At 53.8% G+C, this 112,772-nt stretch carries 117 protein-coding genes, 1 tRNA gene and 1 pseudogene (2 of these 119 running past the window's edge); 43 read left to right on the forward strand and 76 right to left on the reverse strand.

The genetic code is table 11. From position 1 onward, the window contains the following. The 5 genes from L1065_RS07465 to pip form a co-directional block, all read right to left on the reverse strand. Positions 1-576: the 5' portion of an ABC transporter substrate-binding protein gene (locus L1065_RS07465; RefSeq protein WP_237094837.1), read on the reverse strand. 978 nt of this gene lie to the left of the window's left edge; 576 of the gene's 1,554 nt are visible here — the first part of the coding sequence; it begins with the start codon at positions 574-576; its stop codon lies off the left edge, out of view. Between the two features lie 63 nt (positions 577-639). Further along, on the reverse strand, positions 640-2,283 hold the full coding sequence (locus L1065_RS07470; RefSeq protein WP_237094838.1) for an ABC transporter ATP-binding protein: 1,644 nt from the start codon (positions 2,281-2,283) through the stop codon (positions 640-642). After that, positions 2,280-3,458: an ABC transporter permease gene (locus tag L1065_RS07475; RefSeq protein WP_237094839.1), complete on the reverse strand. Its 1,179-nt coding sequence runs from the start codon at positions 3,456-3,458 to the stop codon at positions 2,280-2,282. Before L1065_RS07475 ends, L1065_RS07470 begins: the two co-directional genes overlap by 4 nt. Then, positions 3,455-4,453 (reverse strand): ABC transporter permease, encoded by a 999-nt coding sequence (locus L1065_RS07480; protein ID WP_237094840.1) that lies wholly within the window; start codon positions 4,451-4,453, stop codon positions 3,455-3,457. Before L1065_RS07480 ends, L1065_RS07475 begins: the two co-directional genes overlap by 4 nt. Positions 4,454-4,544: 91 nt before the next feature. Further along, positions 4,545-5,522 (reverse strand): prolyl aminopeptidase, encoded by a 978-nt coding sequence (gene pip, locus L1065_RS07485; protein WP_237094841.1) that lies wholly within the window; start codon positions 5,520-5,522, stop codon positions 4,545-4,547. Positions 5,523-5,596: 74 nt separating this feature from the next. Here pip and ubiG point away from each other — a divergent pair, with 74 nt between their 5' ends. Then, a complete protein-coding gene (gene ubiG, locus L1065_RS07490; protein ID WP_237094842.1) occupies positions 5,597-6,355 on the forward strand; it encodes a bifunctional 2-polyprenyl-6-hydroxyphenol methylase/3-demethylubiquinol 3-O-methyltransferase UbiG in 759 nt (252 codons plus the stop codon). Here ubiG and L1065_RS07495 read toward each other — a convergent pair. From L1065_RS07495 to L1065_RS15920, 5 genes and pseudogenes are all read right to left on the reverse strand, one after another. Continuing rightward, on the reverse strand, positions 6,352-6,795 hold the full coding sequence (locus tag L1065_RS07495) for a MarR family winged helix-turn-helix transcriptional regulator (protein ID WP_237094843.1): 444 nt from the start codon (positions 6,793-6,795) through the stop codon (positions 6,352-6,354). The two genes, ubiG and L1065_RS07495, sit on opposite strands and share 4 nt — an antisense overlap. Next, positions 6,792-7,610 carry a carbon-nitrogen hydrolase family protein gene (locus tag L1065_RS07500; RefSeq protein WP_237094844.1) on the reverse strand — a complete coding sequence of 273 codons (819 nt, stop codon included), beginning with the start codon at positions 7,608-7,610 and terminating at the stop codon, positions 6,792-6,794. The genes L1065_RS07495 and L1065_RS07500 overlap by 4 nt, the downstream gene beginning before the upstream one ends. Next, positions 7,607-7,864: a glutaredoxin 3 gene (grxC, locus tag L1065_RS07505; RefSeq protein WP_237094845.1), complete on the reverse strand. Its 258-nt coding sequence runs from the start codon at positions 7,862-7,864 to the stop codon at positions 7,607-7,609. Before grxC ends, L1065_RS07500 begins: the two co-directional genes overlap by 4 nt. 32 nt (positions 7,865-7,896) lie before the next feature. Further along, entirely contained in the window at positions 7,897-8,322 is a 426-nt protein-coding gene (locus tag L1065_RS15915; protein ID WP_370641159.1) for a ComF family protein, read from the reverse strand. 114 nt (positions 8,323-8,436) lie between these two features. Further along, positions 8,437-8,616 (reverse strand): annotated as a pseudogene (locus L1065_RS15920) (double zinc ribbon domain-containing protein); the annotation flags it as partial. Positions 8,617-8,643: 27 nt separating this feature from the next. On the opposite strand from L1065_RS15920, the gene L1065_RS07515 reads away from it, so the two are divergent. Further along, a complete protein-coding gene (locus tag L1065_RS07515) occupies positions 8,644-9,480 on the forward strand; it encodes a methyltransferase domain-containing protein (protein WP_237094847.1) in 837 nt (278 codons plus the stop codon). Positions 9,481-9,567: 87 nt separating this feature from the next. Next, a complete protein-coding gene (hemH, locus tag L1065_RS07520) occupies positions 9,568-10,617 on the forward strand; it encodes a ferrochelatase (RefSeq protein WP_237094848.1) in 1,050 nt (349 codons plus the stop codon). Positions 10,618-10,630: 13 nt separating this feature from the next. Here hemH and L1065_RS07525 read toward each other — a convergent pair whose 3' ends face one another. The 4 genes from L1065_RS07525 to L1065_RS07540 all read right to left on the reverse strand — a co-directional run bounded on the left by L1065_RS07525 (position 10,631) and on the right by L1065_RS07540 (position 14,929). Further along, the gene (locus L1065_RS07525) at positions 10,631-11,458 is read right to left on the reverse strand and encodes a hypothetical protein (RefSeq protein WP_237094849.1); all 828 of its coding nucleotides are present in this window, start codon (positions 11,456-11,458) and stop codon (positions 10,631-10,633) included. A gap of 39 nt (positions 11,459-11,497) precedes the next feature. Further along, positions 11,498-13,840 carry a hypothetical protein gene (locus L1065_RS07530; protein ID WP_237094850.1) on the reverse strand — a complete coding sequence of 781 codons (2,343 nt, stop codon included), beginning with the start codon at positions 13,838-13,840 and terminating at the stop codon, positions 11,498-11,500. Positions 13,841-13,998: 158 nt separating this feature from the next. Then, positions 13,999-14,178 (reverse strand): hypothetical protein, encoded by a 180-nt coding sequence (locus L1065_RS07535; RefSeq protein ID WP_237094851.1) that lies wholly within the window; start codon positions 14,176-14,178, stop codon positions 13,999-14,001. Positions 14,179-14,323: 145 nt separating this feature from the next. Continuing rightward, positions 14,324-14,929, reverse strand: coding sequence for a L,D-transpeptidase (locus tag L1065_RS07540; RefSeq protein WP_237094852.1), 606 nt, complete (start codon positions 14,927-14,929; stop codon positions 14,324-14,326). Positions 14,930-15,092: 163 nt separating this feature from the next. Here L1065_RS07540 and L1065_RS07545 point away from each other — a divergent pair, with 163 nt between their 5' ends. Next, positions 15,093-15,602 carry a CAP domain-containing protein gene (locus tag L1065_RS07545; protein ID WP_237094853.1) on the forward strand — a complete coding sequence of 170 codons (510 nt, stop codon included), beginning with the start codon at positions 15,093-15,095 and terminating at the stop codon, positions 15,600-15,602. 6 nt (positions 15,603-15,608) lie between these two features. Here the strand turns inward: L1065_RS07545 and L1065_RS07550 are convergent, their stop codons facing one another. The 9 genes from L1065_RS07550 to L1065_RS07590 form a co-directional block, all read right to left on the reverse strand. Next, positions 15,609-16,109, reverse strand: a complete 501-nt coding sequence (locus tag L1065_RS07550; protein WP_237094854.1) for a murein L,D-transpeptidase family protein — start codon at positions 16,107-16,109, stop codon at positions 15,609-15,611. Positions 16,110-16,187: 78 nt separating this feature from the next. Next, positions 16,188-17,357, reverse strand: a complete 1,170-nt coding sequence (locus L1065_RS07555) for an HlyD family efflux transporter periplasmic adaptor subunit (RefSeq protein ID WP_237094855.1) — start codon at positions 17,355-17,357, stop codon at positions 16,188-16,190. Further along, the gene (locus L1065_RS07560) at positions 17,357-19,480 is read right to left on the reverse strand and encodes an ATP-binding cassette domain-containing protein (RefSeq protein WP_237095183.1); all 2,124 of its coding nucleotides are present in this window, start codon (positions 19,478-19,480) and stop codon (positions 17,357-17,359) included. The genes L1065_RS07555 and L1065_RS07560 overlap by 1 nt, the downstream gene beginning before the upstream one ends. 125 nt (positions 19,481-19,605) lie before the next feature. Next, a complete protein-coding gene (locus L1065_RS07565; RefSeq protein ID WP_237094856.1) occupies positions 19,606-20,871 on the reverse strand; it encodes a TolC family protein in 1,266 nt (421 codons plus the stop codon). 146 nt (positions 20,872-21,017) lie between these two features. Further along, positions 21,018-24,479: an Ig-like domain-containing protein gene (locus L1065_RS07570; protein ID WP_237094857.1), complete on the reverse strand. Its 3,462-nt coding sequence runs from the start codon at positions 24,477-24,479 to the stop codon at positions 21,018-21,020. Between the two features lie 135 nt (positions 24,480-24,614). Further along, positions 24,615-25,829 carry a class I SAM-dependent RNA methyltransferase gene (locus L1065_RS07575; RefSeq protein WP_237094858.1) on the reverse strand — a complete coding sequence of 405 codons (1,215 nt, stop codon included), beginning with the start codon at positions 25,827-25,829 and terminating at the stop codon, positions 24,615-24,617. Further along, the gene (locus tag L1065_RS07580) at positions 25,826-26,968 is read right to left on the reverse strand and encodes a CCA tRNA nucleotidyltransferase (RefSeq protein ID WP_237094859.1); all 1,143 of its coding nucleotides are present in this window, start codon (positions 26,966-26,968) and stop codon (positions 25,826-25,828) included. Before L1065_RS07580 ends, L1065_RS07575 begins: the two co-directional genes overlap by 4 nt. Then, entirely contained in the window at positions 26,965-27,564 is a 600-nt protein-coding gene (locus tag L1065_RS07585) for a CoA pyrophosphatase (protein ID WP_237094860.1), read from the reverse strand. Before L1065_RS07585 ends, L1065_RS07580 begins: the two co-directional genes overlap by 4 nt. Continuing rightward, positions 27,551-28,555, reverse strand: a complete 1,005-nt coding sequence (locus L1065_RS07590) for an Hsp33 family molecular chaperone HslO (protein WP_237094861.1) — start codon at positions 28,553-28,555, stop codon at positions 27,551-27,553. The genes L1065_RS07585 and L1065_RS07590 overlap by 14 nt, the downstream gene beginning before the upstream one ends. Positions 28,556-28,646: 91 nt before the next feature. Here L1065_RS07590 and L1065_RS07595 point away from each other — a divergent pair, with 91 nt between their 5' ends. Beyond that, positions 28,647-29,096: an NUDIX hydrolase gene (locus tag L1065_RS07595; RefSeq protein ID WP_237094862.1), complete on the forward strand. Its 450-nt coding sequence runs from the start codon at positions 28,647-28,649 to the stop codon at positions 29,094-29,096. Here L1065_RS07595 and L1065_RS07600 read toward each other — a convergent pair. Further along, a complete protein-coding gene (locus L1065_RS07600; protein ID WP_237094863.1) occupies positions 29,077-30,342 on the reverse strand; it encodes a PP2C family protein-serine/threonine phosphatase in 1,266 nt (421 codons plus the stop codon). The genes L1065_RS07595 and L1065_RS07600 overlap by 20 nt on opposite strands. 96 nt (positions 30,343-30,438) lie before the next feature. On the opposite strand from L1065_RS07600, the gene L1065_RS07605 reads away from it, so the two are divergent. After that, positions 30,439-30,750, forward strand: coding sequence for an Hpt domain-containing protein (locus tag L1065_RS07605; protein ID WP_237094864.1), 312 nt, complete (start codon positions 30,439-30,441; stop codon positions 30,748-30,750). Here L1065_RS07605 and ilvA read toward each other — a convergent pair. Together ilvA and L1065_RS07615 are read right to left on the reverse strand one after the other, a co-directional pair. Next, positions 30,747-31,994: a threonine ammonia-lyase IlvA gene (ilvA, locus tag L1065_RS07610; protein WP_237094865.1), complete on the reverse strand. Its 1,248-nt coding sequence runs from the start codon at positions 31,992-31,994 to the stop codon at positions 30,747-30,749. The genes L1065_RS07605 and ilvA overlap by 4 nt on opposite strands. Next, positions 31,991-32,734 carry a hypothetical protein gene (locus L1065_RS07615; protein WP_237094866.1) on the reverse strand — a complete coding sequence of 248 codons (744 nt, stop codon included), beginning with the start codon at positions 32,732-32,734 and terminating at the stop codon, positions 31,991-31,993. The genes ilvA and L1065_RS07615 overlap by 4 nt, the downstream gene beginning before the upstream one ends. Before the next feature lie 123 nt (positions 32,735-32,857). Here L1065_RS07615 and L1065_RS07620 point away from each other — a divergent pair, with 123 nt between their 5' ends. Then, the gene (locus tag L1065_RS07620; RefSeq protein WP_237094867.1) at positions 32,858-34,075 is read left to right on the forward strand and encodes an argininosuccinate synthase; all 1,218 of its coding nucleotides are present in this window, start codon (positions 32,858-32,860) and stop codon (positions 34,073-34,075) included. A gap of 3 nt (positions 34,076-34,078) precedes the next feature. Here the strand turns inward: L1065_RS07620 and L1065_RS07625 are convergent, their stop codons facing one another. After that, the gene (locus tag L1065_RS07625) at positions 34,079-34,789 is read right to left on the reverse strand and encodes an HAD family hydrolase (protein ID WP_237094868.1); all 711 of its coding nucleotides are present in this window, start codon (positions 34,787-34,789) and stop codon (positions 34,079-34,081) included. A gap of 120 nt (positions 34,790-34,909) precedes the next feature. Between L1065_RS07625 and msrA the strand changes: the two genes are divergently transcribed. Then, positions 34,910-35,584 (forward strand): peptide-methionine (S)-S-oxide reductase MsrA, encoded by a 675-nt coding sequence (msrA, locus tag L1065_RS07630; protein WP_237094869.1) that lies wholly within the window; start codon positions 34,910-34,912, stop codon positions 35,582-35,584. Here msrA and L1065_RS07635 read toward each other — a convergent pair. Both L1065_RS07635 and L1065_RS07640 read right to left on the reverse strand, forming a co-directional pair. Then, a complete protein-coding gene (locus L1065_RS07635) occupies positions 35,581-36,450 on the reverse strand; it encodes a ribokinase (RefSeq protein ID WP_237094870.1) in 870 nt (289 codons plus the stop codon). The two genes, msrA and L1065_RS07635, sit on opposite strands and share 4 nt — an antisense overlap. 3 nt (positions 36,451-36,453) lie before the next feature. Then, positions 36,454-38,709, reverse strand: coding sequence for an NADP-dependent malic enzyme (locus L1065_RS07640; protein ID WP_237094871.1), 2,256 nt, complete (start codon positions 38,707-38,709; stop codon positions 36,454-36,456). A gap of 159 nt (positions 38,710-38,868) precedes the next feature. Here L1065_RS07640 and mutS point away from each other — a divergent pair, with 159 nt between their 5' ends. Next, positions 38,869-41,484 carry a DNA mismatch repair protein MutS gene (mutS, locus tag L1065_RS07645; RefSeq protein WP_237095184.1) on the forward strand — a complete coding sequence of 872 codons (2,616 nt, stop codon included), beginning with the start codon at positions 38,869-38,871 and terminating at the stop codon, positions 41,482-41,484. A 3-nt stretch (positions 41,485-41,487) separates the two neighbouring features. Here the strand turns inward: mutS and L1065_RS07650 are convergent, their stop codons facing one another. Continuing rightward, a complete protein-coding gene (locus L1065_RS07650) occupies positions 41,488-42,048 on the reverse strand; it encodes a nucleotide exchange factor GrpE (RefSeq protein WP_237094872.1) in 561 nt (186 codons plus the stop codon). A 10-nt stretch (positions 42,049-42,058) separates the two neighbouring features. Beyond that, complete coding sequence (gene hrcA, locus L1065_RS07655) at positions 42,059-43,126, reverse strand: heat-inducible transcriptional repressor HrcA (RefSeq protein WP_237094873.1); 1,068 nt, start codon at positions 43,124-43,126, stop codon at positions 42,059-42,061. A 102-nt stretch (positions 43,127-43,228) separates the two neighbouring features. Between hrcA and rph the strand changes: the two genes are divergently transcribed. From rph to hemW, 3 genes are read left to right on the forward strand one after another with little or no spacing between them, the layout of a single operon-like run. Next, positions 43,229-43,942, forward strand: a complete 714-nt coding sequence (gene rph, locus L1065_RS07660) for a ribonuclease PH (RefSeq protein ID WP_237094874.1) — start codon at positions 43,229-43,231, stop codon at positions 43,940-43,942. Further along, positions 43,939-44,553: an RdgB/HAM1 family non-canonical purine NTP pyrophosphatase gene (gene rdgB / locus L1065_RS07665; RefSeq protein ID WP_237094875.1), complete on the forward strand. Its 615-nt coding sequence runs from the start codon at positions 43,939-43,941 to the stop codon at positions 44,551-44,553. The genes rph and rdgB overlap by 4 nt, the downstream gene beginning before the upstream one ends. Further along, positions 44,543-45,706, forward strand: a complete 1,164-nt coding sequence (gene hemW, locus L1065_RS07670; protein WP_237094876.1) for a radical SAM family heme chaperone HemW — start codon at positions 44,543-44,545, stop codon at positions 45,704-45,706. Before rdgB ends, hemW begins: the two co-directional genes overlap by 11 nt. On the opposite strand, the gene L1065_RS07675 is transcribed toward hemW, so the two are convergent. From L1065_RS07675 to rho, 6 genes are read right to left on the reverse strand one after another with little or no spacing between them, the layout of a single operon-like run. Beyond that, positions 45,700-46,587 (reverse strand): ParB/RepB/Spo0J family partition protein, encoded by an 888-nt coding sequence (locus tag L1065_RS07675; RefSeq protein WP_237094877.1) that lies wholly within the window; start codon positions 46,585-46,587, stop codon positions 45,700-45,702. The genes hemW and L1065_RS07675 overlap by 7 nt on opposite strands. Beyond that, entirely contained in the window at positions 46,580-47,371 is a 792-nt protein-coding gene (locus L1065_RS07680; protein ID WP_237094878.1) for a ParA family protein, read from the reverse strand. The genes L1065_RS07675 and L1065_RS07680 overlap by 8 nt, the downstream gene beginning before the upstream one ends. Further along, positions 47,368-47,976, reverse strand: coding sequence for a 16S rRNA (guanine(527)-N(7))-methyltransferase RsmG (gene rsmG / locus L1065_RS07685; protein WP_237094879.1), 609 nt, complete (start codon positions 47,974-47,976; stop codon positions 47,368-47,370). Before rsmG ends, L1065_RS07680 begins: the two co-directional genes overlap by 4 nt. After that, positions 47,976-49,844 (reverse strand): tRNA uridine-5-carboxymethylaminomethyl(34) synthesis enzyme MnmG, encoded by a 1,869-nt coding sequence (mnmG, locus tag L1065_RS07690; protein ID WP_237094880.1) that lies wholly within the window; start codon positions 49,842-49,844, stop codon positions 47,976-47,978. The genes rsmG and mnmG overlap by 1 nt, the downstream gene beginning before the upstream one ends. Positions 49,845-49,846: 2 nt before the next feature. Further along, entirely contained in the window at positions 49,847-51,133 is a 1,287-nt protein-coding gene (gene mnmE / locus L1065_RS07695; protein WP_237094881.1) for a tRNA uridine-5-carboxymethylaminomethyl(34) synthesis GTPase MnmE, read from the reverse strand. Positions 51,134-51,163: 30 nt separating this feature from the next. Continuing rightward, on the reverse strand, positions 51,164-52,435 hold the full coding sequence (gene rho, locus L1065_RS07700; protein ID WP_237094882.1) for a transcription termination factor Rho: 1,272 nt from the start codon (positions 52,433-52,435) through the stop codon (positions 51,164-51,166). A 460-nt stretch (positions 52,436-52,895) separates the two neighbouring features. Here rho and L1065_RS07705 point away from each other — a divergent pair, with 460 nt between their 5' ends. From L1065_RS07705 to dnaQ, 4 genes are read left to right on the forward strand one after another with little or no spacing between them, the layout of a single operon-like run. Next, positions 52,896-53,495 (forward strand): nucleoside triphosphate pyrophosphatase, encoded by a 600-nt coding sequence (locus L1065_RS07705; protein ID WP_237094883.1) that lies wholly within the window; start codon positions 52,896-52,898, stop codon positions 53,493-53,495. Beyond that, positions 53,492-54,322: a shikimate dehydrogenase gene (locus L1065_RS07710; protein WP_237094884.1), complete on the forward strand. Its 831-nt coding sequence runs from the start codon at positions 53,492-53,494 to the stop codon at positions 54,320-54,322. The genes L1065_RS07705 and L1065_RS07710 overlap by 4 nt, the downstream gene beginning before the upstream one ends. Further along, positions 54,319-54,924 carry a dephospho-CoA kinase gene (gene coaE, locus L1065_RS07715; RefSeq protein ID WP_237094885.1) on the forward strand — a complete coding sequence of 202 codons (606 nt, stop codon included), beginning with the start codon at positions 54,319-54,321 and terminating at the stop codon, positions 54,922-54,924. Before L1065_RS07710 ends, coaE begins: the two co-directional genes overlap by 4 nt. Further along, complete coding sequence (dnaQ, locus tag L1065_RS07720) at positions 54,905-55,594, forward strand: DNA polymerase III subunit epsilon (RefSeq protein WP_237094886.1); 690 nt, start codon at positions 54,905-54,907, stop codon at positions 55,592-55,594. The genes coaE and dnaQ overlap by 20 nt, the downstream gene beginning before the upstream one ends. Here dnaQ and secB read toward each other — a convergent pair. Further along, on the reverse strand, positions 55,591-56,079 hold the full coding sequence (gene secB, locus L1065_RS07725; RefSeq protein WP_237094887.1) for a protein-export chaperone SecB: 489 nt from the start codon (positions 56,077-56,079) through the stop codon (positions 55,591-55,593). The genes dnaQ and secB overlap by 4 nt on opposite strands. 55 nt (positions 56,080-56,134) lie before the next feature. Beyond that, the gene (locus L1065_RS07730; RefSeq protein ID WP_237094888.1) at positions 56,135-56,614 is read right to left on the reverse strand and encodes an FxsA family protein; all 480 of its coding nucleotides are present in this window, start codon (positions 56,612-56,614) and stop codon (positions 56,135-56,137) included. Between the two features lie 116 nt (positions 56,615-56,730). Between L1065_RS07730 and L1065_RS07735 the strand changes: the two genes are divergently transcribed. Further along, positions 56,731-57,390, forward strand: a complete 660-nt coding sequence (locus L1065_RS07735; RefSeq protein WP_237094889.1) for a Tim44/TimA family putative adaptor protein — start codon at positions 56,731-56,733, stop codon at positions 57,388-57,390. A gap of 132 nt (positions 57,391-57,522) precedes the next feature. Further along, positions 57,523-58,113, forward strand: a complete 591-nt coding sequence (locus tag L1065_RS07740) for a Smr/MutS family protein (protein ID WP_237094890.1) — start codon at positions 57,523-57,525, stop codon at positions 58,111-58,113. Here the strand turns inward: L1065_RS07740 and hslU are convergent. The 10 genes from hslU to regB all read right to left on the reverse strand — a co-directional run bounded on the left by hslU (position 58,110) and on the right by regB (position 71,994). Continuing rightward, positions 58,110-59,414, reverse strand: a complete 1,305-nt coding sequence (gene hslU, locus L1065_RS07745; protein WP_237094891.1) for an ATP-dependent protease ATPase subunit HslU — start codon at positions 59,412-59,414, stop codon at positions 58,110-58,112. The genes L1065_RS07740 and hslU overlap by 4 nt on opposite strands. Continuing rightward, the gene (hslV, locus tag L1065_RS07750) at positions 59,411-59,968 is read right to left on the reverse strand and encodes an ATP-dependent protease subunit HslV (RefSeq protein ID WP_370641160.1); all 558 of its coding nucleotides are present in this window, start codon (positions 59,966-59,968) and stop codon (positions 59,411-59,413) included. Before hslV ends, hslU begins: the two co-directional genes overlap by 4 nt. Positions 59,969-60,082: 114 nt before the next feature. Next, the gene (gene trxA, locus L1065_RS07755; protein ID WP_237094893.1) at positions 60,083-60,403 is read right to left on the reverse strand and encodes a thioredoxin; all 321 of its coding nucleotides are present in this window, start codon (positions 60,401-60,403) and stop codon (positions 60,083-60,085) included. Positions 60,404-60,461: 58 nt separating this feature from the next. Beyond that, positions 60,462-63,842 (reverse strand): double-strand break repair helicase AddA, encoded by a 3,381-nt coding sequence (addA, locus tag L1065_RS07760; RefSeq protein WP_237094894.1) that lies wholly within the window; start codon positions 63,840-63,842, stop codon positions 60,462-60,464. Then, complete coding sequence (gene addB / locus L1065_RS07765) at positions 63,839-66,784, reverse strand: double-strand break repair protein AddB (protein WP_237094895.1); 2,946 nt, start codon at positions 66,782-66,784, stop codon at positions 63,839-63,841. Before addB ends, addA begins: the two co-directional genes overlap by 4 nt. Continuing rightward, positions 66,781-67,461, reverse strand: coding sequence for a nucleotidyltransferase family protein (locus tag L1065_RS07770; RefSeq protein WP_237094896.1), 681 nt, complete (start codon positions 67,459-67,461; stop codon positions 66,781-66,783). Before L1065_RS07770 ends, addB begins: the two co-directional genes overlap by 4 nt. Beyond that, positions 67,437-68,462: an aminoglycoside phosphotransferase family protein gene (locus tag L1065_RS07775; RefSeq protein WP_237094897.1), complete on the reverse strand. Its 1,026-nt coding sequence runs from the start codon at positions 68,460-68,462 to the stop codon at positions 67,437-67,439. The genes L1065_RS07770 and L1065_RS07775 overlap by 25 nt, the downstream gene beginning before the upstream one ends. Further along, the gene (gene tsaE, locus L1065_RS07780) at positions 68,449-68,928 is read right to left on the reverse strand and encodes a tRNA (adenosine(37)-N6)-threonylcarbamoyltransferase complex ATPase subunit type 1 TsaE (protein WP_237094898.1); all 480 of its coding nucleotides are present in this window, start codon (positions 68,926-68,928) and stop codon (positions 68,449-68,451) included. Before tsaE ends, L1065_RS07775 begins: the two co-directional genes overlap by 14 nt. A gap of 42 nt (positions 68,929-68,970) precedes the next feature. Beyond that, positions 68,971-70,494 (reverse strand): PAS-domain containing protein, encoded by a 1,524-nt coding sequence (locus tag L1065_RS07785; RefSeq protein ID WP_237094899.1) that lies wholly within the window; start codon positions 70,492-70,494, stop codon positions 68,971-68,973. A 69-nt stretch (positions 70,495-70,563) separates the two neighbouring features. Next, complete coding sequence (gene regB / locus L1065_RS07790; protein WP_237094900.1) at positions 70,564-71,994, reverse strand: sensor histidine kinase RegB; 1,431 nt, start codon at positions 71,992-71,994, stop codon at positions 70,564-70,566. Positions 71,995-72,054: 60 nt separating this feature from the next. On the opposite strand from regB, the gene L1065_RS07795 reads away from it, so the two are divergent. Both L1065_RS07795 and L1065_RS07800 read left to right on the forward strand, forming a co-directional pair. Then, the gene (locus L1065_RS07795; RefSeq protein ID WP_237094901.1) at positions 72,055-72,669 is read left to right on the forward strand and encodes an SCO family protein; all 615 of its coding nucleotides are present in this window, start codon (positions 72,055-72,057) and stop codon (positions 72,667-72,669) included. 63 nt (positions 72,670-72,732) lie between these two features. Further along, positions 72,733-73,287, forward strand: coding sequence for an ActR/PrrA/RegA family redox response regulator transcription factor (locus L1065_RS07800; protein ID WP_237094902.1), 555 nt, complete (start codon positions 72,733-72,735; stop codon positions 73,285-73,287). Here the strand turns inward: L1065_RS07800 and L1065_RS07805 are convergent, their stop codons facing one another. Both L1065_RS07805 and L1065_RS07810 read right to left on the reverse strand, forming a co-directional pair. Next, a complete protein-coding gene (locus L1065_RS07805) occupies positions 73,288-73,755 on the reverse strand; it encodes a GNAT family N-acetyltransferase (protein WP_237094903.1) in 468 nt (155 codons plus the stop codon). It abuts the gene before it with no gap. Continuing rightward, positions 73,752-74,348, reverse strand: a complete 597-nt coding sequence (locus L1065_RS07810; RefSeq protein ID WP_237094904.1) for an HD family hydrolase — start codon at positions 74,346-74,348, stop codon at positions 73,752-73,754. Before L1065_RS07810 ends, L1065_RS07805 begins: the two co-directional genes overlap by 4 nt. A gap of 112 nt (positions 74,349-74,460) precedes the next feature. On the opposite strand from L1065_RS07810, the gene ahcY reads away from it, so the two are divergent. Beyond that, a complete protein-coding gene (gene ahcY / locus L1065_RS07815; protein WP_237094905.1) occupies positions 74,461-75,849 on the forward strand; it encodes an adenosylhomocysteinase in 1,389 nt (462 codons plus the stop codon). Between the two features lie 204 nt (positions 75,850-76,053). Beyond that, positions 76,054-76,395 carry a DUF2853 family protein gene (locus L1065_RS07820; RefSeq protein ID WP_237094906.1) on the forward strand — a complete coding sequence of 114 codons (342 nt, stop codon included), beginning with the start codon at positions 76,054-76,056 and terminating at the stop codon, positions 76,393-76,395. A gap of 228 nt (positions 76,396-76,623) precedes the next feature. Here L1065_RS07820 and L1065_RS07825 read toward each other — a convergent pair whose 3' ends face one another. Genes L1065_RS07825 through tsaD form a run of 4 tightly spaced genes read right to left on the reverse strand, consistent with a single transcriptional unit; the run spans position 76,624 to position 79,371 of the window. Next, on the reverse strand, positions 76,624-77,043 hold the full coding sequence (locus tag L1065_RS07825; RefSeq protein ID WP_237094907.1) for an EVE domain-containing protein: 420 nt from the start codon (positions 77,041-77,043) through the stop codon (positions 76,624-76,626). Then, positions 77,040-77,315 carry a YciI family protein gene (locus L1065_RS07830; RefSeq protein WP_237094908.1) on the reverse strand — a complete coding sequence of 92 codons (276 nt, stop codon included), beginning with the start codon at positions 77,313-77,315 and terminating at the stop codon, positions 77,040-77,042. The genes L1065_RS07825 and L1065_RS07830 overlap by 4 nt, the downstream gene beginning before the upstream one ends. Continuing rightward, entirely contained in the window at positions 77,315-78,283 is a 969-nt protein-coding gene (locus tag L1065_RS07835) for an NAD(P)H-dependent glycerol-3-phosphate dehydrogenase (protein ID WP_237094909.1), read from the reverse strand. The genes L1065_RS07830 and L1065_RS07835 overlap by 1 nt, the downstream gene beginning before the upstream one ends. Further along, positions 78,280-79,371, reverse strand: a complete 1,092-nt coding sequence (gene tsaD / locus L1065_RS07840; protein ID WP_237094910.1) for a tRNA (adenosine(37)-N6)-threonylcarbamoyltransferase complex transferase subunit TsaD — start codon at positions 79,369-79,371, stop codon at positions 78,280-78,282. Before tsaD ends, L1065_RS07835 begins: the two co-directional genes overlap by 4 nt. Before the next feature lie 122 nt (positions 79,372-79,493). Here tsaD and L1065_RS07845 point away from each other — a divergent pair, with 122 nt between their 5' ends. From L1065_RS07845 to L1065_RS07860, 4 genes are all read left to right on the forward strand, one after another. After that, positions 79,494-80,153 carry a uroporphyrinogen-III synthase gene (locus tag L1065_RS07845; RefSeq protein WP_237094911.1) on the forward strand — a complete coding sequence of 220 codons (660 nt, stop codon included), beginning with the start codon at positions 79,494-79,496 and terminating at the stop codon, positions 80,151-80,153. A 79-nt stretch (positions 80,154-80,232) separates the two neighbouring features. Next, on the forward strand, positions 80,233-81,480 hold the full coding sequence (locus L1065_RS07850; protein WP_237094912.1) for a COG4223 family protein: 1,248 nt from the start codon (positions 80,233-80,235) through the stop codon (positions 81,478-81,480). A gap of 11 nt (positions 81,481-81,491) precedes the next feature. Beyond that, a complete protein-coding gene (locus L1065_RS07855) occupies positions 81,492-82,958 on the forward strand; it encodes a heme biosynthesis protein HemY (RefSeq protein WP_237094913.1) in 1,467 nt (488 codons plus the stop codon). Between the two features lie 42 nt (positions 82,959-83,000). Beyond that, positions 83,001-83,076, forward strand: a tRNA-Thr gene (locus L1065_RS07860). Here L1065_RS07860 and L1065_RS07865 read toward each other — a convergent pair. After that, on the reverse strand, positions 83,065-83,319 hold the full coding sequence (locus tag L1065_RS07865; protein WP_237094914.1) for a hypothetical protein: 255 nt from the start codon (positions 83,317-83,319) through the stop codon (positions 83,065-83,067). The genes L1065_RS07860 and L1065_RS07865 overlap by 12 nt on opposite strands. Before the next feature lie 151 nt (positions 83,320-83,470). Here L1065_RS07865 and L1065_RS07870 point away from each other — a divergent pair, with 151 nt between their 5' ends. The 5 genes from L1065_RS07870 (at position 83,471) to L1065_RS07890 (ending at position 89,256) form a co-directional block, all read left to right on the forward strand. Beyond that, complete coding sequence (locus L1065_RS07870) at positions 83,471-84,295, forward strand: flagellar motor protein MotB (RefSeq protein ID WP_237094915.1); 825 nt, start codon at positions 83,471-83,473, stop codon at positions 84,293-84,295. Between the two features lie 89 nt (positions 84,296-84,384). After that, positions 84,385-85,686: a flagellar hook protein FlgE gene (locus L1065_RS07875; RefSeq protein WP_237094916.1), complete on the forward strand. Its 1,302-nt coding sequence runs from the start codon at positions 84,385-84,387 to the stop codon at positions 85,684-85,686. A gap of 23 nt (positions 85,687-85,709) precedes the next feature. Next, positions 85,710-87,149 carry a flagellar hook-associated protein FlgK gene (gene flgK / locus L1065_RS07880; protein ID WP_255766316.1) on the forward strand — a complete coding sequence of 480 codons (1,440 nt, stop codon included), beginning with the start codon at positions 85,710-85,712 and terminating at the stop codon, positions 87,147-87,149. Between the two features lie 2 nt (positions 87,150-87,151). Next, positions 87,152-88,153: a flagellin gene (locus L1065_RS07885; protein WP_237094918.1), complete on the forward strand. Its 1,002-nt coding sequence runs from the start codon at positions 87,152-87,154 to the stop codon at positions 88,151-88,153. Further along, a complete protein-coding gene (locus L1065_RS07890; RefSeq protein ID WP_237094919.1) occupies positions 88,150-89,256 on the forward strand; it encodes a flagellar basal body P-ring protein FlgI in 1,107 nt (368 codons plus the stop codon). Before L1065_RS07885 ends, L1065_RS07890 begins: the two co-directional genes overlap by 4 nt. Here L1065_RS07890 and fliP read toward each other — a convergent pair whose 3' ends face one another. From fliP to fliF, 4 genes are read right to left on the reverse strand one after another with little or no spacing between them, the layout of a single operon-like run. Beyond that, positions 89,257-89,946, reverse strand: coding sequence for a flagellar type III secretion system pore protein FliP (gene fliP, locus L1065_RS07895; protein ID WP_237095185.1), 690 nt, complete (start codon positions 89,944-89,946; stop codon positions 89,257-89,259). A 40-nt stretch (positions 89,947-89,986) separates the two neighbouring features. After that, positions 89,987-90,253: a FliM/FliN family flagellar motor switch protein gene (locus L1065_RS07900; protein WP_237094920.1), complete on the reverse strand. Its 267-nt coding sequence runs from the start codon at positions 90,251-90,253 to the stop codon at positions 89,987-89,989. Next, positions 90,246-90,854 (reverse strand): hypothetical protein, encoded by a 609-nt coding sequence (locus L1065_RS07905; RefSeq protein WP_237094921.1) that lies wholly within the window; start codon positions 90,852-90,854, stop codon positions 90,246-90,248. The genes L1065_RS07900 and L1065_RS07905 overlap by 8 nt, the downstream gene beginning before the upstream one ends. Continuing rightward, positions 90,851-92,410, reverse strand: a complete 1,560-nt coding sequence (fliF, locus tag L1065_RS07910) for a flagellar basal-body MS-ring/collar protein FliF (protein ID WP_370641151.1) — start codon at positions 92,408-92,410, stop codon at positions 90,851-90,853. The genes L1065_RS07905 and fliF overlap by 4 nt, the downstream gene beginning before the upstream one ends. A 108-nt stretch (positions 92,411-92,518) precedes the next feature. Between fliF and fliL the strand changes: the two genes are divergently transcribed. The 5 genes from fliL (at position 92,519) to L1065_RS07935 (ending at position 96,900) form a co-directional block, all read left to right on the forward strand. Then, positions 92,519-93,001: a flagellar basal body-associated protein FliL gene (fliL, locus tag L1065_RS07915; RefSeq protein WP_237094923.1), complete on the forward strand. Its 483-nt coding sequence runs from the start codon at positions 92,519-92,521 to the stop codon at positions 92,999-93,001. Between the two features lie 11 nt (positions 93,002-93,012). Further along, positions 93,013-93,369, forward strand: a complete 357-nt coding sequence (locus L1065_RS07920; protein ID WP_237094924.1) for a hypothetical protein — start codon at positions 93,013-93,015, stop codon at positions 93,367-93,369. Positions 93,370-93,379: 10 nt separating this feature from the next. Further along, positions 93,380-93,958 carry a MotE family protein gene (locus L1065_RS07925; RefSeq protein WP_237094925.1) on the forward strand — a complete coding sequence of 193 codons (579 nt, stop codon included), beginning with the start codon at positions 93,380-93,382 and terminating at the stop codon, positions 93,956-93,958. A gap of 69 nt (positions 93,959-94,027) precedes the next feature. After that, positions 94,028-94,897, forward strand: coding sequence for a flagellar motor stator protein MotA (gene motA / locus L1065_RS07930; RefSeq protein WP_237094926.1), 870 nt, complete (start codon positions 94,028-94,030; stop codon positions 94,895-94,897). Continuing rightward, the gene (locus L1065_RS07935; RefSeq protein ID WP_237094927.1) at positions 94,894-96,900 is read left to right on the forward strand and encodes a hypothetical protein; all 2,007 of its coding nucleotides are present in this window, start codon (positions 94,894-94,896) and stop codon (positions 96,898-96,900) included. Before motA ends, L1065_RS07935 begins: the two co-directional genes overlap by 4 nt. Before the next feature lie 40 nt (positions 96,901-96,940). On the opposite strand, the gene L1065_RS07940 is transcribed toward L1065_RS07935, so the two are convergent. Continuing rightward, positions 96,941-97,141 (reverse strand): hypothetical protein, encoded by a 201-nt coding sequence (locus L1065_RS07940; RefSeq protein WP_237095196.1) that lies wholly within the window; start codon positions 97,139-97,141, stop codon positions 96,941-96,943. 27 nt (positions 97,142-97,168) lie between these two features. Between L1065_RS07940 and L1065_RS07945 the strand changes: the two genes are divergently transcribed. Genes L1065_RS07945 through L1065_RS07965 form a run of 5 tightly spaced genes read left to right on the forward strand, consistent with a single transcriptional unit; the run spans position 97,169 to position 101,910 of the window. Next, on the forward strand, positions 97,169-97,648 hold the full coding sequence (locus L1065_RS07945) for a transglycosylase SLT domain-containing protein (RefSeq protein ID WP_237095186.1): 480 nt from the start codon (positions 97,169-97,171) through the stop codon (positions 97,646-97,648). Continuing rightward, a complete protein-coding gene (flhA, locus tag L1065_RS07950) occupies positions 97,645-99,717 on the forward strand; it encodes a flagellar biosynthesis protein FlhA (protein WP_237094928.1) in 2,073 nt (690 codons plus the stop codon). Before L1065_RS07945 ends, flhA begins: the two co-directional genes overlap by 4 nt. Continuing rightward, positions 99,714-100,493 carry a flagellar biosynthetic protein FliR gene (locus L1065_RS07955; protein WP_237094929.1) on the forward strand — a complete coding sequence of 260 codons (780 nt, stop codon included), beginning with the start codon at positions 99,714-99,716 and terminating at the stop codon, positions 100,491-100,493. Before flhA ends, L1065_RS07955 begins: the two co-directional genes overlap by 4 nt. Further along, positions 100,490-101,575: a flagellar biosynthesis protein FlhB gene (locus tag L1065_RS07960; protein WP_237094930.1), complete on the forward strand. Its 1,086-nt coding sequence runs from the start codon at positions 100,490-100,492 to the stop codon at positions 101,573-101,575. Before L1065_RS07955 ends, L1065_RS07960 begins: the two co-directional genes overlap by 4 nt. Then, entirely contained in the window at positions 101,572-101,910 is a 339-nt protein-coding gene (locus L1065_RS07965; RefSeq protein ID WP_237094931.1) for a hypothetical protein, read from the forward strand. The genes L1065_RS07960 and L1065_RS07965 overlap by 4 nt, the downstream gene beginning before the upstream one ends. On the opposite strand, the gene L1065_RS07970 is transcribed toward L1065_RS07965, so the two are convergent. The 9 genes from L1065_RS07970 to L1065_RS08010 are packed head-to-tail and all read right to left on the reverse strand — an operon-like array spanning position 101,907 to position 106,351. Continuing rightward, positions 101,907-102,389 carry a flagellar basal body-associated FliL family protein gene (locus L1065_RS07970; protein ID WP_237094932.1) on the reverse strand — a complete coding sequence of 161 codons (483 nt, stop codon included), beginning with the start codon at positions 102,387-102,389 and terminating at the stop codon, positions 101,907-101,909. The two genes, L1065_RS07965 and L1065_RS07970, sit on opposite strands and share 4 nt — an antisense overlap. 9 nt (positions 102,390-102,398) lie before the next feature. Continuing rightward, complete coding sequence (flgH, locus tag L1065_RS07975) at positions 102,399-103,136, reverse strand: flagellar basal body L-ring protein FlgH (RefSeq protein WP_237094933.1); 738 nt, start codon at positions 103,134-103,136, stop codon at positions 102,399-102,401. Continuing rightward, a complete protein-coding gene (gene flgA, locus L1065_RS07980) occupies positions 103,123-103,542 on the reverse strand; it encodes a flagellar basal body P-ring formation chaperone FlgA (protein ID WP_237094934.1) in 420 nt (139 codons plus the stop codon). The genes flgH and flgA overlap by 14 nt, the downstream gene beginning before the upstream one ends. Beyond that, positions 103,539-104,324 (reverse strand): flagellar basal-body rod protein FlgG, encoded by a 786-nt coding sequence (flgG, locus tag L1065_RS07985; protein ID WP_237094935.1) that lies wholly within the window; start codon positions 104,322-104,324, stop codon positions 103,539-103,541. The genes flgA and flgG overlap by 4 nt, the downstream gene beginning before the upstream one ends. A 15-nt stretch (positions 104,325-104,339) precedes the next feature. Further along, positions 104,340-105,050, reverse strand: coding sequence for a flagellar hook-basal body complex protein (locus tag L1065_RS07990; RefSeq protein ID WP_237094936.1), 711 nt, complete (start codon positions 105,048-105,050; stop codon positions 104,340-104,342). Between the two features lie 4 nt (positions 105,051-105,054). Continuing rightward, positions 105,055-105,321: a flagellar biosynthetic protein FliQ gene (locus L1065_RS07995; RefSeq protein WP_370641152.1), complete on the reverse strand. Its 267-nt coding sequence runs from the start codon at positions 105,319-105,321 to the stop codon at positions 105,055-105,057. Next, positions 105,321-105,602, reverse strand: coding sequence for a flagellar hook-basal body complex protein FliE (gene fliE / locus L1065_RS08000; protein ID WP_237094937.1), 282 nt, complete (start codon positions 105,600-105,602; stop codon positions 105,321-105,323). Before fliE ends, L1065_RS07995 begins: the two co-directional genes overlap by 1 nt. An 8-nt stretch (positions 105,603-105,610) precedes the next feature. Beyond that, on the reverse strand, positions 105,611-106,003 hold the full coding sequence (gene flgC / locus L1065_RS08005; protein WP_237094938.1) for a flagellar basal body rod protein FlgC: 393 nt from the start codon (positions 106,001-106,003) through the stop codon (positions 105,611-105,613). Between the two features lie 9 nt (positions 106,004-106,012). Continuing rightward, a complete protein-coding gene (locus L1065_RS08010; protein ID WP_237094939.1) occupies positions 106,013-106,351 on the reverse strand; it encodes a hypothetical protein in 339 nt (112 codons plus the stop codon). Between the two features lie 127 nt (positions 106,352-106,478). Between L1065_RS08010 and L1065_RS08015 the strand changes: the two genes are divergently transcribed. Beyond that, positions 106,479-107,813, forward strand: a complete 1,335-nt coding sequence (locus L1065_RS08015) for a FliI/YscN family ATPase (RefSeq protein ID WP_237094940.1) — start codon at positions 106,479-106,481, stop codon at positions 107,811-107,813. On the opposite strand, the gene L1065_RS08020 is transcribed toward L1065_RS08015, so the two are convergent. From L1065_RS08020 to L1065_RS08045, 6 genes are all read right to left on the reverse strand, one after another. Next, positions 107,799-108,584, reverse strand: coding sequence for a DUF1217 domain-containing protein (locus L1065_RS08020; protein WP_237094941.1), 786 nt, complete (start codon positions 108,582-108,584; stop codon positions 107,799-107,801). The two genes, L1065_RS08015 and L1065_RS08020, sit on opposite strands and share 15 nt — an antisense overlap. Then, the gene (gene flbT, locus L1065_RS08025) at positions 108,584-108,988 is read right to left on the reverse strand and encodes a flagellar biosynthesis repressor FlbT (protein ID WP_237094942.1); all 405 of its coding nucleotides are present in this window, start codon (positions 108,986-108,988) and stop codon (positions 108,584-108,586) included. Before flbT ends, L1065_RS08020 begins: the two co-directional genes overlap by 1 nt. Then, positions 108,985-109,362 (reverse strand): flagellar biosynthesis regulator FlaF, encoded by a 378-nt coding sequence (gene flaF / locus L1065_RS08030; RefSeq protein ID WP_237094943.1) that lies wholly within the window; start codon positions 109,360-109,362, stop codon positions 108,985-108,987. The genes flbT and flaF overlap by 4 nt, the downstream gene beginning before the upstream one ends. A 75-nt stretch (positions 109,363-109,437) precedes the next feature. Further along, a complete protein-coding gene (locus tag L1065_RS08035; RefSeq protein ID WP_237094944.1) occupies positions 109,438-110,901 on the reverse strand; it encodes a flagellin in 1,464 nt (487 codons plus the stop codon). Positions 110,902-111,102: 201 nt separating this feature from the next. After that, positions 111,103-111,444, reverse strand: coding sequence for a hypothetical protein (locus tag L1065_RS08040; RefSeq protein ID WP_237094945.1), 342 nt, complete (start codon positions 111,442-111,444; stop codon positions 111,103-111,105). Beyond that, positions 111,441-111,725 (reverse strand): rod-binding protein, encoded by a 285-nt coding sequence (locus tag L1065_RS08045; protein WP_237094946.1) that lies wholly within the window; start codon positions 111,723-111,725, stop codon positions 111,441-111,443. Before L1065_RS08045 ends, L1065_RS08040 begins: the two co-directional genes overlap by 4 nt. A gap of 116 nt (positions 111,726-111,841) precedes the next feature. On the opposite strand from L1065_RS08045, the gene L1065_RS08050 reads away from it, so the two are divergent. Beyond that, positions 111,842-112,772 carry the 5' portion of a flagellar hook-length control protein FliK gene (locus L1065_RS08050; RefSeq protein ID WP_237094947.1) on the forward strand. 638 nt of this gene lie beyond the right edge of the window, so the window shows 931 of its 1,569 coding nt (coding positions 1-931); it begins with the start codon at positions 111,842-111,844; the stop codon falls past the right edge of the window.

The raw sequence follows: 112,772 nt of genomic DNA on the forward strand, positions 1-112,772 counted from the left end.
GAGGCCTGTGCCGATCCCATTGGCAATCGCTTCTTCAACCTGACCTGCTGGATACATCAGAATGTGATAGTCAGACAGCAGGAACGGGAAGTCGGCGTTGCCGGCAGCCAAAGTGAAAATGATCTCGTGATCGTTCACTTTTTCCATGTTGGTGATCGCAGATACAATCGGCTGCGCCGCTGATTTCGCGCCTTCCGCCACGTGCAGGTTCAGCGATTCAATCACGTCATCCGCACCAAAGGATTTACCATTGTGGAAGGTTACACCCTGACGCAGCTTGAAGGTCCATGTCTTGGCATCAGCGGATGCTTCCCAACTTTCGGCCAGTTCGCCCTTAAGCTGCCCATCGGCGGCAACTTCGGTAAGGCAGTCAAACACCGCACCATGGGCCATCATGATCATAAAGCTGTCCGAATGCGTCCGGCCATCCCAACTATCCGAGGTGTTCGCGCCTGCGATACCAAGGCGCAATGTGCCGCCTCGCTTGGGTGCTGCATAAAGCGGCACGCCTGTCGCACTCAAAACACCGGCGGCGACACCTGTTTTCAAAAGACCGCGTCTACTAATTCCTGACATTAAGTTCTCCCTTGTTGTCATAGGTTTTAGGCGGGTGGCCCCGCTCTGATTCATTTTAGGTTATCACATCTTCTTCACGGCTGCGTCGCCGATATTATCAACTCCTCGTTGGTCCAGCAGATTGGTAAGCCAATCGGGGTCCATCTCGGGAACAGATGAAAGCAACAGATCCGTGTAGGGATGATGCGGCGGCTGGAACATCTGGTCCTTGGACCCTTGTTCTACCACCTTGCCATCCTTCATCACCACCACTTCATCCGCAATGGATTTTACCGTTGCAAGGTCATGGGTGATGAACATGTAAGATAGGTTCAGTTCATCCTGCAGCTTGGCCAGCAGGCGCAAAATACCCTCGGCCACCAGTTGATCCAGGGCGCTTGTCACCTCGTCACAAATGATGAATTTCGGTTCTGCGGCCAAAGCACGGGCGATGCCGATCCGCTGTTTTTGACCACCCGAAAGCTCTGATGGCAGGCGGTTGAAATACTCTGTCGGCTCAAGCTCGATCTGTTCAAGCAGATCATTGACGCGCTTGCGTTTGTCCTTGCCCGTCAGCCCCATGTAAAACTGAACAGGGCGTCCGATGGTTTCACCGATGCTGACCCGCGGGTTCAATGCCGTATCCGCCATTTGATAAATCATCTGCGCCTGACGCAGCTGATCTTTGTTGCGCTGTTTATAACTCAGCGGAAGGGTCTGGCCGTCGAATTCAATGTGGCCGATGCGCGGCGGCAAAAGACCGGTGATGCACCGCGCGGCTGTTGATTTTCCGGACCCACTTTCGCCCACAACCGCAACTGTGCGCCCTGCGTGAATGTCAAAGCTGACATCATGCAACACATCGATCTTTCCATAGGCCGCTGTCACGTTGCGCACAGATACAACTGGCGTGGCACTTGTATTGATGGCTGGCTTTTGGGGGCGTTGAAAGCTGCGCACGGCCCAAAGGGATTTCGTATAATCCTCTTGGGGGTTGGCCAGCATCTCGCGTGTTTCCGCGGTTTCCACTTCGTCACCGCGCAGCAACACCTTGATACGGTCGGCCATCTGCGCCACCACCGCCAGATCATGGGTGATGTAAATTGCGGCTGTGTCAAAATCCTCAACGATTTTGCGGATCGCGGCCAGCACCTCAATCTGGGTTGTGACATCCAAAGCGGTTGTCGGCTCATCAAAGATAATCAGGTCGGGCCGACACGACATCGCCATCGCGGTCATCGCACGTTGCAGCTGGCCACCTGACACCTGATGGGGATAACGAAAACCGATCTCTTGGGGATTGGGCAGGCGCAACCGTTCGTACAGGTCCATCGCATCATCAGCGCTTTCGCCTTTCGACATAACGTTGTGCTGCGTGGGTGCTTCGGTGTGCTGGTCGATAATCTTATGGGCGGGATTGAAACTGGCAGCCGCAGATTGCGCAACATACGCAATGCGCTTCCCAAGCAAGTCGCGTTTTACATCAGCAGAGGCATTGACCAGATCGATCCCGTCAAATTCAACGGACCCTTCACTGATACGGCAGCCATCCCGCGTATAGCCCATCGCGGCAAGGCCCATGGTTGACTTGCCCGCCCCGCTTTCACCGATCAGGCCAAGAACTTCGCCTTTGGCCAGATCCAGATCAACGCCATTGATAATCGGGTTCCAGGTCTCATCACTGCGGCCTTCGATCTTGAGGCCCCGGATTTTCAAAAGTGTGCTCATGACTTCAATCCCGATGACCTGTGCAGCATCCAGTCCACCACGAAATTCACGGCCACGGTCAGTAGCGCAATCGCGCCTGCCGCCAGCAACGGGGCCGCAGCAACCTGCGGGGCAAATGCGGCAAAGTTCACAAATTGCGCCAAGTCACGCACCATTGTGCCCCAGTCCGCCAGCGGCGGCTGAATGCCCACGCCAAGAAATGACAGCGACGCAATCGTCAGGAACACAAAACAAAAGCGCAGGCCAAATTCGGCCAGCAAAGGGGCCGTCGCGTTTGGCAGGATTTCTTTGAAGATCAGATACCCAAGCCCTTCGCCACGCAATTTCGCAGCTTCGATGTAATCCATCACAACGATATTGTAACCAACCGCACGCGCCAAACGGTAGACGCGCGTGCTGTCAATCACCGCGATGATCACAACCATAAAGGCCGTCAAAGGAATGCCCAACTGGGGTGCCCAAACGCTTGCGATGGTCATCAACAGCAATGCAAAAATAAGCGACGGGATCGCCATAAGCACATCAACTGCACGGCTGAAAATCTGATCAAACCATCCCTGAAGAACCGCAGACAAGAACCCAAAGGTACAGCCGATGAAAAACGCAAGACAGGTTGTCGCAAAGGCAATGCCAACGGTGTTCTGCGCGCCATAGATCAGACGGCTCAGAAGGTCGCGGCCAAGCTGGTCGGTGCCTAGCGGGAAGTCAGGATTGCCACCGATGGCAGGATCGCCACCCGGCACGATATTGGCCGCTACGCCTTGGATGATTTCGTCTTGGCCATAAGGTGCGATGACCCCTGCAAAGACCGCCGCAAATGCGTAAACAAGGATCGTCAGAATACCAAATGACGCGGTCAGGGGCATCGAGCGAAACAACTTGCGCGAACCTTGTGTGCCAACCACACGCCCGAAGATCCGAAAAAGCCAGCCCGCGACCGCAAACGCCGCAAAGCCCTGAACTGCCCAACGAAAAAAGACCGCGCCGTCCTGTAGATAAAGCCACAGCCCACCCATAAGAGCCGCGCCGCCCAAAATGTAGCCAAAGGCGCTGGCGTAAGGCATATCACGAAAGAAGGGCGCATTTGACGTGGATGCCTGCCCCAAAAAGCGAAACAGCCAGGCAACGACCGCAATCGCAATCAGAGCCACCAGAACAGAGACGATCGGACTCATTTAGGGTGCCTCAGACGCGGATTGGATAGGATCGACATTATATCGGCCGTCAGGTTCAGCAAAATATAGGCACTGGCAAACAGAAGACAGCAGGCCTGCACGACGGGGATATCACGCAGCTTCACGCTATCGACAAACAGCTGGCCAATGCCCGGATAGACAAAAACAGTCTCGACCACGACCACCCCTGTGATCAGATAAGCAAGGTTCAAAGCGATCACATTGATGATTGGCGCAAGCGCATTTGGCAGGGCGTGCTTTACGATCACGCGCAACGGGTTGATGCCCTTCAGCCGCGCCATCTCGATATACGGAGAGGCCAGCAAGTTGATAATCGCCGCCCGCGTCATCCGCATCATGTGGGCTGTGACGACAAGTGTCAGTGTAAGCGCGGGCAAAAGAGTGCGCTCTAACCGCTCTGAAAAGCTCATCCCGTCGAAAATGTTGGACAGGCTTGGCAAGATAGGGTTCAAAACCGCCAGCAGCAGGATCAGAATGTAGGCCAAGAAAAACTCGGGGCTGGAGATGCTGGACAGTGTGAAAATATTCGCGGCACGATCAAACACTGTTTCGCGATAAAGCGCGGCCAACACCCCGAGGAATACAGCAAGCGGAACAGCGATGGCTGCAGTCACACCCGCCAAAAACATCGTATTTTCAAAACGCGGCGCAATCGTGCTTGCCACAGTACCCATATTGGCGTTGGCGTCCGATCCTGCAAAGGCCGCGAAATTCGCAGATGCAAAACTGGTGCCCAGATCACCTTGAACAGCGCCGCCAAGCCATTGGAAATATCGCGTAACAGGGTGCTGATCCAGTCCTAGGTCCTGACGGATCGCAGCAACCGCTTCAGGAGTCGCACCTTGGCCCAGAATACTTTGCGCAAAGTCGCCTGGCAAAAGATTGACCGCAGTGAAAATAACAACAGACACGACCAAAAGCGTCAAAAGGCCAAGCGCCAAACGCTGTAAAATAATCCGTGTAACAGTTCCCAAAAAACTTCCCCGTTGGCGTCTCGCCTTGGCCTAAGGGTAACGGCTGAGACTCGCTTGTAAACCCCGTGCGCGGAAAAGCGGGGTTAATGCACTAAGCGTCTTGCGTGCCGATGCGATCCATAATGCGCACCAACTCTTCACTGATACCCGTTTCGGACAATGCATGTCCAGCGCGCGCCACCAGTTTGATTTCGGCCGAAGGCCACGCCTTGGCAAGGTTAAACGCCGACACAGGCGGGCAAATCATATCATAGCGACCCTGAACGATAGACGCAGGAATACCATGCAGAATTTCAATGTTCTTCATGATCTGCCCATCTTCTTTCAGAAAGCCCGCGTTCATGAAGTAATGATTTTCAAGCCGTGAGAACGCCCGCGCATATTCGGCCGGGGCCTCGCCACCGGGACCATCATTATGGATGCTGGCCAGCGCGTTTTCCCATGACGCCCACGCCCGGGCATAGCGCACCTCTTGGATCATATCGCCCGAAAACAGGCGCCTGTGATAGGCGGCAATCATATCATCGCGTTCATCTTCGGGGATCAGACGCTCGAACCGGTCCCAAAGATCGGGATAAAACATCGCGGCGCCGCCATTATAAAACCAGTCCAGTTCGGCCTTGGTCATCAAGAACACGCCACGCAGCACCAGATGGCGGACATAGTCGGGATGGGATTGGGCATAGATCAACGCCAGCGTCGCCCCCCAACTGCCGCCAAAGACGACCCACCGATTAATCGCCAAAGTCTCACGGATTTTTTCGATATCACGCACCAGATGCCAGGTTGTGTTGGCCTCAACACTGGCGTGCGGTCGCGAGCGACCACACCCGCGTTGATCAAACAGGATGATACGATACACCTCTGGGTCGAAGTAACGGCGCATCGTGGGGCTACATCCACCTCCCGGACCACCGTGCAAAACCACAACAGGCTGGCCGAGCGGATTGCCGCATTGCTCAACATAGACCTTGTGCCCATCGCCCACATCCAGCATCCGCTGATCAAAGGGATCAATCGGCGGGTGCAAATGCGACAAAGCGCGGCGGGGGGACGAGAATTTATCCATATTCAACCTATATAAGCCGAAAGCGAAAGCTGCCACGTTGATCTGACAGAAAAAATAGATTGGGAATCTTGCATATGACCACCGCACCGCAAACTGCACAAACAACCGTTGATCCATCAGAGATTGCCAAGTTTGAGGCGATGGCGGCAGAATGGTGGGATCCCAATGGCAAATTCAAGCCGCTTCACATGCTTAACCCATGTCGCCTGGATTATATCACCCGTCAAATTGCCAGCGAATTCGGACGTGATCTGTCCACCGATCGTCCGTTCGAGGGGCTGCGCATTCTCGATATCGGCTGTGGCGGCGGGCTGTTGTGCGAACCGATGGCTCGTTTAGGGGCTACTGTTGTTGGCGCGGACGCCGCCGAACGCAACATTCCCGTCGCGCAGGTGCATGCCGAACAGGCAGGGTTGGAAATTGACTACCGTTTCACAACAGCCGAAGCGATGGCTGAAGCCGGCGAACAATTTGATGTGGTTCTGAACATGGAAGTCGTCGAACACGTCGCCGACCCTCTTGCTTACCTTACGGCCTGTCAGCAACTTCTCAAACCCGGCGGGCTGCAAGTATGCTCCACGCTTAATCGCAATCCCAAAAGCTATGTGATGGCCATCATCGGGGCTGAACACATCATGCGTTGGCTGCCCAAGGGCACCCATGAGTGGTCCAAATTCATTACCCCAGACGAGTTGTTTGAACTGCTCAAATCGTCTGGGATGACGCCCGTGGATCGTAAGGGGTTTGTATTCAATCCACTTGGGTGGTCATGGTCGATTTCGGATCGCGACCTCAGCGTGAATTACGTTACCGCATCCATTAAGCCCGACTAGGTCACCTGACTTAACATGATCCGCATCTCGCGCAGGACGGGCAATACCGTCCTGAGCTTTTCACTGCCGATTTCGTTGACGAAAGTGTCGATGACGGGTTGAAGCGCCTGCCATGCGGCGTCGCGTGCAGCACGGCCCGAAGGGCTCAGCGCAACTTGTTTGCGCCGCGCATCGTCCCAATCGGGGCGAATGTGCACGTATCCCATCCATTCAAGCTTATTAAGCGTGTTCGTCATCGCACCGCGCGTCACTTTGAACGTCTGGGCCAGCTGCGCGGGTGTTCTCTCGCCGCTGCTGACGGCCAGATGGTTCAAAACGGTGAAATGAGAAAGCTCCATCCCCGCAGGCAGCGTTTTGGCCACACGGTTGCGCAACATCTGATCGACAGTCAAAAGCTCTGTAAAAAGTGCGGCGCCAAAGCCGTCTGCGGCGGTACTCATTCTGGGCCTTCGAAGCTGGTGTTCTGGGACCACGCGGGGATGCGTGCCCTTACTTTAGATACGTCTTCAAGATTAATTTCAACTGAGGTGACACCTGTTTGCGTCCCCCCATCGGCCAAAATACGACCCCATGGATCAATAATCATCGAATGCCCAAATGTTTGGCGCCCACCGTGATCGCCCGTTTGTGCAGGCGCCAGAATGAATGCTCCCGTTTCGATGGCGCGCGCTCGCAACAGCGGCTCCCAATGGGCAGCACCTGTCACTTGCGAAAAGGCAGACGGCACCGTGATGATCTGCGCGCCGGATTGCGCCAAGGCACGAAACAGATAGGGAAAACGAAGATCATAGCATATGGTTAATCCGGTTTTCACGCCGCCTACGTCTGTTATGACCGCGCGGCCCCCCGGGCGGTAGCCTTTGGATTCATGATAGCTTTCATGATCCGAGACTTGCACATCGAACATATGCATTTTGTCATACGTCGACTTGATGTTGCCATCGGGACCAATCATGAAACTCCGGTTCGCAAATCGCCCATCGGGATCATCAGTCTTAACAGCAAGTGATCCGATCAAAACAGACACAGCGGCCTGTCGCGCCTTGGCACGGATTGCGGCCAAAGTGATGTCATCTTCGGGATGCTTCAAAACCGCGTCTTGATGTGCGCGGCTGCTGGATACGCAATTCGTGACCTCAGGCGTCAAAACAAACTGCGCACCCGACGAAATTGCGCAGTCCAATAGGGCAAGGGTCCGAGAAAGATTCTCCTGCGGATCATCGCCCGACGTCAGTTGAACAAGTGAGACTTTCACGCCGACAAAAGTGCGTCCAGTTTGCCCGCCCGATCAAGTGCAAACAGATCATCACACCCACCAACATGGGTATCCCCGATAAAGATTTGCGGCACTGTGCGCCCACCATTTGCGCGTTGGATCATCTCGGGTTTGCGTGCGGGATTGGCAAGCACGTCAATCTCGGCAAAGCTGACACCTTTTTGGGAAAGCAGGCGTTTGGCCGCATGGCAAAATCCGCAAAGCGGGGATGTATAGATTTCTACAGGTTGCATGTTTTGTCGCTCCATATCGTGTTGAGCGATACTTAGGCGTCTTTCATCACCCGCGCTAGGGTCACGACACATACATCGCGGGCGCGTGAGGCGCGCAAGACCTCGGTCGCTGCGGCCAAGGTCGCCCCTGATGTCATGACGTCATCGACCAAAAGAACGCGCCGCCCCGCAACACGATGCGCGCGTCTGGGATGCAAACTGATCGCCCCGTCCAAGGTGGCAAAGCGATCATCGCGCGAAAGACCATCAAGGCTTGGTGTCTTTTTGTGCCGCACCAGTACATCGGGGCAGTGGGCCAGGTCCAACTCTCTTGCCAATTCACGTGCCAATTCAGCAGACTGGTTATATTTACGTTTGAAAAAGCGGCTCCAATGCAGCGGAATAGGCACAATCAGGGTGCTACGGTCCACAAGCGGCTTGGCAACGCCTGCCATCCATTTGGCGGCGGGTTTGGCCAAATCAATCCTGTCGCCATGCTTGAGTTGAAGGACCAGTTTACGCCCTTTTCCCGAATATCTTATCGCACTGCGCCCCCGTGACCACGGCCGCACGATACGTATGCAGTCGTCACACTTGAGGGCTGTTTCGCTGTCATCTGCGTGGGGGAGTGAAGCACCACAACAATCGCAAATCGTTCCTGTCAGGAAGTCTGTCTCGGACCAACATGCACCACAAAGAGCGAAGTCCGTTTCTGTCAAAGCCTCACAGGTCAGGCAATGACTTGGATAAATCAACCTTAGTGGGTTTTGCATTTCTCCCGTCCTCTCTACATAAGGGGCATGACGCCACCAAAACTCACTGATCGCACTCGTCTTTTGAAAAACCGTGCAAACCGCGTTGATCCCGACGCGCTGTTTTTGCACCGCGAAGCGATGAATGAGCTTAAAGAAAGACTCATTGAGGTTAACAGGACGTTTACAAAGCCAGCAATTGTCACCGGGCACCCCGATTTGTGGCAAGAGCTTATGCCCCAAGCGGTCATGACCGCCGATCAAGAAACGCTTGATCTAAAGCCGCACGCCCATGATCTCGTGATCCACGCAATGTCGCTGCATTGGGCGAACGACCCGATCGGGCAAATCATCCAGTGCCGAAATGCGCTCAAGCCAGATGGGCTGTTTTTGGGCGTTTTGTTCGGGGGGCAAACATTGCACGAATTGCGTGCGTGCTTGGCACAGGCCGAAGTTGCGATAACAGGTGGGCTATCGCCGCGGATTGCCCCGATGGGTGAAGTGCGCGACTACGGTGCGCTTTTACAGCGTGCACAATTGGCGCTGCCCGTGGCCGATACGCTTCCTATTGCGACAAGCTATGGCTCTATGATCGCCTTGATGCATGACCTGCGCGCCATGGGCGAAGGCAACGCAATGACCGAACGGCGCAAATCATTTTCGCCAAAACGTCTTTTTGACGAAGCCGCCCGATTGTATGAAGCGAGCTATTCAACAGACGGTCGGATCGCCGCAACATTCGAATTTGTTTTCCTCACGGGGTGGGCCCCCGATGAAAGCCAGCAAAAACCCTTGCGGCCGGGGTCGGCAAAAACACGTCTGGCCGATGCGTTAAAGGTGCCCGAAACGAAACTTCCTAAGCCCGACAAACCGTTGAAAGATTGACCTGACGCAAAAAGCGGTTATCTCGCACGGTCTAGGGCGACAGAAAAACTGGATTAGACTATGTTTGATGCGAAGGATTCTACATCAATGGACACAACCGCCGTTTGTCCGGCGCATGCTCCGTCGGATCACCCCAAGATCAAACCAGCCAAGGTGGGCATCTTGCTCGCCAATTTGGGAACGCCCGATAACTATGACTACTGGTCAATGCGGCGTTATCTGAACGAATTTTTGTCTGACCGCCGCGTCATCGACTACAGCCCCTTTCTATGGCAGCCGCTGTTGCAGCTGATCATTTTGACCAAGCGCCCTTTTTCGAGCGGCGAAGCATATAAATCCATCTGGAACGAAGACGAAGGCGAAAGCCCGTTGATGACCATTACAAAAAAGCAGACCGCAAAAATCAAAGACCGAATGCACGCCACCTATGGCGACGATGTCATCGTTGATTTTTGTATGCGCTATGGCAATCCATCGACTAAATCCAAAGTTCGCGAAATGATTGACGCGGGATGCCAGAAAATACTCTTTTTCCCGCTCTATCCGCATTATGCTGGCGCGACCTCGGCGACCGCGAATGACCAGTTTTTCCGCGTTTTGATGAAGGAAAAATGGCAGCCGCCCGTGCGCACGGTAGAGGCGTATTACGCTCGTCCAGATTATATCGAAGCTTTGGCGCAATCGATTGAAACGGCCTATGCCAATGCCGAAAAGAAGCCCGAGATTTTGGTGTGCAGCTACCACGGTGTGCCGCAGCGCTACCTGATGGAGGGTGATCCGTATCACTGCCAATGCCAAAAAACCACGCGCCTGCTTAAAGAACGCTTGGGATGGGACGACACCCAGATTATCACGACGTTCCAGTCGAAATTCGGACCCGAAGAGTGGCTGCAGCCCTACACTGTAGAGGAAGTGGCGCGCCTGGCCGAGAAGGGCAGAACAAACATTGCCGTCTGTGCCCCTGCATTTTCGGCCGACTGCATCGAAACGCTTGAAGAGATCAATGAGGAGATCAAAGAAAGCTTCGAGGAGGCTGGCGGCGAAGATTTTCTCTACATTCCCTGTCTGAATGACGATGCGGCGCATATTGAGGCGCTTGGCAACATCATTGATGACAACCTCAAGGGTTGGATTTAGGGGTCGCTGCGCATCACGGGTCACTACCTGTCCAAATGATAAGTAGTTCACCATTGTCGCCAGAAATGCCGGCGGTGGCGCCGATTTCATCTGCATCATCGCCCGCGAAAACGCCCTGCACCGAAATATCAATGTCTCCGAGCAGGATTTCACCACCGCCGCCAAAACCAGTCGCGCTTGCCGAAGTATCCCCACCATCCGAAAAAACAGCGCCATCAATTTGCAAGCCAGTCAGCGAAATCAGTTCATCGCCAGAGGCAGCGTAATCGTCGATTCCATCAATCGAGATCATTTGTCCGCCACCGCCAACATTGTCGTAGACCACATCCATTGACGCGTTACTTCCAAAGTTGATGGTCGTGGTGGCATCCATCGTCAGAGCATAGCTTGCCGAACCGTCATTGACCTGCACAACGGCAGATCCTACGAATTCTGCGGTGCCGGATTGCGGAACATCCACAGCGCTGGATTGCCTTGCAACCAGCTTAACATCGCCTGCGGCAGCTTCGAGGTGGCCGATATTGCTCATGCCAGCGGTCAGGTGGGACGGATCGATAGCAAATCGAACATCCTCAATACGGATGGTGCCATCGTCTTGGGACAGGTCCAAATCCTGCAATGCGGCTGTTAGCGTTGCGCTATCAATTGAAATGCCTGTCACGGTGATAAACGTCTCTTCGGGCGGTGGCGGTGGCACCGGGGTAGGATCAGGGGTCGGAGGTTCGGGCGGTGCCACGACAACGGGATCATTGGCGGCACCACCGCCGCCGCCACTTGCAATAAGCGTGACGCAAAAAAGCGTGGCAACGCACGCGCGCATGAAGAAATCCAAAAAGGTCATGCGGGCGTTCTAAATCAATAAAGTTGATACAACGCTAACTCAGACCCAAAAATTATCCTCGCTCAGATCATCGACCGTTACACCCCAAAACGTGATCGTGGTCCCCTGATGGGTAAACTCCGCAAATCCGTTTTCGTTTGATTGAACGTAGTTTAAGGCCATTTGCCCTGACAAGATATCCTCAAAGCCGATCAATCGGACGGTATCGACCCTCACATCAAAGTCCGCGTTCAGGATCGTTGGATTGGCACCTGACAGCACTTGCGTCTCGCTAAAGTCGGCGATCAGGTCATTTCCGTCATTTGGCCGAAACACGAACACATCATACCCATCACCGCCTTCCAGCAAATCATCTCCTGTGCCGCCAATCAGCGTATCATCCCCTGCAAAATGGATCGCACCAAAATCGCCAACAAGTATGTCGTCGCCTGCCCCGCCACTGAGCGTATCATCACCGTAGCCCCCCAACAGGCGGTCATTCAGTGTCTCTTCCTCGCCGTCACTCGCATTATCGACGAGATTGGCGCGACCCGAAATGTTCCACAGCACATCATTTCCACTGCCGCCGACCAGGTTTCCACCACCCAGACTGTCGAACACAAAATCGTCGCCCGCGCCGCCGAGCAACAGATCGCTGCCTTGTCCGCCAAGCAACGTATCATTGCCGGCACCGCCCTCCAGCTGGTTTGATCCTGCATCGCCTTCAATCCAGTCATCCCCGTTGGTGCCAATGACGCCTTCGATGGACTGGTAGGTATCACCTGCAGCGGCACCCGTGTTTAAATCAGGGGTTTCCAAAGACACCCGAATGTCATGCACAGCGCTATAGTCGACAAAGTCAAAGCCATCACCGCCCAGGAAATTGCTGCCTTCGAGGCTTGCTTCAAATCTATCGCCAGTTGGTGACCCCTCAAAAATCGGGGGCAAAGCAGGTGCATCGGGATCGATCAAATTTACAACTGGTCGATGAAGATCGGTGTTGAGCGCACCTTCCAGATCCTCAGGCAACAAGGGGGCACCATCAAAGGAGCGGACAACCAGAACCTCTTGTCCAAAAATGAGCCGAATCCCGTTGTTTAGTGTCTCATATTCCAACTGGCTGAGGCTATAGATCATGCCCCAAGCGCTGATATCAATCCGGTCACGGCCAATCTCGAAATCACGGATAAGATCCACTCGCCCGTCTTTGCCAAGAATAAATGTATCAGCGCCTTCGCCGCCGCGCAGCGTATCATTACCAGTCCCATCAATCAGGATATCGTCACCGTCCCGCCCTTCAAGCGTTGTATCCTCGCCTTGGGCCCATAGAACATCATCCAGGTTTGTCCCGCGCGCACGTTCGTCTGAACCAGCGGACCGCTGCACACCGACAGAACTCGTATCGACAAAAAATTCAGCAAGCCCACCCGTCTGTTCACTACTGAGGTAGATCGTAAATCCATCCGTGCTGGTATGGATCTGCACATCACTTATGTGACCCAAATTCGCGGTGATCGTATCATCAAAATTTTGGACGACATGGAATGTCCCATTGGGAAGAAGAGCCAGCAGACTAAATCCTCCATCGCCGCCACCGACAACAGCAAAACTATGTGCACCGACCTCGATGGTTTTGATCACAGATGGCACATCAAGGCGGCTTTCGCCCGTATCCTGAGCGATGTCTGTAACGATTAATGAACCGTCAGAATCGATCCTAATTAGGCCTAATGTGCCATGTTCAGTCGCGATCAGGACATAAGGCTCATCGGCGATATTTACCGATGAGATCTGGGTGATATTTGAAAAAGGAAGCCCATTTGCTACCCCGATTTCAGCCATATGGGTAAGGGCGCCGTCGCTGCCCTGCTCGAATAAGGTAATCCCCCCAGACAATGACGCAGTGACGATGTAGTGCGCAGCACCTTGTTCGATCTTAGCAAGGCCCGAGATGTCATTCAGATAGGTACCCGTCAGAACAGTCGAAGTGGACATCGCGGCGGTTTGACCTGCTGGAGCTACAAAACAGTGAAGCCCATCAAGACCATACCCGCCCGAATAGATGAATTGCATGTCGTCGCCAGACATTGAGAGCGCGTGAGCAGGGACGTTGGCGCCAGCGCCGTCTGAGGTAAACAGTTCGGCGGTATCATGCGGCGCAAGTAAGGTTCGGGCTTCGCTGCCATAATTCAGCGTTAAAAGTGAGAGGTTTGGCGGGGAAATGCCAGCCAGCGCAAGCGCGCCGACATTGTCGATAGAAAACACCCACTGCGCCGACACATCAAATCCGTAGGCAATCAGATACGGCTGACCATCAATATCGACGGTTTCCAGCCTTGCGATGCGATCATCATCCAGATCAACACCTAATTGGACCCGCCCCTTAAACTCCAAATCCAGCATACTCGCCCCCACGATCTTGCTTGGGATGAGGCTATGACCTCAGGATTAACGAGGCCTTTGGCGATTTCGGTCATTTCAGGGCGATTGCATGCGAAAATTCAGGCAAAAAAAAGACGGCTGGAAAACCAGCCGTCTTTCGAGCAAATCAAATTTGCGTCTTAGCTTGCTGCAGCAGCGAACAAGAGCAGTGCCAGAACTGGCACGATGATACCACCATTCGAAGAACCAGCGGTGTCTTCGATGATGACTTCAGGTTCTACAACTGCATCCGAAAGGCCACCAGCAAAAGCTGTGGAAGCGGCAACTGACAGAACAGCGGCAAGTGCGATCTTTTTCATTTTTCTCTCCAGAATTTGTCCGCTTGTCGATTAGTGAGGCAACAAGCGAACCCCAAGACTGTACCTCGTACGAATCGTAAAATCAGGTGTGCAGGCAAATTGCAAATTTCTTTGGAATTTCGCCGCCCACAAGTTTCCTAAAACGTCAAATAAGCAACACTTGTGTTCCCACATTGGTGAGAGCGAACAACTCTTGGATATGTTCGTTATACAGACCGATGCAGCCATTGGACGAACGGCGCCCAATTTTGCGTGTGTCATGCGTTCCGTGAATCCGGTAATACGTCCAGCTGAGGTAAAGCGCATGTGTTCCCAGGGGGTTTTCCGGGCCAGGACCGATAAAATCAGGCCATTCAGGATTGCGCTCTTTCATCGACGGGGTCGGACGCCAGCTTGGGCCGTCAACCTTTTGGGTGACACGTGTCCGCCCTTTACGCGTCAGATCATCCGTCAGTGGCACGCTTGTTGGGTAAAGCTTGTAAACGCTTTCATCTTCCGACCAAAAGTGCAGCGCCCGCGATGTGATGTCGACCAATACGGCACCATTGTTGAGATTATCAAAATACGGTTGCCATTGTAGCGAACGGAAGCTTGATACGTTGCGGCGCACCACCTCTGACAGATCGCGTTCTACTTCTGTTGTCTCATCGGCCATTGCAGGCATGGCAGCTGTCGCCGCTACGGTGCCTGCAGATGCCGCAAGAAAGCCACGGCGGTTCAGGCTTGTTTTGGGTGTCGTCCACTTTGTCATCATATCTCTCCCGATTGGGGCAATTCAAACTCTGCCCTTAGATATGGCGAGAAAGTCGCAGTCGCAAATCAAACAAGCGTTAGATTGCCATGAATCTTTGCAAGTGGGTTTGATCCGCAACGCGCTTGGGCTACAGGTGGGAAAAAGCAGTTGGGTATCCAAGATGGCACGTTTGATTACGACACTAACACTGGTTCTTTTCGCCTTGGCGGCATGTGCGCCAACGGCTCCATCTTTGGGATCGGATGGCAAGCCTTTGCCACAGCTCTACAAAATCCGCGATCGAGACAGCGCCAAGATCCAGTTTCGGGTGCTCGATTCGGTCAACGCCCTGCGCCAAGCGGCTGGCGCACCGCCCGTCCAACTGAATGCAGAACTGGCCGCCGCTGCGGCAACGCATTCGCGTGACATGTCCATACAAAACCGCCCGTGGCACTTTGGATCAGATGGATCATCGCCCATCGATCGCGTGACACGCGCGGGGTATACTGGCCCATTCCTGGGCGAGGCGATTTCCGAGACGTATGAGACAGAACTCCAAACCCTTGCCGCATGGATGGAAGAACCCGGAACGCGTGAGGTGGTTTTGAACCCGAATGCGCAGAATATGGGATTCGCCTGGTTCCAGGAAGAAAACGGCAAGATTTGGTGGACGATGATTTTGGGCGGCTAAACGGCCTTAGGGCAGAATATCAATGCGAGTGCCGTTTCGGACCATTGCGTAGATTTCTTCAATCTCATCGTCGTCTACAGCGATGCAGCCCCACGTCCAATCCCCACGCGCTTTTGAAAAACGTGGGCCACGTCCATGAATAAAGATATCACCCCCGGGCTTTTGACCTAGGCGCGCTGCCTCTGCGCGATCTTGGGCATTCGGATAAGAAATGCCAAGAGACAGGTGAAAACGACTGTTGGCGTTGCGACGATCAATAAAGTATGTGCCCTCGGGTGTTTTTCCGTCACCTTCTACCGTTTTGTCACCCTTGGGCGCAAACCCAAGCGCGATACGGTAGCGCCGCAATATTGTGTCGTTGTGCATCAACCACATTCGTCTGCGTTTTTTGGCAACGATCAAATTGGTCACTTCGGGACCATTATAGCTTTTGAATTTTGATGGCTGCCCGCACCCTGCCAACAAAGCAGCCAATGAGACCATCATGGTTCGTCGTGTAAGTGTCATCCGTGTCTGCCTTGTTCCGCTATCTGCGCTTTGCACTGGGCAGCGCCCGAAGTGAAGTCAAAGTTTGGTGAGACGTGCCTAGGGCTCGCGTAGTGCTTCGCGCGATTTATAGAGAGGTTTCAAAAGATACTGCAAAACAGTCTTTTCGCCTGTGTGCAGTTCAACCTGTGCCTGCATACCGGGGCGGATTTCGATATACCTTTGCCGTTCTGTCAGGTTACTCAAATCAACATTAAGCGTGACCTTATAATGCGGGTCGCCATCGGGTTTGCGCTCATCCTTGAACGTGTCTGCCGATATGAACTGAACCGCGCCTTTCAAGCTGCCGTATATTGTATAGTCATAGGCTGACAGTTTGACCGTTGCTTCCTGTCCGCGCTTGATATTGGCGATATCCTCTGGCCGGACCCGTGCTTCGACAAAAAGCTCTTCATCCATTGGAATAATCTGGAAAATTTCTTCGCCCGGGCGAATGACGCCGCCGATTGTTGTAATGCTCAGGTTGTTCACAACACCGCGCATCGGAGAGACGATAATTGTGCGATCCAGTTGGTCTTGCGCCACTTTCAGATTTTGGCGCAGATTGGCCAACTCTTTCAGCGTATCCGAATACATGCCCGCGCGTTCCAATTCGGATTGCGTCACCACTTCATTGTATTTGTTTTCCGCGTCACTGAACGTCTTGCGTGCGCGGGTCACTTCGATCGTCGAAACGATGTTGCGGGTGTAAAGGTCTTCCAGCAGATCCTTTTCCTTACGGGTTTGCCCCATCACATTGCGCGCGCCATCCGTCCGGCTGACATAATCGGATTGACGTGCTTGTAACAAGGCACGCTCAGACGCGAACATCTCTGGCTGCCGTTCGGCCAGAATGTCTGGCACTGCAAAATCAAACGCACCTGCCATTTCCGCCTCCAGTCGAAGGCGGCGGATTTCAAGGGCGTCAATCTGTTCCTGAAGATCATCCACCTGGGTCTGAAACTTGGTGGAATAGAGTCTTGCCAGCACTTGTCCGGGGCTTACCTCGTCGCCTTGGCTGACCATCAGTTCAGCCAAAATGCCACCTTCAAGGTTTTGAATGATCTGCGGGCGCGAGGAGCTTATGATCTCGCCATCCGCGCGCACAATCTCGTCGATCCATGCAAACGCGGCCCAGGTCACGAACACCCCAAGCGTTGCAGCCACAAGCCAGATGATCAGGCTTGGGCCCCTCATGCTTTCGTTAAGTTCTGCGTCGATCGTAGCCATCAGCTTGCCGCCTTATTGCGCACTTTTGCGATATGATTAAGGACATCTTCCCGCGGACCATCCACAGTCATACGACCATTTTGCAAGATAAGCGTGCGTTCTGTCAGAGACAGGATTGGCACACGGTGCGTTGCAATAATCGCTGTGCGATTTTTGAGCCAGTCTTCCAAACGGCTGACCAATGTCCCTTCAAGCGCCTGATCCAAAGCGGCCGTTGGTTCATCAAGCAAAACGATCTTGGGATCCTGAAGCCAGATACGCGCCCAACCGATCGATTGGCGTTGACCAATAGACAGCCCCTCGCCACCGTCCCGAATGACCAGGTCGAGGCCCTTGGGGTGGTTTCGCACATGTTGGCCGAGCCCCGCAAAATCCAAAGCCGCCATCAGGCGGTCATCATCGCGCTCAAGCATGTTGAGGTTCAGGTTATCGCGCAAGGTGCCCGTAAACAGGCGCACGTCCTGACTGAGGTAGCCAACATTGCGGCGAATATCGCGGGGGTGGACCTGATTCATATCCACACCGTCCAACAGGATACGCCCTTCTGTCGGTGCATAAAGACCCGACAGCATTTTCAGCATCGTAGATTTACCCGAACCGTTGCTGCCCAAAACAGCAACAGACTGGCCGGGATTGATCAGCAAACGCGCGACATCCAAAGTCGGCGCACCTTCTTCATCATATTGGAATTTGACATCTCGCAGCTCGAAACTGCCCTGCATGGTTTCGCGGCGCAGATATGTGCGGTCGTCCTGCATATCCTGCTCGGCTCCCGCAACATCTTCCAAACCATCGAGTGCGGCTTTTACATTGGTCCAACGCGCCATCGTCCCCGCAAGTTGCGTGAGCGGTGCAAGCGTGCGGCTCGTCAGGATGCCAACGGCGATAATCGATCCAACCGTGAATTCACCCGCGAAAACCATGTAGGTGCCAAAAACGACGGCAGAGACATAGGTGGCTTGCTGAACCCCTTGGCTCCAGAACGTCAAAGTGCTGGCCAGTTTGCGCTGCTCTGATGACTTCAACGATGACAGGGTCATCAATTCTGTCCAGATACGGCGAAAACGCTCTTCGCCGCGTTGGGCCTTAACAGTGTCTGCTTCGTAGATTGCTTCATGCAGCAAGCGGCTTGCCTTGGCGCTGGCACCTTGGGTTTCTTGTGTCAGGCGGATCATCCGTTTTTGGAAAAAGAAGCCGGGCACAACCATCAAGAAACCGCCCAAAACCAGAACCCACACCAGATTGCCCGCGATGGAATAGACCAATGCAAGGAAAACAAAAATAAACGGAATATCTGTCAGACTGCCGATGGTGGACGCCGTGAAAAACTCACGCACAGAGCCGAATTCGCGCATGGCATTGTAAAGGGATGAGGGCGATGCGCCCCGGCCCGATTTCATACCAAGGACACGCTCCATCAACAGGTTTTGCACGCTGAGTTCAATCTGGCGTCCAGCCGAGTCCAGAAGGCGGGCACGCGCTACTTTCAAAAACGCTTCCATCAAAAGCGCCAGGCCAGCGCCCACAAACAAGACCCACAAGGTTGCTGTTGATTGGTGTGGAATCACGCGGTCGTAAACCTGCAATGAAAACAACGCGACAGACACAGCAAGAATGTTGGCCACAAAAGAGCCCACCCCGACCTCTAGAAGCTGGCGCTTGTATTTCGGAAACTCACCCCAGAACCAATGTGTGCTTTCACGCTTGGCAACATGCCGTTCTGTCAGTTGGCTGACCTGAACCTCGCCACGAATGATAATGCCCGTGAACACGCGCTCGAATTCTGAAACAGGGACTTCGGCACGATTGTCCGTGCAGGTGGTGTCATAAAGCGTCAGGGTATCGGCCGTTTGATCCAGAACCAGAACAAACTGCCCACTGGTCATCATCGCAATTGCGGGCCAATGGTCAGCCGTGCAGAAATTGACGGTAGCAACTTCAGTGGTCAGTCCCGCCTGCTTCAAGCCGCGCGCCATATCACCGGGCGAAACATCGTTTTCAGTCTCTGCATCAGAGATAATGGCTTCCAGAACGTCCGACGAAACGGCGTCTAGGCCCAAAATGCCCGCATAAACAGTTGCCAGCTGCGCACGATTTTTGGCTTTTTCCGAATAGCGGTCCATCGCGCTTTGCGCAGGAACCTCGGGTGCTTTTTCGGCTGGACGCACGGCATCTGCAACGCGGCGCGTGATCTTTTGCAATTTGCCGTTCTTACGTGCGTTAATATCAAACGCGAGGACTGGACCCGTCAAATCTCTTCCCCATCAGCAAGAAGGCCAAGTTCCTTGGCAATTTTTAATTTGGTGCGCGCGATGTCATAGGCATGGCTAATGTGATCGCGCTCTGCATTTATTTTGGTTTCATAGACCCCGATCAGGTCCATCACAGGGCGTTGGCCCGCTTCATATTGTTCTTCGAACAACGCAAGGTTTGCATCTGCCTGATCCAGAATGGACTGCGATTGCGACCGCTTCCGCTCAATTGAAATCAGTGTCTGTTTCAGCTTGGCAAGGCTTCTGTTGCTGTCTTCGCGTGTTTGGCTCACGCGGCGTTCAGCCATATCTTTTTGGGCTTCAACGGCGGCAAGGTTGTCGCGCAACCCAAACCCGATCCCGTTTTCTGTTTTCAGGGTCAGACCTGCACTGGAATTCCCATCTGAGTCAGCTGAACCTGTAAGCGATACGCCAGGTAAAAGCCCCGCGCGTGCAATAACCGCTTCGGCAATCGTGCGGTCTTTTTCGGCACGCGCTTTTAGCACATCTAGTGTATCGCCCGATGCATTGACCCCGCCAAGAGACGTCAGGCCCGATACCCCGTTTACCGGATCCGCCGCCATTGCATTAAGTTCGGCAATCGCTGTGGCGGACAATTCTTGATCCGCTGACAGATCCGATCGCATTTGGGTCAGTTTCTGCTGAATGACTTGAAGGTCGGCCCGGTTTGAGACGCCACCACGGACACGTTCGCCCATAATGTATTCAAACCGCTCCATGCGCGCGATGCCTTTACGGGTCACCGCCGCGCGGCGCTTGGCCTCTTCGGATGCGATATAGAGTTCGAGACCATCCAAGACGCGCTCATTGGTATCAACAACAAGGTTTACCGCGGCGACCTCGACATCTGCCGCAGCAAAAGCGCGTTCTGCTTTTTTCTTTCCGTTATCGAACAGAACCTGTTCGATTAAGATCCCGGCAACAAGCGACCCGAGCGAATTGAGGCTGATCGTTGGCCCGAGGGTTGGCAACCAGTTTTTGGATCGCGCTTCGGCACGCAGTTTGGCACTGCGCAATTCCGCTTCAGCCGTCCGAGAGCTTGCGGCCATGACAGATCCAGCCACACGGTCAAAGCTGCTGCCAGACGGAAGTATGCTTTTACGCTGTGTTAGAGACTGAATAATGACACTTTCGCGGGCTTGCTTTTCAGCCGCTGTTTCGGTCTTGGTGCCATCTTCAGACTGAACAGATGGTTTTAAAAGCGCCATCGGGCCGCGTGTGGCCTGGGGATCAGCATTCATACATCCAGCCAAACCTCCAAGCGCCAAAACTGCGACGCTGTATTTCAAGGATTGGAAAGATGATTTCACTGCTTTGACCTCCGAACACACTTTACAAACCCCCTCGAAAGGGGCGCAGGCATGAAAATACTGCGCCCCTAAGGGATTTAGATGATGACGTTGATGTCTTCGTTGATGATCAGGCTGCCGCCTTCGTCACCAAGCGAGTAAACGTCATAGGTCTGGCCATTGATCGTTTCGGTTTCACCCGTTGCGATGGCACCTGCGATTGTGACGGTATCGTCTTCACCACCGTGGATGCGCACCTCGTTCGAGTGATCAGAAAGCCCTTCAAGATCAGCCGCTGTCAAAGTCAGATCAGCGTTTTCGGCCAAGGCAAGATTGATCGCTCCGATATCGAAGTTATCAAGCCCGGGCGCATTGAGGTTCACGACATCGGTGTTCACATCATCAAGCACCAGAAGTGTGGAATTTTGGTTGCCAGCCTCATCCGCTGCAGACACAACAAGCTGCGACCCGTCTGGAACGGCTTCGTTGAATTCGAAGTCCAGACGCCCACGGTTTGTATTTTCGCTGGTTGTGTAAGTCACCGGGTTCGACTGACCATCTGCTGTGATCTCGGTGATCGAGAATGTTTCGTCCGTCAGTTCGGTCCCGATTTCCCAAACACCATCCACTTCACGTGTGAACGAGCGGATAACAGGTGCATCCGGAGCGGTGGTATCGACCACAAAACTGTCGTTCAGCGTTTTGGTGTTGCCCACTGCATCTGTCGCGGTGACAACCATCTGTGCGGTATACTCACCTTCTGCAATCGAGCCTGCAGGATAGGTCACCGACCAGTTGCCATTGGCATCGACACTCGCATTCATCGCAACGCCATCAACCGTCACCATAACCGATGAACCAACTTCCGTTGTCCCAGTCAGCGTGACACCGGCTGCCATATCATCCGCGCCCACCAGATCATCACCTGTGACAGGTGTATCCGAGATAGACATGTTCGAGACGATTGTATCAATCAGAACCGATCCGGTGACATCATCAACGTTGCCCGCCAGATCAGTTGCTGTGGCCGTCATCGTCGCAAGGTTTTCACCCTGCGGGATTTCACTTGCAGCGAAAGATGCGCTCCATGTTCCGTCAGGGCCTGTCACCACGGTTTTGCTGGCGATACCAAGTTGAACCACAACGGTTGAGCCGACTTCCGATGTGCCTGTCAGCACAACACCGTCGGCAGCTTCTGCACCGCTGATGATATTGTCGCCTTCAACAGGCTGGATACCGATGGCAAGGTTATCCACGACCGTGTCAACCTGCACGCTATCGGCGACCGACAAGCTGTTTCCAGCCGCATCTGTCGTGGATGCTGTGATCTCGGATGTGTATGTGCCGGGTGCAACTTCGCCCGGTGCATATGTCGTTGTCCACTGACCCGCGGCATTTGACACGGTTGTATGTGTCACGCCGCCCAAGGTCACCTCAACAGTGGCACCGGGTGTCGCGGTGCCTGTAATCACAACACCGTCGCTTGCTTCAACTGCGTTGATCAGATCGTCGGTTTCAATCGGTGCGCTGCTCAGCGTCAGGTAGCCCGCATCCGTATCAACAGTGACCTGTTCGCTCAGTTCCGATGTATTGCCAGCCGCATCTGTGGCCACGATTGTCATCGAAGTCGTATATTCGCCACTTGGGATCTGGCCTGCGCCGAAGTTGACACTCCAGCTGCCATCCGCAGCAACAGTCGCGGGCAGTGTAACGCCTGCAAGTGTAACCAAGACGCTCGACCCCGCTTCAACCGTACCAGTCAGCGAAACGCCCGATTGTGCCTCGGCTGCGTTGATGACGTTGTCACCACCAATTTGGCTTGTGGTTGTCAGGTTGTTCACATAAGTGTCGATTTCGATCGAACTTGTGGTGCTTGTCTGGTTTCCGTTGGCATCCGTTGCCACAACCTGAACAGGCGCTGTGTATTCACCTTGGGGAATTTCAAAGCTGGCAAAGTCTGCGGACCATGTTCCGCCAGCGGTTGCCATAACTGTATGGCTGACCGACCCAAGGGTCACGACAACGCTTGCACCCGGTTCGGCAGTACCTGTTAGCGTGACGCCGTCAGAATGTTCTGTGAAGTTAACAACGCCTTCGCCTTCAACAGTTGCCGTGTTTACCGAAACATCCGTGATCGTATCGATCTGGAAAGTGTGATTGGCCGTGGCGGTGTTGCCCGCTGCATCTGTGGTGGTTGCAACTGCAGTCACCTCATACTCACCATCTACAAAGTCGCTTGCAGGGTATGTAACGCTCCAGCTGCCATCTGCCGCCACTGTGGCTGCATAGGTAATGCCGCTGATGTCAACGGAGACCGTTGATCCAGGTTGGCTTGTCCCTGTCAGCGTAACGCCTGACTGAAGTTCGGACGCGTTGACAATGTTGTCACCTGCGACCTGAAGTGAGGTGAATTCGATCGACGTTTGCGTATCAATTTGCAGGGTCGAGCTTGTCGAGGCGCTGTTGCCATAGGCATCTGTCGCTGTCGCAACGACAGTCGCATCATATTCGCCGCCAGGAATTTCGCTTGCTGCAAAATCCACGGTCCAAGTGCCATCGGCCGCAACCGTGGCGTCATGTGTTACGTCGCCCAATTGCACCACAACGGTGGAACCGGCTTCTGCAGTGCCTGTGATTGTCACGCCGTCGCTGGCTTCTTCGGCATTGACGATCCCGTCCATTTCAACCGTATCGGTTTCCATGGTCACATGCGCAACTGTATCGATGACAAGTGTATCAGTGATCGTTGTTGCGTTGCCTGCTTCGTCTGTTGCGACGACCGTGACAGGCGTTGTGTATTCGCCGCCTGCAACCGCTTCATCATCAAAGGTGACAGTCCAAGTGCCATCTTCGGCGACGGTTGTTTCGGCGTCTACACCTTCGACAGTCACAACAATCGAGGCACCGGGTTCACCTGTGCCAGAGATATCAACACCATCGCTGTAATCGTCCGCATTTACGACGTGCCCTACTGATTCCGTACCACCAGTCACAGCAACGTCAGGGGCTGTCGTATCGGCACCGTCGTCGCCATCAGGAAGCAATGCAACACCACCAACCAACGCCGCAGCGCCCAGACCAGCCGTGCTGCCCAAACCGCCAAGGCCGGTCAAAAGGGCCGTGCCCAACATGCTCGCTTCTGGTTCTGTTACAGCCGCGTCCGCAACCGCATAATCATTTGCACCCGTAAAGAAGAGGTCGTCGTTCGGGCTCCATTTCCCAAAAACCTCTGCCTCTTGATAGTACGCCGCGATTTTATCGCCACCTTCTTCGGTGATTTGCACCTCGGTCAAGAAACCCTCATCACTCAGGAACAGCTGGTTTCCAACGGTTACACCTGAGGTGAAATACCCGTCCAGTGTGATTTGTGTGCCGTCTGTAAGCGTCACAATCAGGTTCGATCCCTCGCGGCCAAAGCTTGCGATATCGGATCGACGCAAATTTAGGGAAATATCTTGGCTTGAACCAACTTCTATGGTGTCTGATCCGCGGTCACCGGAAAGGATACCACGTTGGATATTGCCCGCACCATCACGGACAACGAAATTAATCGCTGACATAACTACTACTCCGCCTCATGTTACGGCTTATTTTTGGTGCCGTTTATAATCTACTCACAAATACAATATCTTGTATTCGCACATATTTCTAGATTTTTTTTACCTAGCGGAATACGGGGAAAAAAATCTACATGATCACCGCGAAAAATTTGCTGCTATTTCAATATGTGGTGACCATCGAAATTGATCCACTACATTTAGGTTTTCGAGCGTGAATCCAGCCGCGACCAAATGTTTGGCATCTCGGGAAAATGTCACGGGGTTGCACGAAATCATCACAACCGTTTCCAAATCACTTTCAGCAATGTGTTTGATTTGCGCCTCTGCGCCGGCGCGGGGTGGGTCGATCACAGCGCAATCGAAGTGCCGAAGCTCATCCGCCATGAGCGGTCTGCGAAACAGATCGCGGGTTTCGGTGGTCACTTTGTGCAGCCCTTTTGACTGCCGCCATCCCGCATCGACCGCGTCCATCATCGCGCGGTCCCCTTCGACTGCGTGGACATCACAGGTTTCGGCCATCGGGAACGAAAAGGTGCCGCTGCCTGCAAAGAGGTCCACGGCGCGTTTGGCCGATCCCGCATGATGGCGCACAAATTCAACCAAAGCGCGTTCGCCTTCTTGTGTGGCTTGCAAAAAGGATCCCGGTGGCGGTGTCACTAAAGCCGCGCCCATCGGGATCGCTGCAGGGTTTTCACCGGCCAATAGGTCGTTTCCCCATGTTAGACGGGCAATACCAAACGACCGCGTAATCGCCGCAAGCTCGGCCTGTTCGATTGCCGACACCTCGCGCGCGCCCAAAACCAAAACGTCCAAGCCGTTCACGGTAACAGTGACTTGAAACTGTATCTCTCCTTTGCGCGAACATACCTTTTTGGTCACATCGCCCAACATTGGAAGAGCCGCCAAAATCTCGGGCGCCAAAACAGTGCAGTCCGGAATCTCGACCACTGTGTTAGAGCCGCGCGCGTGAAACCCGACAATCGCACCTGATTTCGTGCGCCGTCCAGACAGCTTTGCGCGCCTGCGGGTTGAAGCGTTACTGGTAAACACCTTTGGTATCTCAATCGAGATACCATTGGCGGCAAGCGCGGTTTGAACAGCCTGCGCTTTCCAGTTTTCAACAAACGCGTCAGAGGCGTGTTGCAACGCACAGCCGCCACACGCATTGTAATGCCTGCATGGTGCCCTAACCCGATCAGACGATGGGGTCAGCACCTTCACGTCCTCCAGATCGGTTCCATTCAGGCGTCCCGTTACTAATTCGCCCGGCAGAACACGTGGAACGAAAACAGGGCCTTCGGCTACACCTTTTCCGTGATGGTTTAATCGTTCAATTTTATATTGGGTCATTGGCCAGCCTGCTTCAAAAGTTCTTGGCGGTTCATAGTAAAATCAGACGCAATCCATAGCCGCTCCAACTCCTTGAGCATGCGGCCCAAGGCAGGCCCGTGATACCGCGGCATAAGATCATCCGCTTTGATCGGGAAAACGGCTTTCGCACCTTTCTCTAACAAAGCAATACCTGTCATTGGTGTTTCCAAAAGTGCACTGCGCAAAGCCAAACAGTTTTTGCCAATCTCGGCCCCATGCCAGTATCCAAGCGCACCTGCGGATGTCATCGCACTTATCTCTTTTTGATAGATAGAAAGACGTGCGGCCTCAGCCTTGCTGAGGCGCAACGCCGCTTCACTGTCTTGACCACCAAGAGAGGCAAGACGCGCGATCGGGTCTATTGGCCACCCGTCAGTGAGATGAATGAACGGCCCAAGCCCGCGATCATCTGCACCCAAAAGAACAGCGTTCAAAACACCAGACGCGCGCATCGCGGCAACTGCCGGCGCGGGATCAGACGCACTGAGCAATTTTCGCATCTCTTGGCCGATCCGTTCCTTTGCGATTGCCGCTAACCCGTGAACACCGCCTGCGCAGGCCGCCAGGCTATCGGCATCCAAGCCATGTTCAGGGGCGCCGTATTGTGCGTGAAATCGAAAGAACCGCAGAATACGCAGATAATCTTCGGCGACCCGCGATGGGCCATCGCCGATAAATCGAACACGCCGCGCCCTTAGATCCTCGAGTCCGCCCAATGGATCATGCAAGTGACCACCTGCATCCATGTAAAGCGCATTCATGGTGAAATCGCGTCGCCGCGCATCATCAGCGATATCGTCGGAAAACAAGACCTTGGCGTGGCGCCCATCGGTTTCTATGTCTTCGCGAAAGGTCGTAATCTCAAATGCTGTTCCATCCACAACGGCTGTGATGGTTCCGTGGTCAAACCCCGTGGGGATTACCTTATGCCCTGCTGCTTTGAACACCTTCGTTGCTTCACTTGGGGGGCAAGAGGTTGCAAGATCAATGTCCGTGGCGGCCAGCCCCATCAGCGTGTTTCGAACGCAGCCGCCAACCGCAAAGGTGTCGTGCCCTGCCTCGTTCAGAACGCGAAAGACCTCTTGCGTGTTTGAGCGTGCCAACCAATCAGGGATCATTTGCCGTGCACATCGGCCAAACCGCGCAGAATACGCGCAGTCGCCCCCCAAATGTAATAAGGACCATAAGGAACCGCGTAATAGTGGCGCTGCACGCCCTGCCATTGACGCGATTGCACCACGTAATTTGACGGCGTCATCACATGATCCCAAGGTGTGAAAAATACTTCTTCCACTTCGTTATCTTCTGGGCGCGCCAAAAACGGTGCGCGGATCAAACCCACGACGGGCGACACCGAAAACCCCGTCACGGTGTGATGGGGTGGTAATGTTCCGATGATGTCAACCGATGCAGGCGGAAGGCCAACCTCTTCATACGCTTCGCGCACAGCCGCGTCCTGAAGGGAGGCATCGCTATCGTCTTTCTTGCCCCCTGGAAAAGCAATTTGCCCGGGGTGGTTGCGCAGCCGTGAAGACCGTTTGGTCAGCAACAGGTCCAGTCCGTTCGGACCATCAATCAGACCTATAAGAACCGCCGCTTCGCGCAGCTTTATCTTTGGCGGATCCACATCAGGGTTCAGGTCAAAGTCAGAGGACGACTGGCCAATCGCCTCGCATTGATTGGCCAGCAATTTACGCAAATCAGTTTGAGCCATCCTTGGCCTCTTCGGCCTCAAATCCGACGGACTTTGGATCGAATTCATAATGCGCACCACAAAACTGACAGTCTGCGGTCACGATACCTTCGTCAGTGGTCATATGTCCAATGTCCTTGGCCGAATAGATCGAAAGGCTTTGGCGCACGCGATCAGCCGAACAGGTGCAACCAAACTCAACGGGTTGCGCCTCAAACACACGTGGGCTTTCCTCATGGAAAAGACGCACGAGCAGTTCTTTTGGCGGAACCGTTGGGCCAATCAATTCAAGGTCCTCAACGGTGTCCAGAAGCGTATTTGCACGCAACCAGTTTTCGGCCGCGTCATCATCCAACAGATCACTTGCAGTCGGCAAACGGCCGGCCTCGGCCTCAGGATCGGACTTGGCCATCAGTGGCGATGCTTTTGGCATATGTTGCAACATCACACCGCCAGCACGCCAGTGTTCCGCCTCATCCGCCATGGTGGAACGGCCAAAGCTAAGCGCAAAGCGCGTTGGCAGCTGCTCGGATTGCGCGAAGTAAGTCTCGGCACAAGATGACAACGAGCCCCCTGCAATCGGTGTAATGCCCTGATAGGGGGCCATGCCTTCGCCTTGGTCGATCAGAATGGCAAAATACCCTTTGCCAATCTGTGAAAAAGGATCCGCGCCATGATCCAGCGTTTCCGCGTCATAGCTTGCATAGGCCCGAATACGCGCAGGCGCGCCGTCTTCCGTCGGGCCATAGTAGTCCGTCGCAATCAACCGTGCGGGCCCATCGCCGCGCACCTGCAAAGACAGCTTCCAACGAAGCGAAATAGTCTGACCAATCAGCGCAGTCAGCAAAGACATTTCCGCCACAAGTGCTTCGATGCTTCGGGGATAGTCATGTTGATCAAGCACACGGTCCAGCACGCCATCAAGACGCGCAACGCGACCGCGCACATCCGCAGCGTCCAATTGGAACGGCAGCACTGTATCATCCCACTCAATCTGGCTAGTGTTTATCATGTCTTGATCCTCTGTGCGCCTGATGGCGTTCTGCGGCTTGGCAATACCGAGGCTATATAGGCGCGTAAAGAGCGGTTGTAAGGGGCAGAACATGAACCGACGGTTTGAAAAGCCACCCATCGCGGGCCAACGCTATCGGCCGCGCCCCGGCGCCTATGCGGTCTTAATGCGTGGCGGACAGGTACTTCTGACACACCAATCAACGCCCCTGCCTGAATACCAGCTTCCAGGTGGCGGAGTAGAAAGCGGCGAACAAATGATCGCCGCCCTTCATCGTGAAATTCTGGAGGAAACAGGCTGGAAGGTTGGCCGTTTGCGAAAATTAGGCATGTTTCGTCGGTTCACCTATATGCCTGAATATGACCTCTGGGCAGAAAAGTTATGTCACATCTATTTTGGTCGCCCTTCCTTGCAGGTGGACGCGCCATCCGAGTACGGTCACTCGGCGGTTTGGATGGCACCTGAACCTGCCTTGGAAAACGTCGGCAACGATGGCGACCGCTGGTTTCTTTCAAAAGCCATCAATTCAGTGGAGCGCTGATCATCAAGGCCGAAACGTCATCATCGAAATCATCTTTTAATTGGCTTGAAACAGACCAAACCAGTGTTTCAAGAAAATCCTTTCCTGTTTTTTCTCTGTTATCGGCAAGCGCATTTATAAGGCCCTGTTCCCCCAATAGGTCACCGTTTTCTAAAATAGCCTCGGTCAGGCCATCAGACACAGTAATAAACCGGTCACCTTTGGACAGCTTCACTTGCGTTGTCTCGTAGCTTGCGTGTTCGATCAATCCGACAGGCAGACCACCGTTGCCCAGTTGTTCAAGCGACCCATCCGCGCGCATTGCAACGGGATGCGGGTGTCCTGCCTGACAAAAACGAAGAACGCCCGAAGTGATGTCAAAAACGCCGTATAAAACCGTGAAGTAGTGGTCTGTATCTGTGCTGTTGAGCATCACCTTATTCAGGCTTTCGACGACATGAGCAGGATCATGGGGGTGCGTGCAACCCGCCCCATCAAGCGCGATGGCAACGTTTTGACGTGGATCGGTGCCCGAAAAATATCCCGCCAATCGCGCGGTAAGCAAGGCGGACGAAATACCATGTCCCGACACATCAAGAGAGAAGAACCCAAATTGCATTGGCGTGATCGGGAAATGCCCCACCAAATCACCGCCAACATGACCACATGATTGCAAAAGCAAGGACACGTCCGCGGGCCCGTAACAGACTGCGCGGTCTGGTAGCAAAGACAGCTGTAGCTTTTTGGCTTCCAGCAAATCACTATCAAGCAGATTATAGAGCCGCCGGATTTCATCCAGGGCTGCGTTCACTTCTTGGTTCTTTCGATGCACCTCCGCCTGCATTTCGACGATGCGCTGACCCGCTGCGATACGTGCGGTCAGTTCACCAGAGTTGACGGGTTTTGTCAGGAAATCATCTGCCCCGCTTTGAAGGCCAAAGGCGATATCTTCCTTTTCGCCCTTTGAGGTCAGCAAAATAATATAGCTGTAGCGGTCGTTATCCTTTTTTCGAAAAGCTTCGCAAAACTGCGGACCGGACATTTCTGGCATCATCCAGTCGCTCAAAATCAGGTCAAAATGGTCTTCTTCGCAAGCGCAGAGAGCTTCGATACCGGACGCGGCTTCGCGCACATGATACCCCAACTTACGAAGGGTTACATTTAGAATACGGCGCTGCATGCGGCTGTCATCAATGACAAGCGCTTTGCGATCTGGCAACTTTTGGGACGCCGTAAGAGCCGGTTCAATGGGGCGCGATTCAAACATTAGAGACCTTTGGGTTTCCGCACACCTTCCCAGAAAATCTCTAAATTTCACTTAACGGCTTAGAGTATTTTAACACTTTGACCGTAGCCTTGCAGAATGGATGACAATCTGCCGCTCATAGACTGGGACCAAATCAAAATCCTCAAAGCCGATCTGGGTCAGGACGGCTTTGAAGAAGTGCTGGCATTGTTTCTTGAAGAGATGGCCGGGATGCTGTCAGATCTTGATGCAGCAGTTGACACGTCACAGACCATGCACGCCATCAAAGGCGTCGCGTCTGGTCTGGGATTTACAAAGGTTGTGCATTTGGCCAGCCGATTTGAACAAAATGGCGCCAAATTTGATGACATTGCTTCGCTCACCGACGCCTTTGAAACCTCAAAAGCTGCATTTTTAAATGGGCGCTAGATCAAGAATTCTGACAGGGCGCTATCGTTGGTAATATCTCGGAATGCAAAACCACCTTCATCCATCAGCTTTGTGAGTTGGCCGAAATTATCAGCATCTTTTGTTTCAATCCCAATAAGTACAGAGCCAAAATTACGCGCTGATTTCTTCAAATACTCGAACCGCGCGATATCGTCATCCGGGCCAAGCATGCCCAAGAATTCTTTCAGCGCGCCGGGGCGTTGGGGCATCCGAAGGATAAAATACTTCTTGAGACCTGCAGACCGTTGCGCGCGTTCTTTTACTTCTGGCAACCGTTCAAAATCAAAATTTCCGCCCGAGGCGATACAGACCACGCGCTTGCCTTTAATCTGTTGTCTCAGATCTTTGAGCGCATCCAGCGCCAGCGCACCAGCGGGTTCCAGAACCACCCCTTCGGTGTTGAGCATATCAAGCATCGTGGTGCAGATCCGATCCTCCTCAATCTTCAACACGTGATCGGGGGGCGTATCCTTAAGCACCTCGAACGTCGCGCCACCAATGCGGGCAACGGCCGCCCCGTCGACAAAGGTGTCAACGGTGTCCAGTGTAACAGGCTGACCTGCCTGCAGTGCAGCTGCCAGATTTGCACCACCCGCAGGCTCAATCAAAAACAGCTCTGTTTGCGCTTTGATTGCGCGCAGATATGCCGTGACACCCGATGACAATCCACCGCCGCCGACGGGCAAAATAACAACATCTGGCACCGCGCCCATCTGTTCGATCATTTCGACCGCGACAGAGGCCTGTCCTTCGATCACATCAGGGTCGTCAAAGGGTGACAGAAAATGCGCCCCTTCACGCTCGCAATACGCCTGAGCAGAGGCAAGGGTCTGGTCAAAGTAATCCCCCGTCAAAACAATTTCGATGTTCGCGCCGCCAAAGATACGTGTTTTGTCGATCTTTTGTTGCGGCGTCGTCACGGGCATGAAAATCACGCCTTTCCGATCAAAGTGTTTGCACACAAAGGCCACACCCTGCGCGTGGTTTCCCGCACTGGCACATACGAACAGCTGTTGGTCGGGATGATGCTTTAGCACTTTGCGCATGGCATTAAAGGCGCCACGTATTTTATAGCTGCGAACAGGAGTCAGATCTTCGCGCTTCAACCAGATGTCAGCGTCATAGATCGCACTCAGGTGCGCATTTTGTTGCATCGGAGACGCCCCGAACAAAGCGCGCATTTCTTTGGACGCCGCAACGGCACGATTGGCAAAATCACTCATGTCAGGTCGCGCCCCTCTACGGTGATCCCGTAAATTGTGGTCAGGATGCTAGCCCCAAGCAAGATGCTGAACCAGCCTGTCACAATTGAAAAAACGATACCAAGGGGGCCTGAAAGCGGCAAAAAGCTAACAAACCCGCCAATTGCAATGAGGATCAGTGCAAGGCCGGCAATGCTTGTTGAAAGGTTGGCCGTCTTTGCCCAACTTTCCTTGATTGGCATCCGCGCCCCGACCGAAATAGCAGGCAACACCAGGCTAAGACGAAGCGAAAGCCAAACCAGCGCCACACCGATAATGGGCAACCCGATCACAAGCGACGCTTCACCCCCACCCGCTGCCAAAAGACCGATAACAACAGACAGTGGAATCAGCGCAACGACCAAAATAAGGGAGATCATCAGCAGACGCCCAAGATACCCCCATATATTCGGTCCATGAAATTTCGGAAGGTAACTTTGTGGGTATTCTTGCAGCAAAACAAACCGGTGCCATCCAACAGCAACCCATCCCGATAGAAAAAACTGCGCCAGAACTGCCAGGAGATAAGGAAAAACCGCCGAAGGCTCTGCCATTGGGATATCGCCTTGGTTTATTTCTTGAGGGGTGCCGCCAAAGGCCTGAAAGCTGAAATAAAGAACGGCGATTTGCCCAATCACACTTAGAACCAATGACACCTTCAAGGCGTCGCTGAAACTGTTAAAAATCATGCGAAGGGCATGGTTAAAAATTCGTATGGTCACTGTTGCGCATCCTTTGCTTTCGTTCATGTCTTAGCACGTCAAGCGCGTTAGGACAGTGCGTCCCTTGCCCAGACCGCCAAAACCCGCTACCCCGCCCGCGATGTCTTGCGAAGGAGCACGCCAATGTCTGCGCCCAAAAAAGTTGTTCTGGCCTATTCGGGTGGCCTTGATACCTCGATCATTCTGAAATGGCTGCAAACCGAATACGGTTGCGAGGTGGTAACCTTCACCGCCGATCTCGGCCAAGGTGAAGAGCTTGAACCCGCACGCGCCAAAGCGGAAATGATGGGCGCATCAGAAATCTATATCGAAGATATCCGCGAAGAATTTGTGCGCGATTTTGTCTTTCCGATGTTCCGTGCCAACGCACTTTACGAAGGGCTTTATTTGCTCGGCACGTCCATCGCGCGGCCGCTGATCTCCAAACGTCTGGTCGAAATTGCCGCCGAAACAGGTGCCGACGCTGTGGCACACGGGGCAACCGGCAAGGGCAATGATCAGGTGCGCTTTGAACTGGCCGCCTATGCGCTTAACCCCGATATCAAAGTGATCGCCCCTTGGCGCGAATGGGACCTGTCAAGCCGGACCAAACTGATCGACTTTGCCGAAAAGAACCAAATTCCGATCGCAAAAGACAAACGCGGCGAAGCACCCTTTAGCGTTGACGCGAACCTGTTGCACACATCATCCGAAGGTAAGGTCCTTGAGGACCCTGCCGTTGATGCACCCGATTACGTCTATCAGCGCACCGTCAACCCCGAGGACGCGCCAGATACGCCGCAATTTATCGAAGTTGGTTTCGAACGCGGTGACGCTGTTAGCGTTGATGGCGAAGCGATGTCGCCAGCGACCATTTTGACCAAACTGAACGAATTGGGCGGTGCGCATGGCATTGGCCGGCTTGATCTGGTCGAAGGCCGCTTTGTTGGCATGAAGTCACGCGGCATCTATGAAACGCCAGGTGGCACGATCCTTTTGGAAGCGCACCGCGGTATCGAGCAGATCACCCTTGATCGCGGTGCGGCCCACCTGAAAGACGAACTGATGCCGCGCTACGCAGAGCTGATCTACAACGGCTTTTGGTACAGCCCAGAGCGCGAAATGCTGCAAGCCGCCATCGACAAAAGCCAGGAACACGTCACAGGTACCGTTCGCCTGAAACTCTACAAAGGCTCTGTGCGCACGGTTGGCCGCTGGTCGGATCATTCGCTCTATTCCGAAGCGCATGTGACATTTGAAGACGACGCAGGTGCATATGATCAAAAAGACGCGGCTGGTTTCATCCAGCTCAATGCGTTGCGTCTGAAACTTCTGGCTGCCCGCGACAAGCGCTTGAAATAGAGACTATTCCTGCGCAATCAGTCGATGTTTGCGCAGTTTTTCATATATCGGCAAAGCGCGCTCTAGCAGGGGCGCGTTTTCCATATCCACCTTCGGCAATGGTCCTTCAGGGCCTGCAAATCCGGTGCTGTCGTGAACTGCGCCATACCAATGGCTGGCCCAAACGCCATCGTAGGGTTTTGGTCCTTTTGCCCATTTTAACATCTTGCGATCAAACGGAATGCCGATTGACACACACAGTTGCCGCAACATCGCCTCGGGCGCCGCGCGAATATCAAGACTGTCGATCACAATACCGCCGAAACGTTGAAACAGGTCAAGCTGCTGTGCAAACCCAAGGTCTTCGAACAATGGCCGTTCACGCTTGGCCGAATAGCTGGCAATGACGCGCGCGGGATGGCGCAGCAAAAACACATTTGTCAAATCTTCGATCCAGCCCTTTGGGAACCCCTCAAGCATGTGATGGGACATATGCTTTTGGTAGAAAATCGGGGCTTCTTTTGGCTCTAAACATGCGGAAATCACGGTTTCTACATCTGTCGGTTGCGCAGCCAGAATTGCCTTTTGCTTCGGATGGGACTTACCAGTGATATTCAAATAAGCCGCATAGAGCGGCTCATCGACCACCACACAATCATCACGGCTTGCAAAAGAATACATCATGGTCGTCGAAAGATTTCGGGGGCCCGACCACATGGCAATTCGTTTGGTCATCTCGTCACCTCTTGTGTTGGGATGACGCTAAGCCGCTCACATCCACGTGACAACACAGATTGGTGAATTGCGGTTTTGTTGCGTGCACGGTCATTTCGTATCCATGCAAGGAGACGCAGTATGATTACGCATAAAACTTGGAAACCCATAACTCTTATTTCCGCTATTCTGCTCAGCATGACGATTGATTGTTGCAAGGCACAAGCGGCAGATCTTGAAACCCTGACAGTCGCGGGCGGTTGTTTTTGGTGCGTGGAATCCGATTTTGAAACTATCGAAGGCGTTGTGGGTGTCACATCTGGCTATACCGGCGGGGACACGCCTAATCCCGAATATCGTGAGGTCGCAAGGGGCGGAACAGGTCATTTGGAAGCTGTTGAGATCAACTATGACCCGGAAATTATCAGCGCCGATCGTCTGCTACGTCTTTTTGTGCGCTCTATTGATCCGCTGGATGCGGATGGCCAGTTTTGCGACCGCGGCGCACATTATTCGACGGCAATTTTCGTGTCTAATCCTGCGGAAAAGGCACTGGCAGAGCAGGTAATCTCCGAAGGCGAAGCACAAATAGGCCAGCCATTCGCGACCCGTATCCTACCTGCAAAACCGTTTTATCCTGCAGAGGCGTTTCATCAGGACTACTACAAATCGGATAAAATAACGCTTACGCGATTTGGCCCCAAAACGCGGGCAGAGGCATACACGCTCTATCGAAAAGGCTGTGGCCGCGACGCGAGGGTCGCGCAGGTCTGGGGCAATGATGCCCCATTTGTCGGAAAATACCTGACAAACTAGCGCAATCTGCTGTCCTCGATGTCTTTCAGGTCAGGGATAACATCGGCCGTGCCGACACGCGTCACCATAATTGCAGCTGCAAGGCTTGCCAGATCAAGCGCCTGCTGCGCCGGCATCCCGCGATCTAGCCCCGCAATGTAGAACCCTGCAAACGTATCGCCTGCACCTGTTGTATCAACGGCTTCCACTGGGATAGCCGCGATGTCAAAATGATTGCCGTTCTCATACACTGTCGCGCCTTTTGACCCTTTGGTCATAACAACCTGCGCAATGCCCAAATCGGTCGCTGGCATGCCCATCGCAGATGACAGTTGTTCTGCCTCAACCTCGTTCAGGATCAAAATATCTGTCAGATCCTTCACCGCGGCGACAGCAGACACATCAAACGGGGCGGCTGCATACACAGTCCGCAACCCCATCGATCTTGCTGTTCTCATGGCCTCTATTTGACCCGAAGTTTCGTTTTGCGTCACAAAAATGTCGCCTGCATTGGCTTGTGACAACGCACTTAAAATCAGGTCTTTAGGCACATGATGGTTGGCCCCTGGATGCAAGATGATCTGGTTTTCACCACCTTCATCGACAGCAATAATTGCATGAGCGGTGGAGTGCTCCACCTGCGCAATAAAGCGGGTGTCGACACCGTATTCCAAAAGCCGGTCTTTGGCCCAAACACCATCTGACCCAATCGCCCCAATGTGATACACATGGGCGGCGGCACGTGCAGCGGCCACCGACATATTTGCACCCTTTCCGCCCAACCCACGGCTCATTGCAGTTGAGGCGAGAGTCTCTCCCGCAGTTGGTAAATGCGGGACACGATACGTGAAATCAGCGTTGATAGAGCCCAAATTCCAGATCGCCATTGCCTAGTCCATGCTACAGGCAGCAATCACTGCCATGTTCAGAATATCGGTTTCGGATGACACCGTAGAACAAATCTGAATGGGCCGGTCCACACCTGTCAGGATCGGACCAAGTACAGTTGCGCCAGCCATTTCCTGCATCAACTTCGTACTGATCGAGGCAGAGTGGCGCGCTGGCACAACCAAAACATTTGCAGGGCCCGTGAGGCGTGAAAACGGATAGCTTTTTTGCGCCTCTGCGTTCAGGGCAACATCTACGGCCATCTCGCCCTCATACTCAAAATCGACACCCATCTGATCAAGTATATTGGGTGCGATGTGCATTTTCTCGGACCGTTCTGAAACGGGATACCCGAAGGTCGAAAAACTGACAAAAGCCACGCGCGGCTCTAGCCCCAATTCGCGGGCGATTGCGGCGCCCCGGACAGCAATCGTGGCAAGATCATTCTCGTCGGGCCATTCATGCACCAGCGTATCGCCAATCAAAACAATGCGCCCTTTGTGCAAAAGAGCGGTAATGCCAACAGCACCGTCCTTGGCGCTTGCATCGAACACATGGTTGATCGCGCCAAGCACATGTGCAGATTTTCGGGTGGCCCCTGTCACCAACCCGTCACCGTGGCCATGCGCAAGCATCAGCGCCGAAAACACATGACGGTCCCGCGCGGCAAGGCGGTGAATATCAGACACGTCAAACCCCTTGCGCTGCAACCGTTTATACAAGAAATCCTTGTAGGTTTGCAGATGCGGCGTATTGCGTGCGTTGATCACATCAAGTTCGCGGATCGCATCATGCAAACCTGCGCTTTCCAGCTTGGCCTTCACATCATCTTCACGGCCCACAACCATGGCCTTACCCATGCCAGAGCGTTGGTATTGCACAGCAGCGCGTAGCACCCTTGGATCATCGCCTTCGGCAAAAATCATTCGGGCCTGAGCGCGCTTTGCCCGCGCATGAATACCACGAAGGATAGAGGCCGTTGGATCCATACGGGACTTCAGGCTAAGTTCGTAACCTTCCATGTCCACGATGGGACGACGTGCGGCACCTGTATCCATCCCCGCCTGTGCAACAGCGGGCGGCACAACGTGGATCAGCCTTGGGTCAAAAGGTGTCGGGATGATGTAGTCGCGCCCGAACGTCAGTTTGCGGCCGTAAGCAACCGCAACCTCATCGGGCACATCTTCACGGGCCAGTTCAGCCAGGGCGCGCGCGCATGCCAATTTCATTTCATCATTGATGGCACGGGCGTGAATATCCAGCGCACCGCGGAACAGATAGGGAAAGCCAAGAACGTTATTCACCTGATTGGGATAATCACTGCGACCCGTTGCAACAATCGCATCCACACGGACCTCATGTGCTTCTTCGGGCGTAATTTCAGGATCAGGGTTTGCCATGGCAAAAATAACGGGATTGTCCGCCATGCTTGCGACCATGTCAGGTGTGACAGCACCTTTGACAGAAACACCCAAGAACACATCGGCACCTTTCATGGCGTCCTCTAGCGATCGGGCCTTGGTATTGGCGGCATGGGCGGACTTCCATTGGTTCATCCCCTCCGTGCGGCCCTGATAGATCACCCCTTTGGTGTCACACATGATGCAATTATCGTGCCGGGCCCCCATCGCCTTGATCAACTCTAGACAGGCAATGCCAGCTGCGCCCGCACCATTCAAAACAATGCGAACATCTTCAATCTTTTTCCCTGAAAGATGCAGCGCATTGATCAAACCTGCCGCACAAATCACGGCGGTGCCATGCTGGTCGTCGTGAAAAACAGGAATGTCCATTTCCTCTTTCAGACGCTGTTCAATGATAAAGCATTCGGGTGCCTTGATGTCCTCTAAATTGATGCCACCAAAGGTTGGCCCCATCAGTTTGACGGCATTAACAAAAGCGTCCGTGTCTTGGGTATCCAATTCAATATCGATCGAGTTTACGTCAGCGAACCGCTTGAACAACACGGCCTTGCCTTCCATCACCGGTTTGCTTGCCAAGGCCCCCAGATTTCCAAGTCCCAAAATGGCAGACCCGTTAGAGATGACTGCCACAAGGTTGCCTTTGGTGGTGTAGTCATATGCCGTTTCGGGGTTCTCGGCGATGGCTTCAACAGGCACGGCAACACCGGGTGAATACGCAAGAGACAGGTCGCGTTGCGTTGTCATCGGAACGGTTGCAGCAATCTCAAATTTGCCAGGTGTCGGTTTCAGGTGAAAGGCAAGCGCCTCTTCTGCAGTGACTTTGGTATTGGACATGTAGGGCGCTCTCTTATTTGGACTTTCATAGTCATAGCCGCGCAAACCTTCGCAAACAACGTGCCGTTTTGGTCTTTTCCCTTCACGGGTCGCCCGATAGGTTGCTCGAAACTCTGGATGGGGGTCCACGTGTCTGCCAAATCGCAAACGGTTACGCCTATGATGGCACAATACCTCGATATCAAATCGGGGTACCCAGACGCGCTTTTGTTTTACCGCATGGGCGATTTTTACGAACTGTTTTTCGATGATGCCGTCCAAGCCGCTGCAGCCTTGGATATCGCGCTGACCAAACGCGGCAAGCACGAGGGCGAAGACATTCCCATGTGCGGCGTGCCTGTTCATGCTGCGGAAGGATATCTACTTACCCTGATCCGCAAAGGATTTCGCGTGGCGGTCGGTGAACAGCTCGAAAGCCCTGCGGACGCAAAGAAACGTGGCTACAAAGCAGTCGTCAAACGTGATGTTGTGCGGCTGGTTACCCCCGGCACATTGACAGAAGACAGCCTTTTGGAAGCGCGCCGCAACAACTACCTGTGTGCGTATAACGAGGTGCGCGGCGATGGTGCGATTGCGTGGGCCGATATCTCTACGGGTGAAATGCGGGTCTTGGCTTGCACGCGCGCCAAGCTGTCGCCAGAACTTGGCAGGCTTCTTCCCAAGGAGATTTTGCTAACCGAGGCTCTGGAAGCTGATTGCGCTGAAATAGTGACTGAAATGGGAGGCGCACTTACCGTTTTGGGGGCTGCCAGTTTTGACAGCGGGCGCTGCGAGGACCGTCTAAAAGACACATTCAAAATCAATTCTCTGGATGCGTTTGGCCAATTCAGCCGCGCTGAGATCGGTGCGCTTGGTGCCATCATCGACTATCTTGATATTACCCAAAAAGGAAACATGCCTTTGTTGCAACCGCCCGTTCGAGAAGAGCAAGGCGGCTTTATGCAGATTGATGCAGCAACACGCCGGAACCTAGAAATTTCCCAAAGCTTGGGCGGCAGTCGGGATGGCAGTCTTCTGCACGCCATTGACCGAACGGTAACAGCAAGCGGCGGGCGTCTTTTGGAAAAACGTCTATCTGCGCCATCGCGCGATCATACGCTGATCCAAGACAGGCTGGATGCTGTTACCTTTTTCACGCAAGATGCGTTGTTGCGTCAGGACATTCGCCAAGCGCTGCGAAAATGCCCCGATATTGAACGTGCAATTTCAAGGCTGTCTCTGGATCGTGGAGGCCCCCGTGATCTGACGGCCATTCGTCAGGGCTTGGCCCAAGCAAAGACGATCGATTCACTTTTTTCAGAGACTGTTCCAGCGGAATTGGTAGGATCGGCGGCGGATCTGACGGGCCATGATGCACTCATTACACTTTTGGAAAATGCATTGATCGCGGAGCCCCCCCTACTTGCGCGAGACGGCGGGTTCATCGCCCAAGGCTATGATGCGGAACTGGATGAGGTCCGCAAGCTGCGCGACGAAGGGCGCAGCGTGATTGCCGCGATGCAGGCCAAATTTATTGAGATGACAGGCGTGTCGTCACTTAAGATCAAACACAACAATGTTCTTGGGTATTTCATCGAAACAACGGCCACGCATGCCGAAAAGATGTTGTCCCCACCCCTTTCGGACACGTTCATCCACCGACAAACCACAGCAAATCAAGTGCGCTTCACAACCGTCGAACTTTCGGAACTTGAAACGCGCATCCTGAACGCGAATGGCCGCGCCCTTGAGATTGAAAAACGTCTCTATTTTAGCCTGAAAGACGCATGTCTTGAAAAATCTGGACAGGTTCTTGCAGCATCGCAGGCCTTGGCAAAGATTGATGTAGCCACCGCCTTCGCTGATCTTGCGATCGAATTGAACTGGTGCCAACCCAAGGTTGATAGCTCAAACGCATTTGCAGTGGTTGGTGGCCGCCACCCTGTTGTGGAACGCGCCCTTAAAAGCGCCAATAGCCATTTCGTGGCCAATGATTGTGATCTTTCCAAAAACAAGGATGCCGCCGCGATTTGGCTTCTCACGGGTCCAAACATGGCTGGTAAATCGACCTTTTTGCGCCAAAACGCTCTTATCGCTCTGTTGGCACAGGCAGGAAGTTACGTTCCTGCCGATATGGCGCATGTCGGGATTGTCTCGCAACTTTTTAGTCGTGTCGGCGCCTCTGATGATTTAGCCAAGGGCCGTTCGACCTTTATGGTTGAGATGGTCGAGACAGCAGCAATCCTGAACCAAGCAGATAGCAACGCACTGGTTATCCTTGACGAAATCGGGCGCGGCACTGCGACGTATGATGGCTTGTCGATCGCGTGGTCAACGCTGGAACACCTGCATGATGAAAACAAATGTCGCGCGCTCTTTGCAACGCATTATCATGAAATGACCCAACTTTCGGACAAGCTGGATGGCGTGGACAACGCAACTGTGGCGGTCCGAGAACATGACGGCGATGTCGTTTTTCTGCACGAGGTCCGCAAAGGTGCGGCCGACCGGTCCTATGGTGTTCAGGTCGCAAAGCTTGCAGGTTTGCCGCCGAAAGTGATTGAACGGGCCAAAATGGTCTTGGACGCTTTGGAAAAAGGCGAGCGGGAAGGCGCAATCGGTCAAAAAGCCCTGATCGATGATTTACCACTATTTTCGGCAGTGCCATCCGCACCCGTAAGGGAAATCGGACCGTCCGAAATTGAAGAGCGCCTGAAGGACATATCGCCCGATGAGTTAACACCGCGCGATGCGTTGGCCGCACTTTACGATTTGAAAGCGTTACTGAATAATTAATCATCAGCCAGGTGTCGATGAAACGCCGACCTGCGCGGGGCGCAAAAGGCGATCATGCAGCATGAACCCTTCAGCAGCGACCTGAATAATATCACCCGCTTTGGTATCCGGAACAGGTGCTTCAAACATGGCTTGATGCGTTTGCGGATCAAATTTATCCCCGACTTGCGGTGAAATAGGCTCGATTCCGTGCTTTTTGAACGTGTTCACAAGCTCGCGCATTGTAAGCTCTACCCCCTCAAGCAAGGCGGCCGATACCTCGCGCTGTTCATCGGTGGCAGCTTCAAGCGCGCGTTTCATATTGTCGTAGACGGGCAAAAGATCGCGAGCGAGTTTAGAGCCACCGTAGTTCTCTGCTTCTTTACGGTCGCGTTCGGAGCGTTTTCGCGAATTCTCTGCATCAGCCAAAGCGCGCATGAATTTGTCACGCAGCTCATCACGTTCCGCGCGCAATGCGTCCAACTCAAGCTCTTCATCTGAAAAATCGACGTCGTTTTCTGCGTCGATTTCGGCTTCTGCTTCGGCCAGATCGTCCAAAAAGTTTGTCGGTTCTTTATCGCTCATGATGTGTCCTCTATCCGCGGTCAGAGATCAGCTTCCCTACCAGTTGGGCGGTGTAGTCCACAATAGGAACAATGCGCCCATAGTTCAGTCTGGTGGGGCCGATCACGCCAACAGCTCCAATAATCTTACGGTCCGCGTTCATATAAGGGGAAACGACGAGAGATGAACCCGAAAGTGAAAAAAGCTTGTTCTCCGAGCCAATAAAAATGCGCACGCCCTCGCCCGTTTCGGCAAGATCAAGGAATTCGGCGATATCGCGCTTACGTTCAAGATCGTCAAAAAGCGTTCTGATGCGTTCAAGCGTTTCGGGATCTTCGTTCTCCTGACCAAGCAAATGTGACCGACCACGCACAATCAGACGTTCAGATGCAGTGCCTTCGTTCTCCCAAATAGCGATGCCACTTTGAACAAGATCAGAAGCAAGGCTGTCAATTTCCTGTCGGCGGCGCTTGATTTCGGTGGCGACGACGGTTTGCAATTCCGAAATTGTTTTCCCTTCAGCCACTGCATTGAGGAAATTTGCGGCCTCGCGCATGGACGATGGAGTTTGGCCCATGGGGGGCGTGAACACGCGGTTTTCAACATGTCCATCGGCCGTGACCAACACAACCAACGCACGATCAGGACCAAGTGAGACGAATTCGATATGTTTGATTGGCGCCTCTTGCTTCGGCGTCAAAACAAGTGAAGCCCCCTGCGTAAGCCCTGAAAGTGCCCCACCAATCCGATCCATCATGGTGCCAACATCGCCGGAATTGGAGCTGACGGTTTCGTGCAAATGTGTGCGGTCCGTGCTGTCCATGTCGCGCACTTCCAGAAGGCCATCCACAAACATACGCAAACCAAGTTGGGTGGGAATGCGCCCTGCGGAAATATGTGGGCTGTCCAGCAGTCCCATATATTCGAGGTCTTGCATAACATTCCGAATAGTCGCGGCACTTACCTTTTCGGACATGGTGCGCGTCAACGTCCGCGACCCAACGGGATCCCCGTTTTCCAAGAACCCCTCCACGACAAGTCGAAAGACCTCGCGAGAGCGTTCATTCATTTGATCCAAAGAGGGCGATTGATCTGTCATGCGACTTAATTTGAGGACATTGCGCCTCGCTTGCAAGGGGATTGGCTTGCTATCAGATACGCTGCGTGAGATTGCAAAGATAATCAGCGAAAAGGATACCACATGCGCCCGTCAAACAGAGCCCTCGATCAGTTGCGTCATATTGAGATTAAAACCAATGTCACCCGGCATGCAGAGGGAAGCTGTTTGATCAAATGTGGTGACACGCATGTTCTTTGCACAGCATCGGTGGATGAACGCGTTCCACCTTTTATGAAAAACTCAGGCCTTGGGTGGGTCACGGCCGAATACGGTATGCTGCCACGCGCCACACACACACGGATGCGCCGCGAAGCCAAAAACGGCCAATCAGGTCGAACGCAAGAAATTCAACGCCTGATTGGGCGAAGCCTGCGCGCGGGCGTGGACCGCGTGGCACTGGGCGAACGTCAGATCACAGTGGATTGCGATGTCATTCAGGCGGATGGCGGAACGCGGTGCGCCTCCATCACGGGTGGATGGGTTGCGCTATCGTTGGCTGTTCAAAAGCTGATGGCCGCAGGCGAAATCAAAACGGATCCGCTTGTGACACCAGTTTCGGCAATCAGCTGCGGTATATATGCGGGCCAACCTGTTCTGGATTTGGACTATCCCGAGGACAGCGAAGCAGGTGTTGATGGCAATTTTGTTATGACGGGCGATGGCAGCTTGATCGAAATCCAGATGTCGGCAGAAGGGTCGGTGTTCAGCCGTGCGCAAATGGATGCGCTGCTGGATCTTGCAGAAAAAGGCTGCACAGAATTGACAGAGGCGCAATTGAAAGCCGTGGGAAAATGACACGTCGCCTGTCTGAACCCAAAATCGTTTTGGCCAGCCACAACGCAGGGAAATTGCGCGAGACGATACCCTTGTTTGAGCCGTTTGGCATCGAAGTGGTGTCTGCCGGATCGCTTGGGCTTGCCGAGCCAGAGGAAACCGAAAACACCTTCCACGGAAATGCCCGTATCAAAGCGCATTTCGCTGCCAAAGAATCGGGTCTGCCCGCAGTGTCAGACGACAGCGGTATCATTGTGGACGGGCTGGGTGGCGCACCAGGTGTCTTTACCGCTGATTGGGCCGAAACACCGACAGGTCGGGATTTCGAACTTGCGATGACCAAGGTTTGGAACATGTTGGAAAAGCGTGACGCGCCCTACCCCAGAACTGCGCGCTTCCATTGTACCCTATGCATCGCTTGGCCCGATGGACATGACGAAATATACGATGGGCAGGTGGAAGGCCAAATCACGTGGCCGATGCGCGGTGCACTGGGGTTTGGGTTTGATCCTGTTTTTCTTCCAAATGGTGAAAGCGTCACCTTTGGCGAGATGGACCCCCAGAAAAAACATGGAATGAGCCACCGTGCTGTTGCCTTCAGAAAACTGATCGAGGGCAGCCTTGCAGGATGACTGGCAAAATGCAGGCTTCGGTCTTTATATCCACTGGCCTTTTTGCAGCGCGAAATGTCCTTATTGCGACTTCAATTCCTATGTAGCTGATCACATCGATGAGGACAGATGGGTCCGCGCTTATATCCGTGAGATTGAGCGAATTGCATCGCAGACGTCTGATCGCATTCTGAAATCCGTTTTTTTCGGCGGCGGGACACCGAGCCTGATGTCGGAAAATGCAGTTGGCGCTATTCTAGAGGCTGTCGGAAAGAACTGGCGCTTCACCAACGATATTGAAATCACGTTGGAGGCGAATCCAACTTCTGTGGAGGCGTCTCGTTTCGAAGGATATCGCGCTGCGGGCGTGAACCGTGTGTCGCTTGGAATACAGGCGCTGAATGATCCAGACCTCAAGCGTTTGGGGCGCCTTCATTCCGTCGCTGAAGGGCTTGCAGCGCTTGAAATTGCGAAAAAGACCTTTGAGCGAACCAGCTTTGATCTGATTTATAGCAGGCAAGATCAGACGCTCGCGGATTGGGAAACTGAATTACGTGTCGCGTTGGATTTGGCGGGGGATCATCTGTCGATGTATCAACTGACCATCGAGCCGAATACAGCCTTTGGAGACAGATATAAGGCAGGCAAACTAAAGGGTTTACCGTCGGAAGATGCCGAAGCTGATATGTATTTTCGAACTCAGGAATTGTGCGCTGATCGCGGTCTTTGTTCGTATGAAGTCTCTAACTTTGCCCAAAAGGGTGCAGAAAGCCGTCACAACCTGATTTACTGGCGATATGGCGACTATGCCGGAATTGGGCCGGGCGCCCATGGGCGGCTCACACTTGGCGGGCACCGGTTTGCCACGGAAACAGAGCTTTCACCGATGGGGTGGCTGACAAAGGTCGAAAAAAACGGATCAGGAGAGGTCGCACGCTCCTCTTTGTCAAAACAGGAACAAGGCACGGAGTTTCTATTGATGGGCCTTCGGTTGGCGGAAGGCGTTTCATTGGATCGTTATAGCCACCTAACAGGCAGTGCAATATCGCCGTCAGTGATCGAGAACCTCAGCGAATTGGGCATGGTTCGTCTCGAAAACGGCATTTTGCAAGTGTCTGAAAAAGGGCGCCCACTTATCAATGCAATCCTACGCGATCTTCTTGCCGATCAGTAGCCAGACAGAAGCCTGCACAGATCATCTAATTGATCGAGATCTTTATATCCGATCGAAAGCGTCCCGCCCTCATGACCGGGTGCATGGGAAATTGACACCTTCATCTTAAGTTGCGCAGAGAGATCGCCCTCTAGTGCCTTGGTATCAGCATCTTTCTCAGGCGCTTTCCCTTTAGACTTGGATGTCTGGCCAGACGCCTTTTCCTTTGCAACCAATGCCTCGGTCTGACGGACATTGAGTGCGTGCCCTATCACCTGCTTTGCAACACCAAGAGGATCTTCGGCTGGTATTAGTGCGCGTGCATGTCCTGCGGTAAGTTTCCCCTCGCGCAAATACTTGAGCACAGGTTCGGGCAATTGGAGCAAACGCAGGATGTTTGCAATGTGACTGCGGCTTTTGCCCATAGCGGTTGCCATCTGCTCTTGGGTGTGACCGAAGCTATCCATCAGTTGACGATAACCCAATGCTTCTTCAACGGGATTGAGATCAGCGCGCTGAATGTTCTCGATGATCGCCAGCTCTAGAACTTCGGTATCGGAAAGGTCCCGCACGACGACGGGAAGGCTGTGCATTTTCGCGATTTGAGCAGCACGCCAGCGCCGCTCACCTGCAACGATTTGAAACTTATTGCCACCATTTGGCGAAGGCCGCACGATAAGCGGCTGGATGATCCCCTTTTGGCGGATTGAGTCGGAAAGTTCACGTAACTCATTGTCATTAAACGTTTTTCTGGGTTGATTGGGATTTGCTTCAATAAGCTCCGTTGGGATATGCCGCTCGGCCACTGCGGGCGCTGCATCGGTCTCGGGGGACGGCACATCAGACATCAAAGCGGAAAGGCCACGGCCAAGACCGCGAGATTTGGGAGGTTGCTTAGCCATGAGTCGTTACCTTTTCCTGCTTTTCGAGAAATTCTTTTGCCAATTGACGATAGGCGCGCGTGCCTTTGGACTTGGGGTCATATTCCAAAACGGGCATGGCAAAGGATGGCGCCTCGCTCACCCGAACGTTTCGGGGGACGATCGTTTTGTAGACCAATTCGCCCAACACGTTGCGCGCATCTGCTTCAACCTGTTGGGCGAGGTTATTGCGCACATCATGCATGGTCATAACAATCCCCTCGATCCGAAGGTCAGGGTTTGCCGATTCTCGCACTTCGCGGATTGTTTTCATCAGTTGCGATAGACCTTCGAGCGCGAAAAATTCACTTTGTAGCGGAACAAGAATGCTATGGGCTGCGACCATTGCATTTACGGTCAGCAAATTCAGCGATGGAGGGCAATCAATAATGATGTAATCATACTGTGAAGTCGCGGCAGCAGGACCGCGCAAGGCATCCCGCAAGAGAAAGCTGCGTTTTTCGTTGGCGATAAGATCGATGTCAGCAGAGCTTAGATCAGTTGTAGCAGGAACGACCTCTATCCCCTCGAAACTGGTTAATTTCGTCGCTTCCCGCAGCGGCACCTCGCTGAGCAATACGTCATATATTGTCAAATCATCGTCAGATTTCTCTAGTCCTAGTCCAGTCGTCGCATTCCCCTGGGGATCCAGGTCAATCAAAAGGACGGTGCGGCCCAATTCTGCCAAACCGGCTGACAGGTTTATCGCGGTCGTGGTTTTCCCAACGCCACCTTTTTGGTTCGCAACTGCGATTGTTTTGGTCATTGAACTGCGTCAGCCTCTGATTTCATTTTTAAGTCTGTTATAATCAATATGCGAGCAGATGTATTGGTAGAGCTAGACCTTTTTTCACATTGGAATGCCCATTTCTCCTCAGCTTCGTCAATTTCGAATTGATATCTTTCGCCTTTGGGAAAGATCGCACGACTACCCCGATGACCATGTATAGATGTCCACTCAAGAAGCTGAGAAAGGGATGCGGTTGCCCGGGCAGTGATAACATCTGATGCCACTGGGTTAGCTGATTCAACACGTTCTGTGATAACCTGCCCGTTCAAACCGAGCTCTCTTATGCATGTGCGAAGAAACGCCGACTTTCTGTGATCGCTTTCGATAAGGGTGAATGAAAGCTCGGGCTGATGTGCCTTTGCGTAAATCGCGAGAACAATAGCGGGGAGGCCACCGCCACTGCCAAAATCAACAAGTGACCTTGCATCTTCGGGAATAGAAGCGGCCAGCTGATAGGAATCCAGAATGTGACGCGTCCAGATATCCTGTCCTTTGGACACCAGATTGATTTTAGAATTCCATTTCTCGATCAAGGCCTCATAGGTTTTGAGGCCTTCCAATGTTTCACGTGAAACATCCATCAAGCAGACTTCCGTTTTTTTGTTTTAGAAACGGCAATCAAAATGGCGAGGCACGCTGGAGTCATGCCATCAATTCGGGCAGCTTTGGCGATATTCTCAGGTTTCGACGCGTTCAGCTTCTGCTTCATCTCGTTTGAAACACCTTGCAAGGCGTCATAATCGAAGTCTTTCCCAAGGACCATTGCCTCATCACGCTCAATAGCCTCGGCATCTTTCGTCTGCCGCGCCATATAATTCGCGTATAGAGCTTCTTTCTCAAGCTGAATGCGATCATCTATCGCAATACTGGACAAATCCGGAACCAGTGGCTCTATATCCGCGAAACTAATTTTTTGATGGGAGAGTAGCTCAAACGGTGTGCGCTTTACGCCATCTTTATTCCGGTGGATCCCAACCTTAGAAAGATCTTGCGGTGAAAAGCTGCGTGATTGCAAGAGCTTGCGCCCCGCATCCAGCCGCGCCATCTTTTGCTCAAACGCCTCCTTACGATTGGCGGAAACACAACCGAGGTCGATTCCCAAAGCGGTCAGCCGTTGATCCGCATTATCAATCCGCAATGATAGCCGAAATTCAGCCCGAGATGTAAACATCCGATACGGCTCCATCACACCCCGTGTTGTCAGATCATCTATCATGACACCAATGTAAGACGTTCTGCGGCTAAATAAGACCTCGTCTTTCCGTTGCGATTGAAGCGCGGCATTCAAACCCGCAACCAATCCCTGCGCAGCAGCTTCTTCATATCCCGTCGTCCCATTGATCTGACCAGCCAAGAAAACACCGCTTTGTTCTTTTAACTCAAGAGTTTGCCGAAGCGCCCTTGGATCCACATAGTCATACTCAATCGCGTAGCCCGGCTGAAGAATGACCGCCTTCTCAAGCCCTTTGATCGAATGGACGTAATCCTCCTGAACTTCAATCGGCAAAGACGTGGAGATACCATTTGGATAAATCCAATCTGTGCTCAGGCTCTCTGGCTCCAGGAAAATCTGATGGGAGTTCTTATCCGCAAATCGAACAATTTTATCTTCGATCGATGGACAATACCGCGGACCAATACCATCTATATGGCCGCCATACATGGCCGATCTAGACAGATTTTTCTCAATTATTTCATGGGTTTGCGTATTCGTATGCGTGATAGCACAAGAAACTTGTCCGGCCTCGGTTTGGTTGGAAAGGAAGGAAAAAAAGGTCGGCGCATCATCACCGGGCTGAACGTCAAGATCATCGAAATTTATCGTTCGCCGGTCGAGGCGTGGCGGTGTCCCTGTTTTGAGCCGGCCAAGAGGCAGACCAAATGCCTTGAATTGCTCAGCAAGCCTGCAGGACGCATTCTCGCCCATTCGACCACCTGAGTGGGACACATCGCCAACATGTATTTTACCGTTAAGGAAAGTGCCCGTTGTGACAACAACGGCACGCCCTGCAATATGCGATCCGTCCGCTAGAATGACACCGTTGATCACCCCGCCCGCATAGGCCAAAGCAGCGACTTCGCCTTCTAAAATGTCAAGATTTGGGGTGTTAGCCAACTCATCTTGCATAATTTGCCGATAGATGGCGCGGTCAACTTGCGCACGGGGGCCTTGGACAGCTGGCCCTTTACTACGATTTAACAAACGAAACTGAATACCAGCACGGTCCGACAGCCTGCCAATGATGCCATCCAACGCATCAATCTCGCGAACGAGGTGGCCCTTACCCAGTCCACCCATAGCAGGATTGCAGGATAAAGCGCCAAGGTCATTTCTTGACATGGTAATCAATGCCGTGCGCGCGCCCAAACGCGATGATGCAGCCGCGGCTTCAGCACCCGCATGACCACCCCCAATAACGATGACATCAAATTGTTTCACGTGAAACACTCCTACTTACCCAAACAGAAGGAAGAAAAGACTTCGTCTAACACATCTTCTACATCAACAACACCAATCAAGGTATCCAGCGCATACCCTGCGAGACGCAAGTCTTCAGCGATCAACTCAACGTCCAGTCCCTCAGTTAGACCAAAAATGGCTTTTTCAAGAAAATCGACTGCTTCCCGAAGAGCCACGCCATGTCGATCTTTCGTTGCAACACCGACCGACGCCGCTCGAGTATCCAACACGTTCCGAATACGCACCAGCGCTTGCTCAACGCCATAACCCGATATTCCAGAAATACCATTTTCAAACCGCCCACTATCGTCCTGAGCTATCAGGATCAGATCATCCGGCATCATCTCAATTTCCGAATTATCATTCTCGCCTGATGACAACCAAATTCTAAGATCCGCTCCGGCAGCACGTTGCGCCGCGCGTTCAATGCCGATTTTCTCAACCAGATCATCAGATTTTCGAATGCCAGCCGTATCTAGAAACGTGACAGGATACCCAAACACGTCCATCTGCACCTCAATCACATCCCTGGTCGTACCTTCGACATCCGAAACAATCGCCACATCCCTTTTTGAAAGGTAATTCAGAAGTGTCGATTTTCCAGCATTCGGTCGTCCCAAAATGGCAATTTCAAAACCACTTCTGATACGCTCTGATACATCTAAACCACTGATTTCGTTATTTAAAATACCAATCAGATCACTGACGATCTCTTTCACTTCAGGCGTCACATCGACAGGCACATCTTCATCCGCAAAATCAATCGTCGCCTGTATCAAAGCCGAGGCACGGATCAGAGAAGCGCGCCACTCGATTGTTTTATCCCGCAGATGCCCATCAAGAAGCTTTCGCGCCTGTAACAACTGCGCTTCTGTTTCAGCCTCAATAAGATCACCAAGACCTTCAACTTCATCCAGCGTCATTTTGCCATTTATCAAAGCACGTCGCGTGAATTCCCCAGGTTCCGCCATTCGAAACGAGGCGATTGAATCAAGAACCGTAAGGGCCGCGCGAACAATCGCCGGACTACCATGCAGCTGCAACTCTACCGTTGGCTCACCTGTGAAGCTTTTACCATCCCCAAAGACCAAAACCATAGGTGTATCGATCAAGTCACCGTCACCATTTCGAAGGGCACGAAGCTGTGGTGACCGGCGTGTTGTATCCAGACCGTCCAAGTAAGGGGCTAACCCATCATACGCCGAAGGACCCGACACACGAATAACCGACACGCCAGCGCGTCCCGATGCCGTCGCAACCGCAAAAATCGTATCCATCACAGGCCCTCCGTGGCAGGCAGTCCTGATTTAGGTGTTCATGGAATCAAAGAACTCGGAGTTTGTTTTTGTTTGCTTGAGTTTCGACAGCAGGAATTCGATCGCATCTGTCGTCCCCATGGGGTTAAGGATCCGCCGCAACACATAGGTCTTTTGCAAATCAATCTTATCGACCAACAAATCTTCCTTACGCGTCCCGGACTTCAGAATATCCATGGCAGGGAACACCCGCTTATCGGCAACCTTGCGATCCAGAACAATCTCGGAGTTGCCGGTGCCTTTGAATTCTTCAAAGATCACCTCATCCATCCGTGATCCAGTGTCGATCAGCGCAGTGGCAATAATCGTAAGTGATCCGCCCTCTTCGATATTTCGTGCCGCACCAAAGAACCGCTTGGGCCGTTGAAGCGCGTTGGCATCCACACCACCTGTCAGCACCTTGCCCGAAGATGGCACAACCGTATTAAAAGCACGTCCCAAGCGGGTGATCGAATCCAACAAGATCACAACATCCCGTTTATGTTCCACCAAGCGCTTGGCCTTCTCAATAACCATCTCTGATACGGCCACGTGGCGTGTCGCTGGTTCATCGAAGGTCGAAGACACAACCTCGCCTTTGACCGAGCGTTGCATGTCCGTCACCTCTTCGGGTCGTTCATCAATCAGCAGCACAATCAAATAGCATTCAGGATGGTTTTTCTCGATGCTGTTGGCAATATTCTGCAAAATAACGGTTTTACCCGTACGTGGTGGCGCCACGATGAGCGAACGTTGCCCCTTACCAATAGGCGCAACCAGGTCAATCACACGGGCCGAACGGTCTTTGATCGTCGGATCCTCGACTTCCATCTTCAAGCGTTCGTCAGGATAAAGAGGCGTCAGGTTATCAAAAGCCACCTTATGACGCGCGCGTTCTGGATCTTCGAAGTTGATCTTCTCAATCTTGGTCAGCGCAAAATAACGCTCATTGTCATCCGGCGCGCGGATCACACCCTCGATGGTATCCCCTGTTCGCAATGAAAACTGACGGATCATATCAGGCGAAACATAGATATCATCAGGACCTGGAAGATAATTGGCCTCAGGCGAACGCAAGAAGCCAAAACCATCCTGCAGCACTTCCATCACCCCGTCGCCGCTGATTTCCCATCCATCCTCAGCACGTTCCTTGAGGATCGAGAACATCATGTCCCCTTTACGCATGGTCGAAGCGTTTTCGATCTCAAGCTCTTCCGCCATGGAAAGCAAATCTTTAGGGCTCTTGGCTTTTAGCTCAGCCAAGGTCAAACGGTCTTGTGACATTTTATAATCCTGACAGCGCGCGGGTAGCGAAGCTGTTTACGTCTATGGGAAAAATTGTTCGGACGAACGCCATTCACTTACGTCCTTGTCGTGTTCGAGTCAAACGAAGCTCTTCTTAATATAATATATTAAAAAGAAAGAATGATGATGATGTAGGTAAGCGATCAGTCTGTGGATTATTTTTTCTCCACATATTTATCCCGATATAGCGATGCAGATTTTCAGACGTTCAACCTAGAAAACATATATTTATGAATGCGTTACCAGTTCCAAATTTCCCAGCTATTAGATCAGCAGAGACTTATCCCAAGCCAGAAAGGCCCCGAGTTATCCTTGTCCACATTGGAAAAAACCCCCAAAGACAGCTGAAAGACGCCGATAAACTCCACACATCGAATGTATTGCCCAATCGAAACTTTTTTCTCCAATAAAATCCCTTAGTCATCCATAGGTTTTCCACATGGCTCACGACCTCATCTTGGCGTCCAAATCGCAAATACGGGCGGAATTGCTCGAAAATGCGGGCCTGACAATATCGATTCTCTCGGCTCCGGTTGATGAAGATATGATCAAAGATGCACTGCTGTCTGATGGTGTTGCGCCCCGTGACATTGCCGATGCCTTGGCCGAAGCAAAAGCAAAAAGGGTTGCAACCAAGGGGCACGATGGCCTTGTTTTGGGATGCGATCAGGTTCTCGCGCTTGAGGACCAGCTTTTTTCTAAACCACAAACACCACAAGATGCCAAAGATCAGCTGCAAAGTCTCAGTGCCAAACGGCACCAACTATACTCGGCGGCCGTTCTTTATGAAGACGGCAAACCCGTCTGGCGACAGGTGTCGCGCTGCGATATGCGGATGCGACAGCTCAGTTCGGCATATATCGAAAGCTACGTCGCCCGAAATTGGGAAGATATCCGCCATTGCGTGGGGTGTTATCAGCTTGAAGCAGAAGGCGCGCGCCTCTTTTCCCAAATTCAGGGTGACTATTTTGCTGTGCTTGGCCTACCCTTGGTCGAACTTTTGTCCTTTTTGGTGCTACGCGGAGATATTGAGGGATGAGTGACGGACCTATTCTCGCAGGTGTCCTGGGCCATCCGATTGGGCACAGCCTTTCACCGCGGTTGCACGGCCATTGGCTAGAGCGCTACGGCATTAACGGTCATTACGTCCCCTTGCGGGTTTTGCCGCGCAATCTTGCGCAAACACTCAAGCTTTTGCCAAAGCTCGGCTTTGCTGGCGTCAATGTCACGATCCCGCACAAAGAAGCTGTTTTTAAACATGCTGATACCGTGACAGAACGGGCCAAGCTGATTGGTGCAGCGAATACGCTTGTTTTTCAAAAAGGCGGGAAAATTCTGGCTGACAACACCGATGGTTATGGATTTATGGCAAATCTGAAATCAGGTGCGCCAGACTGGTCCGCAAAAAACGGTAAGGCCGTCGTCTTAGGCGCTGGCGGCGCGTCGCGGGCTGTCATCGTTTCTCTTTTAGCTGAAGGCGCACCTGAAATCCTGCTGACCAATCGCACATTTGAAAGGGCTGAGGCACTGGCCGAAGAATTTGGCCCCCGCGTCACCCCGATTGACTGGATTGATGCGGGCGCAATCGTTGATGATGCGAATGTTTTGGTAAATACGACATCTCTTGGCATGGCGGGTCAATCAGATCTGCGTGTTCCTTTGGACGGTCTATCGCCAGATACGCTTGTAACTGACATCGTTTATAATCCACTGGAAACGGGCCTGCTTCGGGCAGCCAAGGCAAAGGGTTGTGTGACCGTGGATGGTTTAGGTATGTTGCTTCATCAGGCGGTTCCTGGGTTTGCTGCGTGGTTTGGCCAAAAACCGGAAGTGGATGACGCATTGCGCAAGGCCGTTCTGGCGTGAGCTTTGTCATCGGTTTGACCGGGTCTATTGGAATGGGGAAATCCACGACCGCGCAACTGTTCGCAGATCGCGGTGTCCCGGTTTGGGATGCCGATACCGCCGTTCATCGCCTTTACATGAAAGGTGGCGATGCCGTTGACCCGATCCAACGCATTTTTCCGCAGGCCATTAAAGACGGCTCTGTTGATCGCGGTCGCCTTAAAGAAGCGATTCAGCAAAATCCGAACGCTTTGGCACAGATCGAAAGTATCGTGCACCCACTGGTTAGGGCTGATCGGGAGCGTTTTATCAAAACCACATCCTCCGACATCATATTGCTCGACATACCGCTACTGTTTGAAACAGGCGCACAGGACACTGTAGATACCGTGATTTGTGTCTCTGTTTCACCAGAACTTCAAAAAAAACGTGTTTTGGACCGCGGCACAATGGACGAAGCGATGTTTGATCGGATCCTCGCCAAACAAGTGCCCGATGCTGAAAAACGGCAGCGATCTGATCACGTGATCGAAACCTATACACTTGAAGATGCCGCACAGCAGGTGGATACTATCTTGGGCAATATCAAAGCAGGTCTGAGCGATGCGCGAAATCGTACTTGATACGGAAACAACGGGGTTTGAACCTAACGAAGGGGACCGCATCGTTGAAATCGGTGCGGTAGAGCTTTGGAACCACCTGCCGACTGGCAAGACCTATCATCAATACATCAACCCAGAACGCGCGATGCCGGCAGAGGCGTTTGCAGTGCATGGTTTGGGCGATGAATTTCTGTCGGATAAACCGAAATTTGCCGAAATCGCGCAAGACTTTTTGGACTTCGTGGGGGATGCCAAAATGGTCATCCACAACGCGGCCTTTGATATGAAGTTTATCAATGCAGAGTTGGGTTGGCTCAAAATCAATCCCCTGCCCTATGATCAGGCGATTGATACGCTGATGATTGCCCGCAAGCGGTTTCCGGGCTCGCCCGCATCGCTTGATGCGCTGTGTCGTCGTTTTGATATCGATAACTCATCACGGACGTTGCACGGCGCACTCCTGGACAGTGAGATTCTTGCCGAGGTTTATCTGGAGCTTGTCGGCGGCCGCCAGCCAGATTTTACGCTTGGAACATCTCAATCAGAGACTGTTTTTGCTGAAAACGGTGAATGGCGCCCGATGCGGCGGGCCACGCCATTGCCGTCTCGTCTGACAAATGAAGAACGCGCCGCCCATGATGCTTTTGTATCAAAACTGGGCGACGCGGCGATGTGGAAGCAGATATCTTAGGAAACAGGCTGCCCTTCGGCTTGCTGTTCCAAACGACGCGCAGCTTCGGCGCGATAAAGCTGCATGAAATCGATTGTCTCAAGGTTCAGCGGCGGGAAGCCCCCGTCACGTGTGATATCACTGACGATGCGACGCACGAATGGAAACAACATCCGTGGACATTCAATCAGCAAGAACGGGTGAAGCTGGTCATCTGGCACATTTTCGATTTGAAAGACGCCGCCATACTCAAGCTCTAGAACGAACAAAGTCGCATCTGATCCTTTGGACGTGCTGTTCACTTCGAGTTTCATCACCACTTCGTATTGGTTATCGGTTGGACGCTTTTTCGCATCCAGATTAACCTGAACCTTCACATCTGGCGTCACCTCGCCCTGTGTGCCCTTTTGAACCAGAATATTTTCAAACGACATATCGCGAATGAATTGGGCCAAGATAGACATCTTGACGGGTGCAGGGGCTTGAGCGGCTGTTTCTTCGGCCATTTTGGCGTCTCCAATTAATAAATTCGGCGTGTGGTATCAGGTTGTGAAAGAACGCTCAATGCTTGGTCCAACCAGATGAGCCCTTTGGCGTGTTCGGGTCGGTTGTAACCTCGTGATATTCGGTTTCGATCGTTGAGGCATCCTGCGGATCACGTTGTTGCGGGTGCGCGCCCATTTGAAAACTGGCAACATTCACTCGGGCGCGCAGGTATTTGTAAACGGCGGTCCGCACGCCTGGGATCAGCAATGAAAAGCCGACCGCGTCCGTGAAGAAGCCAGGTGTCAGCAAAAGTGCGCCAGAAAACAAAATCATAGCGCCATGCGCCAACGGTTCTGTCGGATCATTGAGTTGGGAAAAGCTGTTGCGCACCTGTGACATGGCCAACGCCCCTTGCTGGCGCACAAGAAATGTTCCCAAAAATGCGGTGACAACCACAATTGCCAGTGTCGGCCAAAGCCCAATCCAACCACCAACTTGAATGAACAAGGCGATTTCGATCAACGGCACAGCGACAAAAAGTGCAAACAACCACATAACTGATGTCCTTTTCAAAAGCAGATTGGGCCGTTTAGTGGACTTGACCCCTACGCTGACATACATAAGTGGAGACTAAGCGAATTTCCATGTTTCAACACGGGACCGAGGACAATATGAGCCAAGCCTTAATTCAACTTCTGGTCCTTGCGGGGATTGCGGTGTTTCTTATCCTGCGCTTGAAAAGCGTTCTGGGCACGCGCGAAGGTTTTGAAAAACCGCCAACACCCGTTGCACCGGAACGCACGGCAGATCGCCCTGATTTCGAGGTGATCGAAGGTGGCCCTGATCGCGACATTACAGATCATGCAACCGAAGGGTCCGATGATGCCGAGGCGCTGGCCAAGATGAAGGGTGTTGACCCATCCTTCAGCGTAACGGAATTTTTGGGCGGCGCGCGCGGCGCCTATGAAATGATCCTCATGGCGTTTGAGCGTGGTGAGTTGGACGAGATTAAGGATTTCCTGTCTGATGAAGTTTACGAAAGTTTCGCAGATGTCGTGAAGATGCGCGAAGATCAGGGCCTTACCGTCAGCGCCACCTTCGTTGGCATCCGTGAAACGGCATTCAAATCTGCGCAGTTCGACGATGTGACGACAGAAGGCGAAATCACGGTGCGTTTTGTGGGCGAGCTGACCTCTGCCGTTCGTGATGCAAGCGGTGAAATCGTTGAAGGCAGCGAAAAAGAGATCAAGCGCCAGAAAGATACATGGACCTTTGCGCGCGTGATGAATTCGGATGATCCCAACTGGCAACTGGTTGCCACGGGCGAATAAGCACGAAAAACGTAATTCGATCCTAAGGTTAAGGCGTGGCGTCACACAGATGCGGCGTGTTTCTTTTTGTGTCGCTTGGATGTCTCGGCTCCGGACGCTATGTAATGCATCGCAACGGACAGGGCGTTGGATATGTCAAAGCGACGTAAACAATTATCGGATCAGGAGAAAGAGCTTTGGGCGCGGGTCGCTCAAACGGCTATTCCTATGCGCAATGCTCCTGTTGAAGCGCCACATATCATTTCGCAAAAACCCAAAGAGCGCGCCACGCAGCATCCTGCGATTTCCAAATTTCAGGTGGGCAGCCACGCACCGCAACGGCCCAAACCCCATGATTTGAAGCCCGATGTCCGCGCAGATGTGGCCAACGCACCTTTGATGATGGACCGCAAGTCATTTCAAACAATGAAACGGGGCAAACTAAGCCCTGAGGGACGCATTGATTTGCATGGTATGACATTGGCACAGGCGCACCCTGCCCTGACATCTTTTGTTATGAATGCCTTTGCAGATGGTAAACGGCTGGTCCTTATCATTACCGGCAAAGGAAAGATGCGCGATGAAGGCGGGCCGATGCCCGCGCGTTTTGGTGTTTTGCGTCATCAGGTGCCTGAGTGGTTGCGCATGGCACCGCTTGCGCAATGCGTTTTGCAGGTCACGGAAGCGCACCTGAAGCACGGTGGCTCAGGTGCATATTACGTTTATCTCAAGCGTCGGCGTTAAAGCACATACCGGCTTACATCGGTCGAGCGTGACAGCTCTCCCAGATGTGTTTCGACGAATGCCGCATCAACCGTGATGCTCTCGCCCGACCGATCAGGGGCTGTGAACGATAACTCCTCAAACACGCGTTCCAAAACTGTATAAAGGCGCCGCGCGCCGATGTTTTCGACGCTTTCATTCACCTCCGCGGCAATGTGGGCCAGCGCCTTGATCCCTTCTTCGGTGAAGGTGACTGTCACCTCTTCGGTCTGCATCAGCGCCGTATACTGACGCGTCAGCGCGTTGTCTGTTTCGGTCAGAATGCGTACAAAATCGTCCTCGGTCAGCGCGCGAAGTTCAACGCGAATGGGCAAACGCCCCTGAAGTTCGGGCAGCAGGTCAGACGGTTTTGCGATATGAAATGCACCAGAGGCAATGAACAGGATGTGATCCGTTTTGACGGGACCATATTTGGTGCTGACAGTGGTGCCTTCGATCAGCGGCAGAAGATCACGCTGAACACCTTCGCGGCTCACATCACCACCCCGTGCATCTGTGCGGGCGCACACCTTGTCGATTTCATCCAAAAAGACGATGCCACTGCTGGAAACAGACTCTAATGCGGCCTTATTCACCGTTTCATCGTCCAAAAGCTTGTCGGCTTCTTCGCCGATCAGAACATCATAGCTTTCCGCGACAGTCATCTTGCGGCGCACCGTCCGACCACCAAAGGCTTTGCCGAATATATCCCCAAGGTTCATCATGTTTCCCATGCCAGGCTGCCCGGGAATGTCCATCATCGGCATTTGCGGCGCGGCATCAGCCACCTCAAGCTCGATGATCGTGTCGTCCAAATCACCTGCGATCAGCTTTTTGCGAAACATCTCGCGCGTGCCGTCCCGCGCGTCCGAACCTGCAATCGCTTCGATTACACGGTCCTCGGCGGCACTCATCGCTTTGGCTTTGACGTCCTCGCGCATGGTTTCGCGTGTCAGGGCGATGGCAGCATCAACCAGATCACGGATGATCTGTTCTACATCGCGGCCCACATAGCCTACTTCGGTAAACTTGGTTGCCTCGACCTTAATGAAAGGCGCATTCGCAAGTCGCGCCAAGCGGCGGCTGATTTCCGTTTTGCCGACGCCAGTAGGTCCAATCATAAGAATGTTTTTTGGATATACCTCGTCGCGCAGATCATCGGCTAGCTGCTTGCGGCGCCAGCGATTGCGCAGCGCAACGGCAACAGCGCGTTTTGCATCGTTTTGACCAATGATGAAGCGATCAAGCTCGGATACGATTTCACGTGGGGTCAGGTCTGTCATGCTGAAATAGTCTCGATTGTGAGGTTGCCGTTTGTGTAAACGCAAATGTCTGCCGCAATGCCCATCGCCTTGCGCGCGATCTCTTCGGCGCTGGCATCGGTGTCCACAAGGGCGCGTGCAGCGGCCAAGGCGAAATTGCCGCCCGATCCGATGGCCGCGACATCATATTCGGGTTCAAGGACATCGCCTGCGCCCGTGATCACGAACAGGTCTTTGCCGTCAGATACGATCAACATTGCTTCCAGTTTTTGCAGATATTTATCGGTGCGCCAGTCCTTTGCCAGCTCAACAGATGCGCGTGCCAGCTGGCCTGGTGTGGCTTCCAGCTTTGCTTCCAGACGTTCAAGCAGGGTAAAGGCATCGGCGGTGGATCCCGCAAAGCCCGCGACAACATCGTAACCACCGGGGTTAAGGCGGCGCACTTTGCGCGCTGTGCCCTTCATGACGGTTTGGCCAACGCTGACCTGCCCGTCCCCTGCAATGACGACCTGCCCGTTTTTACGCACGCCAATAATTGTGGTGCCGTGCCAACCTGGAAATTCATCCGACATTATAAACCCTCTTTTGCTGCGATATATATGGCGTTGCGCTTTGCATGGCACAACCCCAACGAAAAAGCCCCCGCGATGTGCAGGGGCTTTGGGGTATTGCTCGCAAGGCGCAATGTTTTAGATCGCGTCTTCAATCCAGCTTTGCAGCGCGGCTTTTGGTGCCGCACCATTGCGGTTAGACACAACTTCGCCGTCCTTAAAGACAAACAGCGCTGGAATACCGCGCACGCCCATCGACGCTGCAGAATTCGGATTGGAGTCGACGTCAACTTTGACGATCTTCACCTTGCCATCCATCTCGGCCGAAAGCTCTTCCAAAGCCGGGCCGATTTGCTTGCACGGGCCGCACCATTCGGCCCAAAAATCTACAACAACAGGTACGTCCGAGTTGCGGACCTCTGCATCAAATGTTTCGTCTGTTACAGCGACAGTCGCCATTGGAAGTCTCCTAGGAAAAGTGCGGTTGAGGCGAACCTAAGTACGGCAAGCCACATCGTCAAGATAAGGTGGCTGACTGCAGCGCCTCCCGCATCATATTGTCAGGGATTTCCATCAGCGTTGCCGATTTGGTCCAAAGCAGCGCCGCTTTAACAGGCTTATCGGGATAGATTTGGCGCAACGCACTTTCATAGGCCCCCATTTGCCGCAAAAGACCAAGTGGAACATCGCTTACATTTTCGGGGACGACCTCGTTTGATTTGAAGTCAACAACCAACACGTGATCGGGACGGTCAATCAGCCGATCAATCGCGCCATGAATACGGATGTTATCCAACTCGGGCAGATATGCGGTCACATCTACCTCAGCCAGCGCCGTATCTGTGAACAGGAACGCCAGGTCAGGATGCTCCAGCACCTTATACGCGTGATCTTTAAGGATCGTCGCCTCCGCGCCTTCTGCAAAATCTTCTCCGCTGGTCATCAAAAACGTGGCGTGACTGTCCCAATGTTCGCGCGGCACAGAAGGCAGGTGTTCCAGCAAAAGATGGATCAACCGACCACGGCGTAGGGCGTTATCTTCGTCAACAGGGTCACCTGCCCTTGCGATGGCTTTCGCCCCACCCAGTTTTGATGGCGCAACGGTTTTCAACCGCTCCGCCGCGGCAGCGGGGCGCAGCCATAAATCAGCGGGCGCGGTCAGGGCGGTCACGGTTTGTTTGGGAATGGTCTTGGCCTTGGCGCCCCAATCGCCGAATTCATACCGCGTGACCGGTTCAGCGCCGATCATGGTGGAAGCGCCACCCAAAGTGACCGCCGCTTGTTTGACGCGGTCATACCATGTGCCTGCTTCATCGCCTTGTTTGGTCGACACGGCATCGATCATCAGCCATTTTTCAGCACGTGTAAGCGCCACATACAAAAGGCGTTCGCTTTCCTCGGCGTCTTTGGCATCCAGAAGCGCTTTTGCATCCAGCAGAATTTCTGGCGAGCCAGATTTGCTTGGGGGCCAAACGGCGCTGTCTTGGATGTTCATCGCCACAGGCATCGTGTTGCGCCCTGTGTGTTTGCCAGTTTCAGGCAAAATCACAATCGGTGCTTCCAGACCCTTGGCGCCATGTACCGTCATCACCCGAATTTCATTTTTCGGGCCATCATTCTGGCGCTTGATCTCAACCTCTTCCACCTGAAGCCATGTCAGAAATCCTGTCAAATGGGGAATATCGGTGCGCTCATAGCTTTGTGCCTGATCCAAAAGCGCATCAATGCCCTCTTCGGCCTGTTTCCCAAGCCGCGCGATCAGTTTTGTGCGCCCCCCATGACGCGTCAGCACACGTTCGATCAAATCATAGGGCCGCAGGAAATCAGCTTTGTCGCGCAAATCACGTAAAACAGAGACTGTTTCGGCGTAAAGCGCCTCGTTGTCTTGCAGCGCACGCCACAGGTAGACGCGATCTCCACGGTGATGGGCCAGGGTAAACAACATCTGTTCGGTCCACCCGAACAGCGGGGATTTCAGAACAGTAGCAAGGGAAAGATCATCTTCTGGTGTGACAAGAAAAGACAAAAGCGCGGTAAGGTCGGCCACGGCCGTTTCCCCACCGATTTTCAGCCGATCGGCGCCTGCAATTTTCAAACCCTGCTCTTTGCAGGCGCGGTTGATTTCGGCAAACAACTCCTTGCGGCGTCTCACAAGGATCAGAAAATCGCCTTCATGAACGGGCCGCATATATTGCGCGCCATCTTTTTCATCGGGGATCGTCGCGCCCGTCTCGATCAGGTATTTGATGCGCGCGGCAATGCGTTCGGCCAGCTTCACCTTTGCATCCGCGGGCGAAGTGCGATCAATCGGCGTATGCCAAGGGGGTTTTTCGGCGTCTTCGGGCTTCATTTCCAGTTCAAAGACATCAACCCGCCCCGGCAGCCTGTCTTTGAATGCCTTGTGCTGGACTGCGCCATCCATCGCGGCCTCTGCGCCAGTGGCAAACACCTCATCCACAACATTCAAAATCGCAGGTGATGACCGGAAAGAGTGTTTGAGTTGAATATCCGTAAAGGGTTTATCGATCGACGTCAGACGCCCCTCAAAAACAGATCGCATCCGCCCAAACCCAGAAGGGTCCGCCCCTTGGAACGAATAGATGGATTGCTTGGGATCGCCCACCACAAAAATGGTGCGCTCGACATCATCGCGCGCACCTTCCCCGCTGGTCATCTCTTGCGTCAGGCTTTCGATCACATCCCATTGCTCTGGGCTGGTGTCTTGCGCTTCATCCACCAGAATATGGTCAATACCGCCATCAAGCCTGAACAACACCCATTGCGCCATGCTTGGATCACGCAAAAGCGTTCGTGTTTTTTCGATCTGATCGTCAAAATCCAACCAGCCATTTCGATCCTTGGCCTTGGCGTATTCGGGCAGGAAAACGGTGGCAAAGGCATTGAGCGCCTGACTGCGTTTCTTGGTCAGTAAGGCCAACCTTCGGTTACGCGCGGCTTCTACACGCAGCATCAGGTTTTCGGTTTCTGTCCATAAATCGGGCGGCATCGCCTTTCGACAGTTTTTTGTCGGGAACCGATCAATTTTCGCGCCATATGGATTGCTGGCGCTGCCACCATACAAAAAGACGGACTCAAGCTGATCGATGGCTTGCAAATCAAACGTGCTAATGGCCCCAAGTATGGCGGCGGCTTTGTTGTCCGTAGGTGATCCGGTTTTCAAATGCGCCGCCAGACGGCGCAGGATATCTGCTTCCTGACCCAGAAAAACCTCAGCCAACAGGGCGGTTTCATCATAATTCTGGGGTAGCCCAAGAATACGATCAAAATCGATATTGGGCTGAAACAGAGCCTTTTTACCGATAATGGCCTTTGCCACTTGCTCGAAATCCTGATCCGAAAGATAGCTTGCGATACCATCAACCAGCCCACGATGCGGGCCAGATGCCATGTTTTCCAGGATGTCTTCTTGCAGCAGTTTGGCAGCGCGATCTTCAATTTCAGTGAACTGTGGCGCAACGCCTGCCTCAAGCGGGAAGCGCCGCAATATAGAGGCGCAGAAAGAGTGGATCGTCTGAATTTTCAAACCACCGGGGGCTTCAATCGCGCGGGCGAACAAACGACGCGCTTGTGCAAGATCAATGCCCGCCGCGTCAGCCCCAAGGCCCAGATCACGCAGCTCTGACTGTAGGTCTGCATCGGGCTTCATGGCCCAAGCGCCCAAGCGTTTGAACAAACGGTTTTGCATCTCGGAGGCAGCGGCTTTGGTATATGTCAGGCACAAGATGCGTTCAGGCGCCACACCCTTAAGCAGCAGTCGCGCCACACGGTCGGTCAAAACACGTGTCTTGCCCGATCCCGCATTGGCGGCGACCCAGGTTGAAACGGCAGGGCGTGCGGCCTGAATTTGCAACGCAGTCGCTTCATTTGGTGCGGTCATGTCAAATCCTCTGGCACAGCAGTGTCTGTTTCTGCCCATTCACCAAAACGCGACAGCCCGTCATAGGGGCTGTCATAGCCGTCCTTTTCCATCATGCGCCGTGCGGTGTAGCCTTGTGCGGGCAGATCATAAGCCGCAATCAGGTCTGTGACATCTTCTTCGATTGATTGACCCCATTCGGACTCGAGCGGGGCTGCAACAACAGGGGAACCTGTCCCAAGGCCAAGGAAAAACGCGCCTTGCACCTTCAACTTCGCCAGGTCCTTGAATGCGCCGTTTTCAAGCATCAAAACCTGAAGCAAAAGCTGGCGATCAAACACCTCTTGCTGGGCGACGGTGGGCGGCTTTCCCGTTTTGTAATCATAAAGAACGGCTTGGCCATCGTCGCTCAGATCAATGCGGTCCGCTTTGGCAGTGATCGTGAAGTCAACCTTCGGCAAATACATCTCGCCTTTCAGCTCGATACGCGCGGGGTGGGGAGAGGCCAGCTTGCGCCGTTCGGCTTCTGCGGTCAGGAAATCGTCAACCACCCGTTCAAACTTGGCAAACCAAAGCCGCTGGATGGCAGGCCAAGGCGCATCGCTGACGATTTCCTCTTCCGCCAGCCGCATCAGAAATGCGCGTTGATCCTCTGCCGCGTCGGGCGTTTCCTTGATGAACCGTTCCATCACCGTGTGCATGATTGTCCCGCGCATCGGCGCGTCAGGCGATTGCCTTAGCGGATCAAGCGGCTTTAGCTTCAGAATTTCGCTGGCATAAATATCGTAGGGGCTGCGCACCAGCGTTTTGAAACGCGTGACCGATAGTTTCCTCGGCCGGCTTGCCACAGGGGGGCGCGGCGAAGGGCGATGCGCAAGCCTTGTCACCTCACGCGGCGCCTCAAAATCGGCGGCATAGTCAAGCCAGACCTGACCGCGTGCGCGCATCTCATCAAGGGCTTGTAGGCCGTGGTTATCCTCAAGCCCGCCAATCAGGTTTGTCAGCCTGTTGATCCACCGTGATGGCACGGTTTCCGCATCGCTTGACCGCAAGGAACGGGTCATCACAACCTGTTTTGCGCCCATCGCGATTTGATAGTCATGTGCAGAAAGACCGATCTTGCGGTCTGGTGACAAAAGCCCGACATCCGCACGCATTTTCCGATTTAGCCAAGGATCAGGGGCAGGGGATGCAGGCCAACTTCCCTCGTTCAAACCAGACAGAACAACAACATCTGTGCCACCAATGCGTGCCTCCAGCGTGCCCCAGATCATCACATCAGAACGGGGCAAGGCCTCCTCACGCACCTCTTCATTGATGAAAACCTGCCGTAAAAACCCGCGATAGTCGAAGCCGGTAAAGTCACCGCCGTAGCCTGCATCTGCCTCAATCAACGCCATGACCTGGCGCGCTTTGCGCCCGTCATTTCCGCGCCATAGCGTTGCGGCGGCATCTTCTTGCGATCCACCCACCAGACGAAGTGCAATATCTTGGTGCGTTTTGACCATATCAGGCAAGGTTAGAGACTGTATCGCCATAAGCGCGTCAAGTGTGTCGGCAAGGTAGGCGGCCCATGTATCAATGCCGTTGTCCTTTGATTTTGCAGCCCAATCGATCAGATCCTGACCCACAGGAAACGGCATCCCCCTGCGGCGCACATCAAGTTCAAGATCACGGGTCCACCTAAGATGATTTCCGCGATCGCCGGCTTGCATCGTCAAAGGGTTCTTGAGCAAAGCCAACAACGCCTCGGAGGTTAATTTCTCTCCGATCAAATCGGCGACCTGCATCAAAAACCGTCCAGACGCAGTAAGCGGTAAGGCCACGCCAGCACTGTCGTCTGGCAAAATACGCCAGCGGTCCAGCGCGGCAGTCACTTGCCTGGCGATGCTGCGGTCCGGTGCAATCAAAGCGATGGATTTGCCGTCTTGGATGGTGCTGCGGATCAACGCGGCAATGGCTGTTGCCTCGCCGCGCATAGACGGGGCTTCGATAAGAGAAATATCGTTTGTAGCAGCGCGAAGATCACCAAGGTTTGGTCCCTCGACCATCCACTGATCCGTTGTCGGGGCAGGGCGAAGCGATAGGGACACCAGCTTGTGTCGCAATGGTGCATATGGCGTGGTGTCAGACCATGCCTTGAGCGTTCGAGGCGCAAGGCCCAACCGATCACAATAGGCCTTCAACCGATACTGCGGATGATCTTCGACCGCGCGGGTATCAGTCTCTAATCCATCCCAAACATGGTCTGGCATCCTATCATCGAAGCCGGGCAATATAACAGCGCCTTGCGGAAGGGTGGCGATGGCTTCCATCAATTTCGATGTTGTTCCACGCGATCCTGTAGACCCCGCCAGAATAATGGGATCTTCGGGGGGCGCCTCTTGCCAATCGGCAATCAAAGCATCCGCAATCATGTTTTGACGTGCGTCCGCATCGGGTTGTGTTTCAGCGGCCAGATAAGCCTCGACAATCGCCAGGAACGCCTTTGATCTGGCCCAATGCGCTGAATGTTCGGACACATCAATTGACTGGATCGATGCGGGATCAACGCCTTCGCTATGCGCCTCATCCATCAGTTTTGCCAAACTGTCGGCCAAATCAAAAACCGATGATCGTGGCGCAAGGTCGGGCGAAACGTCCAAAAGTTTTTCGATCAGTTGGGCCAGCTCCAAGCGTCGCTTGATTTTGGAAGTGGGCGGCGGCACGCGTTTCGCGTTTGGCGTAATGGCCACATCGGTCAGCAATCTGACGCGCGGCAACAGGCGGGCCGGCCCGGAATCAAAAAGCGCCATCACACGTTTTTGCATGCGCGCCGTGTTCACGATGACCGTTACCCGCGCCCAATCGGCCGGCGCCGCGTTGGCCAATCGGGCCTCAAGCCCTGCAACGATGCTTTGCGCAAAATCAATGCCGATCGGCATTTGAAAAACGCGGGGGTCTTTTTGCGGGGCGAACATCATTTGCGCAACATATCCTCTGCAATCTGGATGCCTTCGGGATGACCCACGTCGCACCAAGCGCCCTCATACACCAAGCCAAATAGTCTCTGTTCTTGCTGAAACCCCTCCCAAAGCCGCGAGATCGAAAATTTGGAATCTGTGATTTCGGTAAGGCCATCGGTCTTGATGATCTGAAGCCCGCTGTAAACAAATGGCCCGCCGCGGCGCAGCCGCCCTTCGGCGTCTATCTCGAAATCCCCGCCCGTATGACCAAAACAGCGATCAGGATGGACTAGCAACAAAAGCGCATCCATCTCATCTGGGTTCCAAGCCGCGCGCATGGACAGAACCGGATTTGCGCCCCGCCATACAGCATCGGTGTTCATTGTTAACACAGGGTCGCTTCCAAGCTGGCTAAGTGCCTTTTTCAGGCCGCCACCGGTTTCCAGAATGTGGTCGGTTTCATCAGAAACAGAGATACCACGCGCATCCAAATGTGCGGCCATCATCTTTGGAAAATAGTGGATATTGGCAACAATAGTGTCGAAATCTGCATCCTTGATATGGTCCCACGCATGATCAAAAAGCGGTTTTCCAGCAACCTTGATCAATGGTTTGGGACGATCCTTCGTTAACGCCTTCATCCGCGTGCCAAACCCCGCGGCGAACAGCATCACAGATTTGGGACTGTCGCACATTTGTCTTTGAGCCTTTGTAGAACATCAGAAGTCGGGGGCGGGAGCGTATCGGCGCAGACCGTGCGAAGCACCGCAAGCTTGGGATGCGCCAGATCGCGTTGCAGATGGTCCCAGACGCGGGGGATGAGATCGACATAATTGGGTTTGCCGAAATGCATGGACAGCCGCGCAAAAACCCCAAGGATACGCAGATTTCGTTGGGCCGCCTGCACCGCAAAGGCCGCGCGGAACGCCTCAAGATCGAAACCGCGTGTTTGCGCATAATAGACAAGCATGTCCTCTTGGGTTTCGCGGCTTACATCGCGCCGCGCGTCTTCCAAAAGCGAGGCAAGATCATACGCAGGGTTCCCGATGCGGGCATCTTGAAAGTCCAGCAAACCCACCCGCGAGACGCCATTTTCGTCGGGCAACCACAGCAGGTTTTCCGCATGATAATCGCGCTGGACCAAAACAGATGAACCGATGTGGGTATCCGCAATTTGTGTCTCTAACTCTGCGATAAGCGCTGATTTTTGATCAGCGCCAAAGTCATGATCCGCGCCCTTGGCATACCAGTCCAGCGCCAAGGCACCCAACTCGGGCATTGTTGTTTCATCATAGGGCAAAAGATCCGATGGCGGCGCGGCTTCATGCAGGGTGACCAACACGTCAACGGCGGCGCGGTAAAGCGTTGCTTCGCTTTCGGGCGTTTTGTCCAGAACGCGCGCAAACAGATCATCCCCAAGGTCTTCTAGCAAAACCAGGCCAGACGGTTCATCCCATGCAAAAACCTGAGGCGCGCGCAGGCCTACGCCCGTCAGATAGCGTGCGATCTCGACAAACGGGCGCGTCTCTTCGCCCTTGTCGCGTGGCGCATCCATCAAAACGGCTGTGCGCCCCGACCCGTTTTGAACGACACGTTCATACCGACGGTTCGAAGCATCGCCCGCCAAGAGAGACCGGGTCCCATCTGCCCAATCCGTCTGCTTTAGAAATGAATTGATCTGATCATTGCGCTGCATGCGATATCCCTGCCAACCGTTCGGCCCACGCCCGTTTATCGCCTGAAATGGTGATGTCCCGAGTCTGACTTCCCGCGTCGGCAAGCGCAACATGCAAAGCAGTCTGCGGCGCAAGGTTTCCCAAGCGATCTGGCCATTCGACCAGACAAATAGAGGTTTCAAATGCGTCCAGCAAACCGAGTTCTGCAATCTCGAACGGGTCATTGATACGGTAAAGATCACAGTGCCAAACCTCGCCACTTCCGGTGTCGTAGGTTTGGATTAATGTGAAAGTGGGGCTAGGGACATCTTCGGGCGTGTCTTGCAGGGATTGAATAAGCGCACGACAAAAAAGGGACTTTCCTGCGCCCACCGGACCTTCGAACAGCAGGCAATCGCCCGCACGAAGTTTCTGCCCTAACGCCTGGGCTATGTCGGCGGTGTTTTGTGGGGAATGGCTTTGAAGCGTGATACGGTGTGACGACATGGGCGTGACTTTATAGGTCACACCAAGGGTCGCAAGGTCTTGCTATTGGGTAAGTTCGATCGTGCGGGCCCTTGTTGGAAGTTCGCTGGTCATGAAGCCAACAACAAAACGCCCATCCGCAAGTGGCGTCATCCGCAGCGCGGTTTGTGTGCCATCCTTCATCTGGATTTGATCGGTCCAAGCCTCGCGGTTGGCGGCCCCGTTCAGGCAATCGCGGATATCACCCCAAAGCGGTGTGGGGTCAGACAGCTCCGCCCAATGCCGCGTGCAATCCGTTACCGTCATTTGGCCGAAGGCTGCATCTGGATCAACCTTCCACATCGTGCGGTAAGCGGCGTTACAGAAGGTAAGCGCCCCTGATGGATCAAACACGGCAATCGCTTCGGGACTGGCATCCAGGATTGCGCGATGCTGTTCAATCGCGCTTCTGTTTTTGCGGGTTGATGACACCTGCTGTGTGACGTCTTCAAACATCAGGGTAATCGCCCCTTCTGAATGAGGTTTGGCCGTGACCTGAAAGGTGGATCCGTTTGGAATGTCCCATGTCTGGCAAATGGGTTCGATGCTGTCTTGGGTGCCGATGGACAAAAAACCGTCCCGCCATTCCGCATATGCCTTTTGTTCGGGAAGCATGCGCAACTCGCGCATTTTATCAAAGAACGCGGGCATTTTCGGTCGTCCGATCAGCATGTCGACGGGCATGTTCAAAAGATCAGACAGCGCGGGGTTAAAGAGTGTCAATTCCCGGTCGCGGTTGAAAATTGCAAGGCCCGTTGGCAATTCTGCGAAGGTTTTGGTGAGGGTCTGGACAAAGTCATGCAGCGATCGTTCTGCCTTTACGATCTCGTCGGCGGGGCAGGCAAAAAACAGATAGGATTCATCGTGGTGCACGCAGGTCACATCAAACCACTGTTCCTGCCCTTCCGTGATTTTAAGGCGTCTTGTCGCCGCGCCACCGCGGGCATTTTTGATCGTTTCGGTGGCGAACAAAGGTGGCAATGGCCATGTGCGCAAATCAGCCTGCTGCGCTGAAATGCGCCCCAGATAGGCATCATTCGCCCAGATCACATCGCTATCGCTGCTTTCCTGCCAAAGCAGGTAGGGGGCGTTTTTAACTGTGGCCCGCAGCAATGTCAGCTCGCTTTGCGCACCCGTCGGGGCAGATGGGTCTGCATTATGGTGAAGGGCGATGCGTGTAAGCCCCTCCCAAGCCTCAAGACACAAGGTGTTGTTTGGATGGCTGGGCGACGAAAGGGTGATGTTCTGGGCATCAAGAGGAGAGGCCAAAATTTCACCAATCTGCGGAAACATGAGTGACAGCTGCGCAAGCAGCGTATCAAAATCGTTTGTTTGGTGCGGGCCGTTGCGCAAATACCCTTCCGCACTGTCCGTTGCATCAAGGATCCGGTCGCCATCCACAATCCAGACCGTTTCTTGCGCCGCCTCGCTTACCATCAACCGTGCCGAGACGCGTTTGGGTGTCGTGGCATAATAGACGCGATACGCCAGTCCTGCGCCAATCATGGCACCTATCACACCAACCGCAGCCCAAATACCAAGCGACACCGTTCCAAATCCTTACCAAAGGTTTCGATGCCCCTTTGGTAGCGCAAATTGCTTAATGCCGTCTTAACGTCAGATTTCGAGAGGTTGGTTCCGACCCAACGCAGGCGATGCACCACCCAATCGGCTTACAATTTTTTCCACGGGCCAGACCACCTCGACAATCGCGCCGCTTTGTTCCGGCACCTCGCTTGAGGTCAGGAACGGGTCGGTGCCATTGGCAAACCGCAGTTTCGCACCAGAGGTTTCCAGAAGGGTTTTGGCGATGAACAGGCCAAGCCCCATCCCCTCATAACCCGGGCGCGCAGAAGATGTGTTTTCAGCCCGTCTGCGCACAAAAGGATCCCCGATACGGTTAAACACCTGACTGGAAAACCCGTCGCCATCATCAACGATGCGGATTTTGATATTCTGATCGCTCCAGTCGCCCTCTATCCAGATTTGCGTGTCAGAAAAGTCGACGGCGTTCTGGATCAGATTGCGCATACCGTGAATAACTTCTGGCTTCCTGAAAATTGTAGGTTGGGCAAGGTCAGGGTCGAAACTGGACAGAAAATCGAAATGAATGGTCTTGCCGCGGTCCAAATGCGGTTCGGCGGCTTCGCGCATCACAGCAGACAAAGGGGCCGTGCGCAGGTGCAGATCATCATTTCCCGCACGCCCCATGGACCGCAGGATATCGCGGCAGCGATCCGCCTGATCACGGATAAGGGCGGCATCGTCGCGCAGATCCTCGTTATCACCCAGTTCGTCTATCAATTCCTGACTGACCAGCTTGATGGTTGCCAACGGTGTGCCAAGCTCGTGCGCTGTGGCGGCAACAACCGCGCCCAGATCTGTCATCTTTTGCCCACGGGCAAGCGCCATTTGCGTGGCCACCAATGCTTCTGACATATCATTCATTTCTTCCGTCACGCGGCGGGCGTAGAGCGCGATGAACACAATCCCGATGGCCATCGCCGACCAAAAGCCGAACAAAAGCACCTGTGGCATCCGGTGGATAAACCCGTTTTCGGTGCGAAGCGGAAAGTGGAAAAACGCCAATAGCGTAACAAAGATCAACGCAATCATACCCAAAACAACCGTCTCGCGCCCACCCAATGCGGTGGCCGAAATCGTCACAGGCGCCAACAGCAGCAGGGCAAACGGATTGTTCAAACCCCCGGTCAGGAACAGCAAAAACGACAGTTGTGCCAGATCGAACAGGATCATGAAAAAGGCTTCGTTTTCATTCAGCCGTTTGTTTTCGGGAAATATGAAAACCGCCAAAAGGTTTGCCATGACGGATACGCCAATCGCAAAAAAGCAAAAGGCCAGCTCCAACTGCAAATCGAAATAGCGTTGCCCCGCGACAATGGCGGTCATCTGCCCTGCAATCGCAAGCCATCTGAGGAAAATCAGCGTGCGCAGCCGCAGCCAGTTTGAATTCCCGACCTTCGAAAAACGGCGGGATTGTTCTGCACCTGATTGTGATGTGGTCTGTGACCCAAAGTCGCTTTGCATGGTATAAGTCTTAGCCTAAATCAAACGGTGAGAAAGCCAAAGATTGTAGGAGATGACTTAATGGCCAAGGGTTTTGCGATTGCCGCAGGCGTTTCTGTGACAGGGCTGGTTATTGCAGGCGTCTTGGCGGCAACTGTCATGGCGCCAAAAAACCGGTTTGAGGCTTGCAATATCGCCGCGGTTGCAGGTGATAAAATCGGTGGTCCGTTTGAACTGGTGAACGCCCAAGGCCAGACAGTGACCGACGCGGATGTGATAACACAACCCAGTCTTTTGTATTTTGGCTATACCTTCTGCCCCGACGTCTGCCCGCTGGACGTGGCGCGCAACGTTGAGGCGATCGATATTCTGGCCGAACAGGGCACGCAGGTGCAGCCTGTCTTCATCTCAATCGATCCTGGACGCGACACGCCCGAGGTGGTGGGTGACTTTGCAAGCAACATGCACCCCAAGATGGTGGGGTTGACCGGCAGCGAAGATCAGGTGGCAGCCGCGTCTCAAACATACCGCACCTTTTATCAAAAGCAGGAAGGCGATCCTGACTATTATCTCGTGAACCACTCCACCATGAGTTATCTGGTTTTGCCCGAAGAAGGCTTTGTTCAGGTGTTCTCGCGTGAGTTGCGCCCAGATCAAATGGCTGAACAGCTAGCCTGTGTGCTTGAGAATGTTTGACCTTTACAACTAACTGGCCTTAGTCTGATGAAATAACAATAATCGACAAGTCGGGAGGGACTCATGTCGAATACTGAACTACGCGATATTGGCGAAGATAAATCACTTCTCTTGGTAGATGACGACGAACCGTTTCTGCGGCGTCTGGCCAAAGCGATGGAAAAGCGTGGTTTTGAGGTGGAGACATCCGAGAGCGTTGCAGGCGGCAAAGCTATCGCAACAGCACGTCCTCCTGCCTATGCCGTGGTTGATCTGCGTCTTGAGGACGGCAACGGTTTGGACGTGGTCGAAGTGTTACGCGAAAAACGCCCTGATGCGCGTATTGTCGTGTTAACAGGCTACGGCGCGATTGCCACAGCCGTGGCCGCCGTCAAAATTGGCGCAACGGATTATCTGTCGAAACCCGCTGACGCCAACGACATCACCAATGCGCTTCTGTCGCCAGATGACGAGCTACCGCCGCCACCAGAAAACCCGATGTCGGCCGATCGCGTGCGCTGGGAACACATCCAACGCGTTTACGAGCTGTGTGATCGTAACGTTTCGGAAACCGCACGCCGTCTGAACATGCACCGTCGCACCTTGCAGCGCATCCTGGCCAAACGCAGCCCGCGCTAGTTACAGCGTCAGACGTTTGAAAATCCGGTCAATCGGTTTGCCGTTGCGGGTTGCGTCATTTTTCATGCGCTTCCAATCGGTGAACCCAACAGCTGAATAATAGGCCAGGCCCGGCACATTATCTTCAGTGATCTTGGCCACGATATGGGTAAAACCTTTGGCCTTCGCATCCGCTTTCGTCGCCGCAATCAACGCGCGTCCCACACCTTTGACGGGGGTGCGCTGATCAGCAAATGTGCCCACTGAAATGCGGTGTTCGCCATCGTCAAAGCCCCCCTGAAACCCGACAACGCGCTGGCCATCCAAAGCCACAAAACATGTGGCCGTTTCGCCAATGTAATGCGCAGCAAACGCTTCAACCGTATATGGTGCTTCATAAGCGGTCGTGCCGCCCAGCGCGATGGTGTGGTTCAGCAACTCTGTGCAAGCGGCGGCATCGCCCATCTCGATTTCGCGCACGTGGATCATCCCATCGCCTCCAGCAATTCAGCATGCCGCGCCGTGAAATCGGCCCGCACCAGCGGGGCAGGGCGCAGCACAATGTCCAACCCTTCGGTCAACGCCATATCAGGCCGCCCGAAAAACTTATCCGCTTCGGCCTCTGAAAACCCTGCGATTTGCACCGCCTCCATCCATGCACTCACGCGGTCGGCTTTCTTGATCTGCTTTTTTACCGCGGCAGGCACCTTGGCAGGCAGGCCGAACCGAATATGGATCGCTGCTTCCAACCGCTCGTCCAGTGCACCGTAGCCCGGACCAACGGCCGCCTTCACAGGACTGATCATATCGCCGATCACATATTCAGGCGCATCATGCAGCAATGCGGCCAGCTTCCATTTGGCGGGGGCTTTGGGCACCATCCGCCCAAACAATACCTCAACCAGCAGCGAATGTTCCGCCACCGAATAGGCATAGTCCCCGATTGTTTGCCCGTTCCAACGCGCAACAAAGGCCAGCCCATGGGCAATATCTTCGATCTCGATATCTACGGGCGTTGGGTCCAGCAGGTCCAACCTGCGCCCCGATAACATCCGCTGCCATGCCCGTGGTTGCTTCATCATTTTTTACCCTACCAAATCGCGCCAGAATCTAAGGCGCGTCTGCCGCATTGTCGAGACGGGGCAGGGGTGCTATCTGCCCACCCAAACGACTTACCCAAAAAGCGAGGCCACCATGGCAAACGACTATATCGTCAAAGACATTTCGCTGGCTGACTATGGCCGCAAAGAACTTGATATCGCAGAAACAGAGATGCCGGGCCTTATGGCGCTGCGCGAAGAATACGGCGAAGAACAACCGCTCAAGGGCGCGCGCATCGTTGGTTCGTTGCATATGACAATCCAGACTGCCGTTCTGATCGAAACGCTGGTCGCGCTTGGCGCCGATGTGCGTTGGGCGTCTTGCAACATCTTTTCCACCCAAGATCACGCGGCAGCGGCGATTGCCGAAGGTGGCACGCCCGTCTTTGCGATCAAGGGCCAGTCGCTCGAAGAACACTGGGACTACCTTGATAAGTCCTTCATGTTCCCCGAAGGTGCGAACCTGATCCTTGATGATGGGGGCGATGCGACGCTTTATGTTCTTCTGGGCGCACGCGCCGAAGCAGGCGAGGAGATTATCCCCGTTCCGCAATCCGAAGAAGAAGAAGTGATCAAAAAGCAGATCATGAAGCGCATGAAAGAAAGCCCCGGTTGGTTCACCAAAACCCGCGATGCCATCAAAGGTGTTTCGGAAGAAACCACCACGGGTGTTCACCGCCTTTATGAATTGCACCGCGATGGGCAACTGCCCTTCCCTGCGATCAATGTGAACGACTCGGTCACGAAATCGAAGTTCGACAACAAATATGGCTGCAAGGAATCGTTGGTCGATGGCATCCGCCGCGCCACCGATACCATGATGGCAGGCAAGGTTGCCGTGGTCATGGGCTACGGCGATGTCGGCAAAGGATCGGCCGCGTCCTTGCGCGGCGCTGGCGCGCGCGTGAAAGTGACCGAAGTTGATCCGATCTGTGCGCTTCAGGCTGCGATGGACGGGTTCGAAGTTGTCTTGCTCGAAGACGTGGTTGGCGATGCCGACATCTTTATCACCACCACTGGCAACAAAGACGTCATCCGCATCGAACATATGCGCGAGATGAAAGACATGGCGATCGTTGGCAACATCGGCCACTTCGATAATGAGATTCAGGTCGCCGCCCTGAAAAACCACAAATGGACCAACATCAAAGAACAGGTCGACATGATCGAAATGCCAAACGGCAATCGTCTGATCCTTCTGTCCGAAGGCCGTCTGTTGAACCTTGGTAACGCCACGGGCCACCCGTCCTTCGTGATGTCGGCATCCTTTACCAATCAGGTTCTGGCCCAGATGGAACTGTGGCTGCGTGGGGATGAATACGGTAACGAAGTCTACATCCTGCCCAAACATCTGGACGAAAAAGTTGCGCGCTTGCACCTCAAACGGATCGGCGTGAAACTCTCGACGCTCGATCCTGAGCAGGCTGCGTATATTGGTGTGAAACCCGAAGGCCCGTTCAAGCCCGAACACTACCGCTACTGACCCTGTCAAGCACCGTGCGTTGTAACACGCAACGCGCGGTGCACTGTCAGCCAAGTGTCTGACGCATTGCCATACGCCCAGCAGACGCTAGGCCATACATCGATTTTTGGCGAAAATTTTTTCCTTTGAGTTGGCACATTTAGCTATTAACGTTTGGTTCAAGCAGCCCAGGGTGGGGTGCATTCTATAGGTAGGAGAAACCTTATGGGCAAACGTGATGATCTGATCGCAAAGTATGCAGATGACCTTAAAAATAAATGCGGTATGACCCCCGACATGGACCTTTTGACAAAGGTTACTATCGGATGTGGTCCAGCAATCTACAACGCCGACGCATCGACAGTTGCAGCTGGTCAAGACTCTGAGCTTGAAACAGTGAAGCAGAACTTCCTGATCAAAAAACTCGGCCTCGCTGACGGCCCCCAACTGATGGAAGCCATCAACTCGGTCCTCGACACATATGGCCGTTCAGAGCGCAACAAATACCGCGCTGTCGTCTACTACATGCTGACAAAGCACTTCGGCAAAGAAAGCGTCTACGGCTAAGCCTAACACGTTGAATAGACAACAAAAAAGCCCGTAGGTCGCCTGCGGGTTTTTTTGCTCTGTCGTATTTGAAACGGATTTTAAGTGCTCTTTTCTTGCGTGATACAAGGCTTTCACGCTAAGCATAGACCACGGCCAAGAATGGTTCGGACCTTCAAAATTCAGACACGTGTGGTGCTAGGGGAGCACGTGGGGTGATGGGGGGTCCGGGGGGTCGGATCCCCCATTTTATTTGCCGTATCTGCCCATCTCACAGATGGTATCCCACTGCTCTTTCGTAACTGGCTGCACCGATAACCGCGGGCTTTTGACCAAGGGCATATCTTGCAATCCTTCATGCGCTTTTATGTCTGCCAAAGTTACAGATTTGGGCATTGGCGCAACCGCTTCGATATCGACGCAGTCCCACCGCTCATCATCTGTTGTGCTATCGGGATGCGCCTCAGCACAGATGCGGACAACACCTACAATCTCTTTGTCTTTCTGCGAATGATAGAAAAAACCAAGATCACCCAGTTTCATCTCTCGCATGAAATTGCGCGCCTGGTAGTTGCGCACACCGTCCCATTCCTCGCCGTCCTCGCCCTTTGCAACTTGATCGGCCCAGGACCATTCCGAGGGTTCGGATTTAAAAAGCCAGTATCTCATCCGCCAATCACGCGGTTCCACTGGATCAGCTCAACCGATTGAAACAGATCAGCGTTTTTGTAGGGATCACCGGCCGCCCAATCCTTTGCCTCCTGCATGGTATCAACGTCCAAGATGATCAGTGAACCAATCATTTTGCCAGTGTCGTCCAAGAACGGTCCTGCCTGCATCACTGCATCAGAGGCCTTCAAATAAGCAACATGCGCCTCACGGTTGGCTTTGCGTATCTCCAACGCGCCTTCTTTGTCTTTTGCCATCAAAGCGACAAGCATCAGTTTTCCTTCCTCAAAGGGCGCGCCATCAAAATTTCGAGCGCCGTTTCGACACTTAGCTTTCCGTCAACAAGTTGCGCGACAATCTTGATCAATGGAAGATCAAGGTCGCGATCCTGCGCTATTTTGGCAAGGGCGCAAGCGGTTGCTGCACCTTCCACAGTTTCCGCGCTATGCCAGATTTCACGCGCACCGATCGCCATGCCAAAGCGGAAATTCCGCGACTTGGAAGAGCTTGCCGTTAGCGTCAGATCGCCAAGCCCAGACAGCCCTAACAGGGTCTGTTCCTGCGCATTTCCCACGTTTGCGGCGTAACTTCGCATTTCCGCAAACCCGCGCGTCAAGATCGCGGCACGCGCACTTTCGCCCAATCCGGCGCCCTCAACCACCCCGCAGGCGATGGCCATGACGTTCTTGAGAGCGCCGCCAAGCTCAACACCTTCAATGTCGGTGGTGGCATACAGACGCAAATGTGGGGTCGTTAACCTGTCTTGTTGCTGCGTTAGCTTGGCGGCATCTGACATGGCAATGGTCAGGGCTGTTGGAAGGCCCTCCGCAAGGTCGCGTGCAAAACTTGGACCGCTAAGAATACCAGTTCGATCGCTATCAAAATACTGATTTAAGATGCCGACAGGCCCAAGCCCGCTTTTCAAGTCGACACCTTTGCAGCACGCAAAAAGATCGAACCTGTCCAAAGCGGTTTTGTTAGAGACACAAAAAGGCGCAAGGCTTTGCATCGGGATCGATAAAAGGCAGGGCGCACCTTCGGACAGATCGTAAATTTGCGCAGTAACAGAGACGTTTTTAGGAAGTTTATACCCCGCCAACCGAAGCTTATTTTCCCGGTCCAAGTTGATCTGATCAGCGGCCTCTTGCGACCGTGCCCACAAAACCACATCCTCGTGTTGCGCATAAGAAATGGCGAGTGCCGTGCCAAATGCACCGGCCCCAAGGATATTGATGGTCATGCCTTGGCTCCCTTCTTTCCAGACCCCAAGATTGGCGCAGAGGTCTGATCAAGCGGCCATCGGGGGCGTGCGATTAACTCGGGTCCGTCTCTCCGGCCTGCCACGAATTGCTCGGCTCCTGCATAAGCGATCATGGCAGCGTTATCGGTGCAAAGGGACAGCGGTGGAGCAACAAAAGGGAGGTCAAATTCGCTTGCGACCGCCTCTAGGGCAGAGCGGATGTCCCGATTGGCGGCAACACCCCCTGCAACAGCAATTCCGGTAATTTTCTGCTGTGTTAGAGACTGTTTTACTGCGCGTCGCAGCTTTTCGGACAAGACATCACAGACCGCACGCTGAAACCCTGCACAAAGGTCTGAACGGGTTTGGCGGAACAACCCGCCATGCGAAGCGATTTCGGCGTCTCTTGCGCGCAGAAGTGCTGTCTTTAGGCCCGAGAAGGACATGTCACATCCATCACGGTCCAAAAGAGGACGGGGCAGTTTGAAGCGTTTGGGATCGCCGGTCCTGGCCTCTGCCTCAACGGCCGGCCCCCCAGGCTGCGCCAACCCCAAGAGCTTGGCGCTTTTGTCAAATGCTTCTCCAGGGGCGTCGTCGATCGTGCCGCCCAAGCGTTGAAATTGGTCTTGCGCGGTGACCAGCAAAAATTGGCAATGCCCACCAGATACCAAAAGCATCAAATAGGGATAAGCCATTTGATCTGTCAGGCGCGGTGTGAGCGCGTGACCCGCAAGATGGTTAACGCCAATGAGAGGTATGCCAGAGCCCGCTGCAAGACCCTTGGCAAACATGACGCCCGACATCACACCGCCGATGAGACCCGGCCCCGATGTAACGGCGACCAGATCAATGTTTGGCAATGTTAGACCCGCTTTTTGCAAGGCAGCTGCCGTGCAACCATCAAGCTTTTCAGCATGGGCGCGCGCTGCGATTTCGGGGACGACCCCGCCGAAATCCGCGTGAAGCGCGGTTTGGCCTTCAACCACAGACGCTAATATATCGGGACGACCATTTTTGATTTGTACGACTGCGGCAGCCGTGTCGTCGCAGCTGCTTTCCAAGCCCAATATGGTAAGGTCTGTTGTCATTGCGGTGCGCCATTGCTCTGCTGTGATGCTCCAGCTACCATTTGCGGGTGATGCCGACAATGCCCCGCCCTGTTTCCCAAAGTGTGCCAACCCTGTTGATGACCCGCCCGCAGGCGGCTTCAATGGATTTTTTGGACCGTTTGGGCGTGCAAATGAGGGTCTTGCCTCCGTCAATCACGTCGCCGCTTTTGCGTATCGCGCCTTTCGGTGAAGGCCGTGCCTTGCCGAAAGACAGCATCGCGATTTTCACATCGCGTAATGGGATAGTCTATGGTCCGAAAGGTTCTGGGCAGTTGGCCTATTGCGTGGGGGACGAGACAGCAAAGGCCGCAACGCAGGCTGGATACACAGCGATTTCGGCGCAAGGAAATGCAGAAAACCTGCTGGAACGCGTGCTGTTGGACCGCAACCCGAACGAACATGTGCACTTCAGCGGGGCACAAACACGCGGTGACATTGTTGAACGGCTTGTTTCCCAAGGTCTCAAAGCGAGGCGAGAGGTGGTGTATCAACAAGTGGCAGAACGCTTGAGCCGAACGGCGCAGGAATTGGTTTTTGGGCCTGAACAGACACTGATTTTGCTTTTCTCACCTATGACGGCGCGTAATTTGCGAGATCAGATTAACAAACCGATGCCCCATACACAGGCGGTCTGTTTAAGCGATGCCATCGCACGGGAAATAACCGACCTGGGGATAGAGATCAGCGTTTCTGCACGGCCTGATGCAGATGCCCTGATCGACAGGGTGTGCCAAATTTATACAGGGTTTCCCCCGCCTTGAGGCTGGCACCCCCTGAAAATAACCTTACTGTGACACAGAACGAAAGACGGATCCGAAGATTCGAGAAGGGTAAAGTGGCGTGGCGGACACTGGTAAGTCGGACAAGACTGACAAAAACGAAGACAAAGACATCGTAGACGGAACGGTTGAAGAGATCGTTGATGCGTCGGGTGATACAGCGGACGCACACCCTGATGACACATCGAATGTGCAAGATGATGTCCAGGACGCTGAAGAGGTAATAGAAGCGACCTCTGATAAGGAGGAGCCCGAAGCGGAACCTGAGGTCACGGCGATTGTACCAACGCCAGAAGTTATCAAAGAAACGACAGTTGTGCGCAAAGGCGGTTTCTTTTCGATGGTGATTGGTGGCTTGATTGCCGCTGGTTTGGGGTTTGTGGTTGGCAAAGGCGATCTCATCCCGCAAGAGAATTTGCCCGCCTTTCTGCAAAGTGAACAAGCAGATTTTGCTCCGATACTGCAGGCGCAGACAGATCGGATCGATGCGTTGCAAGCGATTGTTGAAGATGTGGCCGTGCAAGCGCGTGATGCCGCCGCACCTCTGCCCGAATTGAACGAAACCGTCGCGTCCCTGCAATCCGAACTGACATCTATGAACGAAGATCTTTCGGCGCGGATTGATGCGATTGGAACTGCGGCAGTTGCGCCATCGGATGGAGCGAGCCCCGATGTATCGGCCCTGCGCGCGATGATCGAAGAGCAAAACGCAAAGATTACAGAAATGGTCGCGCAAGCCGAGGCGCAAATGACGGCCACTGAACAAACCGTTGCCGAGATTGAAGCCGAAGCGATCGCAGAGGCGAAAGCCGCCGAAGCGCGTTCCGCCTTGGGGCGTATCCAAGCGTCGATACAAACAGGTGACGGTTTTGCAGGCGCGCTTAACGATCTGCAGGCGGCAAGTGATGCACAGATACCAGATGCGCTTGTGGCGGTTGCCGACAACGGCGTGCCATCTGTCACACAGCTGGCCGAAGACTTTCCCGCTTATGCGCGATCCGCTCTGGCTGCGGCACGGGCATCTGATGCAGACGGCGCGGAGGGCACCGGTGGACGCCTGGCCGCATTTATTGCGCGCCAGACAGGTGCCAGATCGGTTGAGCCGCGTGAAGGCACTGATCCCGACGCAGTGCTGTCGCGCGTCGAAGCGGCAGTGCGCGATGGCGCCTTGACGGATGCGCTTGCTGAAATTGAATCCCTTCCCGAAACCGCCCGTGTTGAACTGGCGGATTGGCTGGCGCTTGCCCAGTCGCGTGTAGACGCGGTTGCTGCAACAAATGCGCTGTCCGATATTCTGAATTCCAACTGAGGTCGCCTGCTATGCTCTGGTCATTGATTAAAATTCTTTTGTTTTTTGCAATCGTGGCGGCGCTTGCTTTTGGCGCGGTCACATTGCTGAGCTTGGATGGCGATGTGCAAATCACATTCGGCGGGGTCGAGCGCACCTTTGGCCCGCTGGAAACGGTGATCGCGCTGGTTGTTCTGGTGGTTGCTGTTTATCTGCTTCTCAAGATTTTTGGCCTTCTGGTTGCCGTTCTGAAATTTATCAACGGCGATGACACAGCCATTTCGCGGTATTTCGTCCGCAATCGTGAGCGGAAGGGGTTTGAAGCCTTATCCGATGGTCTGATGGCGTTGGCGTCAGGCGAAGGGCGTTTGGCGATGTCAAAAGCCAGCAAGGCCGAGAAATACCTGCGCAAGCCCGAACTGACCAATCTGATCACGGCACAAGCGGCTGAAATGGTTGGTGACAAGAAAAAGGCCGATCAAGTTTACAAGGCCCTGCTGCAAAACGAACAGACACGCTTTGTTGGCGTGCGTGGCATCATGAAGCAAAAGCTGGCTGACGGTGATACAGACACCGCGCTTGCTCTGGCGGAAAAGGCGTTTGCGCTCAAACCAAAGCATGAAGAGACCCAAGACGTTTTGTTGCGCCTGCAGGCCCAAAAGCAGGACTGGTCGGGTGCGCGTCAAACCTTATCGGCCAAACTGAAACATGGCAGCCTGCCACGTGATGTGCACAAGCGCCGTGATGCGGTATTGGCGGTGTCAGAGGCCAAAGACGTCGTTGCAGAAGGCAATTCGATTGAAGCGCGTGAAACGGCGATTGAGGCCAACCGCCTGTCCCCAGACCTTATTCCCGCCGCTGTCATGGCAGCGCGCAGTTATATTGAACAAGACAAGGGTAAATACGCAGCGCGCGTTCTGAAAAAAGCGTGGGACGCGCAGCCGCATCCCGAGCTTGCAGCCGCTTTTGCGCAGATTGCACCTGATGAAGACGCTCAGGCGCGGATCAAGAGGTTCTCTGCTTTGACCCGCAGCAAGCCTGACCATCCTGAAACCAAGATGTTGTTGGCCGAACTGAACATCGCGGCGGAGGATTTTCCGCAAGCGCGTAAGGCTATCGGGTCTTTGGTCGAGGATGAGCCAACGGCCCGCAGTCTGACGATTATGGCGGCCATTGAACGCGGTGAAGGCTCAGATGATGCGGTAGTGCGTGGCTGGTTGACCAAAGCGCTTAGCGCATCGCGTGGGCCACAATGGGTATGTGACAACTGCCAGAACATTCATTCCGAGTGGACACCCACCTGCACAAATTGCGGTGCCTTTGACACATTGAGCTGGAAAGTTCCGCCTTCGGGTGAAACGGCGATGCCGGCATCTACTGAAATGCTACCGCTTTTGGTGGGCACGCCCAACACAAGCGATACGGAAACAGCTGTTGTCGATGTTGCGCAGGCGCAGGTGACAGACGCAGAGATTGTTGAGCCTGACGATAAAAAATAGGGCTTTTGCATCTGATTTTGCGGTGATAAATCCGGCGAGAGTGCCGCTGTAGCTCAGCTGGTAGAGCACGTCATTCGTAATGATGGGGTCGTAGGTTCGAGTCCTATCAGCGGCACCACATTTTATGGTTTGAGATCGATGTTTTCTGCGCATTCAGAACAGGATCCAGACCGTCTTGGATATTCCACAACAGATCAGACGATTGTGCGATGGCGCTGTGGCTACGGAACTGCGCAACCAGATCAGTTGCATCACGTTTGCCCAAAACCAGCCGTCCGACACGACCCGAAGCTCCGATAAGTATCGTGTGTTTGGCCATTGCCTTACGCCCCTGCGCTTTTCCATGGCGGCTGTCACGCACCCGTTGAAATTTGTCAAATCGGACAGAAAACTGGGCAATTCAAATTATGGTCTGCTTCGCGGCCAAGGAATTTGTTTAGAATTTGAAAGGTTAAGCCTCTGTAAATCTCGCTTTGATACACCTGCCCTTGGGTGAAAAAAGAGGTGGTGAAATGGCTGCGCAAAATCAGGCGCCGGTCATCATCAAGCGTAAAAAGGTCATTGCAGGCGGCGGGCATCATGGGGGTGCTTGGAAAGTTGCCTATGCTGATTTCGTGACGGCCATGATGGCCTTCTTTATGCTGATGTGGCTGTTGAATGCGACAACGGAAAAGCAACGTAAGGGTTTGGCGGATTATTTTGCGCCAACGATAGCCGTATCTCGGGTATCGGGGGGCGGTGACGGTGCGCTTCAAGGCGACAGCGTCTTTAGTGAGCAGACCATGGCGCTGAATGGTATTGGGGGCATCGCGTTCGAAAATCTCCAATCGCAATCAGATATGACCCAAGCGCAGGAGGCAGAGACCGAGGCACTCGAAACTTTGGGCGATCAACTTATGGGGCGGTCCGGAGAAGTAATGTATTCAGAAAACCTGTCGCGCCATATCATTACCAAAGTCACGGATGAAGGTTTGGTGGTTGAGATTTTTGCAACGCAGGATACGCCACTTTTTCAATCAGATGGTGTGACGCCTGAACCCGTTTTGGAACAACTTCTCGCGGTCGTTGCCGAAGTTTTTGGTCTTGTGAAAAACGCAGTGGCCATCGAAGCACACAGCCGTTCGCATCCTATCGTCCTGAATGACGATCCGACTTGGAATGTCTCGCTGGAGCGCGCGCAAACAACGCGGGCAAAATTGGTTGAACTGTCGGTCAAAGATGACCGCATCCAACGCATCACGGGGCACGGCGATCAAGAGCCAGCCGTGGATAATCCAATGCTCATGCGGAATGACCGGATTGAGATCATTTTGCTTCGGAGCGATTTTTCAAAATAAGGAGAGTTTTATCTATTAGCCGGATGTTAAGGCTTGGTGTGCTACCCCTGCTGGCGAGACAACGTGTCGACGCAGCAGAAAGGCGCATCATGACGATTTCTTCTTCCCTTAACGCAGGTGTTGCAGGGCTGGCCGCAAACGCAAGCCGCCTGGCCACGATTTCCGACAACATCGCGAATTCCTCAACCTATGGCTACAAACGTGCCTATGCCGATTTTCATTCCATGGTCATCTCGCCAGGATCTGGAACATACTCGGCAGGCGGTGTCCGTGTAACGACGCAGCGCCTGATCGACGAACGGGGGCCGCTGGTGTCGACCAACAACGCAACGGACCTAGCAGTGCGTGGGCGCGGAATGCTGCCTGTGACAACTGCAGCTGAAGTGAATGTTGGCAATGGCGATCAGCAAATGTTGCTGGCAACCACCGGCTCCTTTCGTACCGACAAAGACGGCATCCTGCGCACGGATACGGGGCTGGTGCTGATGGGGTGGCCCGCCAATGCCGACGGCAGCATGCCAACCTATCCGCGTGATACGGCTGATGCGCTTGAACCAATCCAGATCAATGTAAACCAATTCGGCGGCAAGCCGACAACGACGATGGCCTTGGGGGTAAACCTGCCAGCAACCGCCACCGATTCAACCTCTGACGGAGAGGTGCAAGAACTCTCCGTTGAATATTTTGACAATCTTGGCACGTCAGAAAACATCTCGATTGAGTTTTCACCAACAGTGCCTGCATCTGGCTCTTCCAATGAATGGACAATGACCGTGCGCGACAGCGCCAGTGGCGATGCCATTGTGGGAGAATACACACTGAACTTCGATGATGATCGAACAAACGGTGGCACCATCGGGTCCGTCACCACGATCTCGGGCGGTCCTTACGACCCCGCCACGGGAAGTTTCGAGATCAATGTTGCAGGCGGCCCTATTAACGTCTCAATAGGCACGCCGGGCGACAGCTCTGGCATCACGCAACTCTCTGACAATTTCGCACCTGTTTCGATTTCAAAAGACGGATCCCCCGTCGGGAATATGACGTCTGTCGAGGTTGATGAGAACGGCTTTGTCCATGCATTTTTTGACATCGGCCTGTCGCGGACGATTTATCAAATCCCACTGGTCGACATGCCCAACCCCAACAGTCTGATCCCGATGGATCACCAGACATTCGCGGTCTCTCCGGAAAGTGGCACATACTTCTTATGGGACGCGGGTGATGGTCCCACAGGCGACATCCTCAGCTTTGCCCGCGAGGAATCGACGACGGACGTTGCAGGTGAATTGACTCAGTTGATCCAAACCCAAAGGGCCTATTCATCGAATGCCAAAGTCATTCAGACCGTAGATGAGATGCTGCAGGAAACCACCAATATCAAGCGATAGAGCAACGATAGGAGGCTTGTGAAATGAGCTTCTCTGGATCACTAAACAATGCCATGTCGGGACTGAACGTCGCGGCGCGTATGGCAAATCTGGTCTCCAGCAACGTCGCAAACGCCATGACAGAAGGTTATGGCCGCCGCGAACTGGAGCTGACCCCGCTAAAAGGCGGTGGCGTGCAAATCGCCTCTCAACGACGTATGGTTGATGTGGCCCTTCTCAATGACCGGCGTCTGTCAGAGGCCTCATTTGCCTTTGCGGATCGTTCGGCCGGTTTCATGCGTTCGCTTGAAACAAGCATCGGCCTTCCAAACGAGCCGGGCAGCCTGACGGATGTGATGGTTCAATTCGAAAACCGGTTGATCGAAGCGACAGGCGATCCAAGCAGCACTCAACGACTGACAGGTGTGGCAGATGCGGCGCGCGCAATGGTGTCAAAGATCAGCGCAATTTCGAAAGATATTCAATCCATGCGGATGGAGGCGGATGCGGCAATCGCAACAGATGTTGAAACGCTCAATACGGCCGTTGCACAGGTTGCCGAACTCAATTTTCAAATCCAGCGCAGCAGCGTTGCGCAACAGCCGATTTCTGCGCTGCAGGATCAACGGCAACAACTGATCGACCAGATTGGAGAGATCATTCCAGTACGGGAAGTCGCTCGCGAAAACGGTGCCGTCGCGCTGATGACACTGGGCGGGCTGCAGCTTCTTGATGGGACGGCAGCGGAAATCTCGTTTACGCCAACCCCGATCCTGACACCCGACATGGATGTAAGCTCTGGCACTGTGAACCAGATTACGGTTAACGGACGCACCGTTGACATGGATGATGCAAAAATTGCCGGAGGGCGGCTCTCCGCCCATCTTGCCATTCGTGACCACGATGGCCCGAACGAGCAGCGAAAGCTGGATGATTTGGCCCTCGATCTTATTAACCGCTTCCAAGATCCTACGATCGATCCAACATTAAATGCAGGTGCGGCAGGCCTGTTTACAGACGCGGGGCAGCCGATAGATCTGTCTGACATCACGGGGGTGTCTCAGCGTCTTAGCCTCAATGCCTTGGTGGATCCGCTTAACGGTGGATCTGTCATCAAATTGCGTGACGGCCTGGGCGCGACCAGCGCTGGATCAAGTGGCGACGCCACCCGACTGAATGCCTATCTTGATGCGTTGCGATCCCAGTCTGCGCCCGTGCAAAGTAATCTTTCCGGGCGCGCCCAATCCTTCGCGTCTTTCGGTAGTGAGTTTTTGGCATCTGTTACAGGACAACGGTTTACATCGGAAAGCGAGATGACGTTTCTATCAACCAAAGCAGAGTCCTTACGCAGCCTCGAGCGGCAGCAAGGTGTCGATACCGACCAAGAGATGCAAAAGCTTTTGTTGATTGAACAGGCCTATGCTGCGAACGCCAAAGTCATTCAGACCATCGACGAGATGATCGATGAACTGATGAGGATTTAAGCATGTTCATCGGTTTTGGAGACATGGCACAAAGCTATCAGATGCGGCGGCTCACGGCGGAAGCTAAAGCCGATATCGCAAAGCTGTCCACAGAGGTCACGACAGGCGTTGCCGCTGATTTGTCCGACCATCTGCGCGGCAACATGCGGCCTATCGCAAGCATTGAGACAACGCTTTCACGGCTCGACACATATCAGCTGCGCACCAAGGAGATCGTTCTACAGTCGCAGATGATGCAAACCAGTCTGGAGGGGATAGAAGCGGGGGTTGCAGATGTCTTGCAAGTGCTGACAACCAGCGTGAATTTCCCCACCGATGGAAATTTGGATATCTCTGGAAACGAGGCGGCGGCGGCCCTGCGTTCGAGCATCCAGGCGCTTAATATATCGGGGCCAAATGGTGCTTTGTTTTCTGGTGTTGAAACAGGGCGCCAGCCGTTTGGTGATGCACAGGCGCTTCTGGGCTATCTGGATTCCTTGGTTGCGTCCGCAACGGATGCGCAGGCTTTGACCACTGATCTGGCCAACTTCTTTGCCGACCCGGCAGGTTTTGACACGCTGCTGTATCAAGGAAGCGATGTGGCGCTGGCGCCGATGCAGATTAGTGACACCCAAAACGTCACCCTGGACGCCCGCGCAAATCGCGCTGAAATCAAGGACACGCTGCATGGTCTGGCACTTGCTTATGTGGCCGATGCCACCTCGCAAAGGTTTGCTATCTCTGAGAGGGCTGATCTGGCCAGCGCTGCTTATTCTCAGTTGCTTCAATCGCAAACGCCATTGAGCGAGATGCGGGCCGACATTGGCCGTACGCAAGAAACGCTTGAGACGGCTCAGTTGGCGAATGCCGCGCAAAGCACAAGTTACCAATTGGCGCGCCAAGCCCTCATCGGGATCGACCCCTATGAAGCTGCGACCGCGTTGGAAAACCAACAAACCCAACTCGAAACAATCTACGCCATCACCGCGCGCCTCTCGCGCCTCAATCTCACGGATTTCCTATGATATTTCGCCTATTGCTTACCCTTATTGTCTTTACGGTTTCGATTGGCAGCAGCGCTGCGAATTCTGTCAGGCTCAAGGACCTCGTCGAATTTGATGGGGTGCGTGGTAACGATCTGATCGGCTACGGGTTGGTGGTTGGGCTAAACGGCTCGGGCGACGGGTTACGTAATTCCCCGTTCACCGAAGAGCTTATGTCGAACATTCTTGAAAGGTTGGGCGTAAACGTCGCCGGCGAACAATTTCGGCCCAAAAACGTTGCTGCCGTCATTGTGACGGCCGAGTTGCCCCCTTTCGCGCGCGCGGGCAGTCAAATTGATGTCACTGTTTCAGCGATTGGCGATGCAAAAAGCCTGCTTGGCGGCACACTTGTGATGACGCCCCTGAACGCTGCAGACGGAGAGATCTATGCCGTTGCTCAAGGCACGATCATTGCGGGGGGTGTAACAGCGGAAGGTGAGGCAGAGGTGGTCACTCAAGGTGTGCCAACCGCTGGCACAATCCCTTCGGGGGCGCGGGTCGAGCGTGAGATTGCCTTTGATTTCACACAGTTGGATACAATTCGTCTGGCCCTGCGTGACCCTGATTTTACAACAGCAGCACGGATCGAAACCCGCATAAACCAAACACTGGGCCGCCAAGTCGCCCGCATGCTGGATTCTGGCACTGTTGAGCTTAACGTGGCGGCGACAAATGCACGCTCTCCTGCGCACGCTCTTGGGCAGATCGAAGGGATCGAGATTGCACCGCAGCAAAAAGCGCGTGTCATTGTGGATCAACGGTCAGGCACAATTGTGCTAAGTGCTGATGTCAGAATTTCTCAGGTCGCTGTGGCACAAGGAAATCTGACCTTGCGAGTCACCGAGGCGCCCATGGCCGTGCAGCCAAACCCGTTTGCCGAAGGTGCGCCGATTGTTTTGCCCCGCACGCAGGCGCAGATTGACGATGCGCCGGATCGCAAGATTACCGAATTGCCAGAAGCGACATCGCTGTCTGAGGTCATTGAGGGTCTGAACGCGCTGGGTGTTTCGCCCCGCAACATGATTGATATCCTCAAAAGTGTAAAAGCGGCTGGTGCGCTGCACGCTGACTTTGTTGTTCAGTAGTCAACCGTAACTTTGCACAAGGCTGGTGGCGATCATTGTCCAACCATCGACCACCACAAAGAAGGCAAGTTTGAAGGGTAGCGAAACTATAGCGGGCGGAACCATCATCATTCCCATGGACATCAGGATCGCTGCGACGACCAGATCGATTATCAGGAATGGCATGAAGATCAGAAAACCGATCTGGAAGGCACGTGCAATCTCGGACAACAAAAATGAGGGCATCAGCAAGGAAAGCGGCGCATCGCTTTCAAGTGGAATGGCTGTTCTTTCACGCAAAGCGGTCAGAGAGACGAAGGTTTCGGGATCTGTCCGTGCAGCCATGAAGCTACGAAAGGGGTCCAGTGTCAGGGCGAACGCTGTTTCCACGTCGATCTGTTCGGCAATCAGTGGTTCAATGCCCAACGCGTAAGCGTCCAGAAAAACGGGCTCCATTACAAAATAAGTCAGAAAAAGCGCAAGCGATACGATCAGCATATTGGGTGGGGATTGCTGTAGTCCAATGGCTTGCCGCAGTATGGCCAGCACGGTCACAATGAATGGAAAACAGGTGATCATAATGGCCAAGCCTGGCACAAGGCTTAGCAGGGTGATCAGAACAAATAGCTGGATAGACCGCGCCGCGAGAGAGTCTTCATCGCCAAGGGAGATCGAGATATCCTGAGCGCTTATCGGTACGGCCCAGAACATCAGCGCCAAAACAATGGCACCGCATGCGAGCGGCCGCGCGTTAAAGGCGCGGAACATCTGGAATTTCCGTAAGTTTGACCGCAAGCCCCGAGCCGTCCTCGCCTTCAAGCTCTACCAATTCTCCCCGCCCGATCAGCCGGCCGCCGACAAACAGCTCTACAGGGTCAGCAATGCCACAATCGAGTGGTAGAACATCGTCGGGCCGAATCGACATGAGGTCTTTAATTTTCGGACGAGCGTGCCCCACCGAAACAGTGATTTCGACGGGTAGGTCCGAAAACGGGTTTGGTTGTGTTTCGTCAGCCATGGTTCACCTGTGATGTTTGTGCCTGATGTTGCGTCTCGAAAAAGCTTTGCACGGATTGAAGAATCTCATCGGCAACAGCTTGCGGATCGATTTGATGTTCGCTGGACCCGGTCGCCAACAGAACCTGCCCTGGCCCCAGATCGGGATTGGTTTTTAGGGTCACAGTCATTCCCGCAACCTCTGGAAGGATACGGCTTACAGCGCTTTCGTCGTTCGGGTTTACGAGAATTTCAAACGGAAGGTCGGCATGCCCGTTGCTCAGCTTACCAAGAGCGTCGAGTATTTGTGGGCCAAGAGACTTCTGTGCGATGGCAGGTAAAACTTTTTGCAAGACCTCTGTCATCGCACCGTTGAGACCCTCTAACACGGCTGTCCGTGCTGCATGGTAATCAAAAGCGATATGCTGAAGGTTTTCGGAAAGCGCAGTTGTCAGGTTTTGCGCGTCCTCAAGGTTCTTTTTTACGGCGTCATCCCAACCTGCCTTATACCCGTCCTCATAGGACGTATCTGCTGTTGCAGCTGTCTGTTGGATATCCGCATCTGCTGACACAGGCTGTGTCGTGATATCCCCGAAGTTCGAAAAGACAAAGGACTTGCTCATCGTGATTGACCTTCGGGCTCGGCAATCCATTTGCGCAGAACTTCAACTGTTTCGTCATGGCGTTCGTCAATCATCTGGCGCAACCGCTCAACTGGATCGGGCGCATCCAGAGCCAGTGGTTCTTCCGCCGCGTTAGCCTCATTCCCGCTTGGATTTGGAGCATTGTCATTCGTAGGAGATGGAAGCGCGGCGGCGTCATTGGCGCGTGCAGGCTTCAAAACGGGACGCACGATGAAGAGCGCGACGAACAAGACAACAGCCAGCAAAGCACCCAGACGGATCAGGGCCATCGCATCAATATTGGAAAGATCGAAGAGGGAGGCCTCAACAGGCTCGGGTAAGGTTGGAAGGGGCTGAAACTCAAGCGATTTCAGCGTGATCGTGTCACCGCGTTCTTGAGAAAACCCGACCGCCGAGGCGACAAGTTCACGCAAATCTTCAAGCTCCTGATCGCTGCGGGGGATAAATTGCGTGGCTCCGTCTTCGCCGATTTCGTTTGTTCCATTTATCAAGACCGCAACGGTCAGGCGTTTGACCGATCCTGGGCTGCGTTCCAGCTCGCGCTGCACCTCTGAAACTTCAAAATTTGTCTGTTCGCGTGTTTGCGATCCGTTTGATTGCCTCTCGCCCGAGGCTGCATCGCCATCTGGCAGATTGGAGGCCACGGTCACTTGTCCTGTGCTGCCGTTTTCGGAGTTTGTCCGCTCCTCGACAGTTGTAGAGATGGCAACGCGGCTGTTTGGATCAATTGTGGTTTCGCGGATCGTCTCGCGATCGGTGACAAGTTCTACGCTGGCTTCAACCATGACATTTCCACGACCAACGCGGGCTTCCAACAGCCGTTCAACCCGCTTGCGCATATCTTCAGAGGCACCCGCCTGAGATGCGGGAAGGCCTGAGGCACTTCCATCTGTGTCAATCAGGCCGAATTGGTCATCAATCACGGCGACGTCTTGTGGGTTCAGCCCTGTCACTGCCGAAGCGACAAGGAACTGGATAGCGCGGGCCTGATTGGCTGGAAGCATGCCTGACGTGGTTGAAAGGGTCACCGAAGCGGAAGAATCGCGCGCGCGCGCAAAGGGTGAGCTGCTTTGGTTGGCGATGTGGACTCTGGCATTGCGCACAAACGGGCTGGACACAATCGTGCGCGTCAGCTCGCCTTCTTTTGCGCGCCAATATGCAGCGTCAAACATCTGTGACGTGGTGCCAAACCCGCTTAAGCCATCCAAAAGCTCGTAACCCGTTGCGCTGTTGCGTGGCAGCCCTTCGGTAGCAAGATCCATACGAAGGCTGTCGCGGCGTCCCGCTTCTACATAAATGGCATTTCCTCGGACTTCGAAAACGACGTTTCGCGCCTCTAGGGCTGCAAGGATGTCACCTGATGTTTTCGCGTCCAGGCCTGAATACAGGACTTGCATCGTGGGTGTTGCTGCAAGCTTTCCAATACTGGCCACGGCCAGAAAAACAGCGATTGCGCCGCCGATGATCACGGCGCGTTTTGCCATACTCAAAGTTGTCCAAACAGATGTGATCTGCTGCATTTTCAGTTCCCTCATGGGGCGTTCTGCCCGTTCACGATGAAACCGATATGCCAGAGCGATATTAACAATCGGTTAGCTCTATGCCGCTAAAACGAGATTCGACAAAAATGAGGAGACCTTGTTATGGCGGAAGAAGAAGGTACCGAAGACGCACCGCAAAAACGGTCCAAATTGCCACTGATCATTGGCGTGCTTGTCGCGTTAATCGGCGGCGGCGGTGCGTTTTATGTAACAAGTTCTGGCGGCTCAGATGCGGGTGAAGAAACGGCCGAAACCGCCCCCGAAAAGCAAATCGAACCACTTGGCGAAGTATCGTTTGTCCCGCTTGAACCGCTGGTCATCAACTTGGCGCAAAGCACGCGAAATACCCATCTTCGGTTTCGGGCAAACCTTGAAGTCGACACCGCCTATGTCACGGATGTCGAAACGGTTTTGCCGCGGGTGGTTGATGTTCTTAACAGCTACCTGCGCGCTGTTTCCGTGCAGGATTTGGAAGACCCTTCAAGCCTCATCCGGATCCGTGCGCAAATGTTGAGACGCGTCCAATTGGTGACGGGTGAAGGCCGTGTGAACGATCTTCTTATTATGGAGTTTGTCCTAACGTGAGTGAGGTGCTGATGGACTATCTTTCTGATCTTCTTTTAGGGGCAGGCGCGCTTGCGGCTGTGTTCTATTGCATGGTTTTGTCGCGTCGCCTTGCAAAATTCAACGATCTCGAAAAAGGGGTTGGCGGGGCAGTGGCCGTTCTGGCAATGCAAGTGGATGACCTGACAAAAACGATGGAAAAGGCGCAAACCAGCGCCAAGCAAACTTCGTCAGAGTTGCAAACCCTGGTTGCCCGGGCCGAGGATGCGGTGGGCGCGCTCCAACTTCAGATGGCATCCCTTCATGATCTGCCATCGGCCAACAAAACGCCAAAGCCTCAAGTTACGCCAGACACGACCGTGTTTGTGCGCCACAGAGAAAACGCATAGGCGCCTGAAAATGACGCAAACACCACGTAAATTTGGCGGAACAGTCTTTCTGATTTGTACGATCCTTTTGGCATCGGCGGCTTTGCGATTGGCCACCGGCCTTGGCGATGCTTTGGCAAGTGGCCAAAGCGAGGAGGCCCCATTGCAAGCCGAAACCAACCAAGAAAGGGTTATGGATACAGACCAGCTGAATGATCTACTCCAAGACCTGCTCATAAGGGAAAAGAGTGTTTCAGAGCGCGAAGAAGCTCTTTTGATACGAGAACAGGAACTGGCTTTTACCAAGCAAAATATCGAAGCGACCCTGGACGCGTTGGTGAAAGCAGAAGAAGAATTAGCTGCAACGCTGGCCACAGCCGACGGGGCAGAAGAGGCAGATCTGGCACGCCTCACGGCGGTCTATGAAAATATGAAGCCAAAGGACGCAGCGCCGATATTTCAACAAATGGCACCGGAATTTGCAGCTGGTTTTCTGGCCCGCATGCGCCCTGATGCGGCGGCTGCAATTGTGTCGGGTCTAGAACCCGATGTCGCATATGCAATCAGTGTTATCCTGGCAAATCGCAACCGTGATGTGCCGAAAAACTGACCCTATGTGAACCGTGTGTTAAGACCTTTGTGGTCTGTTCATGAAAGGTGAAACATCAAGGGCAGGCACATGGTTGGTATTATCGGGATCGTACTGGTCTTTGTGATGGTTTTTGGCGGCTATTTGGCAGCCGGCGGTAAATTCGGGATTATTTTGAAGTCGCTGCCCTACGAATTTACCATGATCGGGGGTGCCGCCCTTGGCGCGTTTGTCATCAGCAACGATATGTCGTCCATCAAACATACCGTTAAAGATGTCGGAAAGGTCTTTAAGGGCCCGCAATGGAAGCCTGATGATTACAAGGACCTGCTCTGCCTGCTGTTTGTTCTGATCCGCTTGGCGCGTCAGAACCCTGTGGGATTGGAAGAACACATTGAAGCGCCAGCCGACTCGTCCATTTTCCAGAACTACCCTCGTATTTTGGCATCCCGAGAAGCAGTCGATCTGATTTGTGACACGCTACGCTCGGCATCGATGAACTACGATGATCCCCATCAGGTCGAAGAAGTTCTGGAAAAACGCATCGATGCCAATTTGCATTATTCGATGCATTCCAGCCATGCGTTACAAACCGTTGCCGATGGCTTGCCAGCTTTGGGAATTGTTGCGGCGGTTCTTGGCGTTATTAAAACGATGGGCTCTATTGATCAGCCACCAGAGATTTTGGGCAAACTCATTGGCGGGGCCTTGGTGGGCACATTTCTGGGCGTATTTTTGGCCTATGGTTTGGTCGGTCCTTTCGCCTCCAAGGTCAAAACGGTCACAGAAGAGGACGCACATTTCTATCAGTTGATCCGAGAGGTTCTGGTAGCCAATCTGCACAACCATTCTACCAATATTTGTATCGAAGTCGGCCGTCAAAACACGCCATCCCACATCCGGCCCAGTTTTTCGGAACTTGAAGAAGCGCTTCAAGCCAGCAAGCAGGATGCCGCATGATCAGGGTTTTAGGGGTTCTGGCGTTTCTGATTGCGCACCCTGTATCGGCAGAGACGGTTGTCGTCCGAAGTGGCGAGCACGGCCCATTCACACGTGTTGTACTCGATTTTCCAAGTGCGCCGAGATACGAACTGGAGCAAAGAAACGGCGACTTCTTTGTAAAAGTAAATAGGCGCGTATCCCGCTTGGATACCTCCCGTTTGTTTGAAAAAATCACGACAGAGCGCGTGCGCGGTGCGCAGCTTCGAAGTGGTGAGATTGCACTTGTCCTTAATTGCGCATGCGACGTGCGCGACACACGGTATGCAAGATCCATCGTTCTGGACGTATACCCAAAGCAGGAGCCGCCAGAACCGCTTCCCTTGGTGTTTTCCGAAAATCCGCCGCGCAACACTGAAAGCGAAGTTGGCTTTACCCTGCCTGACGGGGATGTGGACACGTCCGCTTTGGCGCAAAACCTTAGCGAAGGACTTGCCCGTGCTGCGTCCCAAGGGCTTGTCAGTATTGATCCAAATGCGTTTCAACCTGCGACCGACCGACCGGACCAAACTCCGTCAAAAACCAGCGACGCTCGTCCAACAATTGACAGCTTTAATGTGCAAACGAGCATCGATACGGTTTTGTCCCCTTCCCAACCACGTGGCACTGACCCAGCTGAACGCTGTACAGAGTTTCCCGAACCGTGGCCGTTTCTCAATGATAGTCAGGATTTCAACAAAGCTCTGGGCCGCTATCGCTTGGAATGGCAAGGCGACCCGACTGACGTACAAAACCAACGTAACTTGGCGCGGATGTATCTTTCCTTCGGCCTCGGGTTGGAGGCTATGCAGCTTCTTGCATCATCTGATCAGCCGATAGACCACACGCTACGGGCAGTGGGTGAAACGCTGGAATATGGTAGGTCTGGGCTGTGGCTGTCTGAAACGCTTCATGCGTGTTCTACCTTTGCCGCGGCCGTGCGCGTAATCGGTTTGCCCGCGACAGAACGCACCACGGAGGTACAGGAATTGCGTCGGGCATTTGAAACTATCGCCCGTATGCCAAAAGAAGTACAACTTCTTCTGCTACCCATGCTTTTGTCGCAGGTTCAGAATACCAAAGATAACGATTTGGCAGCCGAAATCAGTGTCTATGTTCAAGATCTCCAGACGCCTTCGGAGGGGCGAATTAACGGCATAGCCAATGATCCCGAAGCGATCCGACAGAAGATCGAAGCGCAGATCGATGCCCTGCAGCCCATTGGGGACGCGGACAAGACTTTGCTGGCGTCCTTCATCACGCAAATGCGCGGATCAGACAAGGTGGTCCCGCTTATCAAAACGCAAACCAGAATGTATCTTCACGGCGCTCAACTCAATCTGGCGCTTGAAAAAATTCGCGAACACGGGCTGTCGCAAAACACTTACGCAGATCTGATTTCCCGCGCCGTAAAAGGTGCGACCGACCTTGAATTTCTGACCGTCATTGATCGCACAAAGGACCAGAGTCCTGAATTCGATGGCGATGAAGAGAGCCAGAGGGTGATCGCGCAACGTTTTTTGGATTTGGGCTTTGGCAAGGCCGCCATGTCATGGGCTGAAACCCTGCCCTCCAGCGCCGTGAACGACATTTTGAAGGCCCAGATTTATCTGGCGCTTAACCAACCTCGTGCGGCACGCGATGTTCTGGTGGGGCACAATGTCGCCAAAGCAAAAGAACTGCGACTGCAGGCTGACCTGTTAGCAGGAGATCGGGTCCAAGCCATGCAAAGTGCAGCTCTCATTGAAGACGAAAAAGCCGTGCAAAAAGCTCTGACCCGGATGGGGGCTTGGGACGACCTTTCCTTGCTTCCTGCAGAGGCCCCTTTGGTGCGCGTTCAACAAAGCACGACGCAGGTACAAGACCTTGCCGACAAGCGGAGTTTGACCGACTCCCAGAAACTTCTTGAGGCATCTCGCATCGCACGCGAAGGCATTGGACAGATTCTTTCGACCGAACCAGAGCTTAACCTTACCAATAATTAACCTTGGCTCGCTATCTCTTGCAGTGTCTTGCAGAGGAGCATCAAGCGTGCGGTTTTTTCAAAATATCATTCTCAAAGCGGTTTTCGCCATTGCCTTCGCCACGGCGGCTGGCGCCTCTGACGCCTTGCCGAAAAACGCCTGCATTGATGCGATACAGATCATCTCTCGGGAAACAAATGTTCCTGCAGATATCCTCTTTGCTATTGCCCTTACTGAAACGGGAAAATCGCAACATGGCCATTTTTTGCCCTGGCCCTGGGCCATCAATGTGTCCGGAAAAGGAGAGTATTTTCAAACGTCTACAGCACTGTCCGATCGGGCTGTCGCGCTCAAAAATGCATCACGTCGCAACTTTGATGTAGGATGCTTTCAGATAAACTACCGCTGGCACGGCCATAGATTTCAAACAATTGATCAGATGATTGATCCCATTTCGAACACCCGCTACGCCGCCGCGTTTTTATCACGGTTAAAGGCCGAAGGTGGGTCGTGGGACTATGCAATCGGGGCTTACCATTCGCGAACACAGCACCACGCAGCCCGCTACCGCAAAGTTGTGGCCAAGCATCGAAAGGGTATCTCAAAGTGGGTGGCCGAAAGCCGTCAGGCCCGCCCTAAACACAGCGCACTTGATAACAAAAAAGAGCACCGTCAGATCAAACAAGCCCCCCCGCTTGGTGGGGTCGCTCAGTCATATCCCAAAGCCGCGCGACTGTCGGTGAAATCAGCAGGGTCTTTGTTCAAATGACCCTTTCTTTGCGCGCATTTTTTCAACCGACGGTTCTTTTGGCAATCGCACTTATGGCGATCATCGTCATGATGATCCTGCCTATGCCTGCGTGGGTTTTAGACGTCGGTTTGGCGGTATCCTTTGCGCTTGCCATTTTGATGTTCACCGTCACCTTGTTTATTGAACGCCCGCTGGATTTTTCTTCGTTCCCCACGGTCTTGCTTGCGTGTTTGATGTTGCGCTTGTCGCTCAATGTGTCGTCAACCAAATTGATTATCGGCCAGGGGCACACGGGCACGGATGCGGCGGGTGACGTGATTGAAGGGTTTGCCAATTTCGTCATGGGTGGCAGCCTTTTTCTGGGTCTTGTGGTCTTTGGTGTTTTGTTGATCGTTAACTTTATCGTCATTACCAAAGGTGCCGCGCGTATGGCGGAAGTCGGCGCACGCTTTGCGCTGGATGGTATGCCCGGCAAACAACTTGCCATCGACAGTGACATGTCTGCCGGGGCGATTGATCATGAAGAAGCCAAGCAGCGCCGCGAACTTGAGCAAGCCGAAACCACCTTTTTCGGGTCTCTGGATGGGGCATCCAAATTTGTCAAAGGGGACGCCATAGCAGGGCTTTTGATCACGCTTCTAAATCTTGTTTTCGGACTGATCATCGGGACAACTGTGCACGCCATGCCGGTGGGACTTGCGTTTGAGACTTATGCCATTTTGACGGTGGGCGACGGATTGGTGTCACAAATTCCAGCGGTGATCATATCTATCGCATCAGCCCTTTTGCTGGCGCGTGGGGGTGCCAAAGGCGCAACAGATCTGGCACTTTTCAGCCAGCTTAGTCGCTATCCCCAAGCGATGGCCACTGTTGGCGGGCTGTTGGTGCTTTTTGCTTTGGTGCCAGGCCTTCCGTTTCTGCCGTTTATTGGCGGTGCGCTGTGCCTGTTTGGTGCGGCTTATTATGTGCGCAAAAAACCCCAAGAAGATATACCCGATCTGCCCGAAGCCGAGGCGCCGAAGGATACGCCCATTGGCGATATTCTGGATCTGGAAGACATCCATATTTCATTCGCACCTGACCTTATTCAGATGGTACTTGATCCGGCGATCGGACTGGACGCGCGGATCGCAAATATGCGCCAGCATATCGCAACCAACTTCGGTCTGATCTTACCCGAAATGCGGCTGACTGATGATGCATCGCTGCCGCTTGGCACATATGTCATCAAAATTCAGGGCGTTGAACAGGCCCGCGATATTCTCAAACCTGATCATTTCCTCATGCTGCTGATAGAGGGGGCAGACAACCTGCCGCGGGGTGTAGATGTCAAAGAGCCTGTTTATCAGGCACCAGCCCGCTGGATCACGGCCGACCTTGAAGAGGCGGCTTTGATTGAAGGTGCCACGATCGTATCCCCGACCGAGGTGTTGGCCACACATCTTTTGGAAACGGTCAAATCCAACTTTTCCCGCCTGCTGAGCCTGAAGGCCCTTCGCAAGCTTCTGGATGAATTGGTGAACCTGTCGGACCCCGTACGCAGCCAGGCCAATCGCAAAATGCTGGATGAGTTGATCCCTGAAAAAGTGCCAGTTGATCTTTTGCTAACGGTGTTGCGGCTTTTGTTGGATGAGCGGGTATCAATCAGAAACCTTCCGCTCATCTTGGAGGCTATTTCCGAGATCCGCAGTGCGCAAATTTCGCCTGAAGGCATTACAGAGCACGTGCGTCAGCGGTTGGGCTTCCAGCTGGTTGCGGGGTTAAAGCGCAACGATGGTACCATCCCACTGATCCAGCTGGACGCGTCGTGGGAAGAGCAATTTATCTCCCACCAGATTGAAAATGATCGCGGTGGTGTTGATGTCGCACTTCCGCCAGATCAGTTTAACAAACTGGCCACATCGTTGGCTGAAAAAATAGCCGCGGCCAGCGAAGCGGGGCATTTTCCAGCAGTCGTTACGTCGATGCGCAGGCGGCGCTATATTCGCACAATCATGATGGCCAAGGGCCTGTCCAATCCGGTGCTGTCCTTTGAAGAAATCGGGATGGAGGCGCGCCCCTCTGTCGTTGGACTGGTCGCCGCATGACGCTTGATCTGGGGCCTGCTGTCGCGCTTGTTCAACTGTGGTTCGAAACCTATTTTTTGGTGTTTCTGCGCGTCAGTGGAATGATGGCGCTCTTGCCTGCCTTCGGAGAACGAACCGTGCCTGTGCGGGTGCGCCTTGGGATAACGATTGTGCTGACGGTTTTGGTTGGATCAGGTCTGACGGCCAATCGCGCGCCGGACTCCGTGGGCGTGGATCTTGTGATGATGATCCCCGGTGAGTTGGTGATCGGTTTATTGATGGGGTTGGGATTGCGTCTGTTTGTCATCGCCTTGCAGATCGCAGGGACAATCGCGGCACAATCCACATCGCTTTCACAAATCTTTGGAGGTTCCCAAAACATGGAACCTCAAGCCGCGATCGGGAATGTCCTCTTCGTCGCAGGTTTGGCCTTGGTCACCATGTTGGGTCTGCACGTAAAGGTGGTGGAAATCGTTTTGGGATCGTACAGCGTTTTTCCATTGGGCATTTGGCCTTCCGCAGCAGACACGACCCAATGGGGCGTCGCACAGATCGCGCGGTGTTTCGAGCTGGCGTTTTCACTGGCGGCCCCGTTTTTTGTGGCCTCGTTGATTTATAATGTGGCACTTGGCGCGATTAACCGTGCCATGCCGCAGTTGATGGTTGCGATGGTTGGCGCACCGGCAATTACGGCAGGCGGGCTGATCCTTTTGGCAATTTTGTCGCCGCTTCTTTTACAAGTCTGGGGCCACGCGCTTGCGTCTTTCACCGATGATCCATTCGGATTGCCCAGATGAGCGATGAGAATAACGACGACAAGCAGCATCAGCCAACTGCCAAAAAGCTGGAGGATGCACGCAAGAAAGGCGAGGTCCCGCGCTCGCAAGAGATCAATGTTGCCGCAGTATACGGAGGGTTTTTGATCGCGTGTCTGATGTCGGGCGCGTGGATGATGGAGGGTTTGAACACCCAGTTGCAACTGTTTTTCGGGATGCCGCTTTGGGTACAGACGGGACCATTGGATGGCGCCGGCGGCGCTCTCATCAAGCAAACCCTGACAGGCCTTGCCACCTCTGTCGCCGCAATCTTCCTTTTGCCAATTCTGTTTGTCTTTTTGGCGGTCATCGGGACCCGCAGCTTTGTTGTCTCAGCCGATAAAATAAAGCCCAAGCTGTCCAAGATCTCGCCGCTTTCGAACGCAAAGCAAAAATTTGGGCGAAGTGGTCTTTTTGAATTTGCCAAAAGTGCCATCAAACTGTTGATTATTTCGGTTCTGTTGTGGGGGTTCGTGGCGGCGCATCTTGAACAGATCGTCAATACGGTCCTTCTAAGCCCCATGATGATCAGCGCTTATTTCGTCGATCTGGTCATCGCGTTTTTGCTACTTGTCACACTTATTGCCCTGTCGATTGGTGGCGTCGATTACGCGTGGCAATACGCAGAACATATGCGCAAGAACATGATGTCTCACAAAGAGCTGATGGACGAAACCAAGGAAAGCGAGGGCGATCCCTATCTGAAAAACGAACGTCGCCAACGCGGGTATGATATTGCGATGAACCAGATGCTGGCAGATGTGCCGACAGCGGATGTCATTGTGGTGAACCCAACCCACTATGCGGTTGCGCTTAAATGGGATCGCGCAAGCGGGCGAGCACCGATATGCGTGGCCAAGGGTGTTGATGAGATTGCGGCCAAAATTCGGGCTATCGCAAATGAGAATGCTGTGCCGATACACAGCGATCCAAAGACGGCGCGCGCCCTTTACGCACAAGTCGATATTGGCGATGAGATCGAGCAAGACCATTACCGCGCTGTGGCCGCTGCCATCCGGTTTGCCGAAAAGCTGCGCGCCAAGATGCGGACGGGTTCGGCATGACCGTATATTCAGATTTGTTGCAAGTTGCACAGTTGAAAAGCAATGAAGCACAGGCGCGGTTTGCACACCTGAAAGCCGAAGACGACGCGCTTAAGGCCGCCATATCACAGTTGCGGCAGGCGCGATCGGGCAGGGGTTTTCAGCAGGCATCCGCAGACGTTATGGCATGGCAAAGCCACGCAAAATGGCTGACCTGGACTGATCAGGAATTGCGGCGGCTGACCCAATTGCGGTTGGGCCATAAGCTTCGCTTGGAAGACGCCCGCGTTCAAGCCGCCAAAGCATTTGGCAAAACCCTTGCGCTTGAAGAAGTCTTGAAAGGTCTCGAACGCTAGCCGTCTTGCCGTGCGACATCGGTCACCAATACGTCGGTGACCACATCGCCCATGATCGCCTGGGTGGCTTGCAGCAGCTTGTGACGCAACGCGTCCATCTTCGGGCTCGTGGTGAAATTACCCGAAAATCCGCCAATATTTGCATGGTCGAACATGACTTGCAAAAGCGCATCGCGCAGCTTGGGTTCGCGGCGGTAAAGCTCTTCGCGGGTGCCTTCCGCGGCTTCAATGGTGAGCGACATCACAACAAGCGATGTGACGCGCGTGTCCGAAATGATGGGCACAACAAACTGATTGTTCAGCTTGATAAATTCCAGGCTGGTGTCGGGCTCGGGCACCTCGGCCAAAGTCTCCGTTTGTGTGGTGGGAAGGCAGTGTTCGGCTGATGTGTCTTGTGTCGGTTTCATCATTATGCCCGCGCCCGCGCCCGCCCCAATGCCAACAAGCGCGATCAAGATCGGTAAGAGAAGTGGCTTCATCTCAGCTCCTTAAAACGGCAAAATGGCGTCAAGGGCCTGCTGGCCGTAGCGCGGTTGTTGCATGTCCGAGATTTGACCCCGCCCGCCATAGGAAATACGGGCCGAGGCCATTTTGTCGTAAGTCACCTCATTCTGGCGGCTCACGTCCTCGGGTCGCACATAGCCACTGACCAAAAGCTCGCGCAGCTCAAAGTTCACACGCACCTCTTGCGAGCCTTGCACGCTTAAAACGCCGTTGGGCAAAACCTCTACAATCGTGGCGGCAACCCGAAGTGTGAGCCGCTCATTTCGGCTGACCGATCCATCACCAGAGGCGCTGCTAGAGCCGCTGAGATCAACAGCGCTGCCCATCGTTGCGCCTTCTGGCAATTTTTGATCCAGCCGTTGTGGGATGCCAAGAAGGTTCGGAATACGCATGCTTTCGCTGCCGTTCCGGCTGCGTTGGGAAGAGTTGGAAAACTCTGCCCGGTCATCAATTTCGATCACCACGGTCAGGATATCGCCGCGCGCAACGGCCCTCCGATCGCCCAACAAGGATTGCCGTTCGCCTGACCAAAGCGATGATTGATCGCTTGAGCGGCTTAACGGGGTTTGTCTTGGCACAACAGGCGCCAGCATCGCTTGGGTTTCAGCGTTTGGAAGGGTGGGCGTAAATTCAGGGTGCTTGCCCACTTTTTCAAGCCGCGCACATCCGCTTGCCGCGGCCAAAATCAGTCCACACATCAGGGCTTTGCTAGGGTTTGACATGGACAGTTCCATCCTTTTGAATTTGGCCAGACACGGTGGTGCGGGATGACTGGTTCATCACGCGCACCCAATCGCCAACCCCGCCGCGTTCCAACGCACGGGCATCCGTGGCAATCATCAGAGCGCCGCTGGTATACACCAGTGTCACCATCTGGTTTCGGGTCACTATTGCGGGCGCGCCAAGATCACCCAGTTTGATCGGTCGGCCGGGGTACAAAACGACCCGCGCTTCCAACCCGATCACATCAAGCGGCGATCGGAACGCGCCATCCACATCGATGTCTTTGACCATAATATCCTCGGGCCCAAGAATGGCTTTAGCCCGAATGGTGCCTGTGGCGACCACCGTATCGGCTAGGGCGGGAAGGGCGGTGCATACCGCAAAGATGGTTGCGAAACGGATCATCGGATTTGTGTCGTCGCGCCAAGCATCTGATCGGCGGCGGTGATAATCTTGGCGTTCATTTCATATCCGCGCTGCGCTTCGATGAGTTCTGTGATCTCGCGCACCGCATCGACCGAGCTGCTTTCCAGATATCCTTGCCGCAGGCTGCCCAATCCGTCTCGGCCCGGTTCGGCGGCAAACGGCGCGCCCGAAGCGTTGGTTTCAAGGAACAAATTGCTGCCAATGGCCTCCAGCCCTTTTGGGTTTGCAAAACCCGCCAAAGTAAGTTGCCCAAGAAGTTCTGGTTCAACCCGATCATTGAAATAGGCGTAGACTTCGCCCGCGCTGTTGATCGAGATACTCCGCGTATCATTGGGGATGGTGATATCAGGGACCACGGGGTTGCCATCTGAGGTGACGATCTGCCCCTCGGCGGACCGCTTCAAAGCGCCGTCGCGGGTGTAGCCTGAAATGCCCGAGGGCAGTGTGACTTCCAAATAACCCTGCCCTTCAATCGCGATATCCAGATCACCGCCCGTGGGCGAGACGGTGCCTTGGGCAAGCTCCAGAGAAACAGCAGAGGCCCGAACGCCCAAGCCAAGTTGCACCCCAGTGGGCACCGCAGTTCCATCGGCGGCATTGATCGTGCCGGGCCGTGTGGCTTGTTGGTAGTGCAAATCCGCGAACTCGGCGCGCCGCGCGTTGTAGCCTGTGGTGTTCATATTCGCGAGGTTGTTCGAGATGGTTTCAACGCGCATTTGCTGCGCTGTCATCCCGGTTGCTGCGATTTGTAAGGCTCTCATCTAATGGCTCCTCAATTAGCGGGTGAGCGCCTGGAGGGCGCTGCGAATGCGTTCGTCTTCTTTGTCCAAAAAGCCCTGCCCCAACTCGTAGGCGCGCTGAACTTCGATCATGCGACTTATTTCCGTCACCGCGTTTACGTTTGACGCTTCGAGAAACCCTTGCACGACTTGTCCTTCTGCAGGTTCAAAGCCTGCGTCAGCGCGAAACAGAACACCGTCCTGCCGCTGCATGCCATCGGCGTCCAAGGGGCGGACGACGGCAACCTGACCCAGTGGCTGGCCATCCAGACTGATCGTACCGTCAGAAGCGATGCCCAAGGTGCCCGCATTTGGCGGGATAAAAATAGGCGCACCGCCTGCATCCAAAACGGGGTGTCCGTCGGCGGTGACCAACTCGCTTGCGGCATTGGTTGCAAAGTGGCCAGCACGCGTCAGTCGCTCACCTTCAGGTGTGCCGATAACAAAAAAGCCCTCGCCTTCAATGGCCATATCCAGCCGCCCGCCTGTTTGTTTCAGCGTTCCTTGCAGATCGAGCGTTTCGCGTCCCAACGCGGTCGCCATGGACAAAGATGGCGCGCCGTCGGTGGATTTGACGTGCTCGGCAAAGATGACGCCTTCCTTGCGAAAGCCTGTTGTGGACATGTTGGCGATATTGTTTGCCACTGTTTGCATTTCGCGCATGAGACCAGATTGACGTGTGAGGGATGTGTAGATTGCGTTGCTCATGGTCCTAAATCCCCGCGATCAGCGGCACGAGTTGCTCGCTCCAATAGGTGGCAAGTGTCTGCGTCATGAAGCCCATGGTGACCCAAAAAACAGCAAGCATTGCGGCGACTTTGGGAACAAACGTCAGTGTCATTTCCTGAATGGATGTCAGCGCCTGAAACAGTCCTACGGTCACACCCGCCAAAAGCGCGACAGACAGCATCGGGGCCGAGATCACCACCGAAATCCAAAGCCCCTGGCGCAACGTGTCAAAGAAAACAAGGTCGTCCATCAGACCGGCATCCTTAGGATTTCCTGATACGCCTCAACGACTTTGTCCCGCACTGTGACGGCCGTTTCGACTGCCAACTCTGTTTGGGCAAGTGCCTGGACCAGCGCGTGCGGGTCGGCCCCACCACTCATTGCGGCGATTGCGGTTTGTTCGCCGTCATTCAGTGTTTGAGCGAAACTTTTGGCGGCGTCGCTAAATGCTGACCCACCTGTTGGGTCGGGTGCGGTTGCGGGTTTTGTGGCTGCATATCCGGTGGCAGCAATATTGGCTTTGATATCCATTCAAGTGCCTACTTTCTAAGAAGATCCATGAGCCCCGATGACATTTTCCGGGATTGCTCGAACAGTTTCAGATTTGCTTCGTAGCTGCGCTGCGCTTCTCTGGCGTCAGCTATTTCCATCACCAGATTCACGTTTGATCCATCGTAGTAGCCTGTCGCGTTCGCCAACGGATGCGTTGGGTCAAACACCTGTTCAAGGGCAGCTTGCGACAGGCGCATTGGTCCGGTCTGGACCGAAGCTTTGCCCGTCGAAGGATCAAGAACATTCTCAAATGATACGGTCTTGCGGCGATATCCGGGGGTATCAACATTGGCGATGTTTTCCGAAATGTGGCGCAGCCTTTGGGACTGCGCTTTCAGGCCGCCCGAAGAGAGGGAAAGTGCGTCTGTGAAATCAGTCATCCGTTCCCCCTATCTGCGGCCAAGACTGGCACGCAGCACGGTCAGCGAGGATTTATAGATCGCAATCGCGCGGTCGTGCTGTCGCTTGGCATCGACGGAGGCCAGCATTTCTTCTTGTAAGGAGACGCTATTGCCGTTGGGTGCCGCATTGCTGGCGGTTTGCGCCGCTGCGGACGTCGGGCCGAGGTGTGCAGTCACGTGGCCCGCACGGGTTGCGCGCATTTTAGGCGCAGCTTGCCCGAGCTCTGCTTGGAACGGAGCAATCGTTTTGCGCTGGTAATTCGGCGTGTCGGCATTTGCCACGTTCTGAGCGGCAAGCGCCTGTGCACGGCCTGCATGTTTAGCCATGTCGTGTGACACGGTAAATACGGTCAAATTTTGAAACATAAGGGCTTCTCCCTTTCCGACTTCAACAAAGGCTTAACCCTGATTCCTTTAGAAAGGGTTTCAACGAAGCAATTTGAGTGAAATTTGAATGACCGATCCCTTTTTAGCTTTGCGCGATAAAATTCGAACGATCTCTCCTGTGCGGATTGTCGGGCGCGTTCAGCGCATCACCGATAGCGTCATTGAAGTTTCGGGACTGCAACATATCGCCCAACTGGGGGATGTTGTTTGCATCCAGTCGGGAAAAAAAACACTTGAAGGAGAGGTGCTTGATGTCACGCGCGATGCTGTTCTGATCTGTCCCGAAGATCGCCCACAGCAGCTTCGCCTGAATGATCTTGTCCAGTTGATCGGGCCGCGAAAAATTGCGCCGAGCCTGTCTTGGATTGGTCGGGTCGTTGATGCCAACGGCCAACCTATCGACGGGCTCGGCGCTTTGAGCCTTGGAACCGCCCGCTCTATTGTGGCCGAACCGCCTTCAGCGGTTGCGCGGCGCAGCTTCGGGGCGCAGCTTTCGACCCCCTACTGTGTGATGAACACGTTTCTGCCCTTGGCACGCGGACAGCGGGTTGGTCTGTTTGCGGGATCTGGCGTGGGCAAATCAACGTTGCTTGCGGGTTTGGCCTGCGGCGTTCAAGCCGATGTAAATGTGATCGCCCTTATCGGAGAGCGCGGGCGCGAAGTGAATGAATTTATCTCTGATGTGCTCGGTCCCGACGGATTGGCAAAGAGCATCGTTGTTGTTGCCACTTCGGATCAGTCCGCCGCGCTTCGCAAACGTGCGGCCCACACAGCTATGACCATCGCAGAAATGCTTCGCGATGAAGGGCGCAACGTACTCTTTTTGGCCGACAGCCTAACCCGTTTCGCCGAGGCGCATCGACAGATTGCCCTATCTGCAGGAGAGCCTGCCGGACCAGATGGATTTCCGCCGTCTACAGCTGGACACATTATGCAACTATGCGAACGCGCGGGGCCAGGTGCGGGGTATCAAGGGGACATTACTGCGGTTTTCAGTGTTCTTGTGGCGGGGTCAGATATGGATGGGCCAATCGCCGATATCACCCGCGGGGTGCTGGACGGGCATATCGTTCTGGAAAGAAAAATCGCAGAGCGCGGGCGCTTTCCAGCGATTGACCTGTCACGCTCTGTATCGCGAAGCGTTCAGCATGTGTTGGACCAGCCGCAAAGGGATATGCTCAACTATGTTCGTGGGCTTTTGGGCCACTATGAGAGTTCTGAGGTCATGATCAGAGCAGGGCTCTATAGTCCGGGAAGTGATCCGCTTTTGGATAAAGCAGTGCGGGTTTGGCCAGATTTGGATGCCTTCATCGGGCGCGCGGATGGGCAGGACATTCAGGGCTGTTTCGATGATCTGGCCAAAGTGAGTGAAAAAGGTAGCACTTCGTTACCCGCCGATTAACGCCAGTGCGATAGATGCTGGAGAGGTCACTTGGTTTAATTGCTGAACTTCGGATTGCAAAAGAAACTGGCGGATCAGGTTTTCGACTTTGGCAGGGTCCTTAAACTGGTCCACCTGCGCAGAGCCGAACCGTTGTTTCGCCTTGTCTTGAAAAACCTCAAGCTGCTTGTCCAGGTCCAGTTGCGAAAAGGAAGAAGGAAGGTTCAATGCCGTTTCAAAGACCTGTCTGAGCGGCGGGTCCCCCATGATCTTAAACCATTTTGCATCATCACTCCCCGAACCGGTTGCGATATCGGCAAGGCTTCGTTTTGTGTTCAGGGCCAGCCGCAGATCACTCTGCTGATCGCCCACTGCAACCTCAAATGACAGGTCTGAATATCGCGCTAACATTGTGTCTGCGAAATCGGGCAGAACCGTGTTGGGGATGCCTTGGTCAAATTGAAACGCCTCCGCAAATTGCGCATAGCGTTTGTCTGCCAATCGGTTTGCCAAAGCGGATTGTTCAGATGTTCCGTCCGTTAATATTTTTTCGATGAAGGCTTTGTTGTTGATGTCCTCACCTAGCCCATAAGCGTTCAACGCGACTTCCAAAAGCTGCCTGTCATTCACAAGTTGCTCAGGCGTTTGCACAGCCGCGATATTTTCGCGGAAGTATGCAGTCAGGCGTTTTGAGTTTGGCGTGTTGTTGAAGGCTTCGGTCTGACGCTCAATCGTTCGCTCCAGAAAGGTCCACCCTGCAAACCCTGTCAGTGGAAGGCTTGGTTGAAACATCAGTTCAAGCTGACCCGCAGCAAACGGTCTTCGCGTGGCAGCAAAGCCCTGAGGGACTTCAGGCATTGGTAGAAATGACCCGCCAGAACGGCATCGGTGGCCCGCTTTATGATCTGTCGGCTGTCCTCATCTGTCAGCACTTGGCTCAGCTGTTCGATGCCGCGGAGCAGTTGCATGGTCGCATCCTCGGGATCGGCATCCCCGGACAGCACGAGTTGTGCGATGTAACACACCCTGCGCACGGGGGTTTTTGCGGTCTGGGGATGAATCGCATCCTTGAGGCGAAGGATATTGGCATTTGGTGTGACAACGGCAAATCGGCTTCGGCGGTCGCCGTTTTCGATCACGGCACCGTTGATCAATACGCGCTCTTTGGGGGACAGTTTCAGGACAAGACCACTCATTGATGTGCACCTTTCATCTTTAATCCTCGCAACACAGACTGGTTGACTTCAATCAGCGCAGTGAGGTCTGCTTCATTGTCCAAAACCTCTTTTGTGTGCCGTTCGGTAAAAAGCGCGAGACTTAGGATCCGCGCCTTAAGCTGCGCTGGCAGCTGGTTTTCATCTTGCGCAACCGAATATGCCAGCAACGACCACAATTTTTTGTTCATATGCAGTGCATCCACCAAAGATGGATACCGCGCGGGACCTGCCTTGGGAATATTTTGCAACATGCGAGTGATGCGCGCGAAGGCCATGGCCTCTACGGATCTGGGCGACGGAGAAGACTGAGGCGCTTCGCCATAGGATTGATAAGCGAGGGATGTGGAGCTCATTTATAAGGGGGCCTTTTAAACAGATGGTTTGTGTCGGGGCGCGATCCTTCGCGCCCCGATCGGATTGGGCCGTAATTAACGGAACAGTGACAGGATCGATTGCGGCGACTGATTAGCGATCGACAACGCCTGAACGCCCAACTGTTGTTGCACCTGTAGCGCCTGAAGCTTGGCAGATGTTTCTTCCATGTCGGCATCCACCAAAGCCCCAATGCCCGATGTCAGGCTATCGGTGAGCTTGCTGATGAAATCAGACTGGGTTTCAATCCGCCCGCGCGCCGACCCGAAAGACGCGGCTGCATCAATGGCATATGTGATCATATCCTCGATGTCGGACAACGCCTGGGTCGCGCCCTCGTTTGTGGTCACGTTGAGAGAGGCCAAACCCTGTAGCGCGCCGCCAAGATCACCATCTGCTTTCTGAGCAAATGATGTCGCAGGCGTAGCGCCGTTGGTTGCGCCGTAGCGCAGCGTTCCATTATCGGCGGTTGCCACGATCCCGGCAATACCGGCTGCATTGATCTGATCAGCAAGGTTCGTGGCGATATCAGCCGCAGGTGTGCTGCCGTCCGCGGTGAAAGTGAACTTGTCTTGGCCGATGGTCAGTTCAAAGCTGTCGCGGTCGGCGGCTGCACCAAAAACGATTTTGTCGGCCGACTCTGCAATGTCTGATCCAGACACAGCCGCGTCTGCTTCACCGATCGTCACAGCATCACCAAGGCCTTCGCGGGTCAAAACAAGTTCATTGGTGCTATTGTCAGCGACAGAAATATTCGCAAACTCAGCCTGACCGCCGTCTTTAAGCACATTGAATGCATCGACCAACCCATCACGGATTTCGGTGTCTGTGTTAGTATCGGTTGCTGCAAAACTCACGGTGACGCCCGCGACGACCACTTCGACATTGCGTGAGGTCGTTACCGCAGATGAATCAATCGTGACTGTTGAGGAGTTATTGGCAGCCGACACTTGATTGTCAGCATCCGTAATGGTGCCAACGGTGATATCCGCGCCTTCGCCCAAGGCCGCGCCCGTCTGGCGCAAATCTGTCCGATCAACCTGGATTTTCGAAGACACGACCTGACCATCGGCCTGTCGATCCAAGGACGACAAAACATCAACCGTTTCGCCACCGCGAACAAGGTTAAGCCCATTAAATTGCGCCGCGTTTGTGACCGATTTGATCTGATCTGCCAGCGCAGTAATGTCTGTTTGGATCTTGTCTCGGTCAACATTGCTTTCCTGAGCGGCAACGATTTTGCCTTTGATGTCGGTCAGCAGGTCCGTAATGGTTTCTGATGCGTTGGCTGCGACCGCAACGGTTGATTCACCCAAGGCAAGGCTTTCCGAAATATTATCAAAACCCTTTACGTCGGATTCCATAACCTTTGAAATCGCCCAGACGGCTGCGTTGTCTTTGGCCGATGACACAGATTTACCGGTCGAGATTTCGGACTGTGTTTGCTGCAGGTTCGAATTAATCGACTTCAAAGTTTGCAGCGCGACCATTGCACTGTTGTTGGTAAGAATACTGGACATAGAACTCTCTCTTGTTCAGAGGGCGCTTTTGCGCCGTTGCAAGTATCGATGGCTTTCGCCGTCGTTTGGTGCCTTCTGACAGTTGTGGGCCCTTACAAAAGGGACACGCCACTCCACCCGGAATGCCTGTGCAAATTGGCATGCAATCCCTAAGAGTTTCCTAAATCCTGACCTTTCTATCCATCTGATTTAGCTCAAATTTTACGAACGCTTTTCCAGTTTTGATGCACCTTTGGCCGCGATATCGAGGACCGTGCCTTCGGGGCCATAGACCTGAGAATGTTCAAGGCTTGATTGTATTTGTGCCAATCGTTGCAGTGCGGCGGTCAGACCGTCTTGCGTGGCTTTCAGCGCCTTGGCGTTGCGATCGGATTTCTCCTTTAAGGCGCTAAGATGTTCTTTGGACAGTTTATGCGCCCTAAGTTGTTCAAACGCCGCCTGTTTTTCTGAAACAAGGCGCTCCATCGCAGCCCAATCACGTGTTTTGATGGCATCCGCCTCATGATCTAAAGCGTTACGGCACGTTACGAATGCAGGGTTCATTTGCGTGCCTCCTGCGTTGCTTTCAGGCTTTCAAACAGTTGTTCGGCCAGCCCAATGCCACCGTTTTGCACCAAGGCCTGCGCTTGTTGTTGTACCAGCATGGATTGAAACTGGTCCTCGCCCTGGCCGCCGCCGCCAAAATCCCGCGCTTTGCCAAGGCCGGCACCTTTCAGCATCTCTGCCAGAAAGCTTGCCTCCAAATCTTTTGCGGCATCTTTCAGGGCTTTGCCTTCGGACGCGGCTGGTTTCGAATGAAGTGGAGAGGTTGGTTGAATATCCATTTTCAATTTCCTTCAAATTGTAGGCTCTTTGGTCTTTATGCAGGGCGAACGGTAAACATCTGGTAACTGTCAGGCGTTAAAACGGGGGCACACAGGTAGAAAACCGAAGGTGCCTTATGCAGATCACACTGCCGTTCAAAATTTCTGGACATGTTGATGTATCGCTGGAGATGCAGACTGATCCTGCCATCAATGCTGAAACCGAGGGCTTTGCGGATTTGGTTGACCTGCAGGGAAGTGACATCCAGATGGTGGAAGAGGCTTTGCCTGAACCGTTGCCGCTATTGATGCAAAATACCCCTCAAAACGGGCAGCTGAGCGCTGAATTTTCGCCAGACAATATCACGGCCGGGGCAAGCCAAGCGCGGGTGGTCCTGCCGCAAAGCGACGGTTCCGTGATGCATGCAAGGGTGATGAACACGCAGGGCCGCGAAGGTGTTGAACCTGAAGCAAGAAGGCAAACCAGCCCGAACTTGCCCCTTGGGTTTCCCATCTCCGCCGACAAGACAGAAGTGGTTGGCCAGTCGATCATAGCCTCCAACACGGCTCGCGTGCCCAATGAAAAAACTGTCTTGATGAGTGCTGAAGTTGAGTTTCCAGGGCGCATCGTCGAACCGCCGAAAGCTGTATCACGTGCCGTCGTCGGTCACGAGGCGACACCGAAAATCGATGTCATTCCCCCGCGTTTATTGGATCTGTCAAACCCTGATTTCGACGGAACCAGATCCGAGAAAATTGATACTCAACGCCAAGTTGTTCCGTCTGAGCCTTTTGCTTCGGGTCCGATACCGTCTGGCGATGTTGGATCGCAACGGATCGCTTTGCCTGAGCAACCCATGACAGCACCGCCACAGGCACACAAAGCGGCTTCTGAACCAGACACGCATATGAACCATACGGCGGCGGATGATCCAGCCATCCCTAAATTAGCCGAAGGGCCAGACCCACAGGCAACGGCGGCCCCAATGAAACAGGCCCCATCGCCCTTTGAAGGGGCTGTTGCCTTGCCGCAGCCGCCAATGGATTTGCAGGCTGTTTCAGTCCGAT

This window comes from Nereida sp. MMG025 (genome assembly GCF_021654165.1).
Lineage (GTDB): Bacteria > Pseudomonadota > Alphaproteobacteria > Rhodobacterales > Rhodobacteraceae > Nereida.

Coding starts and splice junctions, on each gene's coding strand:
- L1065_RS07470 (WP_237094838.1), bottom strand. CDS start 2,283: ATGAGCACACTTTTGAAAATCCGGGGCCTCAAGATCGAAGGCCGCAGT.
- L1065_RS07475 (WP_237094839.1), bottom strand. CDS start 3,458: ATGAGTCCGATCGTCTCTGTTCTGGTGGCTCTGATTGCGATTGCGGTC.
- pip (WP_237094841.1), bottom strand. CDS start 5,522: ATGGATAAATTCTCGTCCCCCCGCCGCGCTTTGTCGCATTTGCACCCG.
- ubiG (WP_237094842.1), top strand. CDS start 5,597: ATGACCACCGCACCGCAAACTGCACAAACAACCGTTGATCCATCAGAG.
- L1065_RS07495 (WP_237094843.1), bottom strand. CDS start 6,795: ATGAGTACCGCCGCAGACGGCTTTGGCGCCGCACTTTTTACAGAGCTT.
- grxC (WP_237094845.1), bottom strand. CDS start 7,864: ATGCAACCTGTAGAAATCTATACATCCCCGCTTTGCGGATTTTGCCAT.
- L1065_RS07515 (WP_237094847.1), top strand. CDS start 8,644: ATGACGCCACCAAAACTCACTGATCGCACTCGTCTTTTGAAAAACCGT.
- hemH (WP_237094848.1), top strand. CDS start 9,568: ATGGACACAACCGCCGTTTGTCCGGCGCATGCTCCGTCGGATCACCCC.
- L1065_RS07525 (WP_237094849.1), bottom strand. CDS start 11,458: ATGACCTTTTTGGATTTCTTCATGCGCGCGTGCGTTGCCACGCTTTTT.
- L1065_RS07530 (WP_237094850.1), bottom strand. CDS start 13,840: ATGCTGGATTTGGAGTTTAAGGGGCGGGTCCAATTAGGTGTTGATCTG.
- L1065_RS07535 (WP_237094851.1), bottom strand. CDS start 14,178: ATGAAAAAGATCGCACTTGCCGCTGTTCTGTCAGTTGCCGCTTCCACA.
- L1065_RS07540 (WP_237094852.1), bottom strand. CDS start 14,929: ATGACAAAGTGGACGACACCCAAAACAAGCCTGAACCGCCGTGGCTTT.
- L1065_RS07545 (WP_237094853.1), top strand. CDS start 15,093: ATGGCACGTTTGATTACGACACTAACACTGGTTCTTTTCGCCTTGGCG.
- L1065_RS07550 (WP_237094854.1), bottom strand. CDS start 16,109: ATGACACTTACACGACGAACCATGATGGTCTCATTGGCTGCTTTGTTG.
- L1065_RS07555 (WP_237094855.1), bottom strand. CDS start 17,357: ATGGCTACGATCGACGCAGAACTTAACGAAAGCATGAGGGGCCCAAGC.
- L1065_RS07560 (WP_237095183.1), bottom strand. CDS start 19,480: ATGGACCGCTATTCGGAAAAAGCCAAAAATCGTGCGCAGCTGGCAACT.
- L1065_RS07565 (WP_237094856.1), bottom strand. CDS start 20,871: ATGAATGCTGATCCCCAGGCCACACGCGGCCCGATGGCGCTTTTAAAA.
- L1065_RS07570 (WP_237094857.1), bottom strand. CDS start 24,479: ATGTCAGCGATTAATTTCGTTGTCCGTGATGGTGCGGGCAATATCCAA.
- L1065_RS07575 (WP_237094858.1), bottom strand. CDS start 25,829: ATGACCCAATATAAAATTGAACGATTAAACCATCACGGAAAAGGTGTA.
- L1065_RS07580 (WP_237094859.1), bottom strand. CDS start 26,968: ATGATCCCTGATTGGTTGGCACGCTCAAACACGCAAGAGGTCTTTCGC.
- L1065_RS07585 (WP_237094860.1), bottom strand. CDS start 27,564: ATGGCTCAAACTGATTTGCGTAAATTGCTGGCCAATCAATGCGAGGCG.
- L1065_RS07590 (WP_237094861.1), bottom strand. CDS start 28,555: ATGATAAACACTAGCCAGATTGAGTGGGATGATACAGTGCTGCCGTTC.
- L1065_RS07595 (WP_237094862.1), top strand. CDS start 28,647: ATGAACCGACGGTTTGAAAAGCCACCCATCGCGGGCCAACGCTATCGG.
- L1065_RS07600 (WP_237094863.1), bottom strand. CDS start 30,342: ATGTTTGAATCGCGCCCCATTGAACCGGCTCTTACGGCGTCCCAAAAG.
- L1065_RS07605 (WP_237094864.1), top strand. CDS start 30,439: ATGGATGACAATCTGCCGCTCATAGACTGGGACCAAATCAAAATCCTC.
- ilvA (WP_237094865.1), bottom strand. CDS start 31,994: ATGAGTGATTTTGCCAATCGTGCCGTTGCGGCGTCCAAAGAAATGCGC.
- L1065_RS07620 (WP_237094867.1), top strand. CDS start 32,858: ATGTCTGCGCCCAAAAAAGTTGTTCTGGCCTATTCGGGTGGCCTTGAT.
- L1065_RS07625 (WP_237094868.1), bottom strand. CDS start 34,789: ATGACCAAACGAATTGCCATGTGGTCGGGCCCCCGAAATCTTTCGACG.
- msrA (WP_237094869.1), top strand. CDS start 34,910: ATGATTACGCATAAAACTTGGAAACCCATAACTCTTATTTCCGCTATT.
- L1065_RS07635 (WP_237094870.1), bottom strand. CDS start 36,450: ATGGCGATCTGGAATTTGGGCTCTATCAACGCTGATTTCACGTATCGT.
- L1065_RS07640 (WP_237094871.1), bottom strand. CDS start 38,709: ATGTCCAATACCAAAGTCACTGCAGAAGAGGCGCTTGCCTTTCACCTG.
- mutS (WP_237095184.1), top strand. CDS start 38,869: ATGATGGCACAATACCTCGATATCAAATCGGGGTACCCAGACGCGCTT.
- L1065_RS07650 (WP_237094872.1), bottom strand. CDS start 42,048: ATGAGCGATAAAGAACCGACAAACTTTTTGGACGATCTGGCCGAAGCA.
- hrcA (WP_237094873.1), bottom strand. CDS start 43,126: ATGACAGATCAATCGCCCTCTTTGGATCAAATGAATGAACGCTCTCGC.
- rph (WP_237094874.1), top strand. CDS start 43,229: ATGCGCCCGTCAAACAGAGCCCTCGATCAGTTGCGTCATATTGAGATT.
- rdgB (WP_237094875.1), top strand. CDS start 43,939: ATGACACGTCGCCTGTCTGAACCCAAAATCGTTTTGGCCAGCCACAAC.
- L1065_RS07675 (WP_237094877.1), bottom strand. CDS start 46,587: ATGGCTAAGCAACCTCCCAAATCTCGCGGTCTTGGCCGTGGCCTTTCC.
- L1065_RS07680 (WP_237094878.1), bottom strand. CDS start 47,371: ATGACCAAAACAATCGCAGTTGCGAACCAAAAAGGTGGCGTTGGGAAA.
- rsmG (WP_237094879.1), bottom strand. CDS start 47,976: ATGGATGTTTCACGTGAAACATTGGAAGGCCTCAAAACCTATGAGGCC.
- mnmE (WP_237094881.1), bottom strand. CDS start 51,133: ATGGATACGATTTTTGCGGTTGCGACGGCATCGGGACGCGCTGGCGTG.
- rho (WP_237094882.1), bottom strand. CDS start 52,435: ATGTCACAAGACCGTTTGACCTTGGCTGAGCTAAAAGCCAAGAGCCCT.
- L1065_RS07705 (WP_237094883.1), top strand. CDS start 52,896: ATGGCTCACGACCTCATCTTGGCGTCCAAATCGCAAATACGGGCGGAA.
- L1065_RS07710 (WP_237094884.1), top strand. CDS start 53,492: ATGAGTGACGGACCTATTCTCGCAGGTGTCCTGGGCCATCCGATTGGG.
- dnaQ (WP_237094886.1), top strand. CDS start 54,905: ATGCGCGAAATCGTACTTGATACGGAAACAACGGGGTTTGAACCTAAC.
- secB (WP_237094887.1), bottom strand. CDS start 56,079: ATGGCCGAAGAAACAGCCGCTCAAGCCCCTGCACCCGTCAAGATGTCT.
- L1065_RS07730 (WP_237094888.1), bottom strand. CDS start 56,614: ATGTGGTTGTTTGCACTTTTTGTCGCTGTGCCGTTGATCGAAATCGCC.
- L1065_RS07735 (WP_237094889.1), top strand. CDS start 56,731: ATGAGCCAAGCCTTAATTCAACTTCTGGTCCTTGCGGGGATTGCGGTG.
- L1065_RS07740 (WP_237094890.1), top strand. CDS start 57,523: ATGTCAAAGCGACGTAAACAATTATCGGATCAGGAGAAAGAGCTTTGG.
- hslU (WP_237094891.1), bottom strand. CDS start 59,414: ATGACAGACCTGACCCCACGTGAAATCGTATCCGAGCTTGATCGCTTC.
- trxA (WP_237094893.1), bottom strand. CDS start 60,403: ATGGCGACTGTCGCTGTAACAGACGAAACATTTGATGCAGAGGTCCGC.
- addA (WP_237094894.1), bottom strand. CDS start 63,842: ATGACCGCACCAAATGAAGCGACTGCGTTGCAAATTCAGGCCGCACGC.
- addB (WP_237094895.1), bottom strand. CDS start 66,784: ATGATGTTCGCCCCGCAAAAAGACCCCCGCGTTTTTCAAATGCCGATC.
- L1065_RS07770 (WP_237094896.1), bottom strand. CDS start 67,461: ATGTGCGACAGTCCCAAATCTGTGATGCTGTTCGCCGCGGGGTTTGGC.
- L1065_RS07775 (WP_237094897.1), bottom strand. CDS start 68,462: ATGCAGCGCAATGATCAGATCAATTCATTTCTAAAGCAGACGGATTGG.
- tsaE (WP_237094898.1), bottom strand. CDS start 68,928: ATGTCGTCACACCGTATCACGCTTCAAAGCCATTCCCCACAAAACACC.
- regB (WP_237094900.1), bottom strand. CDS start 71,994: ATGCAAAGCGACTTTGGGTCACAGACCACATCACAATCAGGTGCAGAA.
- L1065_RS07795 (WP_237094901.1), top strand. CDS start 72,055: ATGGCCAAGGGTTTTGCGATTGCCGCAGGCGTTTCTGTGACAGGGCTG.
- L1065_RS07800 (WP_237094902.1), top strand. CDS start 72,733: ATGTCGAATACTGAACTACGCGATATTGGCGAAGATAAATCACTTCTC.
- L1065_RS07805 (WP_237094903.1), bottom strand. CDS start 73,755: ATGATCCACGTGCGCGAAATCGAGATGGGCGATGCCGCCGCTTGCACA.
- L1065_RS07810 (WP_237094904.1), bottom strand. CDS start 74,348: ATGATGAAGCAACCACGGGCATGGCAGCGGATGTTATCGGGGCGCAGG.
- ahcY (WP_237094905.1), top strand. CDS start 74,461: ATGGCAAACGACTATATCGTCAAAGACATTTCGCTGGCTGACTATGGC.
- L1065_RS07820 (WP_237094906.1), top strand. CDS start 76,054: ATGGGCAAACGTGATGATCTGATCGCAAAGTATGCAGATGACCTTAAA.
- L1065_RS07825 (WP_237094907.1), bottom strand. CDS start 77,043: ATGAGATACTGGCTTTTTAAATCCGAACCCTCGGAATGGTCCTGGGCC.
- L1065_RS07830 (WP_237094908.1), bottom strand. CDS start 77,315: ATGCTTGTCGCTTTGATGGCAAAAGACAAAGAAGGCGCGTTGGAGATA.
- L1065_RS07835 (WP_237094909.1), bottom strand. CDS start 78,283: ATGACCATCAATATCCTTGGGGCCGGTGCATTTGGCACGGCACTCGCC.
- tsaD (WP_237094910.1), bottom strand. CDS start 79,371: ATGACAACAGACCTTACCATATTGGGCTTGGAAAGCAGCTGCGACGAC.
- L1065_RS07845 (WP_237094911.1), top strand. CDS start 79,494: ATGGATTTTTTGGACCGTTTGGGCGTGCAAATGAGGGTCTTGCCTCCG.
- L1065_RS07855 (WP_237094913.1), top strand. CDS start 81,492: ATGCTCTGGTCATTGATTAAAATTCTTTTGTTTTTTGCAATCGTGGCG.
- L1065_RS07870 (WP_237094915.1), top strand. CDS start 83,471: ATGGCTGCGCAAAATCAGGCGCCGGTCATCATCAAGCGTAAAAAGGTC.
- L1065_RS07875 (WP_237094916.1), top strand. CDS start 84,385: ATGACGATTTCTTCTTCCCTTAACGCAGGTGTTGCAGGGCTGGCCGCA.
- flgK (WP_255766316.1), top strand. CDS start 85,710: ATGAGCTTCTCTGGATCACTAAACAATGCCATGTCGGGACTGAACGTC.
- L1065_RS07885 (WP_237094918.1), top strand. CDS start 87,152: ATGTTCATCGGTTTTGGAGACATGGCACAAAGCTATCAGATGCGGCGG.
- L1065_RS07890 (WP_237094919.1), top strand. CDS start 88,150: ATGATATTTCGCCTATTGCTTACCCTTATTGTCTTTACGGTTTCGATT.
- fliP (WP_237095185.1), bottom strand. CDS start 89,946: ATGTTCTGGGCCGTACCGATAAGCGCTCAGGATATCTCGATCTCCCTT.
- L1065_RS07900 (WP_237094920.1), bottom strand. CDS start 90,253: ATGGCTGACGAAACACAACCAAACCCGTTTTCGGACCTACCCGTCGAA.
- L1065_RS07905 (WP_237094921.1), bottom strand. CDS start 90,854: ATGAGCAAGTCCTTTGTCTTTTCGAACTTCGGGGATATCACGACACAG.
- fliF (WP_370641151.1), bottom strand. CDS start 92,410: ATGAGGGAACTGAAAATGCAGCAGATCACATCTGTTTGGACAACTTTG.
- fliL (WP_237094923.1), top strand. CDS start 92,519: ATGGCGGAAGAAGAAGGTACCGAAGACGCACCGCAAAAACGGTCCAAA.
- L1065_RS07920 (WP_237094924.1), top strand. CDS start 93,013: ATGGACTATCTTTCTGATCTTCTTTTAGGGGCAGGCGCGCTTGCGGCT.
- L1065_RS07925 (WP_237094925.1), top strand. CDS start 93,380: ATGACGCAAACACCACGTAAATTTGGCGGAACAGTCTTTCTGATTTGT.
- motA (WP_237094926.1), top strand. CDS start 94,028: ATGGTTGGTATTATCGGGATCGTACTGGTCTTTGTGATGGTTTTTGGC.
- L1065_RS07935 (WP_237094927.1), top strand. CDS start 94,894: ATGATCAGGGTTTTAGGGGTTCTGGCGTTTCTGATTGCGCACCCTGTA.
- L1065_RS07940 (WP_237095196.1), bottom strand. CDS start 97,141: ATGGCCATGTTGCGATTTTCCCGTTTCAGTAAGGGCAATAGCAAAGAG.
- flhA (WP_237094928.1), top strand. CDS start 97,645: ATGACCCTTTCTTTGCGCGCATTTTTTCAACCGACGGTTCTTTTGGCA.
- L1065_RS07955 (WP_237094929.1), top strand. CDS start 99,714: ATGACGCTTGATCTGGGGCCTGCTGTCGCGCTTGTTCAACTGTGGTTC.
- L1065_RS07960 (WP_237094930.1), top strand. CDS start 100,490: ATGAGCGATGAGAATAACGACGACAAGCAGCATCAGCCAACTGCCAAA.
- L1065_RS07965 (WP_237094931.1), top strand. CDS start 101,572: ATGACCGTATATTCAGATTTGTTGCAAGTTGCACAGTTGAAAAGCAAT.
- L1065_RS07970 (WP_237094932.1), bottom strand. CDS start 102,389: ATGAAGCCACTTCTCTTACCGATCTTGATCGCGCTTGTTGGCATTGGG.
- flgH (WP_237094933.1), bottom strand. CDS start 103,136: ATGTCAAACCCTAGCAAAGCCCTGATGTGTGGACTGATTTTGGCCGCG.
- flgA (WP_237094934.1), bottom strand. CDS start 103,542: ATGATCCGTTTCGCAACCATCTTTGCGGTATGCACCGCCCTTCCCGCC.
- flgG (WP_237094935.1), bottom strand. CDS start 104,324: ATGAGAGCCTTACAAATCGCAGCAACCGGGATGACAGCGCAGCAAATG.
- L1065_RS07990 (WP_237094936.1), bottom strand. CDS start 105,050: ATGAGCAACGCAATCTACACATCCCTCACACGTCAATCTGGTCTCATG.
- L1065_RS07995 (WP_370641152.1), bottom strand. CDS start 105,321: ATGGACGACCTTGTTTTCTTTGACACGTTGCGCCAGGGGCTTTGGATT.
- fliE (WP_237094937.1), bottom strand. CDS start 105,602: ATGGATATCAAAGCCAATATTGCTGCCACCGGATATGCAGCCACAAAA.
- flgC (WP_237094938.1), bottom strand. CDS start 106,003: ATGACTGATTTCACAGACGCACTTTCCCTCTCTTCGGGCGGCCTGAAA.
- L1065_RS08010 (WP_237094939.1), bottom strand. CDS start 106,351: ATGGCTAAACATGCAGGCCGTGCACAGGCGCTTGCCGCTCAGAACGTG.
- L1065_RS08015 (WP_237094940.1), top strand. CDS start 106,479: ATGACCGATCCCTTTTTAGCTTTGCGCGATAAAATTCGAACGATCTCT.
- L1065_RS08020 (WP_237094941.1), bottom strand. CDS start 108,584: ATGTTTCAACCAAGCCTTCCACTGACAGGGTTTGCAGGGTGGACCTTT.
- flbT (WP_237094942.1), bottom strand. CDS start 108,988: ATGAGTGGTCTTGTCCTGAAACTGTCCCCCAAAGAGCGCGTATTGATC.
- flaF (WP_237094943.1), bottom strand. CDS start 109,362: ATGAGCTCCACATCCCTCGCTTATCAATCCTATGGCGAAGCGCCTCAG.
- L1065_RS08035 (WP_237094944.1), bottom strand. CDS start 110,901: ATGTCCAGTATTCTTACCAACAACAGTGCAATGGTCGCGCTGCAAACT.
- L1065_RS08040 (WP_237094945.1), bottom strand. CDS start 111,444: ATGAACCCTGCATTCGTAACGTGCCGTAACGCTTTAGATCATGAGGCG.
- L1065_RS08045 (WP_237094946.1), bottom strand. CDS start 111,725: ATGGATATTCAACCAACCTCTCCACTTCATTCGAAACCAGCCGCGTCC.